The organism is Pseudomonas sp. KH_046_2, from assembly GCF_057838985.1.
Window position 1 is genome coordinate 227,380 of the sequence record NZ_CM174480.1, and the last position, 114,265, is coordinate 341,644.

Annotated in this window: 101 protein-coding genes, 1 tRNA gene and 4 pseudogenes (1 of these 106 cut by a window edge); 46 read left to right on the top strand and 60 right to left on the bottom strand. The window is 59.4% G+C overall.

Going from position 1 to position 114,265, the window contains the following annotated elements; all coding sequences use genetic code 11:
* Both AC3IX1_RS01045 and AC3IX1_RS01050 read left to right on the top strand, forming a co-directional pair.
* Positions 1-758: the 3' portion of a MetQ/NlpA family ABC transporter substrate-binding protein gene (locus AC3IX1_RS01045; protein WP_150726432.1), read on the top strand. 25 nt of this gene lie to the left of the window's left edge; 758 of the gene's 783 nt are visible here — the last part of the coding sequence; its start codon lies beyond the left edge, outside the window; it ends in the stop codon at positions 756-758.
* Positions 759-1,158: 400 nt separating this feature from the next.
* Positions 1,159-2,289 carry an RHS repeat-associated core domain-containing protein gene (locus tag AC3IX1_RS01050; protein ID WP_489386788.1) on the top strand — a complete coding sequence of 377 codons (1,131 nt, stop codon included), beginning with the start codon at positions 1,159-1,161 and terminating at the stop codon, positions 2,287-2,289.
* A 23-nt stretch (positions 2,290-2,312) separates the two neighbouring features.
* On the opposite strand, the gene AC3IX1_RS01055 is transcribed toward AC3IX1_RS01050, so the two are convergent.
* Positions 2,313-3,509 carry an AAA family ATPase gene (locus tag AC3IX1_RS01055; RefSeq protein ID WP_489386789.1) on the bottom strand — a complete coding sequence of 399 codons (1,197 nt, stop codon included), beginning with the start codon at positions 3,507-3,509 and terminating at the stop codon, positions 2,313-2,315.
* A gap of 177 nt (positions 3,510-3,686) precedes the next feature.
* On the opposite strand from AC3IX1_RS01055, the gene AC3IX1_RS01060 reads away from it, so the two are divergent.
* The 4 genes from AC3IX1_RS01060 (at position 3,687) to AC3IX1_RS01075 (ending at position 11,308) form a co-directional block, all read left to right on the top strand.
* The gene (locus tag AC3IX1_RS01060; protein WP_489386790.1) at positions 3,687-4,790 is read left to right on the top strand and encodes an efflux RND transporter periplasmic adaptor subunit; all 1,104 of its coding nucleotides are present in this window, start codon (positions 3,687-3,689) and stop codon (positions 4,788-4,790) included.
* Entirely contained in the window at positions 4,787-5,851 is a 1,065-nt protein-coding gene (locus tag AC3IX1_RS01065) for an efflux RND transporter periplasmic adaptor subunit (RefSeq protein ID WP_489386791.1), read from the top strand. Before AC3IX1_RS01060 ends, AC3IX1_RS01065 begins: the two co-directional genes overlap by 4 nt.
* Positions 5,848-8,898, top strand: coding sequence for an efflux RND transporter permease subunit (locus tag AC3IX1_RS01070; protein ID WP_489386792.1), 3,051 nt, complete (start codon positions 5,848-5,850; stop codon positions 8,896-8,898). The genes AC3IX1_RS01065 and AC3IX1_RS01070 overlap by 4 nt, the downstream gene beginning before the upstream one ends.
* Before the next feature lie 163 nt (positions 8,899-9,061).
* Complete coding sequence (locus AC3IX1_RS01075; protein WP_489386793.1) at positions 9,062-11,308, top strand: glycoside hydrolase; 2,247 nt, start codon at positions 9,062-9,064, stop codon at positions 11,306-11,308.
* Between the two features lie 8 nt (positions 11,309-11,316).
* Here the strand turns inward: AC3IX1_RS01075 and AC3IX1_RS01080 are convergent, their stop codons facing one another.
* The 13 genes from AC3IX1_RS01080 to AC3IX1_RS01140 all read right to left on the bottom strand — a co-directional run bounded on the left by AC3IX1_RS01080 (position 11,317) and on the right by AC3IX1_RS01140 (position 24,781).
* Positions 11,317-11,946 (bottom strand): class I SAM-dependent methyltransferase, encoded by a 630-nt coding sequence (locus tag AC3IX1_RS01080; protein ID WP_489386794.1) that lies wholly within the window; start codon positions 11,944-11,946, stop codon positions 11,317-11,319.
* Between the two features lie 173 nt (positions 11,947-12,119).
* Positions 12,120-12,476 carry a DUF6124 family protein gene (locus AC3IX1_RS01085; RefSeq protein WP_489386795.1) on the bottom strand — a complete coding sequence of 119 codons (357 nt, stop codon included), beginning with the start codon at positions 12,474-12,476 and terminating at the stop codon, positions 12,120-12,122.
* 539 nt (positions 12,477-13,015) lie between these two features.
* The gene (locus tag AC3IX1_RS01090) at positions 13,016-13,660 is read right to left on the bottom strand and encodes a methionine ABC transporter permease (RefSeq protein WP_046040756.1); all 645 of its coding nucleotides are present in this window, start codon (positions 13,658-13,660) and stop codon (positions 13,016-13,018) included.
* Entirely contained in the window at positions 13,650-14,771 is a 1,122-nt protein-coding gene (locus tag AC3IX1_RS01095; RefSeq protein WP_489386796.1) for a methionine ABC transporter ATP-binding protein, read from the bottom strand. The genes AC3IX1_RS01090 and AC3IX1_RS01095 overlap by 11 nt, the downstream gene beginning before the upstream one ends.
* A 2-nt stretch (positions 14,772-14,773) precedes the next feature.
* A complete protein-coding gene (locus AC3IX1_RS01100) occupies positions 14,774-15,583 on the bottom strand; it encodes a MetQ/NlpA family ABC transporter substrate-binding protein (RefSeq protein ID WP_489386797.1) in 810 nt (269 codons plus the stop codon).
* A 175-nt stretch (positions 15,584-15,758) separates the two neighbouring features.
* Positions 15,759-17,111 (bottom strand): LLM class flavin-dependent oxidoreductase, encoded by a 1,353-nt coding sequence (locus AC3IX1_RS01105; protein WP_489386798.1) that lies wholly within the window; start codon positions 17,109-17,111, stop codon positions 15,759-15,761.
* Complete coding sequence (locus tag AC3IX1_RS01110; RefSeq protein ID WP_489386799.1) at positions 17,112-18,305, bottom strand: SfnB family sulfur acquisition oxidoreductase; 1,194 nt, start codon at positions 18,303-18,305, stop codon at positions 17,112-17,114. It lies immediately after the preceding gene.
* A 38-nt stretch (positions 18,306-18,343) separates the two neighbouring features.
* The gene (locus AC3IX1_RS01115) at positions 18,344-19,576 is read right to left on the bottom strand and encodes an SfnB family sulfur acquisition oxidoreductase (RefSeq protein ID WP_489386800.1); all 1,233 of its coding nucleotides are present in this window, start codon (positions 19,574-19,576) and stop codon (positions 18,344-18,346) included.
* A gap of 370 nt (positions 19,577-19,946) precedes the next feature.
* Positions 19,947-20,711 (bottom strand): hypothetical protein, encoded by a 765-nt coding sequence (locus AC3IX1_RS01120; RefSeq protein WP_489386801.1) that lies wholly within the window; start codon positions 20,709-20,711, stop codon positions 19,947-19,949.
* 481 nt (positions 20,712-21,192) lie between these two features.
* Positions 21,193-21,948 carry an L-cystine ABC transporter ATP-binding protein TcyN gene (gene tcyN, locus AC3IX1_RS01125; RefSeq protein WP_056726934.1) on the bottom strand — a complete coding sequence of 252 codons (756 nt, stop codon included), beginning with the start codon at positions 21,946-21,948 and terminating at the stop codon, positions 21,193-21,195.
* A 4-nt stretch (positions 21,949-21,952) separates the two neighbouring features.
* A complete protein-coding gene (tcyL, locus tag AC3IX1_RS01130) occupies positions 21,953-22,618 on the bottom strand; it encodes a cystine ABC transporter permease (RefSeq protein ID WP_046040764.1) in 666 nt (221 codons plus the stop codon).
* Entirely contained in the window at positions 22,618-23,418 is an 801-nt protein-coding gene (tcyJ, locus tag AC3IX1_RS01135) for a cystine ABC transporter substrate-binding protein (protein WP_489386802.1), read from the bottom strand. Before tcyJ ends, tcyL begins: the two co-directional genes overlap by 1 nt.
* 364 nt (positions 23,419-23,782) lie before the next feature.
* Positions 23,783-24,781, bottom strand: coding sequence for a D-cysteine desulfhydrase (locus AC3IX1_RS01140; protein ID WP_489386803.1), 999 nt, complete (start codon positions 24,779-24,781; stop codon positions 23,783-23,785).
* A 190-nt stretch (positions 24,782-24,971) separates the two neighbouring features.
* Between AC3IX1_RS01140 and epsC the strand changes: the two genes are divergently transcribed.
* Entirely contained in the window at positions 24,972-25,898 is a 927-nt protein-coding gene (gene epsC / locus AC3IX1_RS01145; RefSeq protein ID WP_489386804.1) for a serine O-acetyltransferase EpsC, read from the top strand.
* A gap of 382 nt (positions 25,899-26,280) precedes the next feature.
* Positions 26,281-28,242 carry a choline transporter BetT gene (gene betT, locus AC3IX1_RS01150; RefSeq protein ID WP_489388673.1) on the top strand — a complete coding sequence of 654 codons (1,962 nt, stop codon included), beginning with the start codon at positions 26,281-26,283 and terminating at the stop codon, positions 28,240-28,242.
* A 9-nt stretch (positions 28,243-28,251) separates the two neighbouring features.
* On the opposite strand, the gene AC3IX1_RS01155 is transcribed toward betT, so the two are convergent.
* Together AC3IX1_RS01155 and AC3IX1_RS01160 are read right to left on the bottom strand one after the other, a co-directional pair.
* The gene (locus AC3IX1_RS01155; protein ID WP_489386805.1) at positions 28,252-28,512 is read right to left on the bottom strand and encodes a hypothetical protein; all 261 of its coding nucleotides are present in this window, start codon (positions 28,510-28,512) and stop codon (positions 28,252-28,254) included.
* Positions 28,513-28,577: 65 nt separating this feature from the next.
* Positions 28,578-29,318, bottom strand: a complete 741-nt coding sequence (locus AC3IX1_RS01160; protein ID WP_489386806.1) for an SDR family oxidoreductase — start codon at positions 29,316-29,318, stop codon at positions 28,578-28,580.
* Positions 29,319-29,438: 120 nt separating this feature from the next.
* On the opposite strand from AC3IX1_RS01160, the gene AC3IX1_RS01165 reads away from it, so the two are divergent.
* Positions 29,439-30,329, top strand: a complete 891-nt coding sequence (locus tag AC3IX1_RS01165) for a LysR family transcriptional regulator (protein WP_489386807.1) — start codon at positions 29,439-29,441, stop codon at positions 30,327-30,329.
* Between the two features lie 134 nt (positions 30,330-30,463).
* Positions 30,464-31,501 carry an L-glyceraldehyde 3-phosphate reductase gene (gene mgrA / locus AC3IX1_RS01170; RefSeq protein ID WP_489386808.1) on the top strand — a complete coding sequence of 346 codons (1,038 nt, stop codon included), beginning with the start codon at positions 30,464-30,466 and terminating at the stop codon, positions 31,499-31,501.
* 159 nt (positions 31,502-31,660) lie between these two features.
* On the opposite strand, the gene tauD is transcribed toward mgrA, so the two are convergent.
* From tauD to AC3IX1_RS01205, 7 genes are all read right to left on the bottom strand, one after another.
* Complete coding sequence (gene tauD, locus AC3IX1_RS01175; protein ID WP_489386809.1) at positions 31,661-32,503, bottom strand: taurine dioxygenase; 843 nt, start codon at positions 32,501-32,503, stop codon at positions 31,661-31,663.
* A gap of 135 nt (positions 32,504-32,638) precedes the next feature.
* On the bottom strand, positions 32,639-33,472 hold the full coding sequence (gene tauC, locus AC3IX1_RS01180; RefSeq protein ID WP_489386810.1) for a taurine ABC transporter permease TauC: 834 nt from the start codon (positions 33,470-33,472) through the stop codon (positions 32,639-32,641).
* Positions 33,469-34,263 carry a taurine ABC transporter ATP-binding subunit gene (gene tauB / locus AC3IX1_RS01185; protein WP_489386811.1) on the bottom strand — a complete coding sequence of 265 codons (795 nt, stop codon included), beginning with the start codon at positions 34,261-34,263 and terminating at the stop codon, positions 33,469-33,471. Before tauB ends, tauC begins: the two co-directional genes overlap by 4 nt.
* A gap of 15 nt (positions 34,264-34,278) precedes the next feature.
* Positions 34,279-35,256 (bottom strand): taurine ABC transporter substrate-binding protein, encoded by a 978-nt coding sequence (gene tauA / locus AC3IX1_RS01190; RefSeq protein WP_489386812.1) that lies wholly within the window; start codon positions 35,254-35,256, stop codon positions 34,279-34,281.
* Positions 35,257-35,532: 276 nt separating this feature from the next.
* A complete protein-coding gene (gene gshA, locus AC3IX1_RS01195) occupies positions 35,533-37,116 on the bottom strand; it encodes a glutamate--cysteine ligase (protein ID WP_489386813.1) in 1,584 nt (527 codons plus the stop codon).
* 200 nt (positions 37,117-37,316) lie between these two features.
* On the bottom strand, positions 37,317-37,700 hold the full coding sequence (locus AC3IX1_RS01200) for a PaaI family thioesterase (RefSeq protein ID WP_007972875.1): 384 nt from the start codon (positions 37,698-37,700) through the stop codon (positions 37,317-37,319).
* Complete coding sequence (locus tag AC3IX1_RS01205) at positions 37,700-40,024, bottom strand: Tex family protein (protein ID WP_489386814.1); 2,325 nt, start codon at positions 40,022-40,024, stop codon at positions 37,700-37,702. The genes AC3IX1_RS01200 and AC3IX1_RS01205 overlap by 1 nt, the downstream gene beginning before the upstream one ends.
* A gap of 360 nt (positions 40,025-40,384) precedes the next feature.
* Here AC3IX1_RS01205 and ompR point away from each other — a divergent pair, with 360 nt between their 5' ends.
* Both ompR and AC3IX1_RS01215 read left to right on the top strand, forming a co-directional pair.
* On the top strand, positions 40,385-41,125 hold the full coding sequence (gene ompR / locus AC3IX1_RS01210) for an osmolarity response regulator transcription factor OmpR (protein ID WP_007983158.1): 741 nt from the start codon (positions 40,385-40,387) through the stop codon (positions 41,123-41,125).
* A gap of 115 nt (positions 41,126-41,240) precedes the next feature.
* Positions 41,241-42,554 carry an ATP-binding protein gene (locus tag AC3IX1_RS01215; RefSeq protein WP_489386815.1) on the top strand — a complete coding sequence of 438 codons (1,314 nt, stop codon included), beginning with the start codon at positions 41,241-41,243 and terminating at the stop codon, positions 42,552-42,554.
* 153 nt (positions 42,555-42,707) lie between these two features.
* Here AC3IX1_RS01215 and rimK read toward each other — a convergent pair whose 3' ends face one another.
* Positions 42,708-43,613, bottom strand: coding sequence for a 30S ribosomal protein S6--L-glutamate ligase (gene rimK / locus AC3IX1_RS01220; protein ID WP_007972871.1), 906 nt, complete (start codon positions 43,611-43,613; stop codon positions 42,708-42,710).
* Positions 43,610-44,089, bottom strand: a complete 480-nt coding sequence (gene rimB / locus AC3IX1_RS01225) for a retropepsin-like aspartic endopeptidase RimB (RefSeq protein ID WP_007983163.1) — start codon at positions 44,087-44,089, stop codon at positions 43,610-43,612. Before rimB ends, rimK begins: the two co-directional genes overlap by 4 nt.
* 216 nt (positions 44,090-44,305) lie before the next feature.
* Between rimB and AC3IX1_RS01230 the strand changes: the two genes are divergently transcribed.
* The 3 genes from AC3IX1_RS01230 to AC3IX1_RS01240 all read left to right on the top strand — a co-directional run bounded on the left by AC3IX1_RS01230 (position 44,306) and on the right by AC3IX1_RS01240 (position 47,701).
* A complete protein-coding gene (locus AC3IX1_RS01230; RefSeq protein WP_090452521.1) occupies positions 44,306-44,713 on the top strand; it encodes an RNA-binding S4 domain-containing protein in 408 nt (135 codons plus the stop codon).
* A gap of 363 nt (positions 44,714-45,076) precedes the next feature.
* Positions 45,077-45,979 carry an Hsp33 family molecular chaperone HslO gene (gene hslO, locus AC3IX1_RS01235; RefSeq protein ID WP_347910055.1) on the top strand — a complete coding sequence of 301 codons (903 nt, stop codon included), beginning with the start codon at positions 45,077-45,079 and terminating at the stop codon, positions 45,977-45,979.
* A gap of 180 nt (positions 45,980-46,159) precedes the next feature.
* Entirely contained in the window at positions 46,160-47,701 is a 1,542-nt protein-coding gene (locus AC3IX1_RS01240) for a phosphoenolpyruvate carboxykinase (RefSeq protein WP_489386816.1), read from the top strand.
* 96 nt (positions 47,702-47,797) lie between these two features.
* Here the strand turns inward: AC3IX1_RS01240 and AC3IX1_RS01245 are convergent, their stop codons facing one another.
* The 4 genes from AC3IX1_RS01245 to AC3IX1_RS01260 form a co-directional block, all read right to left on the bottom strand.
* Positions 47,798-48,151 (bottom strand): DUF1493 family protein, encoded by a 354-nt coding sequence (locus AC3IX1_RS01245; protein ID WP_489386817.1) that lies wholly within the window; start codon positions 48,149-48,151, stop codon positions 47,798-47,800.
* A gap of 290 nt (positions 48,152-48,441) precedes the next feature.
* A complete protein-coding gene (locus tag AC3IX1_RS01250) occupies positions 48,442-48,738 on the bottom strand; it encodes a hypothetical protein (RefSeq protein ID WP_489386818.1) in 297 nt (98 codons plus the stop codon).
* Between the two features lie 333 nt (positions 48,739-49,071).
* Positions 49,072-49,248 carry an antitoxin PaaA2 family protein gene (locus AC3IX1_RS01255; RefSeq protein ID WP_489386819.1) on the bottom strand — a complete coding sequence of 59 codons (177 nt, stop codon included), beginning with the start codon at positions 49,246-49,248 and terminating at the stop codon, positions 49,072-49,074.
* Between the two features lie 55 nt (positions 49,249-49,303).
* Entirely contained in the window at positions 49,304-49,594 is a 291-nt protein-coding gene (locus tag AC3IX1_RS01260) for a hypothetical protein (protein ID WP_489386820.1), read from the bottom strand.
* 540 nt (positions 49,595-50,134) lie between these two features.
* Between AC3IX1_RS01260 and AC3IX1_RS01265 the strand changes: the two genes are divergently transcribed.
* The 3 genes from AC3IX1_RS01265 (at position 50,135) to AC3IX1_RS01275 (ending at position 54,012) form a co-directional block, all read left to right on the top strand.
* Positions 50,135-52,060, top strand: coding sequence for a RecQ family ATP-dependent DNA helicase (locus tag AC3IX1_RS01265; RefSeq protein ID WP_489386821.1), 1,926 nt, complete (start codon positions 50,135-50,137; stop codon positions 52,058-52,060).
* A gap of 130 nt (positions 52,061-52,190) precedes the next feature.
* Positions 52,191-53,417 (top strand): 3-hydroxyacyl-CoA dehydrogenase, encoded by a 1,227-nt coding sequence (locus AC3IX1_RS01270; protein ID WP_489386822.1) that lies wholly within the window; start codon positions 52,191-52,193, stop codon positions 53,415-53,417.
* 172 nt (positions 53,418-53,589) lie between these two features.
* Positions 53,590-54,012: an acyl-CoA thioesterase gene (locus AC3IX1_RS01275; protein WP_258683113.1), complete on the top strand. Its 423-nt coding sequence runs from the start codon at positions 53,590-53,592 to the stop codon at positions 54,010-54,012.
* A gap of 66 nt (positions 54,013-54,078) precedes the next feature.
* On the opposite strand, the gene AC3IX1_RS01280 is transcribed toward AC3IX1_RS01275, so the two are convergent.
* The 4 genes from AC3IX1_RS01280 to AC3IX1_RS01295 all read right to left on the bottom strand — a co-directional run bounded on the left by AC3IX1_RS01280 (position 54,079) and on the right by AC3IX1_RS01295 (position 59,094).
* A complete protein-coding gene (locus AC3IX1_RS01280) occupies positions 54,079-54,570 on the bottom strand; it encodes a glycine zipper domain-containing protein (RefSeq protein ID WP_489386823.1) in 492 nt (163 codons plus the stop codon).
* A gap of 359 nt (positions 54,571-54,929) precedes the next feature.
* Complete coding sequence (locus tag AC3IX1_RS01285; protein ID WP_489386824.1) at positions 54,930-57,278, bottom strand: FdhF/YdeP family oxidoreductase; 2,349 nt, start codon at positions 57,276-57,278, stop codon at positions 54,930-54,932.
* The gene (gene fdhD, locus AC3IX1_RS01290; protein WP_489386825.1) at positions 57,275-58,114 is read right to left on the bottom strand and encodes a formate dehydrogenase accessory sulfurtransferase FdhD; all 840 of its coding nucleotides are present in this window, start codon (positions 58,112-58,114) and stop codon (positions 57,275-57,277) included. The genes AC3IX1_RS01285 and fdhD overlap by 4 nt, the downstream gene beginning before the upstream one ends.
* 92 nt (positions 58,115-58,206) lie before the next feature.
* Positions 58,207-59,094: a LysR family transcriptional regulator gene (locus tag AC3IX1_RS01295; protein WP_489386826.1), complete on the bottom strand. Its 888-nt coding sequence runs from the start codon at positions 59,092-59,094 to the stop codon at positions 58,207-58,209.
* A gap of 128 nt (positions 59,095-59,222) precedes the next feature.
* Here AC3IX1_RS01295 and lysM point away from each other — a divergent pair, with 128 nt between their 5' ends.
* Positions 59,223-59,663: a peptidoglycan-binding protein LysM gene (gene lysM, locus AC3IX1_RS01300; protein WP_489386827.1), complete on the top strand. Its 441-nt coding sequence runs from the start codon at positions 59,223-59,225 to the stop codon at positions 59,661-59,663.
* Between the two features lie 118 nt (positions 59,664-59,781).
* Here the strand turns inward: lysM and yrfG are convergent, their stop codons facing one another.
* On the bottom strand, positions 59,782-60,444 hold the full coding sequence (gene yrfG, locus AC3IX1_RS01305) for a GMP/IMP nucleotidase (protein WP_489386828.1): 663 nt from the start codon (positions 60,442-60,444) through the stop codon (positions 59,782-59,784).
* An 88-nt stretch (positions 60,445-60,532) separates the two neighbouring features.
* On the opposite strand from yrfG, the gene nudE reads away from it, so the two are divergent.
* Together nudE and cysQ are read left to right on the top strand one after the other, a co-directional pair.
* Entirely contained in the window at positions 60,533-61,099 is a 567-nt protein-coding gene (gene nudE, locus AC3IX1_RS01310; RefSeq protein WP_108216146.1) for an ADP compounds hydrolase NudE, read from the top strand.
* The gene (cysQ, locus tag AC3IX1_RS01315) at positions 61,096-61,923 is read left to right on the top strand and encodes a 3'(2'),5'-bisphosphate nucleotidase CysQ (protein ID WP_489386829.1); all 828 of its coding nucleotides are present in this window, start codon (positions 61,096-61,098) and stop codon (positions 61,921-61,923) included. The genes nudE and cysQ overlap by 4 nt, the downstream gene beginning before the upstream one ends.
* Before the next feature lie 41 nt (positions 61,924-61,964).
* Here cysQ and AC3IX1_RS01320 read toward each other — a convergent pair whose 3' ends face one another.
* The 4 genes from AC3IX1_RS01320 to rfbC all read right to left on the bottom strand — a co-directional run bounded on the left by AC3IX1_RS01320 (position 61,965) and on the right by rfbC (position 66,307).
* Complete coding sequence (locus tag AC3IX1_RS01320) at positions 61,965-62,420, bottom strand: YiiD C-terminal domain-containing protein (protein WP_218495330.1); 456 nt, start codon at positions 62,418-62,420, stop codon at positions 61,965-61,967.
* Positions 62,421-62,460: 40 nt separating this feature from the next.
* Positions 62,461-63,855 (bottom strand): sigma-54-dependent transcriptional regulator, encoded by a 1,395-nt coding sequence (locus tag AC3IX1_RS01325; protein ID WP_489386830.1) that lies wholly within the window; start codon positions 63,853-63,855, stop codon positions 62,461-62,463.
* On the bottom strand, positions 63,852-65,660 hold the full coding sequence (locus tag AC3IX1_RS01330) for a sensor histidine kinase (RefSeq protein ID WP_489386831.1): 1,809 nt from the start codon (positions 65,658-65,660) through the stop codon (positions 63,852-63,854). Before AC3IX1_RS01330 ends, AC3IX1_RS01325 begins: the two co-directional genes overlap by 4 nt.
* Positions 65,661-65,761: 101 nt before the next feature.
* Positions 65,762-66,307, bottom strand: coding sequence for a dTDP-4-dehydrorhamnose 3,5-epimerase (gene rfbC, locus AC3IX1_RS01335; RefSeq protein ID WP_489386832.1), 546 nt, complete (start codon positions 66,305-66,307; stop codon positions 65,762-65,764).
* A 190-nt stretch (positions 66,308-66,497) separates the two neighbouring features.
* Between rfbC and AC3IX1_RS01340 the strand changes: the two genes are divergently transcribed.
* From AC3IX1_RS01340 to AC3IX1_RS01350, 3 genes are all read left to right on the top strand, one after another.
* Complete coding sequence (locus tag AC3IX1_RS01340; RefSeq protein ID WP_489386833.1) at positions 66,498-69,410, top strand: aminotransferase; 2,913 nt, start codon at positions 66,498-66,500, stop codon at positions 69,408-69,410.
* A gap of 274 nt (positions 69,411-69,684) precedes the next feature.
* The gene (gene aguA / locus AC3IX1_RS01345) at positions 69,685-70,791 is read left to right on the top strand and encodes an agmatine deiminase (RefSeq protein ID WP_489386834.1); all 1,107 of its coding nucleotides are present in this window, start codon (positions 69,685-69,687) and stop codon (positions 70,789-70,791) included.
* A 244-nt stretch (positions 70,792-71,035) separates the two neighbouring features.
* Positions 71,036-71,248: a hypothetical protein gene (locus AC3IX1_RS01350; protein WP_489386835.1), complete on the top strand. Its 213-nt coding sequence runs from the start codon at positions 71,036-71,038 to the stop codon at positions 71,246-71,248.
* Between the two features lie 196 nt (positions 71,249-71,444).
* Here the strand turns inward: AC3IX1_RS01350 and AC3IX1_RS01355 are convergent, their stop codons facing one another.
* Positions 71,445-73,538: a TonB-dependent receptor gene (locus tag AC3IX1_RS01355; RefSeq protein ID WP_489386836.1), complete on the bottom strand. Its 2,094-nt coding sequence runs from the start codon at positions 73,536-73,538 to the stop codon at positions 71,445-71,447.
* Between the two features lie 263 nt (positions 73,539-73,801).
* Here AC3IX1_RS01355 and AC3IX1_RS01360 point away from each other — a divergent pair, with 263 nt between their 5' ends.
* The 7 genes from AC3IX1_RS01360 (at position 73,802) to AC3IX1_RS01390 (ending at position 79,154) form a co-directional block, all read left to right on the top strand.
* Positions 73,802-74,473 (top strand): DsbA family protein, encoded by a 672-nt coding sequence (locus tag AC3IX1_RS01360; protein WP_489386837.1) that lies wholly within the window; start codon positions 73,802-73,804, stop codon positions 74,471-74,473.
* A 262-nt stretch (positions 74,474-74,735) separates the two neighbouring features.
* On the top strand, positions 74,736-76,022 hold the full coding sequence (locus AC3IX1_RS01365) for an OprD family porin (protein ID WP_489386838.1): 1,287 nt from the start codon (positions 74,736-74,738) through the stop codon (positions 76,020-76,022).
* A gap of 268 nt (positions 76,023-76,290) precedes the next feature.
* Entirely contained in the window at positions 76,291-76,575 is a 285-nt protein-coding gene (locus AC3IX1_RS01370) for a helix-turn-helix domain-containing protein (protein WP_008003166.1), read from the top strand.
* Between the two features lie 219 nt (positions 76,576-76,794).
* A complete protein-coding gene (locus AC3IX1_RS01375) occupies positions 76,795-77,010 on the top strand; it encodes a tautomerase family protein (RefSeq protein WP_489386839.1) in 216 nt (71 codons plus the stop codon).
* 2 nt (positions 77,011-77,012) lie between these two features.
* On the top strand, positions 77,013-77,669 hold the full coding sequence (locus AC3IX1_RS01380) for a DsbA family oxidoreductase (protein ID WP_489386840.1): 657 nt from the start codon (positions 77,013-77,015) through the stop codon (positions 77,667-77,669).
* Positions 77,670-77,712: 43 nt separating this feature from the next.
* Entirely contained in the window at positions 77,713-78,423 is a 711-nt protein-coding gene (locus AC3IX1_RS01385; RefSeq protein ID WP_150726491.1) for an SDR family NAD(P)-dependent oxidoreductase, read from the top strand.
* A gap of 419 nt (positions 78,424-78,842) precedes the next feature.
* On the top strand, positions 78,843-79,154 hold the full coding sequence (locus AC3IX1_RS01390) for a TM2 domain-containing protein (protein WP_489386841.1): 312 nt from the start codon (positions 78,843-78,845) through the stop codon (positions 79,152-79,154).
* Between the two features lie 867 nt (positions 79,155-80,021).
* Here the strand turns inward: AC3IX1_RS01390 and AC3IX1_RS01395 are convergent.
* The 7 genes from AC3IX1_RS01395 to AC3IX1_RS01425 form a co-directional block, all read right to left on the bottom strand.
* The gene (locus AC3IX1_RS01395) at positions 80,022-81,566 is read right to left on the bottom strand and encodes a hypothetical protein (RefSeq protein ID WP_489386842.1); all 1,545 of its coding nucleotides are present in this window, start codon (positions 81,564-81,566) and stop codon (positions 80,022-80,024) included.
* 130 nt (positions 81,567-81,696) lie between these two features.
* Positions 81,697-82,785 carry a hypothetical protein gene (locus tag AC3IX1_RS01400; protein ID WP_489386843.1) on the bottom strand — a complete coding sequence of 363 codons (1,089 nt, stop codon included), beginning with the start codon at positions 82,783-82,785 and terminating at the stop codon, positions 81,697-81,699.
* 499 nt (positions 82,786-83,284) lie between these two features.
* Positions 83,285-83,653 carry a hypothetical protein gene (locus AC3IX1_RS01405; protein ID WP_489386844.1) on the bottom strand — a complete coding sequence of 123 codons (369 nt, stop codon included), beginning with the start codon at positions 83,651-83,653 and terminating at the stop codon, positions 83,285-83,287.
* A 1-nt stretch (position 83,654) separates the two neighbouring features.
* Complete coding sequence (locus AC3IX1_RS01410) at positions 83,655-84,152, bottom strand: hypothetical protein (protein ID WP_093543069.1); 498 nt, start codon at positions 84,150-84,152, stop codon at positions 83,655-83,657.
* Between the two features lie 298 nt (positions 84,153-84,450).
* Positions 84,451-84,726 (bottom strand): hypothetical protein, encoded by a 276-nt coding sequence (locus AC3IX1_RS01415; RefSeq protein ID WP_458292883.1) that lies wholly within the window; start codon positions 84,724-84,726, stop codon positions 84,451-84,453.
* Complete coding sequence (locus AC3IX1_RS01420) at positions 84,723-85,703, bottom strand: integrase domain-containing protein (protein ID WP_489386845.1); 981 nt, start codon at positions 85,701-85,703, stop codon at positions 84,723-84,725. The genes AC3IX1_RS01415 and AC3IX1_RS01420 overlap by 4 nt, the downstream gene beginning before the upstream one ends.
* Before the next feature lie 904 nt (positions 85,704-86,607).
* A complete protein-coding gene (locus AC3IX1_RS01425; protein WP_489386846.1) occupies positions 86,608-87,936 on the bottom strand; it encodes a tyrosine-type recombinase/integrase in 1,329 nt (442 codons plus the stop codon).
* A gap of 374 nt (positions 87,937-88,310) precedes the next feature.
* Between AC3IX1_RS01425 and AC3IX1_RS01430 the strand changes: the two genes are divergently transcribed.
* From AC3IX1_RS01430 to AC3IX1_RS01470, 9 genes are all read left to right on the top strand, one after another.
* The gene (locus tag AC3IX1_RS01430) at positions 88,311-89,759 is read left to right on the top strand and encodes a tyrosine-type recombinase/integrase (protein ID WP_489386847.1); all 1,449 of its coding nucleotides are present in this window, start codon (positions 88,311-88,313) and stop codon (positions 89,757-89,759) included.
* Between the two features lie 306 nt (positions 89,760-90,065).
* Positions 90,066-90,440, top strand: coding sequence for a helix-turn-helix transcriptional regulator (locus tag AC3IX1_RS01435; protein ID WP_489386848.1), 375 nt, complete (start codon positions 90,066-90,068; stop codon positions 90,438-90,440).
* Between the two features lie 3 nt (positions 90,441-90,443).
* The gene (locus AC3IX1_RS01440; RefSeq protein WP_489386849.1) at positions 90,444-90,587 is read left to right on the top strand and encodes a hypothetical protein; all 144 of its coding nucleotides are present in this window, start codon (positions 90,444-90,446) and stop codon (positions 90,585-90,587) included.
* Positions 90,584-90,820 (top strand): hypothetical protein, encoded by a 237-nt coding sequence (locus AC3IX1_RS01445; protein ID WP_489386850.1) that lies wholly within the window; start codon positions 90,584-90,586, stop codon positions 90,818-90,820. The genes AC3IX1_RS01440 and AC3IX1_RS01445 overlap by 4 nt, the downstream gene beginning before the upstream one ends.
* Positions 90,820-91,812, top strand: coding sequence for a primase/helicase family protein (locus tag AC3IX1_RS01450; protein ID WP_489386851.1), 993 nt, complete (start codon positions 90,820-90,822; stop codon positions 91,810-91,812). Before AC3IX1_RS01445 ends, AC3IX1_RS01450 begins: the two co-directional genes overlap by 1 nt.
* Positions 91,809-93,014: an AAA family ATPase gene (locus tag AC3IX1_RS01455; RefSeq protein ID WP_489386852.1), complete on the top strand. Its 1,206-nt coding sequence runs from the start codon at positions 91,809-91,811 to the stop codon at positions 93,012-93,014. The genes AC3IX1_RS01450 and AC3IX1_RS01455 overlap by 4 nt, the downstream gene beginning before the upstream one ends.
* Before the next feature lie 3 nt (positions 93,015-93,017).
* Positions 93,018-93,806, top strand: coding sequence for a hypothetical protein (locus tag AC3IX1_RS01460; protein ID WP_489386853.1), 789 nt, complete (start codon positions 93,018-93,020; stop codon positions 93,804-93,806).
* Positions 93,803-93,994 (top strand): ribbon-helix-helix domain-containing protein, encoded by a 192-nt coding sequence (locus AC3IX1_RS01465; RefSeq protein WP_489386854.1) that lies wholly within the window; start codon positions 93,803-93,805, stop codon positions 93,992-93,994. Before AC3IX1_RS01460 ends, AC3IX1_RS01465 begins: the two co-directional genes overlap by 4 nt.
* 178 nt (positions 93,995-94,172) lie before the next feature.
* On the top strand, positions 94,173-94,670 hold the full coding sequence (locus AC3IX1_RS01470) for a hypothetical protein (protein ID WP_489386855.1): 498 nt from the start codon (positions 94,173-94,175) through the stop codon (positions 94,668-94,670).
* A 542-nt stretch (positions 94,671-95,212) separates the two neighbouring features.
* On the opposite strand, the gene AC3IX1_RS01475 is transcribed toward AC3IX1_RS01470, so the two are convergent.
* Positions 95,213-95,575 carry a hypothetical protein gene (locus AC3IX1_RS01475; RefSeq protein WP_489386856.1) on the bottom strand — a complete coding sequence of 121 codons (363 nt, stop codon included), beginning with the start codon at positions 95,573-95,575 and terminating at the stop codon, positions 95,213-95,215.
* 429 nt (positions 95,576-96,004) lie between these two features.
* Positions 96,005-99,397 carry an Ig-like domain-containing protein gene (locus AC3IX1_RS01480; protein ID WP_489386857.1) on the bottom strand — a complete coding sequence of 1,131 codons (3,393 nt, stop codon included), beginning with the start codon at positions 99,395-99,397 and terminating at the stop codon, positions 96,005-96,007.
* A 406-nt stretch (positions 99,398-99,803) separates the two neighbouring features.
* On the opposite strand from AC3IX1_RS01480, the pseudogene AC3IX1_RS01485 reads away from it, so the two are divergent.
* Both AC3IX1_RS01485 and AC3IX1_RS01490 read left to right on the top strand, forming a co-directional pair.
* Positions 99,804-100,022, top strand: a pseudogene (locus tag AC3IX1_RS01485) (transposase); the annotation flags it as partial.
* A 197-nt stretch (positions 100,023-100,219) separates the two neighbouring features.
* Positions 100,220-100,477: a cytochrome P460 family protein gene (locus AC3IX1_RS01490; protein WP_489386858.1), complete on the top strand. Its 258-nt coding sequence runs from the start codon at positions 100,220-100,222 to the stop codon at positions 100,475-100,477.
* 83 nt (positions 100,478-100,560) lie between these two features.
* On the opposite strand, the gene AC3IX1_RS01495 is transcribed toward AC3IX1_RS01490, so the two are convergent.
* Entirely contained in the window at positions 100,561-100,956 is a 396-nt protein-coding gene (locus tag AC3IX1_RS01495) for a DoxX family protein (RefSeq protein WP_489386859.1), read from the bottom strand.
* Positions 100,957-101,450: 494 nt separating this feature from the next.
* On the opposite strand from AC3IX1_RS01495, the gene AC3IX1_RS01500 reads away from it, so the two are divergent.
* The 3 genes and pseudogenes from AC3IX1_RS01500 to AC3IX1_RS01510 form a co-directional block, all read left to right on the top strand.
* Entirely contained in the window at positions 101,451-103,289 is a 1,839-nt protein-coding gene (locus tag AC3IX1_RS01500; protein ID WP_489386860.1) for a multicopper oxidase family protein, read from the top strand.
* 36 nt (positions 103,290-103,325) lie between these two features.
* On the top strand, positions 103,326-103,961 hold the full coding sequence (locus tag AC3IX1_RS01505) for an SCO family protein (protein ID WP_489386861.1): 636 nt from the start codon (positions 103,326-103,328) through the stop codon (positions 103,959-103,961).
* A gap of 388 nt (positions 103,962-104,349) precedes the next feature.
* Positions 104,350-104,656: pseudogene (locus tag AC3IX1_RS01510) on the top strand (chemotaxis protein CheB); the annotation flags it as partial.
* A 300-nt stretch (positions 104,657-104,956) separates the two neighbouring features.
* On the opposite strand, the gene cas7c reads toward AC3IX1_RS01510, so the two are convergent.
* From cas7c to AC3IX1_RS01550, 8 genes and pseudogenes are all read right to left on the bottom strand, one after another.
* A complete protein-coding gene (cas7c, locus tag AC3IX1_RS01515; protein ID WP_489386862.1) occupies positions 104,957-105,850 on the bottom strand; it encodes a type I-C CRISPR-associated protein Cas7/Csd2 in 894 nt (297 codons plus the stop codon).
* Complete coding sequence (gene cas8c / locus AC3IX1_RS01520) at positions 105,850-107,634, bottom strand: type I-C CRISPR-associated protein Cas8c/Csd1 (protein WP_489386863.1); 1,785 nt, start codon at positions 107,632-107,634, stop codon at positions 105,850-105,852. Before cas8c ends, cas7c begins: the two co-directional genes overlap by 1 nt.
* Positions 107,631-108,305 carry a type I-C CRISPR-associated protein Cas5c gene (cas5c, locus tag AC3IX1_RS01525; protein WP_489386864.1) on the bottom strand — a complete coding sequence of 225 codons (675 nt, stop codon included), beginning with the start codon at positions 108,303-108,305 and terminating at the stop codon, positions 107,631-107,633. The genes cas8c and cas5c overlap by 4 nt, the downstream gene beginning before the upstream one ends.
* A gap of 567 nt (positions 108,306-108,872) precedes the next feature.
* Positions 108,873-108,983 (bottom strand): annotated as a pseudogene (locus AC3IX1_RS01530) (transposase domain-containing protein); the annotation flags it as partial.
* Positions 108,970-109,146 carry an IS66 family insertion sequence element accessory protein TnpB gene (tnpB, locus tag AC3IX1_RS01535; RefSeq protein WP_489386865.1) on the bottom strand — a complete coding sequence of 59 codons (177 nt, stop codon included), beginning with the start codon at positions 109,144-109,146 and terminating at the stop codon, positions 108,970-108,972. The pseudogene AC3IX1_RS01530 and the gene tnpB, both read right to left, overlap by 14 nt.
* Before the next feature lie 205 nt (positions 109,147-109,351).
* Entirely contained in the window at positions 109,352-109,819 is a 468-nt protein-coding gene (locus AC3IX1_RS01540; protein WP_489386866.1) for a terminase small subunit-like protein, read from the bottom strand.
* Positions 109,820-110,466: 647 nt separating this feature from the next.
* Positions 110,467-111,423: a hypothetical protein gene (locus AC3IX1_RS01545; protein WP_489386867.1), complete on the bottom strand. Its 957-nt coding sequence runs from the start codon at positions 111,421-111,423 to the stop codon at positions 110,467-110,469.
* Positions 111,359-111,766 carry a hypothetical protein gene (locus AC3IX1_RS01550; protein WP_489386868.1) on the bottom strand — a complete coding sequence of 136 codons (408 nt, stop codon included), beginning with the start codon at positions 111,764-111,766 and terminating at the stop codon, positions 111,359-111,361. Before AC3IX1_RS01550 ends, AC3IX1_RS01545 begins: the two co-directional genes overlap by 65 nt.
* A 198-nt stretch (positions 111,767-111,964) precedes the next feature.
* Here AC3IX1_RS01550 and AC3IX1_RS01555 point away from each other — a divergent pair, with 198 nt between their 5' ends.
* Entirely contained in the window at positions 111,965-112,405 is a 441-nt protein-coding gene (locus AC3IX1_RS01555) for a hypothetical protein (RefSeq protein WP_489386869.1), read from the top strand.
* A gap of 91 nt (positions 112,406-112,496) precedes the next feature.
* On the opposite strand, the pseudogene AC3IX1_RS01560 reads toward AC3IX1_RS01555, so the two are convergent.
* From AC3IX1_RS01560 to AC3IX1_RS01570, 3 genes and pseudogenes are all read right to left on the bottom strand, one after another.
* A pseudogene (locus AC3IX1_RS01560) lies at positions 112,497-112,838 on the bottom strand (M48 family metallopeptidase); the annotation flags it as partial.
* Between the two features lie 152 nt (positions 112,839-112,990).
* A tRNA-Thr gene (locus AC3IX1_RS01565) sits at positions 112,991-113,066 on the bottom strand.
* A gap of 78 nt (positions 113,067-113,144) precedes the next feature.
* Positions 113,145-113,969, bottom strand: coding sequence for an FkbM family methyltransferase (locus tag AC3IX1_RS01570; protein WP_489386870.1), 825 nt, complete (start codon positions 113,967-113,969; stop codon positions 113,145-113,147).
* Positions 113,970-114,265 lie beyond the last annotated feature (296 nt).

Here is a 114,265-nt window from a genome sequence, read left to right on the forward strand (position 1 = left end):
CACTGGCGGCTGCCCTGACCGCGGGCCTGGCCCAGGCTGGCGAGAAACTGGTGGTTGCCGCGACCCCGGTGCCACACGCCGAGATTCTCGAGCTGATCAAGCCAACCCTCGCCAAAGAAGGCGTGGACCTGGAAATCAAAGTCTTCACCGACTACGTTCAGCCGAACGTGCAGGTCGACCAGAAGCGTCTGGACGCCAACTACTTCCAGACCCTGCCGTACCTGAAGAGCTTCAACGAAGGCAAAGGCACTCACCTGGAAACCGTGATCGGTGTTCACGTTGAACCCTTTGGCGGCTATTCGAAGAAAGTCAAAACCCTGGCTGAGCTCAAAGACGGCGCGACCATTGCCATCCCGAACGAAGGCAGCAACAGCGGCCGTGCCCTGATCCTGCTGCAGAAGGCTGGCCTGATCGAGTTGAAAGACCCGAAAAACGCCGTGTCGACCCCGAAAGACATTGCCAAGAACCCGCACAATTTCAAGTTCAAGGAACTCGAATCGGCCATGTTGCCGCGTGTGCTGGATCAGGTCGACCTGGACATGATCAACACCAACTACGCGCTGGAAGCGGGCCTGAACCCGGCGAAAGACGCACTGATCATTGAAGGTGCTGATTCGCCTTACGTGAACTACCTGGTGGCCCGTCCGGACAACAAGGACAGCGTTGCCATCCAGAAACTGGCCAAGGCCCTGACCAGCCCGGAAGTGAAAGCCTTCATCGAGAAGAAGTACAGCGGTGCGGTACTGCCGGCGTTCTGATTCGCGAAGCAAACCCCTTCAAGGTTTCAAACGCCGACGGCTGATTTAGCGTCGGCGTTTTTTATTGGGAGATGGATTGGTCAGGTCGGCTTGGCCTTCAAGGCCCTGCGCAACGCCATCAAGAGTTTCAGAATGTCCTGCGGATCCAGCCGTTGCGGCGGTTGTACGTCTGCCATGTTCTCGTCCTTGTGAGATTTTGGCCGGGAGTCTGGCCAAAAGTGGTTCGTCCTTGGAGCGGCGTTTCGAAAAAAAGATCCTTCCTACGGCGCAATGGAAAGTAGCTGTCCTCTCTTGCCTGGGCAAACCCGGGCGTCAGTTTTCTCCCGGCACTAACAGTTCTGCTAGGTGCCGGCGCATATTAGCGGGTGCAAACTGCTTCCCTCGCCGGGAGTAGACCCTCATGAGCGCATTGACTCGCCCCCTCAATCGCTACCGCTATGATGCCCTGGACCGGCTGGTCGAGCTGGAACCGCTGGAGCTGGAAAAACTGACCCGGTTCTACCGCGGCGAACATCTGGTGACGCTGCTGAAAGGTCAGGGTGGGCACCGCGTGCTGCAACACGACAGGCAACTGCTGGCAGTGCAATCGTTTGACGGCGCCGAGCGCAACAGCCAGTTGCTGGTCACCGATCAGCAACGTTCGGTATTGCAGATGGCCGGACCTGACGGAGGTGTGCGTCAGGTCTACACGCCCTACGGTCATCGGCGGGTCGAAAGTGGTCCCGGCAGTTTGCTCGGATTCACCGGCGAAGCGGTCGATCCGGCCACCGGCCATTATCTGCTGGGTAGCGGGTATCGGGCGTTCAACCCGGTTCTGATGCGCTTCAACAGCCCGGACAGCTTGAGCCCGTTTGGTCGGGGTGGGTTGAATCCATATGCGTATTGTTTAGGCGATCCGGAGAATTTCTGTGATCCGACGGGGCGGTTTGTCAGGTTGATCACGAGCCTGTTCAGCGTGGCCAATGCTCGAATCGCCATGTCGCCTGCCATTCCCTTCAAGTTGGCCAGGGATGCTTTGCAATGGGGCGCAGCAGGCCGGTTACCCTACAAATACACCCTTGGTGCAGCGGGCTCGACTATGGCGGGAGTGGCGACGATGGCTTCAGCGCTGACGGGTCTTGCCACTGCCGTTGCGGGTATCACCGGGGACTCTGAGTCAGCTAAAACTCTCGGGTTTATTGCATTAGGATTAACCGGGCTTACGGTGGTATCGAGAGCGACTGCTTTCTGGGCTGCGCGTGATCCCAAGACCATCCCTGCCTTGAAGAGTTTTGTGGAAAGTCGCAATCGTCCGGCCACTCTGTCTGTGCCTGATGTACAACCACCAGATTTCCCGACTCCATCAGCGCCTCCTCTGACCCCCAGTACGCCTCAACCATCGGCTCCATTTCCGACTCCAGGACCAGTGGGCTTCCAGGGTTTTGTGTATCCCGTCAATTCAACTCGTACAGTCAATTTTTTGAATGAGCAACTTAACAGGCAGCCCGGCATTTTCAGGAATGCCAAAAATATCCGTCGTCACTCCCGATAGAGCGGAGCAGGAGTGACGGTGATTCACTCCGGCCAATACCACGCCGGCTCATCCAGCATCCGCTGCCCGACAATCCCGGTCTGCCCGAGATTCTTCTCCAACACGATGCAATTGCACTCCGGGTCTTCCTGCAATGCCGAAATCAGACGCCGGGCATGGGACACCACCCACACCTGACACTGCTCTGAAGCGCGGATGATCAAGCGCGCCAGCGCCGGCAGCAGATCCGGGTGCAGGCTGGTTTCCGGTTCGTTCAGCACCATCAGCGTCGGCGGCCGTGGCGTCAGCAGCGCCGCGACCAGCAGTAGGTAACGCAACGTTCCATCCGACAGCTCGGCGGCCGACAGCGGCCGCAACAAACCTTCCTGAAAGAACTCGATGGCGAAGCGCCCGCCGGGCAGTGGTTCAATGTTCAGTCGTGCGCCGGGGAAGGCATCGCTGATCGCCGCCCGTAAAGCCTCGGGGTCGCCAATTTCGATGATCGTCTGCAAGGCCGCCGCCAGATCACGTCCGTCGTGGTGCAGCACCGGTGTGCGGGTGCCCAGTTGTGGTTGACGGGCGGGGGCGTCGGCATCGCTGCGAAAGTGATCGTAAAAGCGCCAGCGGCGGATGAACTCGCGCATCTCCAGCACTTCCGGCGAACTGCGCAGGCTACCGACCTGATCGAACAGGCTGTCGAAAGTCGGCGTGTGCTGCGCCAATACATCCCACTTGCGATCGGCGCGGGCACGGATCATCGGGCCGTCACGATCGACCAGCAGACTGGCCGGGCGATAGAACGCTCCGGCCCACAGGCATTCGCGTTTGATTTGCGGGTCGAGGCTGAAATAAGACGGTATTGGCGAGCTGCGCCCGGGCAGCATGAAATGGCCATTGGAATCGGGCAGGCCGAGGCTGATCGAGTAGCCGAAATCCTCTCCCGCAAACCCCAGTCGCAGGCGTTTGACGCCTTGGCGCACGGTGGGCTCGATGGCGACTTCGCCAGTGCGCATGCGCCGGGAGATGGTTTCCGGGCCGGCCCAGAAGGTCGAATCCAGGCCTCCTTCACGGGCCAAGGCGTTGACCACGCCGCCGTGGGCGGTTTCCGCCAGCAGGCGCAGCGCACGGTACAGGTTTGATTTACCGCTGCCGTTGGGGCCGGTGATCAGATTCAGCCGGCCCAGCGGGATCACCAGTTTGTTGATCGAGCGGTAGTTGGCCACGGCGAGGGTCTTGAGCATTTGGGTTCCTGAGGCGGGATCGACCGGGGCTCATTGTCAGGCATGCACAGGCGTCTATGGCAAGTGTTTCGGGGCTAAAAAGGTGCGAACTTTTTCTTCATAAGACGCTCGTGCAAGGTTCCAATCCTGTTCTAAGCTCTCTGTCGTGTTGTACATGAAAAAGGCCAAGGAGTTTGCATGGTGGTTCCCGGATTGAAAGTAGTAATGGCCTTGAGTGTCGTCACCCTGCTGACGGCTTGCGACGAGAAAAAGCCCGTGCAGGAATACCTGCCACGGGTGTTCGTGCAAGTCGTCAAGCCGGCGGATTACGCGGCCTCGGTTACCCTCACCGGTGATATCCAGGCCCGGATACAGACGGAGCTGTCTTTCCGTGTGGGTGGCAAGATCATCCAGCGCTCGGTTGACGTCGGCGATCGTGTGACAGCCAAGCAAGTGCTGGCCCGGCTCGACCCGAAGGATTTGCAGACCAGCGTCGATTCGGCCCAGGCACAAGTGGTCGCCGAACAGGCGCGGGTGACCCAGAGTGCGGCTGCGTTCGTGCGTCAGCAAAAATTGCTGCCCAAGGGTTACACCAGCCAGAGCGAATACGACTCGGCCCAGGCAGCCTTGCACAGCAGTCAGAGTGCCTTGAGCGCCGCCAAGGCGCAGTTGGCCAATGCCAAGGATCAACTGAGCTATACGGCGCTGATCGCCGATGCGCCGGGGATCATTACCGAGCGCCAGGCAGAAGTTGGCCAGGTGGTGCAGGCGACCATGCCGGTCTTCAGCCTGGCCCGTGACGGCGACCGGGATGCGGTGTTCAACGTCTACGAGTCACTGCTGGCCGAAAAGCCGAAAGATCAAACCATCGTCCTCAGTCTACTCGACAACCCGGCGATCAAGACCACCGGCACCGTGCGCGAAGTCACCCCCTCGGTGTCGGCGCAATCCGGCACCGTGCAGGTCAAGGTCGGCCTCGACAAACTGCCCGAGGGTATGCAGTTGGGCTCGGTAGTGAGCGCCACGGCCAAGGGCTCGGGCAAATCGGTCATCGAGTTGCCGTGGTCAGCGCTGACCAAAAACATCAGTGAACCTGCTGTCTGGATTGTCGACGACAAGGGCAAGGCCCAGCTGCATTCGGTGACTGTCAGCCGCTACCTGACCGGCAAGATCATCATCAGCGACGGCTTGAAGGACGGGGACAAAGTCATCATCGCGGGCGGACAACTCTTGCACCCGGACATGGACGTCGAAATTGCCGAAAACACTTACAAGGATCTGACGTGGGGAGCCAAGCCATGAAGCCTTTATGGGCGCTGTCCATCGGGCTGGTGCTGAGCGCCTGTTCTGAAAGCGAACCGCCGCCGGCGCCGGTACGGCCGGTGCTGTCGATCAAGGTTCAGGCCTTGAGCGAAGAGGACCTGGGCCGCTTCGCCGGCAGCATCCAGGCGCGTTATGAAACCGATACCGGCTTCCGTGTGGGCGGGCGAATCGCCAGCCGTAACATTGATGTCGGCACCGAGGTGCAGAAGGGCACATTGCTCGCCACCCTCGATCCTTCGGATCAACAGAACCAATTGCGCTCGGCCCAGGGCGATCTGGCGAAAGTCCAGGCGCAACTGATCAACGCCAAGGCCACTGCCCAGCGCCAGCAAGCCCTGTTTGACCGCGGGGTTGGCGCGCAGGCGCAACTCGACGAGGCCAATACCGACCTGAAAACCACCCAGGCCTCACTCGATCAGGCCCGGGCGGCCGTCAACCAGAGCAAGGACCAACTGGGCTACACCGAGCTGCGTGCCGACCATAAAGCCGTGGTCACCCAGTGGAGCGCCGAGGCCGGGCAAGTGGTGTCGGCCGGTCAGCAGGTGGTGACACTGGCGCAACCGGACATCAAGGAAGCGGTGATTGACCTGCCCGATACCCTGGTCGATCAACTGCCCAGCGATGTGGTGTTCCTGGTCGCTGCGCAACTCGATCCGAGCATCAAAACCACCGCCATCATCCGCGAAATCGAGCCTCAGGCTCAAAGCGCCACACGCACCCGTCGCGCCCGCCTGACCCTGGCCGAAACGCCAGATGGCTTCCGTCTGGGGACGGCAATCAGCGTCACCCTGAGCACGGCGATCAAGCCGCGTATCGAATTGCCTGTCACCGCGCTGCAGGAGGTCGATGGCAAGCCACGCATCTGGGTGATTGATGCACAGAGTAAAACCGTCTCTCCCCGTGACATCACCGTGATCAGCCGTACCGACAGCACCGTAGTGCTGGCCGGCGGCGTGAAGAATGGCGAGCGGGTGGTCAGTGCCGGTGTGAACAGCCTCAAGCCGGGGCAACAAGTGAAAATCGACGAGGACAGTCAATGAAAGGGCCTTTCAACCTCTCGGAATGGGCCCTCAAGCATCAGTCGTTCATCTGGTATCTGATGTTCGTCGCATTGCTGATGGGTGTGTTCTCGTACTTCAACCTGGGGCGCGAAGAAGACCCTTCGTTCACCATCAAGACCATGGTGATCCAGAGCAAATGGCCGGGGGCGACCCAGGAGGAAACCCTCAAGCAGATCACCGACCGGATCGAGAAAAAGCTCGAAGAACTCGACTCCCTCGACTACGTGAAAAGCTACACGCGCCCCGGTGAATCCACGGTGTACGTGTACCTGCGTGACACCACCAGTGCCAAGGACATCCCGGAGATCTGGTACCAGGTACGCAAGAAGATCAACGACATCAAATACCAGTTCCCGCAAGGCATACAGGGGCCGTCGTTCAACGACGAGTTCGGTGATGTCTTCGGCTCGATCTACGCCTTTACCGCCGACGGCCTGACCCTGCGTCAGTTGCGCGACTACGTGGAACAGGCGCGCATGGAAATTCGCGGCGTGCCGGGGCTGGGCAAGATCGAAATGGTCGGCCAGCAGGATGAAGTGCTGTACCTGAACTTCTCCACACGCAAACTCGCAGCGCTGGGCATCGATGAGCGTCAGGTGGTGCAGAGCCTGCAATCTCAGAACGCCGTGACCCCGGCGGGTGTCATCGAGGCCGGGCCGGAGCGGATTTCGGTGCGCACTTCCGGGAAGTTCGCTTCGGAGAAAGACCTGGCCGAGGTCAACCTCAAGCTCAACGACCGCTACTATCGTCTGGCCGACATTGCCGAAATCAGTCGCGGCTATGTCGATCCGGCCTCGCCGGAATTCCGCTACAACGGCAAACAGGCCATCGGCTTGGCGATCGCCATGCAGACGGGTGGCAACGTCCAGGCGTTCGGCAAGGCCTTGCACACCCGTATCGACCAGTTGACCGCCGACCTGCCGGTGGGTGTCGGCATTTACAACGTCTCCGACCAGGCCGTGGTGGTGGAGGAAGCCGTCGGCGGCTTTACCAGTGCCTTGTTCGAAGCGGTGGTGATCGTGCTGCTGGTCAGCTTCGTCAGTCTTGGTGTGCGCGCCGGGCTGGTGGTGGCGTGCTCGATTCCGTTGGTGCTGGCGATGGTGTTCGTGTTCATGGAATACAGCGGCATCACCATGCAGCGGATTTCCCTCGGTGCACTGATCATCGCCCTCGGCCTGCTGGTGGACGATGCGATGATCACTGTGGAAATGATGGTCACGCGCCTGGAGATGGGCGAGACCAAGGAGCAGGCGGCGACCTTCGCCTACACCTCCACGGCGTTCCCGATGCTCACCGGTACGCTGGTAACGGTGGCGGGCTTCGTGCCGATCGGCTTGAACGCCAGCTCCGCCGGTGAGTACACCTACACCCTGTTTGCGGTGATCGCCTGCGCGATGCTGGTGTCGTGGGTGGTGGCGGTTCTGTTTGCGCCGGTGATCGGCGTGCACATCCTCAGCACCAAGGTGAAACCCCACGAAGGCGAACCCGGGCGCATCGGCAAGGCGTTCAACGGCGGGCTGCTGTGGTGCATGCGCAATCGCTGGTGGGCCATCGGCATCACCGTGTTGTGCTTTGTACTGGCGGTGTTCAGCATGCGCTACGTGCAGAACCAGTTCTTCCCGTCTTCGGATCGCCCGGAAATCCTGGTCGACCTGAACCTGCCGCAAAACTCCTCGCTCGACGAAACCCGCCGGGCCGTCGACCGCCTCGAAGCCACGCTCAAGGACGATCCGGACATCGTGCGCTGGAGCACCTACGTCGGTCAGGGCGCGATCCGTTTCTACCTGCCACTGGACCAGCAACTGCAAAACCCGTTCTACGCGCAGTTGGTGATCGTCAGCAAAGGCCATACTCGTGAAGCCATGATGCAGAAGCTTCGCGAGCGCTTGCGCAACGACTTCGTCGGCATTGGCGGTTATGTCCAGGCACTGGAAATGGGCCCGCCGGTAGGGCGTCCGATCCAGTACCGGGTCAGCGGCAAGGACATCGACCAGGTGCGCCGACATGCCATCGACCTGGCCACTGAGCTGGACAAGAACCCGCACATTGGCGAGATCATCTACGACTGGAACGAGCCGGGCAAAGTCCTGCGCATCGACATCGCCCAGGACAAGGCGCGGCAGTTGGGGCTGTCTTCCGAGGATGTGGCCAACCTGATGAACGGCATCGTCAGCGGCCAGACGGTGACCCAGGTCGATGACGACATCTACCTGATCAACGTGGTCGGTCGCGCGGTGGATTCCGAACGCGGTACGCCGGAAACCCTGCAGAACCTGCAGATCGTCACGCCTAGCGGCACGTCGATTCCGTTGCTGGCGTTCGCCACGGTGCGCTACGAACTGGAGCAGCCGTTGGTATGGCGTAGGGATCGCCTGCCGACCATCACCATCAAGGCGGCGATACGCGACGAGATCCAGCCGACGGACCTGGTGAAAATCCTCAAGCCGTCCATCGACGCTTTCGCTGCCAAGTTGCCGGCGGGCTACAAGGTCGCCACCGGTGGTACGGTGGAAGAAAGTGGCAAGGCCCAGGGCCCGATCGCCAAGGTTGTGCCGCTGATGCTGTTCATGATGGCGACCTTCCTGATGATCCAGTTGCACAGCGTGCAGAAGCTGTTCCTGGTGGCCAGTGTCGCGCCGCTGGGGCTGATCGGCGTGGTCCTCGCGCTGGTGCCGACAGGTACGCCGATGGGCTTCGTGGCGATCCTCGGGATTCTGGCGTTGATCGGTATCATCATCCGTAACTCGGTGATCCTGGTGACCCAGATCGAAGAGTACGAGCAGAAGGGCTACGCGCCGTGGGATGCGGTGGTGCAGGCCACCGAGCATCGACGTCGGCCGATCCTGCTGACCGCGGCGGCGGCGAGCATGGGGATGATCCCGATTGCCCGGGAAGTGTTCTGGGGGCCGATGGCCTACGCGATGATCGGCGGGATCGTCATCGCCACCTTGCTGACACTGCTGTTTTTGCCAGCGCTGTATGTGGCCTGGTACAAGATTCGCGAGCCGAAGAAAGAGATGCGGTAAGGCGAGCGCTTCGCGCTCATCGCGAGCAGGCTCGCTCCCACAGTTGACCGCGATTGACTGTGCGGGCGAGCCTGCTCACGATTGTTTCGGAACGGTCTGACTTACAGCCTGGGTCGAGTGCATTAGTCTGCCCCTCCTTCAATCAGGAACGGGGGGACAACTCATGCTTGACTTCATTCGCGGGGCGCTGCTGTCTGGCCTGTTGCTGGCCTGGTCGACATCCGCGACAAGTGCCGTGCTGGAAAACCCGCTATGGCGTATCGATATCGACCCCGCGACCCTGGCGATAAGCGCGACACCGGCTGGCCATGAAACCGTCCGGGCTTCCACCGGCGTTGCGGCGCGGCGGGTCAGTGCGCTGCAGCGGGCGGCTGAGCGTCTGGAGTGGCAATGGGATGAGGGCACGTATGCCCTCAGCGCCAAATTACAGGGTGCGGATCTTTTCCTGTCGATCAAGGCGCATGCAGCCGCCGACCTGACGTTTCTCGACCAACCCGGTAGTGCTATGGGTCAAGGCCTGAGCTGGCCGATGGCCGAGGGGCATTACGTGCCGGCCGGCGATCGGCAGTGGCAAACGTTTTTGCTGGAGCAGGGCGCAGTCAATACCACCCAGGATTTGAGCCTGCCGCTCTGGGGCGTTGACCATGGCGGATTCAGCCTGCATTGGCTGATGACCAATCCCTACAACAATCGCCTGACCTTCAGCACCGACGGCAGGGCTTTGGCGCTGACGGCGAGGCATGAATTCACGTCGCTGGAGCCCTCGGCACCGCTGACGTTCACCTTGTTTCTCGGCGATGCCGACCCGCGGGCAGGGGCAAAACGCTACCGCCAATGGCTGATCGACAACGGGCGCTACGAGCCCTTGAGCGGCAAACTCGAGAAAACCCCGCAAGCTGCAAAGCTGCTGGGCGCCAGCCATGTCTATCTGTGGGGCAACGATCTGCTGGGGCCCAAGGATGTGCGCAACTGGCCGGCTCTGCTCGCGCGGTTACGCAGCCAGACACCGTTGGCGCGGGAGCTGCGAGAGGGGCTGGATAATGAAGCCATGTTGATACTCGACAGTGGCGAAGCCACACTGGATCGTTACCGGAAAACGGTTTTGCTGCGCAGTCTCAATGCGGCCCTCAATATGATGGCGCGTAAAAACTGGCAAGCGCGAGCCGTGCCGGACATGCAGGAACTCGTCGGCGCTTATGGTGAGTTGCGCGCGAGGCTGGCGCGTGACTTCACGGATGCCTTGAGTTCCGCACCTGAGCGCTGGGGCAGCACCTTGTCGCCGGACACCTTCGAGCAATTGCGCGAGGCCGGTCTGTCGCGACTATGGCTGGGTCTTGGCGAGGGTTGGGAAGGCGGCTTGTGGCACCCGGAAACGGTGCGCGCCGGTGTGGCAGCGGGGTATTTGCTGGCGCCGTACGACTCTTATGAAACGGCGCTGGCGTCCAGTGAAAACCCGGACTGGACCACGGCGCATCTGGGCGACAAAGCCCATGCCGAATGCGCCATCGAGCTCAAGGATGGCACGTTGAAAAGTGGCTTCCAGCAATCGGGGCACTACACCGATCCGGGATGCATGCGCTCGTTGCTCAAGGCCCGGGTCAGGGCTGTCCAGGCGCGGGCCGGGTTTAACAGCTGGTTTCTCGATGCTTATGCCACTGGCATGCTTTACGACAGCTATCGCCCGGGCGCGACGCTGACGCAGGCGCAGAATGCACAGGACAAAATTGACGCTTCGCGCTGGATCAACGAAAGCCTGCAACTGCCCAGCGGCTCCGAGGATGGCAACGCAACCACCGCCCAAGGCGTGTTGTTCACCCACGGCATGCAAACGCCAGTGATTGGTTGGGGCGATGTCGATCTGAGCAAAAAAACCGACTCCGGCTTTTTCCTGGGCAAGTGGTATCCGCCCGAGCAGCCGGCCGTGTTCTTCAAACAAGTGCCCTTGAAAGAACCCTATCGGCGCATTCACTTTGATCCGGCGACTCGATTGCCGATGTATCAAACGGTGTTCCACGGCTCTGTCATCAGCACCCATCACTGGTTGTTCGACAGTCTGAAACTGAGCAACGTGCGGGTACCGAATGAACTGACCCAACTGCTGTACAACGTGCCGCCGCTCTACCATTTGAGTGCCGCTACCCTGAGTGAGCGGTTGCCGCTGATCGCCCGTCAGGATGCATTCTTCCGGCCGATGCACGAACGTCTGGCCACGCAGGCGATGACGGACTTTCGCTGGCTCAGCGCTGATCGGCTGATACAGCAAACCACGTTCGCCGACGGCACGCGGCTGCTGGCCAATTTTTCTGCACAGCTGCGCGAAGTGAACGGTTTACGTCTGGCCGGCCAAAGCATTACCGCGCTGATGATGGACGGCTCGACCCTGAGTCATGAGGTTTCTACGCCGCGCTGAAAACCCAATCATGCGGGTTTAAGCCAGACACTCGCCAACCAAGGCTGCTGCTCCCGCGGCAGCCCTGCCGGTCGGTAGTAATGCTCAAGCTCCACAAACCCCGCCTCGATCAACAAATGCTGCCAGGCCGCCAGGTCGTGATACGACCCATAGCGCGGCCCGTTCCAGCCTTCCTGATTTTCGCCACGGGGATTGGAACTGAGCAACACGCCACCCGGTTTCAGCGCTGCGCGCAGTTGCTTCAACACCCGAGGCAATTCCTGACGCGGAACATGAAACAGCACAGCGTTGGCAAAGATCCCGTCGAAGCGTTCGGCCGGCAGATCAAGCTTCAGGAAGTCCTGCTGCCACACCTCGCAACCGCTGTCCTCACGGGCCATCTGCGCGAGTTTTTCCGAACCGTCGAGGCCGACTGCCTTGTGGCCCATATGGGTGAACGTCTGTAGATCGCGTCCAGGCCCGCAGCCAAAATCGAGAATGTTGAAAGGCGCCTCGCCCTGTATGTGCCGCAGCAGGGCATCGATGTTCTGGCTGACGTCGTGATCGCGCGTGCCTTCTCGGAAACTTTCGGCCGTCGAGTTGTAGTGGCCCAGGGTCGTAGTGGTGATCTGTTCGAGGTCGTCGGGTGTTTGCTTCATGGTCGGCTGCGCAGGCAATTTGGATTCACCGAATATACGCCATGGCGCCGGGGGCTGCTGCGCAGCCCATCGCGGGCAAGCCCGCTCCCACAGGTACCGCGGCGTTTGAACCGGCTCGCTGTCCTGTGGGAGCGGGCTTGCCCGCGATGGCTATCTAAAAAACACAGAGAAGGTCAGCCCTGCTTCATTCCCAGGCATTCAATGGAGTGATCCACCATCGCCTTGGCAATCTCCAGCAAATGCCAGATCGAGTACACCATCGCCCGGTCGGCACCCTTGAGTTGATCGCCACACTGATACGCCGTGACCGAAGCACAACGCAGCAGGTCGGCGACATAGAGCTGGGTGTCTTCAAAGCTCACGTCTTTGCTGACGTTGTAGAAGCGCATTTCATCGGTTGGTGCGGGTTGTTTGCCGGTGAGGTAGAAATCAATGGCTCGGTAAAGCGCGGAACGATCCCTGAGTGAATCGTCGGTGACGGTTTCGTTGGCGGGATTTTCGGGAGGTGGATCGGGAACGGATTTCTTCATGAATGTTGCTCCTATTGCTGCATGGGAGCCATCACTTATCGCCCACTAAACGATTGGGTGGCGGCTGTACGCAGGTTAGTAGGCCGGTCAATAGGAAAACCGGTGCACCCGAAGGTGCCCCACGCACAGCCACCATATTCTGCATGCGGCAAAATTTGCCGGACATGAGCATGGAATCGCTATGCGCCTATTGTTCCGGGCTACTAAACCCGATCACTGATGAGCAGTGACGGACCGAGACTAGCCACCGGATTTGGCAGGCGCAAGCGAGCGAAATGATCTAGGAAATGTCCTGCAAAGGAAAGGGAACAGGCCTGCGGAACGGCTGATTTCCCTGTACGAAAACTTCCCTTTCAGGGGTGGTGATCACCTGTGGCGAGGGGGCTTTTGTGGCGAGGGGGCTTGCCCCCGTTGGGACGCGAAGCGGCCCCAAAAACCATTCAATGAGGTGTGTCAGAAAAACACGGTCGCAGGTTTGCGACTGCTGCGCAGTCGAACGGGGGCAAGCCCCCTCGCCACAAAGGGTGTTCGCAACGTGCTTAGCGCTTGTTCAGCCCCCGCGCCAATCGATCCCCACCCAACTGAATCACAGCCACCACCGCCACCAGCAACACAATCACCGTCAGCATGATCTGGCTATCAAAGCGCTGATACCCATACCGATAGGCAATGTCCCCCAGTCCACCGGCGCCAATCGCCCCGGCCATGGCCGATGAGTTGATCATGGTCACCAGGGTGATGGTGAACCCGCCGACAATCCCCGGCAGCGCCTCAGGCAACAACACATGCCAGACGATGTGCCAACGCCGGCAGCCCATGGCCTGCGCCGCTTCGATCAGCCCATGATCGACCTCGCGCAAACTGACCTCGGCAATGCGCGCAAAGAACGGCGTGGCAGCGATGGTCAGCGGCACCACGGCCGCCCATACGCCGTAGGTGGTGCCGACGATCAACCTCGTGAACGGAATCAGCGCCACCATCAAAATCAGGAACGGAATCGAGCGGAACAAATTCACGAATGCGCCCAGTGCGCGGTTCAGCGCCGGGGCTTCGTAGATGCCGCCCTTGGAGCTGGTGACCAGGATCACCGCCAGCGGAATGCCCGCCAGCAACGCGATCAACGACGACACGCCGACCATCAGGAATGTGTCGATAAAACCCTGCAGCAAACGATCAAACCACATAGCCCAGCACCTCCACCTGTTGCGCCCATTGGCCGGCGCGTTGACGCAATTGTTCGGCACCGAGAGTCGAGCCGGTCACTGCCAGCAGCAGTTGCCCGAGGGCATGGCCCTGAATCCGTTCCACGCCGCCTTGCAGCAATCGCACACGGCCTCCGAGGGCGCTGAACAGTGCCGCCAGGTCCGGTTCGTCGCGTTGACTGCCGGTGAACTGCAAGCGCAGGACCACGGCATCGTCCGGGGACTTTGGCTGCACCTGCAAACGGCTTTGCAGCTCTTTCGGCAATGCGTGTTGCAATGGCGCCAGCAATGTCTTGCTGACTTCATGCTGCGGATTGCCGAACACTTCCCACACCGGCCCTTGCTCGGCGATTCGCCCGTGTTCCAGGACAACCACGCGATCACAGATCTCACGGATCACCGCCATCTCGTGGGTGATCAAAACGATGGTCAGGCCCAGGCGCTGATTGATCTCGCGCAGCAGGCCGAGGATCGACTGCGTGGTCTCCGGGTCGAGCGCCGAGGTGGCTTCGTCGCACAGCAGAATTTCCGGGTCATGCACCAGCGCCCGGGCAATGCCCACGCGCTGTTTCTGCCCGCCGGACAACTGCGCCGGGTAAGCCTTGTGTTTGGCCTGCAAACCCACCAGTTCCAGCAGTTCACGGACCTTTTGCTCGCGTTGTTCCTTGGGCACGCCGGCGACTTTCAGCGGCAGCTCGACGTTCTGCCAGACGGTCTTGGCCGACATCAGATTGAAGTGCTGGAAGATCATGCCGATGCGCCGACGTAGCGCCACCAGGCGGTCTTCGTCGAACTCACCGATGTCCACTTGATCGATCAGCACCCGACCGCTGCTCGGCTGCTCCAGGCGATTGATGGTGCGGATCAGCGACGACTTGCCGGCGCCGCTGCGGCCGATGATGCCGAACACTTCGCCGCGCTGGATCGCCAGGTCGATGCCGTGCAACGCGGCCACCGGGCCTTGCTGGCCGTTGTAGGTTTTACCCAGATTGATGAAGCGCACGTGAGCACGATTGAGCTCGGGATGCAGCTCGGTTTGTTCAGCACGTTGAGGCTCTGGAAGCTCCAGTCGCCGTTGGATTGCGGCGGTCATGTTCAGCTTTCCCAGCCGGCTTGATAGAGCTTGCCGTGAGCTTTATCCAGCGCGGCGCGCACAGCGGGTGAGTGCTGGTAGATGTCGACGAACTTGATCAGGCGCGGGTCGGTTTTGCTCTTGGGCTGTATCACGAACTGAATCACGTACTCCTTGTGATCGAGGCCGTCGAACAGCAGCGCGGAGCCCGCATCGAAGGTTTTCGACAAGCGAATGTAGGCGGGGTAGCCCTGCACCAGATCGGCATCGTCATAGGCGCGTACCAGTTGCACGGCTTCGACCTGGAGGATCTTGATGTGCTTGGGGTTGGCGATGATGTCTTCTTCGGTGGCCTTGTAGCCGACGCCGGGCTTGAGGGTGATCAGACCGGCCTTGGCCAGCAGCTGTAGGCCGCGACCGCTGTTGATCGGATCGTTGGCGATGGCCACGCTGGCGCCTTGCGGCAGTTCGTCGAAGCTTTTGTATTTCTTCGAGTAGAGGCCGACGTTGTTAATGATCCCGGGCGCGAACGGCACCAGGTCAAAACCTGCCGCAGCCTTGGCGTTTTCCAGGAACGGGATGTGCTGGAAGTAGTTCACGTCGATGTCACCTGAAGCCAGGCTGACGTTCGGCGCGATCCAGTCGCTGAACTCCACCAGCTCGACTTTCAGGCCTTGTTTGGAGGCCTCTTCGACGGCCGCTTCAAGGGGAATGGCGAAGGCGGCGGTGGTGCCGATTTTCAGTGGCGCGTCGGCGGCGAAGGTCACCGAGCTGAACAGGCCGAGGGCCAGGGCCAGTGCTTTGACTGGGTGGGAGAGGTAGTTCTTTTTCATGATGTCTTTTCCAGTCAATTATTTAATGTGTACGCGTATTTGTGGCGAGGGGGCTTGCCCCCGTTGGGCCGCGCAGCGGCCCCAAAGACTTCAATGAGGTGTGTCAGTTACAACTCGACTGCTGGTCTCGCGACTGCTGCGCAGTCGAACGGGGGCAAGCCCCCTCGCCACAGGGTTAGCGGCGGTAAGCCGAACCGGTATGTTGCTCAGGCAAAAACGCCTCTCGCTGAAACAGCTTTTGACGCAAGGTCCCATTGTCATAAGCGGTCTTGTACGAGCCCCGCCGTTGCAACTCAGGAATCACCAGCTCGATGAAATCCTCATAGCTTTCCGGCGTGACAATCCGCGTCAGGTTGAAGCCATCCAGCCCGGTTTCGGCGATCCAGGATTCCAGTTCGTCCGCCACTTGCTGCTGTGAGCCGACCACGGTGATGTAGCGACCGCCGAGGGCGTGTTGTTCCAGCAGTTTGCGTCGGGTCCAGTCGTTGTTTTGCAGGTGCTTGGTGGCGGACTGGATGGCGTTGCTCTTCACGTACTGGATCGGCTCGTCGATTTCATATTGGGAAAAATCGATCCCGGTGGACGCCGAAAAGTGCGCCACGCCGGCCTCGGCACTGGCGTAGCTCAGGTATTCGGCGTGCTTCTTCCAGCCAAGCTCCTCGGTGGCACCGACGATCACGTTCAGGCCCATGAACACCTTGATGTCCTCGGGATTGCGCCCGGCTTCGACGGCGCTGGCGCGCACCTTGTCCACCTGGGCCTTGGTCGATGCCTTGGTCTGGCCGCTGATGAACACGCACTCGGCATGTCGCCCGGCGAACAGCAAACCGCGATCCGAACTGCCGGCCTGGAACAGCACCGGCGTGCGCTGCGGCGAGGGTTCACAGAGGTGATAACCCTCGACCTGATAGAACTCGCCCTTGTGCTCGACCTTGTGCACTTTGTCCGGCTGCGCATAGATCCGTTGCCCTGGATCATTGAGCACCGCGCCGTTTTCCCAACTGCCTTCCAGGAGTTTGTAGAGCACCTCCAGGTACTCGTCGGCCTGGTCGTAACGACGGTCATGCTCGACCTGTTCGCTCAGGCCCATGGCCTTGGCGGCGCTGTCGAGATAGCCGGTGACGATGTTCCAGCCGACTCGCCCACGGCTCAGGTGATCCAGCGTCGACAGGCGACGGGCGAACAGGTACGGCGCTTCGTAGGTGAGGTTGGCGGTCAGGCCGAAGCCGAGGTTTTTCGTCACTGCCGCCATCGCTGAAACCAGCAGCAGCGGATCGTTGACCGGCAACTGGATCGACTCTTTCAACGGCACGTCCACCGAGTTCTGGTAGACGTCGTAGACCCCGACGATGTCGGCGATGAACAGGCCGTCGAACAACCCGCGCTCCAGCAGCTGCGCTAGTTCGGTCCAGTATTCGATCGTGTTGTAGCGGGTGGATGTGTCGCGCGGGTGCGTCCACAAACCATGGTTGATGTGCCCGATGCAGTTCATGTTGAAGGCATTGAGCAGGATCTTCTTCTTGGCCATTCAGATGGTCCCCCGCAGTGGCGGGTTTTCATCGTTGAGGTAGTAATTGCCCACCGCGTGATACTTCCAGCGCACCGGGTCGTGCAGGGTGTGCACCCGGGCGTTGCGCCAATGGCGGTCGAGGCCGTGTTCGATCAAGGTCGCCTGACTGCCGGCCAGTTCGAACAGCGTGCTGCCGGCGGCCAGGGAGATTTCGGTGCTGAGGGCGCGGGCTTCGGCGACGGCAATCGACGCGGCGGCGACGGTCTGTGCATGGGTGTCGGCCTGGGCCTCGTCGAGGTATTCACCAGCACGTTCCAGCAGCGCCTCGGCGGCGTGCAGGCGAATGCTCAGGTGGCCGAAGCTCTTGAGGGTCAGCGGATCGTCCGTGGCTTTTTCGTGGGTGGCGTCGATCCACGGCCGGGTTTTCGTGCGCACGAAGTGCAGCGCATCTTCATACGCGGCGCGGGCGATGCCGGTGTCGATAGCGGCATGGAGAATCTGCGCCAGCGGGCCGACCGGGGTCGGGCGCTCGAAAGCGCTTTGAAAGGGGATGACATCTTCGCCGGCGACGTAGACATCTTCGAACACCACCGAACCGCTGCCGGTGGTGCGCTGGCCGAAGCCGCTCCAGTCGTCGATCACGGTCAGGCCCTTGCTGTTGCGCGGGAGGAACGCCAGTTGCTGTACGCCGTTTTCATCCATCACCGAGGTGGGAATGCGCTGGGCGTAGATCGCGCCCGTGGCGTAGAACTTGCGACCATTGATGCGATAGCCGCTGCCGTCGCGAGTCAGGCTGGTGACGCGATCGTGTGCGGTTTTAGTGCCGAGTTCGGCCAGCGCATTGCCGAAGCGCTGACCGGCCAAAACCTCGGCGTACAGGCGTTGCTTCTGCTCGTGGCTGCCGTTCACCCGCAGTACTTCGAGGGCATAGAAATGGTTCTGTGGGATCTGCCCCAGGGAGCCGTCGGCCCGGGCGATCAAGGCGATGACCTTGGCCAGGGTGACGTTGGAAACACCGGCACCGCCGTGTTCCTTTGGCACGCTGATGCCCCACAGGCCCGAGCGGGAAAACACTTCCAGTTCCGGGTGTGGCAAGCGGCGTAAACGGTCGCGTGTGGCGCTGTCGCGTTTGAAGTCTTCGGCAAGGTCGCTGGCTACGATCAGGGCTTGCTCATCGCTGGTGATGACCGCGACGTGGTGAGAACTTGTCATGTGTTTCTCCAGAGCTCTGGTAAAAAGTGTTCTGGTCGTCAGATCCAGGAATGGCGATTGGGCAGCGTGCCGTTGAGGCGATAGGCGCCGATGGCGTGGTACTTCCAGCGCACCGGATCGTGCAGGGTGTGCACCCGGGCGTTGCGCCAGTGGCGGTCGAGGTTGAATTCGGCGAGCGTGGCGCGGCTGCCGGCCAGTTCGAGGAGCTTTTCGCTGGCCAGCAACGAGATCTCGGTGGTCAGCACTTTGGCTTCGGCCACGGCAATCGAGGCACGGGCGGCGGACTCGGCGGTGAAGGGTGCGGCGCTGACTTCATCGAGCACTTGCCCGGCCTTGCGCAGCAGCGCTTCGGCGGCGTGCAGTTCGATTTTCAACTTGCCGATATCGGCGATCACGTACAGGTCATCGCTGGCCCGCTCGACCTTGGCGTCGATCCACGGCCGGGCGCGGGTTTTCACGAAGTCGATGGCGTCGTCGATGGCGCCTCGGGCGATACCGGCGTCGATGGCCGCTTGAATCAGTTGCGAGACGGCACCCTGGATGTTCGGCGTGTCGTTGATCCGCCAGTTATCCACCACCAGTTCAGGATCGGCCTGCACGTTGTTGAGCAAAATCGTGCCGCTGGCCGTGGTGCGCTGACCAAATCCGGACCAGTCATCGACGATGCGCAATCCCGGTGTGCCGCGCCGGACGAACGCCAACACTTGTTTGCCATCGTCGTTCAACGCTTTGACCGCGACCCAATGGGCGAACAGTGCGCCGGTGGAATAGAACTTCTGGCCATTGAGGACGCCGTCAGCGGTGATGCGCGCCTTCAGTTCCAGGGTGTTCCTGGTGCCGCGTTCCGGTCCGGCATTGCCGATGCGCCAGCCATCCAGGACGCTTTTGAACAGCAGTTTTTTCTGCGCTTCGGTGGCGCTGCCGAGCACCAGGTTAAGAATGCCGAACTGGTTTTGCGGGATCTGCCCAAGCGCCGGGTCTGCCGCGGAAATGATCGCGAAGACCTCGGCCAGGGTGACGAACGAAACCTGCGGGCCACCGTACTCGCGGGGGATGGAAATGCTGCCCAGGCCGCTGCGGGTGAACTGTTCTATTTCAGACCATGGGAGCTTGCGCTGCCGGTCACGTTTGGCTGCCTGCAAGCGGGCGACTTGCGCCAGTTCGTGGGCCGCCTTGATGGCTTGAGCATCGTTGCGCAGGACTTTTGCGGGCAACAACAGCGGGGCGATGTCCAGGTCACTCTGGACGTTTGCATCTGCCAGACTGGACATCAGTGCCGCTCCTTGGCTGCACGCAATGCCCTGGCGATCTGCACTGGGGTGATTGTGTTCCGGACCATACCTACCTCACATCTTATGGAAGCGCCGCTTGTGGCCGCGCATGAAAACAAGGATGTCCGGTGGTCCGGTGTATATACCCTAAACGTGTATAAATATTTTATGAACTAACTTTTAGGAATATAGATAGAAGGATGGATTCCGCTGGTGTGCACCGACCCCTGTGGCGAGGGAGCTTGCTCCCGCTCGGCTGCGCAGCAGTCGCAAAACCTTTCTCCGCGATTTATTTGAATGGACTCAATTGCAGGGGGTAGGGGCGCTTCGCACCCCAGCGGGAGCAAGCTCCCTCGCCACACAAGCATCTTCATCGTCTACGGGGCTCAGCAGCCTTGAGCTGTTGTTTCTTCGGGACCTTCAGATAAGTATTTGCACACCCGATCTTCAGCGTACGGGCCGGCGCCCAGCGGGAGTTGTTGCCCACCCGGTCGAGAATGCAGTACGTCACCTCCAGCCGCAGGTCTTCGCCGGCTTCGATGATGATGGCCGGCGGTATCCAGACCTGAATCGGCTGACCCACCTCGGCGGTCTTGAGCCGTGGCAGATCCATGCGCACATCGCCCCAGCGCAGGGTGATTTCGTCGTCGACGGCCATGTTCAGGTACGGCTCGATGGTCAAGGGAACGCCGCGTTTGACCTGGCTCGGATTGACCCCCTGACGGCGAATCGCCTCGGGAATGCTCACCGGTGCCAGGCACTGGTTTTCATCACACCACAGCGCGGAGGGTTGGCCGCCTGGGCAGTCGAGTTTGATCTGCACGTTTCGGCTGGCCGAAACCACCGGGTCTCGACCCACCTGCATGACCCGGTAGTGAATGCGCGAGGCACCGTTGGCGACAAAGCTTTCAGGCACCCGCAGCTGCACCGATTGGCCGACATCGCTGGCCGTCAGCACGCGGGAGGCCACGTAGCAGTTGTCCCAGAACATTTCGATCAGGTCGCCTTCGTCCATGGCGGGGTAGGGCGCCACATCGATCAGCAGGTGCGCCGCGCAAGTGACGTTGATGCCGGTCTTGTTGGATTGTGCCAGGGTCGGGGCCACAAGCCCGGATTTGTTCGAGGTGCTTTTCATGAAGTCTCCTTGAAGTCTTGCAACGAAGTCCGTTTCTGGAAATTCAAAAACTAAATATCGAACAGCAAAACCATTCATTACTTTTAATTGAAATAATGAGTTTGGCGTGATGAGTGACGTTGGTTGGAGACTAGATAAGAGTCAGGGGGAGCAAGTGTCAATGAGATTTGTTAGTTGTGGGTGAGGTGTGATGTTATTCAGAAAGTTCCTACGGCGCTAAGTAAGTAAACCATGCCGGCGTGTCGAATTTGTCCGCTGCAAGTGGCTATAAGTGGGCTGCTTGGCGCGCGTGGTCGGCCAGAATCTGCGAAAGGAACCTGACGGGGAGATGGGATTTAATTGTTGCGATGCATACATATGTACCGCGCGCGCGTACAAAATATGTATGTCGAATGGATGGAATTAGTTTGGTATTGATGAAGTATTTTTTTGCGGGGTGTCACTTCCATCCATGGAAGGTGACTATTGTTGGGCAGGGTTGTTAGTTGTGGCTGTTGTTCAGGAACTTGCTGAGAAACTGTTTTGTCCGCTCTTCTTTCGGGTTGGCAAACAACGCCTTGGCTTCGCCTTGCTCGACAATCACGCCCTTGTCGAAAAACACCACGCGATTGGCCACGTCCCGGGCGAAGCCCATTTCGTGGGTGACGATCACCATGGTGCGATTCTCTTCGGCCAGGCCGCGGATGGTCGCCAATACCTCGCCCACCAGCTCCGGGTCGAGCGCTGAGGTCGGCTCATCGAACAGGATCACTTCCGGCTCCATCGCCAACGCGCGGGCTATCGCCACGCGCTGTTGCTGACCACCGGAGAGGCGACGCGGGTAGGCGTCTTCCTTGCCCGCCAGGCCAACCTTGGCCAACAGCTTTTTACCCAGGGCAACGGCATCGGCGTGCGCGATCTTCTTGACGATGATCGGGCCTTCGATAACGTTTTCCAGAGCGGTGCGATGGGGGAACAGGTTGAAGTTCTGGAACACGAAACCTACGTGCTGGCGCAAGCGCCGCACCAGGCTTTGCTGCTGGTTCAGGGGGCGGCTGGTATCGACTTCGATATCACCGACCTTGATCCGGCCGCTGGTGGGTTCTTCCAGAAAATTCAGGCAGCGCAGGAAGGTGGTCTTGCCCGAACCGCTAGGGCCGATGATCGCGACCACCTCGCCTTCCTTGACCTCAAGATCGATGCCGTTGAGCACGACTTGACCCTTGAACTGCTTTGTCAGTTTTTCCACGACAATCATCGGGTCAGGACTCCTGGTCGTGCCGATTGACCCGCGCTTCCAACTGGTTCTGCAGGTGCGAAAGCACCGTGGCCAGGACCCAGTAGATCAGTGCGGCGGCAAGATACATGGTGAAGATTTCGAAGGTGCGGGCGGTGATCAGCTGCGCCTGACGGAACAGTTCCGGCACCTGGATGGTTGCGGCCAGCGCGGTGTCCTTGACCAGCGAAATGAAGCTGTTGCCCAGCGGCGGCAATGCGGTGCGCATCGCCTGCGGCAGGATGGCCCGGCGCAGGGTCTGCGCTCGGGTCATGCCGATACTGGCAGCCGCTTCCCACTGGCCGCGTTCGATGGAACTGATCGCGGCACGCAGGATTTCACAGGCGTAGGCGGCCATGTTCAGCGAGAAACCAATCAGGGCCGCTGGCAGCGGATCCAGTTCCAGACCCAATTGCGGCAAGCCGTAATAGATCACGAACAGTTGCACCAGCAACGGCGTGCCGCGAAAGAACGACACGTAGATGCGGGCGATCCAGCTCACCAGTTTGAAGCGCGACAGGCGCATCAGCGCCAGACCGAACCCCATCACCAGGCCGAAGAACATCCCGCCCAGGCTGAGGATGACCGTGTAATACGCGCCCTTGAGCAGAAAGGGCGCGGAGTCCAGTGCGAGTTGGAAAGCTTCTCCCATTATTGAGTGACGTCAGCGTTGAAGTATTTTTCCGAGAGCTTTTTCAGGGTGCCATCGGCGCGCAGCTTATCGATTGCCTTGTTCACCGCGGCCAGCAGTTCAGGCTCGCCTTTGCGCAGGGCAATACCGGCTTCCTGACGGGAGAACGCATCACCGGCGGCGGTGGTGTCCTTGGCTTTCTTGGCATATTCAAGCGCGGCCAGGCGGTCGATCAGAATGGCGTCGATACGGCCGACACGCAGGTCCTGGAACTTGGTCGGATCATCTTCGTAGGTGCGGATGTCAGCAGTCGGCACGTTGGCTTTGACCCACTGTTCGTAGTTGGTGCCCAGGCCCACGCCGACTTTCTTGCCACCCAGATCGGCAGCGGACTTGATGTTCAGCTCAGCGGCTTTCTTGGTCAGCACCAGCGCCTGAATCCCGGAAACGGTGTACGGCTCGGAGAAGTCATACTTTTTCTTGCGCTCTTCGGAGATGGTCACCTGGTTGATCACCGCGTCCAGACGCTTGGATTCCAGGGCCGCGAGGATGCCGTCCCATTTAGTTGGTTGCAGCTTGACCTTCACGCCCAGCTCTTTGGCCAGGGCTTCGGAGAACTCGACTTCGAAGCCGGTCAGCTTGCCGTCGGCGTCGACGAAACTGAACGGTGGGTAAGTGCCTTCCAGGCCGACGTTGATTACGCCTTTGTCCTTGATTTGTTGCAGTTGCTCACCGGCAACCGCCTGGCCAATCAGGCCGGCGCTCAGTGCCAGGCCCAGCGAACCCACCAGCAGATTGCGACGTAGTGCGGAAAAATTCATGACAAGCCCCTGTGTTTTCTTATGGAAGACGCTTTAGGAAAGTTGGCAAATTCGGGATTTGGACGACTGCGATATCCTGCCCTAAAGCAGCTTATGCGTCTCGCTGCAAATTCGCCTGCGATGTGAATATAAGACGCTGTCGTTAGATAGGAAAATAATAAATATTCTATTTCTTATGCGTTAAATGAATATGCATGCGATCCATTGTGGCGAGGGGGCCTGCCCCCGCTGGGTCACGAAGTGGCCCCAAAACCTGTGATCCGGTTATTCCAGACACACTGCGTTGGCTGGATTTGCGGCTGCTTCGCAGCCGAACGGGGGCAAGCCCCCTCGCCACAGACATGCCCCATCCCATACGGGTGCATCAACCTGTCAGATAATCCTTATAGGCAAACAACGCCGGAGCCCCACCGGTGTGCAGGAAGATAATCGGACCCTCATCAAAACGCTGACGTCCGATCCCGTCCAGCAACCCCGCCATGGCCTTGCCAGTGTAGACCGGGTCCAGCAGCAAGCCTTCCTGACTCGCCAGCAGCTTCACCGCCGCCAGTGTGCCGGCATTCGGCTCGCCATAACGCGGGGCGAAATACTCGTCCCACAACTCGACCTTGAAAGCCTCCGGCAGATTCACGCCCAGCAACTCGGCCGTGCGTTCGGCCAGGCCTTGAACCTTTGGCCGCTGATCTTCATCGCTGCGCGAAACCGTCACGCCGATTACTGGCAGATCCGGCAGTGCTTCACTCAAGGCCAATGCCAGACCGCTGTGGGTACCGGCGCTGCCCGAGGCCAGGACCACGGCGGCGAACTTCAGGCCGGTGTCCTTGATCTGCTCGGCCAGTTCCAGTCCGGCGCGCACGTAGCCCAGGGCGCCCAAGGCATTGGAACCACCGATCGGCACCAGGTACGGCTTCTTGCCGTTGCTGCGCAGTCGGTTGGCCAGGGCTTGCAGTTGCTCGTCGGCGTTGTCGAGGTTTTCCACCAATTCGACCTTGGCATCGAACAGGTCGAGCAGCAGCCGGTTGCCGTTGCCGGTGTAATTGCTGTCGTCAGTGCCGAGAGGATTTTCCAGCAGGGCTACGCAGCCCAGCCCCAACTTTGCGGCGATGGCGGCTGTCTGGCGCACATGGTTCGATTGCAGCGCGCCGGCGGTGATCAAGGTGTCGGCACCCTGGGCCAAGGCATCGGCGGCCAGGTATTCGAGTTTGCGCAGCTTGTTGCCGCCCATCGCCAGCGGTGTCAGGTCATCGCGCTTGACGTACAGGTCGCGGCCCAGCCAGGTCGACAGGCGTTCGAGTTTTTCCAGGGCGGTGGGCTGACCGAGCAGGTCGAGGCGGTTAAAGCGGGCGAGCTGTTGTTTGATCATGGGTCCGTACTGGCGGTTGAAGATCTCAGGACTATAGGCACGCCAAAAAGTTGGGGCAACCGTCAATCGCTTATAGCCAATCGAAATGAGCACAGCACTATTGGTTCTTAATTTGCCTCGCAACCCTTGCCGTAAAGTAATCGCCGTCAGTGCGGCCAGACAGTCCGGCCGCCCGTGAGGAGTTTTTACCGTGAGTGAGCGTTCCAGCCATTGGCAATTGCAGACCATCGTCAGCCAGCTGCGCACGGCACGTGAACAGTGGCGTGCACAAAACGGCCGGGCCACCGGCGAGCAGGGCGGTCGTGAATTGCCTTCTCGCGCAGCCATGGCGGACATTCTCGAAGCCCTGTGCGGTGCGTTGTTCCCGATGCGCCTGGGGCCGGTTGACCTGCGCGAAGAGAGTGAAGACTTTTACGTCGGCCATACCCTGGATGTGGCGCTGAATGCACTGTTGGCCCAGGCGCGACTCGAATTGCGCTACGCCGCTCGCCACAGTGCCCAGGCCGAGACTGAAGTCGAAGCCAAAACCATCCAGATCATTCAGGACTTTGCCCTTGCCTTGCCGGGGTTGCGCAGCCTGTTGGACACCGACGTATTGGCCGCCTATCACGGTGACCCGGCGGCCCGCAGTGTCGATGAAGTGTTGCTGTGCTATCCGGGGATTCTGGCGGTGATTCACCATCGTCTGGCCCACCATTTATATCGCGCCGGGTTGCCGCTGCTGGCGCGGATCAGCGCGGAAATCGCTCACTCGGCCACCGGCATCGACATTCACCCCGGTGCGCAGATCGGCCGCAGTTTCTTCATCGACCACGGGACGGGTGTGGTGATTGGCGAAACCGCGATCATCGGCGAGCGCGTGCGGATCTATCAGGCGGTGACCTTGGGCGCCAAGCGCTTCCCGGCGGACGAAGACGGTCAGTTGCAGAAAGGCCAGCCACGGCATCCGATTGTCGAGGATGACGTAGTGATTTATGCCGGGGCGACGATTCTCGGGCGGATCACCATCGGTCAGGGCTCGACCATTGGCGGCAACGTCTGGCTGACCCGCAGCGTGCCGGCGGGTAGCAACCTGACCCAGGCGAATCTGCAGCATGATGATGGGGCGCAGAAGTAGGCCAGTTGTTGCTTGAAACCTGTGGCGAGGGGGCTTGCCCCCGTTCGGTTGCGTAGCAGCCGCAAATCCAGTCAACGCGGTGTGTCTGGAATAACCTGATCACAGGTTTTGGGGCCACTTCGTGACCCGACGGGGGCAAGCCCCCTCGCCACACCTCTTCCTTGAGCTAGCGTAAGAACACCACCGCCGAGCCCTGCGATTAGTCCTTAGCCCCCTATCCATGTTTAACTTGAACGTTCATTCAAGTTAAACCGGCGGTTCGCTGCCCGCTCACAACAGGAGGCTTGCCTTTGCTGAGTCCGATTTCTACAGCCACGTTTTACCCCTTCGAGGTGCACCGAACATGAGTGCATCGTCCATCCCTCCAAGCGGCCTGATCCGCATGAATCCGCCGGTGTTCTGGTTCTCGGCGAGTTTCATCCTGTTGTTTGGTGTCGTTGTCATCGCCATGCCCGAGCAGGCCGGTGCCTGGTTGCTGGCGGCGCAAAACTGGGCGGCCAACACGGTTGGCTGGTATTACCTGCTGGCGATGACCCTGTATCTGGTCTTTGTGGTGGTCACCGCCTTGTCCGGCTACGGCAAGATCAAGCTCGGTGCAGACCACGACGAGCCCGAATTCAGTTACCTGTCCTGGGCAGGCATGCTGTTCGCCGCCGGGATCAGCATCACCCTGTTTTTCTTTTGCGTGTCCGAGCCGCTGACCCACATGCTGCAACCGCCCCAGGGCGAGGCCGGTACGGCGGATGCGGCGCGCCAGGCGATGCAGATTCTGTTTCTGCACTGGGGACTGCATGGCTGGGGTGTGTTCGCCTTTGTCGGCATGGCGCTGGCCTACTTTGCCTACCGGCATAACCTGCCACTGGCCCTGCGTTCGGCGCTGTATCCGCTGATCGGCAAGCGTATCAATGGCCCCATCGGTTACGCAGTGGACGGTTTCGGCATCATCGCCACGGTGTTCGGCCTCGGCGCCGACATGGGCTTCGGTGTGTTGCACCTCAACTCGGGCCTGGACTACCTGTTCGGCATCGCCCATACCCAATGGATTCAGGTTGGCCTGATCACCTTGATGATGGGCGCTGCGATCATCGTTGCGGTCTCCGGCGTCGACAAGGGCGTGCGGGTCATGTCCGACATCAACATGCTGCTGGCCTGCGCGCTGCTGCTATTCGTGTTGTTCGCCGGCCCCACGCAGCACTTGCTCAACACCTTGATCCAGAACCTCGGCGATTACCTCGGCGCCTTGCCGATGAAGAGCTTCGACCTTTATGCCTACGATAAACCCAGCGACTGGCTGGGCGGCTGGACGGTGTTCTACTGGGCCTGGTGGATTGCATGGTCGCCGTTCGTGGGCCTGTTCATCGCACGGATTTCCCGTGGCCGCACCATTCGTGAATTCGTCTTCGGCGTGCTGCTGATTCCGCTCGGCTTCACCCTGGCGTGGATGTCGATTTTCGGCAACAGCGCCATTGATCAAGTGCTCAACCACGGCATGAGCGCGCTCGGCATGTCGGCCATCGACAACCCGTCGATGACGCTCTATCTGCTGCTGGAAACCTACCCGTGGAGCAAAACCGTCATCGCGGTCACGGTGTTCATCAGCTTCGTGTTCTTCGTCACCTCCGCCGACTCCGGCACCGTGGTGCTGTCGACGCTGTCCGCCAAGGGCGGCAACCCGGATGAAGACGGGCCGAAATGGCTGCGAGTGTTCTGGGGCGCGATGACCGCACTGGTGACCAGCGCGCTGCTGTTTTCCGGCAGCATCGATGCGTTGAAGTCGGCGGTGGTCCTGACCTCGCTGCCGTTCTCGCTGATCTTGCTGTTGATGATGTGGGGGCTGCACAAGGCGTTTTATCTGGAATCGCAGAAGCAGATTGCGCAGATGCACTCACTGGCACCGGTCTCGGGATCCCGGCGTGGCAAGGGCGGCTGGCGTCAGCGTTTGAGCCAGGCCGTGCATTTCCCTTCGCGGGATGAGGTCTATCGCTTCCTCGATACGACGGTGCGTCCGGCGATCGAAGAAGTATCCGCCGTGTTCATCGAAAAGGGTTTGCACGTAGCGACACACCCGGACCCGGCCAATGACAGCGTCAGCCTGGAAATCGGCCACGGCGACCAGCATCCGTTCGTTTATCAGGTGCAGATGCGCGGTTACTTCACGCCGTCGTTTGCCCGTGGCGGCATGGGTTCCAAGCAACTCAATAATCGCCGCTATTACCGGGCCGAAGTGCATTTGAGCGAGGGCAGTCAGGATTACGATCTGGTGGGCTACACCAAGGAGCAGATCATCAACGACATCCTCGACCAGTACGAACGGCACATGCAGTTCCTGCATCTGGTGCGTTGATCAAGGCCTTCACGTTTCGGTGGTCAACACCATGAACAACACCAGCGCCGCCACCGGGACACCGAACACGGCGCTGCCGACCACCAGTTCGGTGCTCAATGGCTGGCCGGCATGCACTATGCCGACTGCGCCATTGATCAGCGTCAGCGCCAGCCAAAGCAGGATAAAACTGTAGGCCAGGGTCTGGCGGGTGAAGCCGATTTTCTCGCCGACGTAGAGCATCAGCGCCAGGAGGATCAGGCCGAAGGTGATGATGATGGTGGTGTGCATGGTGTGTGCTTCCCATGGATTTTTTTGCCTGACAAGCCGCTATCGCGGTGTCTGTCTGAGCATAGTTAAACCAACCCACCATTGACCCGCAAAACCTGCCCATTGACCCACGCCGAATCCGGTCCGGCGAGGAAGGACACGACTCGGGCAATGTCCTCCGGCTGTCCCAGGCGCTCTAGTGGCGCCATCTTCGCGAAATTCTGAATCTGCTCCTCACTCTTGCCGTGCAAAAACAACTCAGTCGCCACCGGCCCGGGAGCCACCGCATTGACGGTGACGTTGCGCCCGCGCATTTCCTTGGCGAACACCTGGGTCAGGGATTCCACTGCCGCTTTGCTGGCGATGTACACCGCGTAACCCGGCAGGTTCATGCCGACGGTGCTGCTGGAGAAGTTGATGATCCGGCCACCGCTGTTCAGGCGGGTCGCCGCTTCACGCAGGGTATTGAAGGTACCGCGAGCGTGGATGTTGAAGTTCTGCTCGAACAGTTCGTCGCTGTGTTGCGCCAACGGCAGGACCTTGAGGATGCCGGCGTTGTTCACCAAAACATCGACCTTGCCGAACTGGGTTTCAACCTCGTCGAACATCCGGCGCACGTCGTCGGCATTGGCCACATCGGCCTTGATCGCTATGGCCTGGTGACCGGCCTGACGCAGCTCCACCACCAGTCTCGAGGCTTCGGTGGCGCTGCTGGCGTAGTTGATGGCAACGGCGAAACCTTCGCTGGCCAGTTGTTTGGCGATGACTGCGCCTATACCGCGGGAAGCGCCAGTCACGATGGCAACTTTCTGAGTTTGATGAGTCATGTTGGTGGTCCTGTTGATGGGGTGTGAAGCCAATTTCACATGTTTACTCAGGTCGATAAATGCACGAGAGTTGCCTTGACTGTTCAATAATCGCCAACAATCGAGTGCCTGGAGTGAGCTGTGGACCAAGTCAAAGCGATGAAGGTTTTTGTGCGGATCTACGAGCGCAGCAGCTTCACGCAGGCGGCCGATGACCTGAACCTGCCACGCGCGACGCTGACCCACACGCTGAATCAGTTCGAGGCCTGGCTGGGTACGCGTTTGTTGGAACGCAGCACGCGTAAAGTGCGCCCGACGCTGGATGGCGAGGCGTACTACCTGCGTTGCGTGCAACTGCTGGCAGAGCTGGAAGAGGCGCAATTGGCGTTTCGCGGTGTGGCCCCGAAGGGGCGGCTGCGGGTGGACTTGCACGGGACATTGGCCAAGCACTTCGTGATCCCGGCGTTGCCGCAATTCATGGCGCGTTATCCCGACATCGAGCTGTCCATCAGCGAGGCTGACCGCCAGGTCGACCTGATCACCGAAGGTATCGATTGCGTGTTGCGGGCGGGAACATTGGGTGACTCCACGCTGATCGGCAAACGTGTCGCCAACCTGCGTCAGATCACCTGCGCCAGCCCCGCCTATTTGCGCAAATACGGCGAACCGAAAAGCCTTGCCGACCTGAGCCGGCACCGTGCGGTGAACTACGTTTCGCGCACGACGGCCAAGTTGTTCCCGTTTGAATTCATGGTGGACGGTGAACTCAAGGAAGTGGCCATCGACGGTGCGGTCTCGGTGTTCGGCGCAGAAATCTACGCCGCCTCGGCGATTGCCGGGCTGGGCCTGATCCAGTGCCCGCACTACCGAATGCAAACGCAGATTTCCCAAGGCCTGGTGCAGGAAGTCCTCGTCGACACCCCTCCGCCATCAATGCCGGTATCGGTGTTGTACCCGCACAACCGACACATGTCGCCCAGGGTCCGGGTGTTTGTGGACTGGTTGGGAGAGGTGTTTGCGGGGGCACGGTAGCTTGTTGGCGGGGAAATACGTGAAACGTTTCAGCAATTAGTCGAATCAGGGGTTTTCTGGCGTTTGTCCGGGCGTATGCTGGGCGACTGGCGAAGCAGTCGATACCAGATTCAAGACCGACAAGAGAGGATTCGATGACGTACACCGCTGCCGAAAACCGCTACGACTCCATCCCCTACCGCCGCGTGGGCCGCAGCGGCCTGGTGCTGCCGGCGCTGTCGTTGGGCCTGTGGCACAACTTCGGCGACAGCACGCCGATCGATACCCAGCGCGCGTTGTTGCGCACGGCGTTCGACCTGGGCATCAACCATTTCGACCTGGCCAACAACTACGGCCCGCCGTATGGCAGCGCCGAGATCAACTTCGGCCGTTTACTGCGTGAAGACTTCAAGCGGTACCGCGACGAGCTGATTATTTCCAGCAAGGCCGGTTGGGACATGTGGCCCGGTCCATACGGTCAGGGCGGCGGTTCGCGCAAGTACGTGCTGGCCAGCCTCGACCAGAGCCTGCAACGCCTTGGTGTGGACTACGTCGACATCTTTTACTCCCACCGTTTCGATCCGGACACTCCACTGGAAGAAACCGCCAGCGCACTCGCCACGGCGGTGCAGCAGGGCAAGGCGTTGTACATCGGTATCTCTTCGTACTCCGGGGTGAAAACCCGCGAAATGGCGGCGTTGCTCAAAGAGTGGAAAGTGCCGCTGCTGATTCACCAGCCAGCCTACAACCTGTTCAATCGCTGGGTGGAAAAAGACCTGCTGGACACCACTGATGAACTCGGCACCGGCGTGATTGCTTTCACGCCGCTGGCCCAGGGCTTGCTGACCGACAAATACCTCAACGGTGTGCCGGCGGATGCGCGGGTCAACCGTCCGGGCGGTGGTTCGTTGCAGGCATCGCATTTGTCCGAGGCCAACATTGCCCAGGTGCGGGCACTCAACGAAATCGCCAGGCGTCGTGGCCAGAGCCTGGCACAACTGGCACTGGCCTGGACCCTGCGCGATCCTCGGGTCACTTCGGCATTGATTGGCGCGAGCCGGCCGGAGCAGATCATCGAGAATGTCGGGGCGTTGAAGAATTTGAGCTTCAGTGCAGAGGAATTGGCGGAGATTGACCGGTTTGCCCAGGAGGGCGGGATCAATCTTTGGGAGAAGCCTTCGACGGCTGAATAAGTGATCGGCATTGGATTTCTGGTGTCTGTTCCGGCCTCATCGCGGGCAAGCCCGCTCCCACAGTGTCCGTGTCGTACACAAAATCTGTGAACACAGCTGAACCTGTGGGAGCGGGCTTGCCCGCGATGAGGCCAGTCCTGACAGCAAAGATTTCAGGGTTCAGCGAAAGAAAGGCACATCCCCCAACACCGTCGCCCGCTGCATCACCCGCCGCGCCGGACGGTAATCGTCCACCGCGTAATGCTGGGTCACGCGGTTGTCCCAGAACGCAATGTCGTCCTGCTGCCAGCGCCAGCGAATGGTGAATTCCGGCCGCGTTGAATGGGCGAACAGGAACTTCAGAATCGCCTCGCTCTCGGTTTCCGACAACTCGTTGATCTTCGAAGTGAAGCCTTCGTTGACGAACAGCGAGCGGCGCCCGCTCACTGGGTGCGTGCGGATCACCGGATGCGACAGCGGCGGGTTCTTGCGCCGCGCTTCTTCCCATTGGGCCAGCGCCTCGGGCGTGTTGCCGTAGCGCTCCAGCGGAAACGAACGGGTGAAATCGTGGGTGGCGGTCAGGCCTTCGAGCAAGGTTTTCAGCGGCGCCGACAGGGCTTCATACGCGGCAATCCCGCTGGCCCACAACGTGTCGCCGCCAAACTCCGGCAGCAGCTTGGCACTGAGCACCGCGCCCATGGCGGGGGTCGGCAGGAAGGTGACGTCGGTGTGCCAGATCGCGTTATCGCGCACGTCGGTGACGGCGGTGTCGAGGATCAGCACTTCGGGTTGCTCAGGCACATTCGGGTAGATCGGGTGAATGTGCAGGTCACCGAAGTTCGCGGCGAATCGCGCCTGTTGCTGTGGCGTGATCGGTTGGTCGCGGAAGAGCAGGACCTGATGCTTGAGCAAGGCCTGCTCAATGGCATCGCGCTGCTCCAGGTTCAGCGGCTGGCTGATGTCGATGCCACTGATTTGCGCGCCGAGGGCGGAGCTTAGGGGGACGATGGTCAGGTGGCTCATGGTGGTTCTCTTCAATTCGGAGGCCGTGCTTTTTGTAGGAGTGAGCCTGCTCGCGATTGCAGTGTGTCAGTCAATATGGCTTTGACTGATGTACCGCTATCGCGAGCAGGCTCGCTCCTACAGGGTTGTTCATATTCAGTGGGCCTGGCCATGCCACGGCACCAGTTTGCGTTGCAGGGTACGCAGGCCCATTTCCATGGCGAAGGCGATCAGCGCGATCACCAGAATCCCCAGCACCACCACATCGGTGACCAGAAATTGCGCGGCCGACTGCACCATGAAACCCAGGCCGCTGGTGGCGGCGATCAATTCGGCGGCGACCAGCGTCGACCAACCCACGCCCAGGCCAATGCGCACACCGGTCAGAATGTCCGGCAAGGCACTCGGCAAAATGACGTGGCGAATCAACTGCACGCGCGTTGCGCCCAGCGACTGCGCGGCACGCAATTTGGCAGGGTCGACGGTGCGCACACCGGTGGCGGTGGCGATGGCAATCGGGGCGAAGATCGCCAGGTAGATCAGCAGCACTTTCGACAATTCACCGATGCCGCACCAGATCACGATCAGCGGCAGATAAGCCAACGGCGGAATCGGCCGGTAGAACTCGATCAGCGGGTCGAGCACACCACGGGCGATACGGTTGGCGCCGATGGCGATTCCCACCGGCACGGCGGTGAGAATCGCAAAGCCGAGGCCCAGGCCGATGCGGCTCAGACTCGCGCCGAGGTGCTGCCACAGGGTTGAATCCATGTAACCCGAGGTCGCCAGCAGCCAGCCTTTTTGCAGCACGGCGGAGGGCGGCGGCAGGAACAGCGGCTCAATCAAGCCGGTTGCCGTCACGGCCCACCAAATAGCAACGAGAACAACCAGTGTCAGCACACTGATCCAGCGAGTGCTCAAACGGCGGCTTGCCGGAATCACGGCTGAGCCTGGCGTTATCGCCGCGACGGGAATTTCGTAGCTGCTCATACGCGCTCCTGCCGCTGGGCGGCGCTGCGTTGGGAGAACACTTTGGCGAGTACGTGTTCGCGGGTTTCGATAAAACGCGGGTCGGACTTGATCGAGCGAGCCGACTCACCGGCGGCATAACGCTGACCGAAATCGAGGTTCAGGCGCTCGACGATTTGCCCCGGATTGGGCGCCAACAGAATCAGGTCGGTGGCGAGGAACACGGCTTCTTCGATGTCATGGGTAATCAGGAACACCGGTTTGGCGGTGCGTTGCCAGACTTGCAGCAACAGCTCCTGCATCTGCTCGCGGGTGAAGGCGTCGAGGGCGCCGAAAGGTTCGTCCATCAGCAATACGCGCGGGTCGGCGGCGAGGGCGCGGGCCAGGCCGACACGCTGCTTCTGGCCGCCCGAAAGCTGCCAGATGCGGCGCTGTTCAAAACCGGAAAGGTCGACCAGGGCGAGCATTTCCCGGGCGCGTGCTTCGCGTTTGTCCCGGGCGACACCGGCCAGCTCCAGGCCGAAGCCGACGTTGGCCAGCACGTCTTGCCACGGCAGCAGCGCGTCGTCCTGGAATACCACGCCGCGCTCGGCGCTCGGGCCTTTGACAGGCACGCCATCGAGGGTGATGCGCCCGGCGCTGGGTTCGACGAAACCGGCAATCAGGTTCAACAGCGAAGTCTTGCCACTGCCGGACGGGCCGAGGGCGACCAGCAATTGCCGGGGCCCCAGGCTCAGGGAGATATCCGCCAACACCGGTTCCGGGTTGCCGGGGTACTGTGCGCTGATGCGCTCCAGCTGAAGCAATGCCATCGCATTGACTCCCGATCAGTTGGTGATGAACTTGGCGCTGACGTACGGCGCGTAGTCCGGCAGTACCGCCTCGACCTTGCCTTGTTCCTTGAGAAACGCCGCGGTGTCGGTGATGGCTTTGGTAGTCGGCGCGCCGAGGGTGAGCACCTGATCAGCCGCCAGCGGGTAGACGTTGCCTTGCAGCAGCAGCGGAATGTCGCTGGCCTTGGCGCCAGACAGTTTTACCAGCTTGTCGACGTTGCCCTGGTTGGCGAGCCAGGCTTGCGGGTCTTTGCGGTAATCGGCGTAGGCGTCCAGGGTCACTTTGGCGAACGCGGTGACGATTTCCGGGTGCTTCTCGGCGAAATCCTTGCGCACGCTCCAGGCATCGAAGGTCGGTGCGCCGAACTTGGCCAGCTCGCCGGAGGTGATCAGTACCTTGCCGCTTTCCTTGGCGACACCGAGGGCCGGATCCCACACGTACGTGGCGTCGATGTCACCGCGTTTCCACGCGGCAATGATCGCGGGTGGAGCCAGGTTGAGAACGGTGACTTTCGACGGGTCGATGTTCCAGTGCTTCAGCGCGGCGAGCAGGCTGTAGTGGCCGGTGGATACAAACGGCACGGCGATCTTCTTGCCGATCAGGTCTTGCGGGGTCTTGATCCCGGAACCGTCGCGGGCGACCAGGGCTTCGGCGGCGCCGATCTGGGTGGCGATGAGGAAGGTTTCCACTGGCACTTTACGGGTGATGGCGGCGGTCAGGGGACTGGAACCGAGGTAGCCGATCTGCACGTCGCCGGAGGCGATGGCGGCGATGATATCGGCACCGTTGTCGAATTTACGCCAGCTGATATCGGCCTTGGTGGCCTTTTCGTAAGCGCCGTCAGCCTGGGCGACTTTCGCCGGGTCAACGGTGGTCTGGTAGGCGACGGTGAAGTCGGCCGCCTGGGCAAAAAAGCTCGCGGTAGCCAAGGACGCGGCCGCCAGCAAGCGTAGAGGGAAAGTCAGTTTCATCAGAAAGCTCCTTGTCAGGCGACCGAGTGTCGGCGTGAGAAAGAGACTAAATGATCTAAGAATTAGAAAATAAATAACTTTTTCGAATTAGCTTATGAGGGGAAAATTGAGGAGCGACCGCTGAATTGTGGCGAGGGGGCTTGCCCCCGTTGGACTGCGCAGCAGTCCCAGATCCGACACCGCAGTATTTCGTGTAAACCGAGTCGCCTGCATTACGACTGCTTCGCAGCCGAACGGGGGCAAGCCCCCTCGCCACAGGGAACCTACTTTGGCTGCTTAGTTGCTGATCGCCAGAATGCTCGCCTGGTACGCCCCGACAAACACATCGAAATCACCGACTTCGTTCTGTTCCAGCTCAGCCTGCTGAGCCAGCGACGAACGCGCCCGCTCTTCAAACTTCGCCTGTTCCTCAGCCGGCAACGGCTCGCTGCGGAAGAACTCGGCATGGGCCTGGCTCTGGCGCAGGGAGAACTGGGCGAAACTTTCCTTGTGTTCGGCCATCGCCGCCAAGACCTGGGCGGACGGCGTCAGGGACGGGTCCTGGACCTTGGCCATCTGGGCGTCCAGCGCTTTGCTGTGGGCATTGCCGCCATGGCTCTGGTCGAGCATCGCCGCCAGAGGAGCGATTTTTTCCAGCAGCTCGCCGGCCCATTCCTTCAGGTCAACCGGCTGGCCATCCCGTTGCAGTTGCAGGCCTGGGCGACGACCTTCCTTGACCACGCTGAGGAAGTTCGAGGTCGCGTTGCCGCAACTGGTGTTGGTCAGCAGCGGGCTGTCATTGAGCGCGCAGTACAGCAGGAACGCATCGAGGAAGCGCGACTCGGTAAGGTCGATGCCCATCGGCAGGAACGGGTTGATGTCCAGGCAGCGTACTTCGACGTACTGGATGCCACGGGCCATCAGTGCCTGGATAGGGCGTTCACCGGTGTAGGTCACGCGTTTCGGGCGGATGTTGGAGTAGTACTCGTTTTCGATCTGCAGGATGTTGGTGTTGAGCTGTACCCACTCGCCATCCTGGTGGGTGCCGACTTCGACGTACGGTGCATACGGCGTGGCCACCGCTTTGCGCAGGCTGTCGGTGTAGCTGTTCAGATCGTTGTAGCACGGCGTCAGGCCGGCCTGGGCGTTGCTCTGGTAACCCAGGTCGCTCATGCGCAGGCTGGTGGCGTACGGCAGGTACAGGGTATGCGGGTCCAGTTGTTCCAACTGGTGCGAACGACCGCGCAGGAAGCCGGCGTCCAGTGCGGGTGAGGCACCGAACAGGTACATCAGCAGCCAGCTGTAGCGGCGGAAGTTGCGGATCAGCGCGATGTAGGACGACGACTGGAAATCGCGGTCGGTGCCGACAAAGCCTTCGGCCTGCTTGAGCAGCGGCCAGAGTTTTTCCGGCAGGGAAAAGTTGTAATGGATGCCGGCAATGCATTGCATGGTCTTGCCGTAACGCAGGGCCAGACCCTTGCGGTAGACGTACTTGAGTTGCCCGATATTGGACGTGCCGTAATAGGCGATCGGGATGTCTTCCTCGGCCGGCAACGGGCACGGCATCGATGGGCTCCACAGGTACTCGTTGCCGAGCTTGCTGTAGGCAAAGCGGTGAATGCTGTCCAGGCTCGCCAGCGTATCGGCAGGATCGGGCAGGGCCGGGGTGATGAACTCCAGCAGCGACTCGGAGTAGTCGGTGGTGATCTGTTCATTGGTCAGCGCGGAACCCAATGCTTCCGGGTGCGGCGTTTGCGCCAGGCGACCTTCATCGGTCACGCGCAGGCATTCACGTTCGATGCCGTGAAGGCACTGTTCGAGCAGAGAGAGGTTAGCGCGCTCGCCGAGCAGAGCCAGGCGGCGGTTGAGAAGTTCGCTCAAGTTGGATTCCTTCACGCGTCAGTCGCCCCAATATGGGGGTGGGCAAGACGGTCTACAAGGGTGAAGTTAAAACTGGCGTTTTCGCCTCGTTTTGGCGCCGTACAGGCCTCATGCCGATCGGTCAGGAATTGCACAATCCCACAGGAAACTCCGACGCTGCGGTCACAGCGCCGAAATTAACTCAAATCGATGACGAGTAGCTACAGGACAGCGAACGTGCCTTGTGCTTTTGCGACCAGTTTGTCTCCCTGCATCACATCGGCCTCGACCACCAGCGTGCGTCGGCCCGGGTGGATCACCCGCGCCGTGCACATCACCTCGCCGTCAGAGACGGCGCGGATGTAGTTGATCTTGCACTCGATGGTCGCGCTCTGCTGGTCAAAGCCGTGGGTGCTGGAACAGGCCAGCCCCATGGCAATGTCCACCAGGCTGAACAAGGCCCCACCGTGCAGCTTGCCACCGCGATTGCGCAGCTCCGGTTCCAGCGCCAGGGCGACTTGCGCAACCCCGGTTTCCAGACTGTGCAAGCGGCAGCCCAGCAGCTTGAAGAACGCGCTTTCGGTCAGCCCGGCGGGAATGTCCATCAGCGTTTCTTCAACTGCTTGGCATTGGCGAACAGCGAAGCCATGGCATTGTTGCTCGGTGCTGCCGCCGTGGTTTCCTTGCGCGGTGCGGTGTTCTGGGACTGGCGTGGCGCCGACCCTGGACGCGCGCCGCGAGCGCCGTCGATTTTCTCGCCCGGGGTGTCGCTCATGCGCATCGACAGGCCAACGCGTTTGCGCGGGATGTCGATTTCCATGACCTTCACTTTCACCACGTCACCGGCCTTCACCGCTTCCCGTGGATCCTTGATGAACTTCTCCGAAAGTGCGGAGATGTGCACCAAACCGTCCTGATGCACGCCGATATCGACGAAGGCACCGAAGTTGGTCACGTTGGTCACCACGCCTTCGAGGATCATGCCCAGTTGCAAGTCCTTGAGGTCTTCGACGCCTTCCTGGAACTCGGCGGTCTTGAACTCGGGACGCGGGTCGCGACCGGGTTTTTCCAGTTCCTGGAGGATATCGGTCACGGTCGGCAGACCGAAGGTTTCATCGGTGTACTTCTTCGGATCGAGACGCTTGAGGAACGTGGCATCGCCAATCAGCGAGCGGATGTCACGGTTGGTTTCGGCGGCGATGCGCTGAACCAGCGGGTAGGCTTCCGGGTGAACCGCCGACGAATCCAACGGGTTTTCGCCGTTCATGACGCGCAGGAATCCGGCGGCCTGCTCGAAGGTTTTTTCACCGAGGCGCGCGACTTTCTTCAGCGCCGCGCGGGTCTTGAACGCGCCGTGCTCGTCACGATGGCTGACGATGTTCTGCGCCAGGGTCGCATTGAGGCCGGAAATTCGTGCCAGCAGCGCCACGGAAGCCGTGTTCACGTCGACGCCGACGGCGTTCACGCAGTCCTCGACCACCGCATCCAGGCCACGGGCCAGTTTCAGCTGCGACACGTCGTGCTGGTACTGGCCGACGCCGATGGATTTCGGATCGATCTTCACCAGCTCAGCGAGCGGGTCTTGCAGGCGACGGGCAATCGACACGGCGCCACGGATCGACACGTCGAGGTCCGGGAATTCCTTGGAGGCCAGCTCCGACGCCGAGTAAACCGATGCACCGGCCTCGGAAACCATGACCTTGGTCATTTTCATGGCCGGGTATTTCTTGATCAGTTCCGCGGCCAGCTTGTCGGTCTCGCGGCTGGCGGTACCGTTGCCGATGGCGATCAGGTCCACCGAGTGCTTGGCGCACAGGGCGGCGAGCACGGCGAGGGTCTGGTCCCACTTGTTGTGCGGCACGTGCGGGTAAACCGTGGCGTGATCAAGCAGCTTGCCGGTGGAGTCGACCACCGCCACCTTGCAACCGGTACGCAGGCCCGGGTCGAGGCCCAGGGTCGCGCGCGGGCCGGCCGGGGCCGACAGCAGCAGGTCGTGCAGGTTGTGGGCGAACACGTTGATCGCTTCGGTTTCCGCGCCATCGCGCAGCTCACCCAGCAGGTCAGTCTCCAGGTGGGTGTAGAGCTTGACCTTCCAGGTCCAGCGCACCACTTCGCCCAGCCATTTGTCGGCGGCGCGGTTCTGGTTCTGGATACCGAATTGCTGGCCGATCATGCCTTCGCACGGGTGCATGGTGCCCGGCAGTTCGTCGCCGACTTTCAGCGCGGAGCTGAGGATGCCTTCGTTGCGACCACGGAAAATCGCCAGGGCGCGGTGCGACGGCATGCTTTTCAGCGGTTCGTCGTGTTCGAAATAGTCGCGGAACTTGGCGCCTTCCTCTTCCTTGCCGGCGATCACGCGGGCACTGAGGGTGGCTTCCTGCTTCAGGTAATTGCGCAGCTTGTCCAGCAGGCCCGCGTCTTCGGCGAAGCGTTCCATGAGGATGTACTTGGCGCCTTCGAGGGCTGCCTTCACATCGGCCACGCCTTTTTCCGAGTCGATGAAGCGTGCGGCTTCGGTTTCCGGGCTCAGGGACGGGTCGTTGAACAGGCCGTCGGCCAGCTCGCCGAGGCCGGCTTCCAGGGCGATCTGGCCCTTGGTGCGGCGCTTCTGCTTGTACGGCAGGTACAAGTCTTCGAGACGGGTCTTGGTGTCGGCGAGCTTGATGTCGCGTTCCAGTTGCGGGGTCAGCTTGCCCTGCTCCTGGATGCTGGCGAGGATGCTGATACGCCGTTCGTCGAGTTCTCGCAGGTAGCGCAGGCGCTCTTCCAGATGACGCAATTGCGTATCGTCGAGGCTGCCGGTCACTTCTTTCCGGTAACGGGCGATGAAGGGAACGGTAGAGCCTTCATCGAGTAGCGCGACGGCCGCTTCGACCTGTTGTGGGCGTACACCGAGTTCCTCGGCGATGCGGCTGTTGATGCTGTCCATAAAACCACCTGACAAATTGTGAAAGCAGGCTCGCAGGCGCAGAGATAGGGCCTGGGCGAGTCTGGTTGAGCGGCCTGGCCTGCGCCGCTACCTGGATCAAAAGGTATCCCGTTGACCCGTGAAATCGAACAATTACTGCCGGCACCATGAAAAAAAAGGTGTCCGTCTGTAGTACCTGTCTGATGTTGCCTGACACAAAAGGCCGCGCATTATAACCAGCGTTATGGCATTCGGGGACATCGCGGGTTGCCGGTGCAATGGCCGGTTTTCTGGCGCTGGAGGAAAAATCTGCTAACAATGCACACGGTGCGTATAACGGCAGCTACGCCATAATGCGTGCCGAGATCAAAGGAGCATCCAATGAGCAGCACTGCACAAACTGCTGAAGGCGAAAAAATTCTTATCGTTGACGACGATCCGGGGCTCAGCAGCCTGCTGGAGCGTTTTTTCGTCAGCAAGGGCTACCGCGCCCGCGCCGTACCGAACACCGAGCAAATGGATCGCCTGCTGGCGCGCGAAGTGTTCAACCTGGTAGTCCTCGACCTCATGTTGCCCGGCGAAGACGGCCTGACCGCCTGCCGCCGCCTGCGCGGCGCGAACAACCAGATTCCGATCATCATGCTCACCGCCAAGGGCGACGAGTTGAGCCGTATCAAGGGCCTGGAACTGGGCGCTGACGATTACCTGGCCAAGCCGTTCAACCCCGATGAGCTGATGGCTCGCGTCAAGGCGGTATTGCGTCGCCAGTCGGCTCCGGTGCCAGGCGCCCCGGGCAGCGAAGACGAAAGCGTGACCTTCGGTGACTACGAATTGTCCCTGGCCACCCGCGAACTCAAGCGCGGCGAAGAAGTGCACATGCTCACCACCGGTGAGTTCGCTGTACTCAAGGCCCTGGTGATGAACGCCCGTCAACCGCTGACCCGTGACAAACTGATGAACCTGGCCCGTGGCCGCGAGTGGGATGCCCTGGAGCGTTCCATCGATGTGCAGATTTCCCGTCTGCGCCGGATGATCGAGCCAGATCCGTCCAAACCGCGTTACATCCAGACTGTCTGGGGCGTGGGTTACGTGTTTGTACCGGATGGTACCGCCACCAAGTGATTGGCGATTTGTAGGAGCGGGTCACGCGGATAGCGGATCAATCGATCCTGTCCGCAGACTCGCGACCCGCAATATGCGAGCATCGCTCGCTCCTGCAAGTGTTTAACGGTTATCCATGAAAACCCCCGTTTGGTTCCCCCAGAGCTTCTTCTCCCGCACCCTTTGGCTGGTGCTCATCGTCGTACTCTTCTCCAAGGCACTGACCCTGGTTTATCTGCTGATGAACGAGGACGTGCTGGTGGACCGCCAGTACAGCCACGGTGTCGCCCTGACGCTGCGCGCCTATTGGGCGGCCGATGAAGAAAATCGCGGCAAGATCGCCGAGGCCGCGACCCTGATCCGGGTGGTGGGTGCCGGTGTGCCGGAAGGCGAACAGCACTGGCCTTACAGTGAGATCTACCAGCGGCAGATGCAGTCGGAGCTGGGTGCCGACACTGAAGTCCGGTTACGCATGCATTCGCCACCAGCGCTGTGGGTTCGGGCACCGAGCCTGGGCGATGGCTGGCTGAAGGTACCGCTTTATCCCCATCCGTTGCGCGGCCAGAAAATCTGGAACGTGCTGGGCTGGTTCCTCGCGATTGGTCTGCTGTCCACTGCTTCGGCCTGGATCTTCGTCAGCCAGCTCAATCAACCTTTGAAACGTCTGGTGTATGCCGCGCGGCAACTCGGCCAGGGCCGCAGCGTGCGCCTGCCGATCAGCGATACGCCGAGTGAGATGACCGAGGTTTACCGCGCCTTCAACCAGATGGCCGAAGACGTCGAACAGGCCGGTCGCGAGCGTGAACTGATGCTGGCCGGGGTGTCCCACGACTTGCGCACGCCGTTGACCCGCTTGCGCCTGTCCCTGGAACTGATGGGCGCCCACACCGACCTGACCGAGGACATGGTTCGTGACATCGAGGACATGGATGCGATTCTCGACCAGTTCCTGGCGTTCATTCGTGACGGGCGCGACGAGTCGGTGGAAGAGGTTGACCTGAGCGACCTGGTCCGTGAAGTTGCCGCGCCGTTTAACCAGACCGAAGAAAAAGTGCGATTGCGCCTGGAGCCTATCCAGCCGTTCCCGTTGCGTCGTGTGTCGATGAAACGACTGCTGAACAACCTGATCGGCAATGCGTTGCATCATGCTGGCAGCGGTGTGGAGGTGGCGGCGTATGTATCCGGGGACACCAGCGCACCGTATGTGGTGCTGAGTGTCATGGACCGTGGTGCCGGGATCGATCCTTCGGAGCTGGAGGCGATTTTCAACCCGTTCACCCGCGGTGATCGTGCCCGGGGTGGCAAGGGTACCGGGTTGGGATTGGCAATCGTGAAGCGGATTGCTTCGATGCATGGCGGCAACGTTGAGTTGCGTAACCGCTCGGGCGGTGGGCTGGAAGCGCGGGTGCGGTTGCCGTTGGGGTTGATGCTGCCGCGGGATGCCGTTTAAAGCCTGATTTTTCAGTGGGGCTGATGGCCCCTTCGCGGGCAGGCTCGCTCCCACAATGATCGTGTTGAACACAAATTTTATGTCCACTGCAGATCACTGTGGGAGCGAGCCTGCTCGCGAAGGCGGCATCCCTGCCGCCACAAGGCTCGAGGGTTAACCCTTCCCTTTGGTCCGCGTCATATTCGGCCCACCATTCTTCTCCAGATGCTCAATGATGATCCCCGCGACATTCTTCCCGGTGGTGGTCTCAATCCCCTCAAGTCCCGGCGATGAGTTCACTTCCATCACCAGCGGCCCGTGATTGGAGCGCAGGATGTCGACACCTGCCACCGCCAGCCCCATGACCTTCGCCGCACGCAACGCCGTCATGCGTTCTTCCGGGGTGATCTTGATCAGGCTCGCGCTGCCACCGCGATGCAGGTTGGAGCGAAACTCGCCGGGTTTGGCCTGGCGCTTCATCGCTGCAATCACCTTGTCGCCGACGACGAAGCAGCGAATGTCCGCACCACCGGCTTCCTTGATGTACTCCTGAACCATGATGTTCTGCTTGAGGCCCATGAACGCCTCGATCACCGATTCCGCGGCCGTAGCGGTTTCGCACAGCACCACGCCGATGCCTTGGGTGCCTTCCAGCACCTTGATCACCAACGGTGCGCCGTTGACCATTTCGATCAGGTCGGGAATGTCATCGGGGGAGTGGGCAAACCCGGTCACCGGCAAACCGATCCCGCGACGGGACAACAATTGCAGCGAACGCAGCTTGTCCCGGGAACGGGCAATGGCCACCGATTCGTTGAGCGGAAATACCCCCATCATTTCGAACTGGCGCAGCACTGCACAGCCATAAAAGGTCACGGATGCGCCGATCCGTGGAATCACCGCATCGAAACCCTCCAGCGGTTTGCCGCGGTAGTGGATCTGCGGCTTGTGGCTGGCGATGTTCATGTAGGCGCGCAAGGTGTCGACCACCACCATTTCATGGCCACGCTCGGTACCGGCTTCGACCAGACGACGGGTGGAATACAGACGCGGATTCCGCGACAGCACAGCGATCTTCATGCAACACCTGTGGAGGAGGTAGATACCGGGAACACCGGCTTGTCTTGTACATACTTGATGCCCGGATTGACCACCAACTGGCCGTGGATCAGGGCTTTGGAGCCGAGCAGCAGGCGATAACGCATGGACTTGCGGCAGGCGAGCGTGAACTCGACCCGCCAGACCCGATCACCAAGGGCCAGGGTGGTGCTGATCACGTATCGCACCTGCGCGTGACCGTTTGAGCTTTTAATGGTTTTCATCGTCACCAACGGAGCTTCGCAGCGTCGGTGGCGCAGTTGTACGACGGAGCCCAGGTGGGCGGTAAAACGCACCCACTGCTCACCATCGCGCTCGAACGGCTCGATTTCGGTGGCGTGGAGGCTTGAGGTGCTGGCACCGGTGTCGATTTTTGCCCGAAGGCCGGCGACTCCCAAATCCGGGAGCGCCACCCACTCGCGCAGACCGACAACGGTCAAATGGTCAAATGTCTTCAATAGTGCTCAACCGGTAGAAACCGCTCGGGCCGCATGCGGCCGGATTCGCGGTATTCACGCAGAATAATGATTAAAAGGCGACAGATATCTACGGCCCGGATTTCCAGCCTCCCAAGGAGGTTATGGAATGTCAGCATTGTAATCCGAGCCGGTGAAATTCTTGGTACGTCAGAAACGGTAGTACAGTTCACCAATATTTCAGAATGAGGAAATTCCATGGCACAAAAAAACGAAGAGGACGACAAAGTCCGCCTCGATAAATGGTTGTGGGCTGCACGATTCTACAAAACCCGCGCCCTGGCCAAGGCAGCGATTGAAAGCGGCAAGGTGCATTGCCGGGGCGAACGCTGCAAGCCGGGTAAAGAGCCACGGATCGGTGATGAGTTCGTGATTCGCACCGGTTTCGAGGAGCGTACGGTGGTAGTCCTGGCACTGTCGATCGTTCGTCGCGGCGCACCTGAGGCGCAAACCTTGTATGCCGAGACCCTGGCCAGCATCGCCAAGCGCGAAGAGGCCGCGGCGCAAAGAAAGGCCGGAGCCCTGGGCGTGAGCACCGACGGTAAGCCGAGCAAGAAGCAGCGGCGGGATTTGTTCAAGTTTCGTGGCAGCAGTAACGACGACTGATACAGATATTTCTCGGGCGAGTGCCGCGCACTCGCCAGGTTTCACCGCGCCTTCAGGCCAAGACTTGCAATTGACCCGGTGCGCATCCATATCTGTGCCTGGCCGGCAATGCATCGCATGGACGATATTGCCGCTCGTCGAAAATCACACACAGTCTCTGACCTGTAGGCCATAACCACATTGCCAGCAGTGCAGGGCGGGAAACGACCCGGAACCCATCAGCGCTTGTTCCACCTTGCTTGGATCAGGCCCGGATTGTTCATAAAATGCCTTTCATGGCTGAACATTGCGCACCCTGGGGGTGACGCAAGGTCAATTTCCTGTTTCCTGTAACCATTTTCACTACTTCAGATACCCAGACCTATGACCGATCACGCGGATAACGACTTCACCCAACGCTTCATCTTCGATGACAGCGACACCCGTGGCGAGCTGGTCTCGTTGGAGCTCAGCTACGCCGAAGTCCTGGCCAAACACGCCTACCCGCAGCCGGTCGCGCAACTGCTCGGCGAGCTGATGGCGGCCGCATCGTTGCTGGTCGGCACGTTGAAGTTCGATGGCTTGCTGATTCTGCAAGCTCGCTCCGAAGGCCCGATCCCGCTGCTGATGATCGAGTGTTCCAGCGAGCGCGAGATCCGTGGCCTGGCCCGTTACGAGGCGGACCGGATTGCCCCCGACGCTACCCTGGCCGACTTGATGCCGGATGGCTCGCTGACGTTGACCGTCGACCCGAAACGGGGCCAGCGCTACCAGGGCGTCGTCGATCTGGATGGCGAAACATTGTCCGACTGCTTCACCACCTACTTCGTCATGTCCCAGCAGATTGGCACCCGCATCAAGCTCTGCGCCGATGGTCGTCGTGCCCGCGGCCTGTTGCTGCAGCAACTGCCGGCCGACCGTTTGAAAGACGAAGACGAACGCGCCGCCAGCTGGCAGCACATCACCACCCTGGGCGGTACGCTGACCGCCGACGAGCTGTTGAGCCTGGACAACGAAACCGTGCTGCATCGCCTGTACCACGACGAGCAGGTGCGTCTGTTCGATGTGCAGAAGCTGCGCTTCCGTTGCAGTTGCTCGCGCGAACGTTCGGCCAATGCGCTGGTCAGTCTGGGTATGGAAGACGCGCAGCAACTGGTGGTCGAACACGGTGGCAACATCGAAATCGATTGCCAGTTCTGCAACCAGCGCTACCTGTTTGACGCGGCCGATGTCACTCAATTGTTCGCCGGCGCGGGTATCGAGACGCCGTCAGATACCCGTCACTAAAACGGTTCAGCGCAGGTAAATTCACTGCCTTGCGCCGGATTAACGCCGTTACGACAGGAGGGGCCTACTCTTTTTGGGCTTTTCTGGCATAATCCGGCCCACTTTTTTCGCGGTAGTAGTGCACGACTTTCTACTACAAAAACGTTTGGAGCACTCGGCCACTGGCCGACGGGGAACCTCATGACGCAAGCCAACAATGCCGTGTACACCGATCTGAGTGTTGATGATCTGGTTAAAGAAGCCCTCAACCGCGGTGAAGGCGAGCTTGCCGATACCGGCGCACTGGTTGTTCGTACCGGTCACCGTACCGGCCGTTCGCCAGTCGACCGTTTCATCGTTGAAGAGCCAAGCACCCAGGCCGCCATCGCCTGGGGCCCGATCAACCGCAAGTTCCCGGCCGACAAGTTCGATGCCCTGTGGGCTCGCGTTGAGGCATTCAACAACGCGCAAGAGCATTTCGTTTCCCACGTGCATGTAGGTGCGGCTTCCGAGCACTACCTGGCCGTGAAGATGACCACCCAGACTGCCTGGCAGAACCTGTTCGGCCGTTGCCTGTTCATCAACCCGGCCCAGTACAACCCGGCGGGTCGTGACGAGTGGCAGGTGCTCAACGTTGCCAACTTCGAGTGCGTGCCAGAGCGTGACGGCACCAACTCCGATGGTTGCGTGATCATCAACTTCGCACAGAAGAAAGTGCTGATCGCCGGCATGCGTTACGCCGGTGAAATGAAGAAAGCCATGTTCTCGGTGCAGAACTTCCTGCTGCCGGCTGCCGACGTACTGCCAATGCACTGCGCCGCCAACATCGGCGAAGAGGGCGACGTGACCCTGTTCTTCGGTCTGTCCGGCACTGGTAAAACCACCCTGTCGGCCGACGAAAGCCGTTACCTGATCGGTGACGACGAGCACGGCTGGGGCGAAGGCGTTGTGTTCAACATCGAAGGCGGTTGCTATGCCAAGTGCATTGACCTGTCCGAGAAGAACGAGCCGGTTATCTGGAAAGCCATCAAGCACGGCGCAGTATTGGAAAACGTCGTTATCGACGATGCCAAGCACGCCGACTACGCCGATGTCAGCCTGACCCAGAACAGCCGCGCCGCCTACCCGCTGGAGCACGTTGCCAAGCGCTCCGAGAAGAACCTCGGTGGCGAGCCGAACGCTGTGATCTTCCTGACCTGCGACCTGACCGGCGTGCTGCCGCCAGTGTCGATCCTCAACGAAGAACAAGCGGCTTACCACTTCCTGTCCGGTTACACCGCACTGGTCGGTTCGACCGAAATGGGTTCGGGCAGCGGCATCAAGTCGACTTTCTCCACCTGCTTCGGCGCACCGTTCTTCCCGCGTCCGGCCGGCGAATACGCTGAACTGCTGATCAAGCGCATCCGCGGCTTCGGCTCCAAGGTCTACCTGGTCAACACCGGCTGGACCGGCGGTGGCTACGGCGTCGGCAAACGCTTCAACATCCCGACCACTCGTGCCGTGATCGCAGCGATCCAGAGCGGCGCGCTGATCGGTACCGAAACCGAGCACCTGGACACCATCAACCTCGACGTGCCAGTGGCCGTACCGGGCGTTGAGGCTGGCCTACTGAACCCACGCAACACCTGGGCTGACAAGCCATCCTACGACGAAGCCGCCAAAGCACTGGCTGGCCTGTTCATCGAGAACTTCAAGAAGTTCGAAGTGAGCGACGCGATCAAGGCTGCGGGTCCAAAGTTGTAAGTGTTGGATTGAGCTAACGAAGAAGCCGCCCCTCGGGGCGGCTTTTTTGTGCGCAAAATTCAGTTTTTCGCGGGCAAGTCAGAATGCGTCGGGCCGTTACAGGCCTTCGAGCTCATCCGTGTCCCAGCGTTGGGCCTTGATGGCCCGGTAGAGCATGCCGATGGTCAATGGCACCTTCTCGCCGCGACCCTTGGCTTTTCGCTTTAGATTCACGTCAAAGCCGTCGGGCTGGAAATAGCGATAACTGTCGAAATCCACGAAATCGATGGCGAAGTGGTCTTCCAGGGTTTCGATCAAATGCCGGGAGTCCGCACCGTTGCAGCCCAGGTCGAAATTGATCGAGGTGCTGAGGCTGATGGCTTTGCGTTCGGGGAAGCCGAGTTCTTCGTGCAGCAGTTGCATGAGTTGCTGCATCAAGTGGTCGTCGGGGAGGTTGGGGGCGAGGTTCATTGGGGGAGATCCGTTTGGGCCTGAACGGATCTTATTGGTCGTCGGACTTGAGAGGAAGGGCCGGCTGAGTTGATTGCTTCTGGCTCAGCGTTTTCAGTTTGCACGGAGGACCGACGTTCACTCCGTAGGATCTCGTTCATTTGTTGCACGCTTTCCATTAGCTCATCAAAAAAACTGCTCATGGTTTCCTTCTGTATCCGATGAGGGCATTGAGTGGTTTGTTTCCATCGGAGCAATTCTTGTTTCTTGATCGCTCCTGCGCAGTGCGTGGGAGCGATCTCCATTAAAGATCAGACCGGGGCTTTCCAGTTCAGCATGCGTTGTTGGGCGACTTTGAGCAGGTCGCAGCCATCCTGGGTCAGCAGGTAGAGCGCGTGGGTGATGTGTGGGATGTCTTCGAGGTCGCCGTGTTTGAAGCATTGGCAGTGCAGGGTTTGCAGCAAGTCGCTGGAGGCCCGGATGCGCTGGAGGGCGGCTTCGAGGATGTCTTGGGGGTTGGCCTCTGTGTCGATGATCAGGGCCGGGGTGTCGGTGAGGTTGGTGTGGAGCGGGCGGTAGCGATCTGGAAACGGGTTCAGAGTTGACATGGCATGTACTCGGTTTGTTGTTAATTAACCGCCAGCACCGTGACCAAACGATGGGAGGCGGACTGTGCGCAGGCTTGGTCAACCGAGAACAACAACTCGGCTCGCCCGAAGGCGTCCCGCACACAGCCGCCATAGCAATGCACCACGAGGACATAGATGTCCGCGGCGCGAATGATGGCACACATGTGTGCGTTGTTCTCAGGTGACCAAACCTGATCGCTGATTTTGCAGCGAAGGAGAGACAGTAAAATTTCGTTGTTAGACGCGATAGGCGACAAGGTGTCTTCTTTTGTAGGACTGTGCCGAAGCTTTGATAGGGCGTTGCTTACGGACTTATCGCCTGCGCAATTTTTCGCGTTTGATTGCCATCAAGCGTTTGGCTTCTTCATCTGGAATGCTGGGACGGAGATCATCGAGGCCGGCTTGTACTTGGGCTTTGAACCATGCGTCGTAGGCTGCTTGTTCGAGCTGTTCTTGGGTATCGGGCATTTTATTTTTTATCAGGTTCACCGCGTTATCGTTCTTCGCGAGCAGGCTCGCTCCCACAGGGGGTTGTGGTGGTGCTTCAGCCGGTGAACTTCGGCAAGCGTTGCCGGGCGATGTCGAGCAGGTCGTTGCCGTCCTGGGTCAGCAGGTACAGGGCGCTGATGATCTTGGGGATGTCGCTCGCTTCGGCCTGTTTGAAGCACGTGCAATAAAGGGTTTCGAGCAGGTCGCTGGCAGCGCGGATGCGTTGTCGGGCGGCGTCGAGGATCTCGAAGGGGTCGGCCTCGGTATCGATGACCAGTACAGGGGTTTCGCTGTAGCGGGTCTTGAGTGGGTGGTAGCGGGCTGTCAGTGAGTCGGGGTTTTTCATTGAGTGGGTCCTGTGCGAAATCGGCAAGTGTTCCCGGCAGGCCGAGACACTGTTTTCAGCCGCGCAGGAAACTATAGGAGAGTATGGCGTTGCGGAACAAGACGGCTGAGATCGACAGGCTTTGTAAGGGTTTTGTCATATTTTGAGGAAAGGGACTACACGTTGATGGTGGTTTTTTAACGTGAAATGGCAGGAGGTAAAAATACTTACGGAGTTGTCAGTCGCGTCACAGGGAATCTCGGTAGAGGGTGCCTCGGACAATGTCGGGTATTTCGAGTATGGCGGTGGGTGTGTTGGCTTCTTCGCGAGCAGTCTCGCTCCCACACGGATCTATGTTTGAGCATCAGAACCCTGCGCGCTGAAGATCAAATGTGGGAGCGAGCCTGCTCGCGAAAGCGATCTGTCAGTCGCCCGATTCCCCAAGCCATTCCAGCCATCCGCTGTATCATCCGGTATCGTTTTTGCCCCCGACCTTTTCTCGACTCGCTGCGTTCGCCGGCTAGGCTTTTGACTCCGCAGCAGTCAACTGAGTGACAGCTTATGCACAACACCCTGGAACAGGTTTTCGGTTATCCACAGTTTCGACCCGGTCAGGAGGCGGCCGTCAATGCCGTGCTGTCGGGGCGCTCGGCGGCGGCGATTTTTCCCACCGGTTCCGGCAAATCCCTTTGCTACCAATTGCCGGCGCTGCTGCTGCCGCACCTGACGCTGGTGGTCTCGCCGCTGCTGGCGTTGATGCAGGATCAACTGGCGTTTCTGCAACGTCATGGCATCTCGGCGGGCAGTATCGATTCGGCCCAGAGCCGCGATGACGCCAGCGATGTCATGGCCCGGGCAAAATCCGGCGAACTGAAGATTTTGATGATCTCCGTGGAGCGCCTGAAGAACGAGCGCTTCCGGCATTTTCTACAGCAAGTGCCGATCTCGCTGCTGGTGGTGGACGAGGCGCACTGCATTTCCGAATGGGGGCATAACTTTCGCCCGGACTATCTCAAGCTTCCCGACTATCAACGCCAGTTCAACATCCCGCAGGTATTGCTGTTGACCGCAACGGCGACGCCCAAGGTCATCGCCGATATGCAGGCGAAATTCGCCATCGCCGCCGACGATGTGGTGACCACCGGTTTCTATCGCCCGAACCTCAATTTGCTGGTGGAGCCGGTTCGTGGAGCGGACAAGCGCCGACGTCTGGTCGAGTGGATGAGCCTGCGTCCGGACCAGCCGAGCATCGTCTATGTGACCTTGCAGAAAACCGCCGAGCACATCGCCGAACACCTGAACCGCAACGGCATTCAGGCCGAGGCTTATCACGCCGGGTTGCCCCATGAACAACGGGAAGCGATCCAGCGTCAATTCATGGGCGGGCAGTCCAATTGCATCGTCGCCACCATCGCTTTCGGCATGGGCATCGATAAGAGTGACATCCGCAACGTGGTGCATTTCGACCTGCCCAAATCCATCGAAAACTACAGTCAGGAAATCGGCCGCGCCGGGCGTGACGGGCAGCCATCGGACTGCCTGGTGCTGGCCAACCGCGACAGCCTCAACGTGCTGGAGAACTTCGTCTACGGCGATACGCCCGAACTGGATGGTGTCCGCTGCGTGCTTGACGAGATGCATGCCGCAGCAACCGAGGGCCAGTGGGAGTTTCTGTTGGGGCCATTGGCCGATCAGAGCAATATTCGCCAATTGCCGCTCAAGACCTTGCTGGTGCAACTTGAATTGCACGGGTTGATCGCCCCGCGCTACGCCTACTACGCCGAGTACCGTTTCAAGTATCTGCAGGAGCCCGAGGCGCTGCTGGCCCACTTCGAGGGTGAGCGCAAGGAGTTCGTCGCCGCCATCATCCAGACCTCAAGTCGCGCCCGGACCTGGGCCACGGTGAATTTCGAGGCGTTGTACGAGCAGCATCAGGCCGAGCGCAGTCGGGTGGTCAAGGCACTGGATTACTTCCAGGAGAAGGGCTGGGTGGAGCTCGAAAGCAAGCAGATGACCGAGGTCTACAACGTGCTGCAAAGCGGGTTCGACAGCGTCGCGTTGAGCGAGGAACTGCACGGCTATTTCACTCGGCATGAGCGCACCGAGGTCGCGCGGATTCACGCGATGCTGGAACTGTTCGCCACCGACCGTTGCCTGGGTTATCGCCTGGCCGAGTATTTCGGCGACCACGACGCCCCGCAGCAATGCGGGCATTGTTCGGTGTGTCATGGGCAAGTGGCACGGCTACCGGCACCACCGGAGTTGCCGGCACTTGTGGATAGAGACTTCGAGTCGTTGTGCGGCGAATTTATCCGCCGGCATGAGCAACACACGGGCGGCGTGCCTTCTGCTGAGCGAGTGACACGGTTTTTGTGTGGGATCAGTGTGCCGTTGTTTACCAAGCTCAAGGCGCGGTCGATTCCCGGGTTTGCGGCGCTGGAAGATTATCCGTATGCCGGGGTGCGGGAGTGGCTGAGCCGTGTCTGATAGGGATTTCAGCACCTGGCAGGGCACATCCATCCGCTGAATGTTGCTCATCACAGGAATAAATTTCAAAAAACCCCGGTGGCTGACTATGGTGGTGGCTGTCTTCGGATCGCCAACAAGAGAACAAAACATGAGCCAGACACCGTCGAATATTCAGCGCGCCGCCGTCATCGGCGCGGGCACCATGGGCCGTGGCATTGTCATGTGCCTGGCCAACGCCGGAGTGGCCGTGCAGTGGGTCGACAACAGTCCGCAAATGCTGGAGCAAGCGCTGGCTACCGTGGCGGACACCTACGCCCACAGCGTGCGTCAGGGCCGCATTGATCAAAGCGAAGCCGATGCCCGAATCGCGCGCGTTACGGCGGCGGATGGTTATGTGGCCATCCGCGATGTCGACCTGGTCATCGAAGCGGTGTACGAAAACCTTGAGCTCAAGCAGAAAATCTTCCGCGAGCTCGATGGCCTGCTCAAACCTGAAGCGATACTGGCGAGCAATACTTCGGCGCTGGACATCGATGCCATCGCCGCGGCCACACGCCGGCCGCAGCAAGTGCTGGGCCTGCACTTCTTCAGCCCGGCGCACATCATGAAGCTGCTGGAAATCGTCCGTGGCGCGCAGACTGCACCGGCGGTGCTCGACGCGGCGCTGGCGCTCGGCCAGCGCATGGGCAAGGTCAGTGTGGTGTCGGGCAATTGCGACGGTTTCATCGGCAACCGCATGCTCAATACCTATGTGCTCGAAGCGCGAAAAATGCTGCTGGAAGGCGCTTATCCCTACCAGGTGGACGCAGCGCTGCAAGGCTTCGGTTTCGCCATGGGGCCGTTCCGCATGTTCGACGTGGTGGGCGTCGACCTGCAATGGCGCTCGCGCCAGTTATCCGGGATCGGGCAGGATGCGCCGGAGGTCCAGGTGGATAACCGTTTGTGTGAACAAGGGCGTTTCGGCCAGAAGAGTGGCAACGGTTTTTACCACTATGAGCCGGGCAGCCGTCAGGCCGAACACGATCCGCAGGTCGACGCACTGGTGCTTCAAGTCAGTGAGGCGCTGGGGTTCCAGCGTCGCGAGATCAGCCCGGAGGAAATTCTCGAGCGCTGCTTACTGGCACTGGTCAACGAAGGCGCGAAGATCCTGCAGGAAGGCATTGCCGGGTCGGCTCACGATATCGATCTGGTCTACCTCAACGGTTACGGTTTCCCGGCAGACAAGGGCGGGCCGATGGCCTGGGCGGATCAGCAAGGGCTGGCGGGCATTCACCGGCGCTTGATGGACCTTGAGACGCGTCAGGGCGATCACTGGCAACCGGCGCGGGTGATTGGTGAGCTGGCGGCGGCTGGCAAGGGCTTTGCTGACAAGTGATGGATGTGGCGCCTGTGAAGGCGCCATCGTGAGCAGGCTCGCTCCTACACTGGTCCGGCGTTGCACACGATAGTGTGTTCGACGACGTTCAAATGTGGGAGCGAGCCTGCTCGCGATGAATACAACGCGGTTTTCGCCTTAGACTGGCGAACCCATTCAGGAATCAACGCTGATGCCCCAACGCACCGACTATCCGCACTTCCAACCCATCACCACCCGCTGGCACGACAACGACGCCTACGGTCACGTCAACAACGTGACCTACTACAGCTTCTTCGATACGGCGGTGAACACTTACCTGATCGAAATCGGCGGCCTGGATATCCATGATGGTGAGGTGGTGGGGTTCGTGGTGAGTTCCTCCTGTGATTACTTTGCTTCCATTGCCTTCCCGGACCGCATCGAGATCGGTCTGCGGGTGGGCAAGTTGGGCAACAGCTCGGTGCAATACGAACTGGCAGTATTCAAGCAAGGAGAAGACGAGGCCTGCGCGGCGGGGCGCTTCGTGCATGTGTTTGTCGATCGTGCGTCGAATCAGCCCGTGGCGATTCCAGCAGGGTTGCGCGGGGCGCTGGAGCGTCTGGTGGTTCAGTAAGGCAAAAAAAATCGCAGCCCTTGGGCTGCGATTTTTGTTGTACTTACCAGCGAGGTGCTCGAGGCCTTAGTCGCGGTAGTACTTGTGGTGCTTCTTGCGATGGCCATAGGCATGGCCACGGCCCGGATGGCCGTCACGGTAGTAACGACGATCACCATGGCCGCGATAGTAACGACGATCATCGTCGTCATCATTATCGTATTCTTTGCCCATGTAGTTACCCAGCGCGCCACCGGCGCCGCCGCCTGCTGCAGCGCCGATCAGGCTGCCGGTGGTGCCGCCCACGCTGCGGCCGACCACGTTACCGCCCGCTGCACCCAACGCACCGCCAATGGCTGCTTCGCCACGGCTGTGTTTGTTTGCGCCGACGGCGCTACCACCCGCGCCACCCAGGGCCGCGCCGATGGTGGAACCTGTACTGCCGCCTAACGACTGACCGACGACCGAGCCTAAAACCCCGCCCAATGCGCCGCCTACACCGGCTTCGGTGGTGCCGCCAGCAGACGCGATACCGCTGACCAGGCCAAGGGACAACAAGAGAATCGAGGAGAACTTCATGGAGGAACCTCAAGGGGATGACGGCGCGATCCTGAGGCTCTGGAATGGGCGTGACAATCGAAATCCGACGAATAACACGACTTGTATACAATATTGCAAGTTGCTGTTTTTTGGGCGGAACTTAACGTTTTTTTGCAGGTCTTTTACTTATTCGCAAAGGCCGTTTTCATAAGAAAGCGGCCTTTTTTGTGGGCGAAAGGAAAGTATTCGAACGGAGCCGTTCATAGGGTGAATCGGCCGACGCCTTCGCGAGCAGGCTCGCTTCCACAGTGGATCGAGGTCGAAGACAAATGCTATGCCCACTGAAGATCAAATGTGGGAGCGAGCCTGCTCGCGAAGTGGCCAGATCAAACGACGCGTTACGCCGACTTCGCCATGATCAACCCGGTCTCACTCGCCGCTTCCAACCGGATCGCCACGAACTTCGACGTCGGCGTATGGCTGCCATCGCCGGTGCTTTCCAGCGGCACCAACGGGTTCACTTCCGGATAGTAGGCCGCCGCTTGCCCGGCCGGGATATCAAACGCCAGCAGCGTGAAGCCTTTTACCCGACGTTCCACGCCATCGTCCCAGAGGGAAACAATGTCCGCCTTTTGCCCCGGCTTGAAGCCCAGGCGAATGATGTCGGCCTCGTTGACGAACAACACGTCCCGCTGACCCTTCACGCCGCGATAACGGTCGTTGAGGCCATAGATGGTGGTGTTGTACTGATCGTGGGAACGCATTGATTGCATGATCAGGTCCGGCAGCACACCGGTGGCGCGGGTGCGTTCGTGCACCAGGTCTTTGGGCAGCGCGTTCGAGCGGAAATTGGCCCGGCCCGAGGCGGTGTTCCACTTGCGTGCGCCGGCACTGTTGCCCAGGTAGAAGCCGCCCGGGTTCTTGATCTTCTCGTTGAAGTCCTTGAAGCCGGGAATGGTCTCGGCGATCAGGTCGCGGATGCGGCTGTAGTCGGCCACCAGCCAGTTCCAGTCCACCGGGTGGCTGCCCAGGGTAGCGGCAGCGATGCCGGCCAGGATCGCCGGTTCCGAGCGCATCTGGTTCGACAGCGGCTGCAGCTGGCCATTGGAGGCGTGAACCATGCTGAACGAGTCTTCGACGGTGATCGCTTGCGGGCCTTGGGTCTGGATATCGATGTCGGTGCGGCCGAGGCACGGCAGGATCAGCGCGTCCTTGCCGTGGGTCAAATGGCTGCGGTTGAGCTTGGTGCTGATCTGCACGGTCAGGTCGCAGTTTCGCAGGGCCTGGAACGTGCGTGGGCTGTCCGGCGTGGCCTGGGCGAAGTTGCCGCCGAGGCCGATGAAGACTTTCGCCTGTCCTTGAGCCATGGCGTGAATCGCCTCGACCACGTTGTGGCCGTTGTCGCGTGGCACCTTGAACTGGAAGCGCCGCTCCAGGGCCTCGAGGAACGCGACAGGAGGGCGTTCGTTGATGCCCATGGTCCGGTCGCCCTGCACGTTGCTGTGGCCACGCACCGGGCACAGGCCGGCACCCGGCCGGCCGATGTTGCCGCGCAGCATCATCAGGTTGGCGATTTCCTGGATGGTCGCCACCGAATGACGATGCTGGGTGATGCCCATCGCCCAGCACATGATGACGTTCTTGCCCTTGGCGTACATGCGCGCCGCTTGCTCGATTTCCACCAGGCTCAGGCCGGATTGCTCGACGATCTGCTCCCACGGGGTGTCGTCGATGACGGCCAGGTAATCCAGCACGTTGACGCTGTGCTCGTTGAGGAAGTCGTGGTCGAACACCGCCGGGGCACCGGTTTTCTGCGCGTCTCGCTCCCACAGCAGGAGGAATTTCGCCATGCCGCGCATGATCGCCATGTCGCCACCCAGGGCCGGGCGGAAGAACGCGGTGTTGGTCGGTTTGTCGCCATTGGTGAGCATTTCGATCGCGTGCTGCGGATGTTGGAAGCGCTCCAGGCCACGCTCCTTGAGCGGGTTGATGCACACCACTTGCGCGCCGCGCTTCACCGCTTCACGCAATGGTTCGAGCATCCGTGGGTGGTTGGTGCCGGGGTTCTGGCCCCAGACGAAAATCGCATCGGCGTGTTCGAAGTCGTCGAAGGTCACGGTGCCTTTGCCGACCCCGACGCTTTGCGACAACGCGACACCGCTGGCCTCGTGGCACATGTTCGAGCAGTCAGGGAAGTTGTTGGTGCCGTAGGCGCGTACGAACAGCTGATAGAGGTACGCCGCTTCGTTGCTGGCCCGGCCCGAGGTGTAGAACTCGGCCTGATCCGGGCTCGACAGGCCGTTCAGGTGTTTGGCGATCAGGGCGAATGCGTCGTCCCAGCTGATCGGCTTGTAGCGATCGGTCTCGGCGTCGTAGCTCATCGGCTCGGTCAGGCGGCCCTGGTATTCGAGCCAATAGTCGCTTTGCTCCAGCAGCGAAGTGACGCTGTGCTTGGCGAAGAACTTGGCATCGACACGGCGTTTGGTCGCTTCCCAGTTCACCGCCTTGGCACCGTTCTCGCAGAACATCACCATGCCCTTTTCCGGAGAATCGCCCCAAGCGCAACCCGGGCAGTCGAAGCCACCGTTCTGGTTAGTCTTGAGCATGATGCGCAGGTTCTTCAGCGCGTTGTCGCTGGTCAACCAGGCCTGGGCCACGCTGATCAGTGCCCCCCAGCCACCGGCCGGGCCTTTGTAGGGCTTGAAGCGAGGGACGGGTTTCTGGTCGGCTTGACGGTGTTGACTCACGCTTGATTCTCCAACGTTGGGCTATAGACCCGCGGCGCATTCTTCTGTGGCAGATGGATGAGGTTGAGGTTGTGGCGACGGGCCCATTGCACGGCAAGGCCCGTGGGCGACGACAGGCTGACCAGGGTCTGGATGCCGGCGCGCAAGACTTTCTGGATCAATTCGAGGCTGCAGCGGCTGGTGACAATCGCCAGCCCGCCAGCGGTCGGGATCTTCTGGCGGATCAATCCGCCGATCAGTTTGTCGAGGGCGTTGTGGCGGCCGATGTCTTCGCGGCCGAGCAGCAACTCGCCCTTGTCATTCATGAACACTGCCGCATGCACCGCACCGCAATGCTGGCCCAAGGGCTGGAAGGCGCCGATGCGCTCGCGCAGGCCATCAAGCCATTCGACCGGTGGTAACGGGGCGCCGGGCAATACCTGAAGGTCCGGCAACGCCTGCTCGACCGCTTCCACGCCGCACAACCCGCAACCGCTGGTGCCGGCCAGTTGCCGACGCTGCTGCTTGAGGTTCCAGAACGCGCGGTTGGCAATGGTCACTTGCGCGTATTGCGCCGATCCCGAGCCGCTGAGTTGCAGGTCGTAGATGTCCGTGGCGTCCTGAATGATGCCGCTGCCCAGGCTGAAGCCGACGATGAAGTCTTCGAGATCGGTCGGTGTCACCAACATGACAGCCTGGTTGATGCCGTTGTAGGCAATCGCCAACGCGACTTCCTCGGCCAGCGCGGTGCTGGTCGATTCCGTGTCTTCAAGGTTGCTGTAACTGTATGTCTGGCTGGCGGCGGGCGCGGGTGTTTCGAGGGCAGGCGCCGCGCAGGCTGGGCGCTTGGTGTTCATGGCATCACCGACGGTTTGATCAGCTTTAAGACTAGGCGTGACAACTTGTCACGTCTAATCGTTAGTACTGATCTATCGATAGATGCCGTCGATCAAGCGCGCGTCAGCGATTGCTGATAAATCGCGAAGCACGCCTCTGCCAGCGCCGAGCGCGGTGCACTGCGACGCATGATCAGCCCCAGGCGGCCGAGGGTCTTGGCGTTTTCAATCGGCTGCAGGCGCAAATGCTCGGTCAGGCCTTCGAGGCCGCCGTCCAATGGCATCACGGCGCAACACAAGCCGCCGTGCACGGCTTGTAACAGTTGATGCACGGCATCGGTCTGCAACAATGGCTGCGGGGTAAGGCCACGGCTGTGGAAGTTGTGGTCGATGGACTGGCGAAAGTGCATGCCGCTGGTGAGCATGCCCAGCGGCAGTTCGATCAAGGATTCCCAGCTCAGCGGCGCCTCGCCAAAGGTGAAGAAGCGTTGATCGTAGAGCAGACCCATGCGGGTTTCGCTGAAGGCCAGGGAGTCGAAATGTTCGGTGTCGAGGCGTTCCAGATAGGAAACACCGAGGTCCAGGCGATTGTTCGCCAGTTGCTCGAGGATCTGCTCCGAACTCAGGGCCGAGAGTTCGAAGCGCAGATTCGGGTGTTCGGCGTGCAAGCGTTGCATCAGTGGCAGCGGATCGAAGCTAGACAACGGTACTACGCCCAGGCGCAACGTACCGACCAGATTGCCGCGGCAGGCGGCCGCTTCGGCGTACAGGCCGTCGTAAGCCGCCAGTACGGTGCGCGCCCAGGCCAGCACCCGCTCGCCCGGCGCGGTGAAGCCTTCGAAGCGCTGGCCGCGATTGACCAGCGGCAGGTCGAGTTCTTCTTCGAGGCTGCGCAGGCGCATGGACAGGGTCGGCTGAGTGATGTGGCAGCGCGCGGCGGCCTGGCCGAAATGGCGGGTTTCGTCGAGCGCGATGAGGAATTTCAGCTGCTTGATGTCCATCTGCGCTCCTGGGGTTGGGAAGCTGCGGATTCTATCGCAAGCGGGGTCATTGGTCGGGTTGGATTCGCAAGTGACGAGCGTGGTCTACGCTTTGGCGTCTGGAATCCGAAACCCAAGGAGAGTGCATCATGAGTCTTTTGAGCTTTGTGAAGGAAGCAGGCGAGAAACTGCTGGATTTGCTGACGCCAGGCAACGCCAACGCCAGTGAGCAGTTGAAGGAGCACATCAGCAAGGTCGGCCTGGGCAACCCGAATGTGCAGGCGACGGTCGATGGCGACAAGGTCACGGTGACCGGTGAAGTGGCGAGCCAGGAAGAGAAGGAAAAGATCCTGCTGGCGGTGGGCAACATCGCCGGGGTTGGCAGTGTGGATGATCAGATCACCGTGACCGGGCCGGTCGTTGCTGCCGCGGTGTTTGTCACCGTCGTAAAGGGCGACACCCTCAGCGCGATTTCCAAGCGCGTGTACGGCGATGCCAACAAGTACAACAAAATCTTCGAGGCCAACAAACCAATGCTGTTGCACCCGGACAAGATCTATCCGGGGCAGTCGTTGCGGATTCCTGAGTAATACAAAACCTGTGGCGAGGGAGCTTGCTCCCGTTGGGCCGCGTAGCGGCCCCAAATTCTCACGACTGCTGCGCAGCCGAGCGGGAGCAAGCTCCCTCGCCACATTGACCGCGCCAGGTTCAAAGTCCTGCAATCAAATCCCGATAATCCCCGACCGCCGCAAACTCCGCCGTATCCTTCGGCCCTTTGCGGCTGTCCGGCTCACGCACGGCCAGCAAATGCGCCACGCCAAAGTCCCGCGCACTGCGCAGGATCGGCAAGGTGTCGTCGATGAACAGGCTGCGCGCCGGGTCGAAATCGATATCGGCCTGCAGCGCATCCCAGAATTGCGGGCTTTCCTTGGGGAAGCCGTAGTCATGGGAGCTGATCAAGCGCTCGAAGTAGGGCGCCAGTTCGATTTTTTCCAGCTTCAACGACAGCGCATCCCGATGGGCATTGGTGATCAGCACCACGCGCTTGCCGGCCAGTTTGATCGCCGCCAGAAAGGTGTCGGCATCCGGGCGCAGGGCGATCAGGTGCGCGGTTTCCAGTTTCAGGTCGCGCACCGACAGTTTCAGTTCGGCGCTCCAGAAGTCCAGGCAGTACCACTGCAACTGGCCGGCATTGCGCTCGAACAACGGCTGCAATTCCATCTCGGCCATGGCCCGGCTGACCCCGTGCAGTTCGGCGTAACGCTGGGGCAGGTGCTCCATCCAGAAGTGGTTGTCGAAATGCAGGTCCAGCAGCGTACCGTCCATGTCCAGCAGAACGGTATCGATGTCGGACCAGGGTAATGAAGGCATGGCAACGTCTCGGGCAGTAGAAAGATTTCTGGCGTAAACAATCGGGAAAGCCGCGTTATAGTAGCGCGTTCACGCCAAGGAGCTTTGCATGCGCCAGAAACCCACCATACTCGCCCGCGAAATTGTCGCCACCAGTCGATTGTTCTGCGTGGAGGAGCTGAAGCTGCGCTTTTCCAACGGCGTGGAGCGCACCTATGAACGCCTGGTCGGCAAGGGGGCCGGGTACGGCGCGGTGATGATCGTGGCGATGCTCGATGCCGAGCATGCGGTGCTGGTCGAGGAGTATTGCGGCGGCACGGATGAATATGAAATGTCGTTGCCCAAGGGCTTGATCGAACCGGGCGAAGACGTGCTGGCGGCGGCCGAGCGTGAACTCAAGGAAGAGGCCGGTTTCGGCGCGCGGCAACTGGAGCACCTGACCGAACTGTCGCTGTCCCCCGGTTACATGAGCCAGAAAATTCAAGTGGTGCTGGCTACCGACCTCTACGAAGAGCGTCTGGAAGGCGACGAGCCAGAGCCGATGCGGGTGGACAAGATCAATCTGCGTGAGCTCTCGGCCCTGGCGCAAAACCCGCAATTTACCGAAGGCCGTGCCTTGGCGGCGCTGTACCTGGCCCGAGACCTATTGACCCAGCGCGGAGCGTTCCAACCATGAATTTCCCACATCCGTTGATGGCACCGGTCATTGAACTGGCTTTGCAGGCCGGCGAGGCGATCCTGCCGTTCTGGCGCACAGGCACCGCCGTCACGGCAAAGGCTGATGATTCGCCGGTGACCGCTGCCGACCTGGCCGCTCACCAGGTGATTCTGGCCGGGCTGACGGCGCTCGATCCGAGCATCCCGGTGCTCTCCGAGGAAGACGCCAACATTCCTCAGGACGTGCGTGCCGGATGGCAGCGCTGGTGGCTGGTCGATCCGCTGGATGGCACCAAGGAATTCATCAGTGGCAGTGAAGAGTTCACCGTCAACATCGCCCTGATCGAAAACGGTCAGGTGGTGTTCGGTGTGGTGTCGATGCCGACCAACGGGCGTTTCTATGTCGGTGGCGCCAGCCTCGGTGCCTGGCGAGGTGATAAAGGTGGCACGCCCGTGGCGATCAAGGTGCGTGATGCGTTAGCGCCCGGCGAGTCGTTCACCGTGGTGGCCAGCCGTCGTCATTCGAGCCCGGAGCAAGAGCGTTTGCTGGCCGGGTTGAGCGCCAGCCTTGGCGAGCTGCAACTGGCCAATATCGGCAGTTCGCTGAAGTTTTGCCTGCTGGCCGAAGGGGCGGCGGATTGCTATCCGCGCCTGGCACCGACTTCGCAGTGGGACACGGCGGCAGCGCAAGGTGTGCTGGAAGGCGCGGGTGGTGAAGTGCTGGAGTTGAGCGGTGAGCCGTTCAGCTATCCGGCGCGGGAGTCGCTGTTGAATGCGTTCTTCCTGGCGTTGCCGGCGAAGGCAGCCTGGCGGGAGAAGCTGTTGGAACTGGCCCGGTCCTGAGGTAGCCCTGACTTTGTGGCGAGGGGGCTGTGTCAGTCGGTTCAGCGGTGCAACACGTACTGCCCGACAAACCTCACCGCATCCTCATCACGGCCTTCATTGACGACCCGTGTATGCAGCGTCAACCTCGCTCGGCTGTATCGCTGGAAGGTGGTCAGGAATTTCTTCCAGATCACCGGATCCGGCGCCTGGCAAATGGCGTTGGCATCCCCCGTCACCGGCAGCGGATAGCTGATCTGCCCCTCCTGAATCACGATGTGCCCGTCGGTAATGCCTTCTTCCTTGAGGCGCAAATGCAACCAACCCCAACCGGCCAGGACCGCGCCGCAATACAGGCTGCCGCCGAACATGGTGCTCTTGTGGTTGACGTTGGCTTCCAGCGGCAAGTGCAGGCGCAGTTGCTGGTCATGCCAATCGAGCACTTTGAGGCCCATGTCCCGGGTGAGGGGAATGTCGTGATGGAGAATGGATTCCAGTTGTCGACTGTCGCGGCTCATTCAGGGGCCTCTGGCTTGAAGTGGATGATTGGACGGTAGCTCAGTCGAGATCGTCAGGGTGGGCCGAGGCACCACTGTCGGCGAAACTCAGACCGTGCTTGCGCAGTTTGTCGTGCAGGGTCTTGCGCGGAATGCCGAGGGCTTCGGCGACGCTGCGCACGGAGCTGTGCGAGCGTGCCAGTTCGGCGGCAATAAGTGTTTTTTCGAAGTTCTCCACTTGCTCGCTCAAACCGCCGCTGACGACGTCGACCTTGTTGCCAGCGCCGCCATCCGGCGTGCTGTGGTCAAGTTCCAGTTCCAGCCCGAGGGCAAAACGCTCGGCGGCATTTTGCAGCTCGCGCACGTTGCCGGGCCAGGAGTGGCGCAGCAGCAAGGCACGCTGCCCCGGTTGCAGTTCATGGGGCGGCAAGCCGTGGCGGGCACTGGCTTCATCGGCAAAATGCTGGAACAGCATCAACGCATCTTCGCCCCGTTCGCGCAGCGGCGGAATCCGCAGCGGCGCGACGTTCAGGCGGTAATACAGGTCGGCGCGGAAACGCCCTTGATCCGCCGCCTGGCGCAGGTCTTCCTTGGTGGCGGCGATGATGCGGATGTCCAGCGGGATCAGTTGATTGCCGCCCAGGCGTTCGACCACCCGCTCTTGCAGCAAGCGCAGCAATTTGACCTGCACGTCCAGGCTCATGCTTTCGATTTCATCGAGGAACAGCGTGCCGCCATTGGCGAATTCGAACTTGCCGATGCGGCGTTTCTGCGCACCGGTGAAGGCACCGGGTTCGTGGCCGAACAGCTCGCTTTCGACCACGGATTCGGCCAGGGCACCGGCGTTGATGGCGACGAACGGACCGTTGCGACGACTCGATAAATCGTGCAGCGCCCGGGCCACGACTTCTTTGCCAGCGCCGGTTTCGCCGAGGATCAGCACGTCGGCCCTGGTCGCCGCCAGTGCACCGATCTGCTCGCGCAGGCGCAGCATCGAAGGTGAGTGGCCGACCAGGCGCGTGCTCAGCTCATTGCGGTCGCTCAAGGCCAACCGCAGGCTGCGGTTGTCCAGCACCAGCCGGCGCAGGGCCAATGCACGGCGCACGCTGTCGAGCAGGGCGTCGCTGGCGAAGGGTTTTTCCAGAAAGTCATAGGCCCCGGCACGCATCGCCTGCACCGCCAGCGGCACATCGCCGTGGCCGGTGATCAACAGCACCGGTAGCTCAGGGTCCTGGGTGTGCAGTTCGGTCAACAGTTCGAGACCGTCCATGCCGGGCATGCGGATGTCGCTGACCACCACCCCTGACCAGTCACGTTCAAGTTGCGCGGCCAGGCCCTTGGCTTCGGCCAGCGGCAGGATTTTCAGGCCGGCCAGATCCAGCGTCTGGCTCAAGGCCTGGCGCAAGTGGGGATCGTCGTCGATCAACACGACCTGAATGCGGTTGTCGATGGTCATGCACTTCGGTCCTCGGACGGTTGCAGGCTCACGCCCGGTGCGCCTGCGCGCAGCTTCAGGGTAATCAGGGCGCCGCCCTCCTTGTGGTTGGCGAACGACAGTTCACCGCCGAAGGCGCGCATCAGGGTTTCGCAAATCGCCAGCCCCAGACCGAGGCCCTGGGTTCGGGTCTTTGTGGTGTAGAACGGCTCGCTGGCACGGCCAAGGGCTTCCATGCAAAAGCCGGGGCCGTTGTCGCGAATGTACAGGTTGACGCCATCGGCCGTGGATTGGGCACTCAACCAGAGTTTACGTGGCGGGCCTTTTTCCGTCAGGGCATCCAGGGCGTTGGCCAGCAGATTGCCGAGTACCTGTCGCAGGCGGGTTTCCCCGGCCTCGACCCACAGGGTGGCGGCGGGCAAGTCGCGGATCAGCTCGACTTCCATGCTGCGTCGACGCTTGGCCAGCAAGGCCAAGGCATCGTCCAGCGCCGGTTGCAGGGCGACGCTTTCCGGAGCATGCCGGTCGCGCCGGGCAAAGGCGCGCAAGTGGGCGATGATCGAGGCCATGCGGCCGGTCAATTCGCTGATCAGCTTGAGGTTGCCGCGGGCATCGTCGGTGCGCTGGTGATCGAGCAATACTTCGGCGTTTTCCGCGTAGCTGCGAATCGCTGCCAGCGGCTGATTGAGTTCGTGGCTGATGCTCGCCGACATGGTGCCCAGTGCCGACAATTTGCCGGCCTGCACCAGATCATCCTGGGCGCGTACCAGCTCCTGCTGAGCCTGTTCGCGTTCCAGCACTTCCTGTTTCAGACGCCGGTTCAGGCCCTCGAGATCGCTGGTACGTTCGGCGACCCGGCCTTCCAGCTCGCGACGGGCCTTGGCTTCGAAAGCAATGCGCTCGAGGTAATGGCGACGGCGCTGCATCATCAGGCCGAGCAGCAGCATCAACACCAGCAACGTTGCACCACCGATGGCCACCACCGTGCGCACCGGACGGTCGATCAAGGTTCGCGGGGCGAGGATGCTGACGTCCCAGCCGGTTTCGGCGATCTGCCGGGTTTGGGTCAGCCAGGCATTGGGATTGAGCTTAAGCGGTTTTGGATCGCGGGTTGGATAGGGCTGGATCGCCGTGATGGCTTTACTTTCGTCCTCGCTCAACGGGCGGGTCGAGCGGAATCGCCACTCCGGTCGCGAGGTGAGAATGACCACGCCGTTGTGGTCGGTCAGCAGCAGTTGTTCCGGGGTTTTGCCCCACAGGCTTTCGGTGTGGTCGAGGTCGACCTTGACCACCAGCACACCGACGATTTTCTCGCCGGCGCGCACGCCGGCGGCGAAGAAGTAACCGCGCTTGGCGGAGGTCGTGCCCAGTCCGAAAAAACGCCCGAGCCGCCCGGCCATGGCTTCGCTGAAATACGGTCGGAAGGAAAAGTTGCGCCCGACAAAACTGTCGTGTTTGTCCCAGTTGGAGGCGGCCAGGGTCTTGCCGGTGGCGTCCATCAGGTACATGACTTCGGCACCGGTCTGGGTGGCGATGTTTTTCAGCAGACGGTTGGCATTGCCTTGGGTGACGCCATCGTCCGGCGCGCCGAGCACGGCACGCAAGGCCGGCAGGTCGCCGAGGATCTGCGGCAACACTTCATAGCGATGCAGGGTACCCAGCAGGTTGGCGACGTAGAGGTCGAGCGTCTGACGATTCTGACTGGCCAGCTCGCTACGGTAGTAACGCTCGGCGAGATGCTCCAGCGGCCACAGCAACGGCGCCAGGCACAGTGCCAGCAGGGCCAGGCTGCGCCAACGGGGTCTGGGAGGGAGAGTCGGTTTCATGAGCAGCATGCGCCTGTGGGTACAGGCGCATTATGCCTAGGCTTGCGGGCGCAGTCTGCGCACTGTGGGCCAGGTGCGTTTTTGAAGCTGGCGCCGGGTTATCAGGCGAAGACTTCGGCATCCTTGAGGAATGCAGCGGCCTGGTCCTTTGCCGACAGCTGCGGCGTGCCTTCCAGTTGCCAATCGATAGCCAGGTCCGGGTCGTCCCAGCGAATGCTGCGCTCGGCCGACGGGGTGTAATAATCGGTGGTTTTGTAGAGGAACTCGGCGAAATCGCTCAGCACCACGAAACCGTGGGCAAAGCCTTCCGGGACCCAGAGCTGACGATGGTTGTCGGAAGACAGTCGCACAGCGACCCATTTGCCGAAGTGCGGTGAGCTGCGACGGATGTCTACGGCTACGTCCAGCACTTCACCGACCGTGACGCGAACCAGTTTTCCCTGAGTATTTTCCAGTTGGTAATGCAGGCCGCGCAGCACGCCCTTCTGCGAACGGGAGTGATTGTCTTGAACGAACTCAGTGTCCAGTCCGGTGGCCTCTTTGAAGGCCCGGGCGTTGAAACTCTCGTAGAAGAAACCACGTTCGTCGCCAAAGACCTTGGGTTCGAGGATCAGAACACCGGGCAGGTCGGTGGTCACTACATTCATGGCGGCTCTCCAGCAGTGTGCGTTGAATGGCCGTCATTCTTGCGCAAAGCGCCGACCGGGGCGAGTGCCCAAGTAAAAATCTACCGGCCTGTTCCAGCCCCTGCAAATGACCATTACCGGCTCCGGGGGGTTGCGTATCGCCCGAACCAGTGGCGATATAGGCGCCTAATAAAATTTCAGGGGTCGTTGTATGCCGCTCGCCACGTTGATTCATCGCGCCAGTTTGCCCAGCCCGCAGGTGTCTGCGGAGCAAGCGCTAGGGCTGCTGGAGGAACATTACGGGTTCAGCGGCAGGTTGCACGCCTTGGGCAGCCAGCAAGACCTGAACTACCGCGTCGACAGCGAGCGGGGACGTTTCGTCCTGAAAATCTGCCGTGGCGACTACTCGGTACTGGAGCTTCAAGCACAACATGCCGGGCTCAGGCATCTGGGCGAACATCCCGATGTCCATGTGCCGCGTGTTATCGCGGCGAAAAACGGTGCAGACCTGCTGTCGCTGGACGTGGGTGGCCAGGCGGTGCACGTTCGCCTGCTCGACTACATCGAAGGCCAGCCGCTGACGAGCCTCGGCCATTTCAACCCGACGGTGGTGTCCGGCTTCGGTTGCCTATGCGGTGAAATGGACCTGGCCCTGGCGGATTTCGACCATCCGGGCCTGGTGCGAACCCTGCAGTGGGACGCCCGCCATGCTCACGCCCTGATCGCGCACTTGCTGCCGGTGGTCAAGGATGAAGCCCAACGCAAACTGATCCTCGAAGCGTCGGCGCAAGCCGAGCAGCATTTACAGCCACTGCAGGACAAACTGCCGGTGCAGGCCATTCACATGGACATCACCGACGACAACGTGGTGTGGCAGCGCGATGCGCAGCGCCATTGGCAGTTGCAAGGCGTGATCGATTTCGGCGACCTGGTGCGCACCTGGCGCATTACCGATCTGTCGGTGACCTGCGCCGCGCTGCTGCATCATGGCGAGGGCGATCCGTTCTGCATTTTGCCGGCAATCCAGGCCTATCACGCGGTCAACCCGTTGCAACACGAAGAACTGCTGGCGCTGTGGCCGCTGATCGTCGCCCGCGCGGCGGTGTTGGTGCTCAGTGGCGAACAGCAGGTCAGTATCGATCCGGGCAATGCCTACAGCCGCGACAACCTGGTCCATGAATGGGAAATCTTCCGTGTGGCCACGTCGGTGCCGTTGGCGTTGATGGAAGCGGCGATCCTCACCGCCGTCGGCCAGAACCTGCCCACCATCGGCAGCGAAGGCTTCGCGCCGCTGTTGCCGAGCCTGGTGGGGCGTGAGTTCGCGCTGATCGACCTGGGCGTGCTCAGTCCGCATTTCGAGGCCGGGAATTGGGAGCAGGAGGGCGTCGATCAGCGTCTGCTGGATGAAGCGGCCGCGGCACATGGCCTGGCGGCCAGTCGTTACGGACAATACCGCCTGTCCCACACCCGCCCGGACAGCGCCGCTGAACCGGACACTTGCCCGTTGCACGTCGAGTTGCGTGTGCCTCAGGGCACGGCGGTCGAAGCGCCGTTTGCCGGGGTGGTGCACTACCCATCGGCGGGCGTGCTGCAACTGGACGGCCCGCAATTGAGTGTGCGGCTTTGGGGCGTCACGCCGTCGCTGCACAACGGCGCGGCACTGGTCAAAGGTCAGGTACTGGGTTCGGTCGGCGGGCCATTGATCGTGCAGTTGTGCCGTGGCGCGTCGATCAATGCGCCGTTGTTCTGTACTCCTTCGCGCGCGGCGGCCTGGCAAGCGCTGTGTCCATCACCGGCAGCGTTGCTGGGGCTGGCCTGTGACGCCGAAGCCGAGCTCGATGGGCCGACCTTGCTGGCCCGGCGCGATGCCAGCTTCGCCCGCACGCAAAAACACTATTACGTCGACCCGCCGCGCATCGAACGCGGCTGGCGCAACCATTTGATCGACATGCAGGGCCGTTCCTACCTCGACATGCTCAACAACGTTGCGGTATTGGGCCATGGTCACCCGCGCATGGCGGCGGTTGCCAGTCGCCAGTGGTCGTTGCTCAACACCAACTCGCGCTTCAACTACGCAGCCGTGGCCGAGTTCTCCGAGCGGTTGCTGAAGCTGTCCCCTGACGGCATGGACCGGGTGTTCCTGGTCAACAGCGGTAGCGAGGCCAATGACCTGGCGATTCGACTGGCGTGGGCCTACAGCGGTGGCCGCGACATGCTCAGCGTGCTGGAGGCCTATCACGGCTGGACGGTGGGCGCGGATTCGGTGTCGACCTCGATCGCCGACAACCCCAAGGCGTTGAGCAGCCGCCCGGACTGGGTGCACCCGGTGACCGCGCCAAACACCTATCGCGGTGAATTCCGTGGCCCCGACAGCGCGCCGGATTATGTGCGCAGCGTCGAACACAACCTGGCGAAAATCGCCGAGCAGAAACGCCAGTTGGCCGGTTTCATCTGCGAACCGGTGTACGGCAATGCCGGCGGTATCTCGCTGCCCCCAGGCTATTTGAAACAAGTCTATGCCATGGTCCGGGACCGGGGCGGTGTGTGCATCGCCGACGAAGTGCAGGTGGGCTACGGGCGCATGGGCGATTTCTTCTGGGGCTTCGAAGAGCAGGGTGTGGTGCCGGACATCATCACCATGGCCAAGGGCATGGGCAACGGCCAGCCACTGGGCGCGGTCATCACCCGCCGGGAAATCGCCGAGGCGCTGGAGGCCGAGGGTTACTTCTTCTCGTCCGCCGGTGGCAGCCCGGTCAGTTGCCAGGTCGGCATGGCCGTGCTGGATGTGATGGAAGAGGAAAAACTCTGGGAGAACGCCCAGGTCGTTGGCGGGCACTTCAAGAAGCGCCTCGAAGCGTTGATCGATATTCATCCGTTAGTGGGCGCGGTGCACGGTTCCGGTTTTTACCTGGGCGTCGAACTGATCCGCAACCGCGAAACCCTGGAGCCGGCCACCGAAGAAACCACCGCATTGTGCGACCGCTTGCGTGAACTGGGGATCTTCATGCAGCCGACCGGCGATTATCTGAACATCCTCAAGATCAAGCCGCCGATGGTCACCTCGCGCCAGAGCGTGGATTTCTTCGTCGACATGCTGTCGAAGGTGCTCGCAGAAGGGCTGTAAACACCCCCCCCTGTGGGAGCGAGCCTGCTCGCGAAGCGGTCTGATAGTCGAAGTCTCTGTTGACTGACACGACCCTATCGCGAGCAGGCTCGCTCCCACATGGATGGTGCTTTTAGTTCGATTGATATCGGCTTTTTATCAACTGTTTTTGTAACGCTGGATGTAAGGTGCTTTAAAAGCCGATATTTATCGGATATAAAGTAGCCAGTCCACGGCGTGTACCAATGCGCTTCCATTTCTGTCAGGTATCAATGTCACTCCGGAGTCCTGAGCCATGACCACGTTGAACAGCACCCCTCGCGCCGACGGCTTCTACATGCCAGCCGAATGGGCACCGCAAACCCAGACCTGGATGATCTGGCCCGAGCGCCCGGACAACTGGCGCCTGGGTGGCAAGCCGGCACAAGCCGCTCACGTGGCAGTGGCCAAGGCCATCGCCCGTTTCGAGCCAGTGACCGTGGCAGTTTCCGCCGGCCAGTACGAAAACGCCCGTGCCCGTCTGGACGTGCCGAATATCCGTGTGGTGGAAATGTCCAGCGACGACGCCTGGGTTCGCGACACCGGCCCGACCTTTGTCATCAATAACAAGGGTGAAGTCCGTGGCGTGAACTGGGACTTCAATTCGTGGGGCGGTTTTGACGGCGGCCTGTATTCGCCGTGGAACCGTGACTCGCAGGTCGGCGGCAAGATCCTCGAGATCGAGCGCAGCCCGCGCTACCGCACCGAAGGCTTCGTGCTTGAAGGCGGTTCGATTCACGTCGACGGCGAAGGCACCCTGATCACCACCGAAGAATGCCTGCTCAACCGCAATCGCAACCCGCACATGAATCGCGGGGAAATCGAAGCGGTCCTGAGTGCGAACCTGGCTGTGGATAAAATCATCTGGCTGCCGGATGGCTTGTTCAACGACGAAACCGATGGCCATGTGGATAACTTCTGCTGCTACGTGCGCCCGGGTGAAGTGTTGCTGGCCTGGACCGATGATCCGCAGGACCCGAACTACCCGCGTTGCCAGGCGGCGATGAAAGTGCTGCAAAACAGCACCGACGCCAAGGGCCGCCCGTTCACGGTGCACAAGATGCCGATCCCGGGTCCGCTGTTTGCGACCGAGCAAGAGTGCGCCGGTGTCGATCCGGTCGATGGTACGCAGGAGCGCAATCCGACTGTTCGTCTGGCCGGTTCCTACGTGAACTTCCTGATCGTCAACGGCGGCATCATCGCGCCGAGCTTTGACGACCCGCAGGATGGCCCGGCAAAGGAAATCTTGCAGAACCTGTTCCCACAGCATGAAGTGGTGATGGTGCCTGGTCGCGAACTGTTACTGGGGGGCGGCAATATTCACTGCCTTACCCAGCAACAACCCGCGCCGCACAAGGAGTGAGTGAAGCCGTAACAGCTTGAGTTGATTGCGAAATTTCTCCGGCTGTCGATCAGCCACCCGCATTGCACGGAGCCCGCGGCCCTACAGGCCTGCGGGCTTTTTTGTAACTATAAGGACACACTTCAGAAACCTTGGCACAGCTCTTGTATCTCTGCTGTTGTAACTCGGGGAGGGGGAGGACTTCGATGTTCTGTCATAAACCTTGGATAAGTTAGCCGCTCACAAACCGGGAGAGAGCGCTGAAATGAACGCCGAAGTGAATGTTGTGGGCGAAAAGGCGTTGCATCCCCTGGCAGTAAACAGCGAATCGCTCCAGATCCTGGCGCACTGGTTCAAGTCCAATGGAATGCGTCAGATCAGCGAAACTGATCCGCGCCGGACGATGATCGAGCGTTACCCTGTTGGTTTATTCAGCGAAGCGGAACTGGATGCGTTGTGGGATGTAATGGAAGGATAAGAAGAACAACAACGGATTGAACAAAAAAAGCGCTGCCGGGATGGCAGCGTTTTTTTTGCGCGCAGATTTATGCAATCACCGCGATCCCCTTGTAGGAGTGAGCCTGCTCGCGATGGCGCCTGGTCAGTCAATATAAATGTCGACTGATCCACCGCTTTCACGAGCAGGCTCGCTCCCACAGGGTTTTGTGTGGTGGTCAGAAACTGTAGGTCCCCGTCACCACCAGGCTACGCGGTGCCCCCGGCTGGATCTGGAATGCACTGGTTGCCGACTCGTAATACGTCTTGTCGCTGATATTGTTCAGCGCCGCGCGCAAATCCCAATCCTTCTGGCGGAAGCCCGCCAAGGCGTCCCAGCGGCCATAGCCCGGTAACACGGTGGTGTTGAGGTTGTCGGCATAACGGTCGCCGACCAGGGTCAAACCGGTTTCGGCGTACCAGCCCATTTCCGGTTTCCAGGTCAGGAACAGGCTGCCGTTGTGCTTGGCCACGTTGTTGATGCGTTTGCCTTCCAGGCCGTTGTTGTCCTTTTCGATCGTCGCGTCCTGCAGACCCACGCCACCGCGCACGTACCAGTTGCCGGCAATCTTGCCGGCGGCGGTCAACTCGATCCCGCGTGAACGTTGCAGACCGGAGAGCAGGGTAATGGTCGGGTTGTTCGGGTCGCTGGTGCGACGGTTGTAGAGTTCCAGCTCATAGATGGCCAGCGTGGTACTCAGGCGATCGTCGAGCCAGTCACTCTTCACCCCGATTTCCTTCTGCTTGGTCAGCTCGGGGCTCAGGTCGTTGCTGTTGCCGGCAGCGCCCGGGGTGATGCCAATCAAGCCACCGCCGACCGGCGAAAACGTCTTGCTCCAGGAGGCGTAGAAGGAGTGATTTTGCAGCGGCGTCCAGACCACGCCAACGCGGGGGCTGGTGCTGTGGCTGTCACTGTCTTCGGAAATGTTGCGCACCTTGTTGGTCGATTCGATATCGAACGTGTCGTAACGCAGGCCGGCGAGCAACTGCCATTGATCGTTCAGGCGCAATTGATCCTGCACATACACCGCACGGCTCTCGACCTCGGTGTGAGTGTTGCTCGACACCACCATGCGCCCGGTATGACGCAAATTGCGGTCGGGGTTGTACAGGTCCAGCGCCGGTACCGGTGAACTGCCCGGCCCGGAAGTGGCGGCGGTGTACAACAGCGGGTCGCGGCGCTGGCTGCCGATTTCGATGCCGGTGAGCAGGCGGTGCTCCAGGCCAAAGGTATCGAAGCCACCTTCCAGCTCGACGTTGTTGTAGACGTTTCGAGTGTTCAGGTCCTGCTGCCAGTGCTGGCGCGTGACCTTGTTGGTGGCCGGGACGTAGCCGGACAGGTAGGTGTTGTCGAAATCGCTGTTTAGCTTGAACACACCCAGGGTCTGGCGCAGTTGCCAGTTGTCGCTCAGTTCATAAGTGAGTTTCGAGCGCAGGGATTGCGCCTTATCGTCGATGAAATCGTTTTCGCTGCCGTAGGTCGTATCGCGTCCCACGTCTGCCGGGCGACCGTTTACACCGGGGATGCCGCGATCCGGCGTGCGGTTGTAGCGGCTGTATTCGTACTGCACCAACCAGTTCAGGTCGGGTGTCAGCTGCCAGCTCATCGAGGGCGCGAACAACTGGCGATTGCCACTCACGCCATCGCGGAAACTGTTCTCATCCATGTTGCCCATGTTCAGGCGCAGGCTGATGTTCTCCGAAGGGTCGGTGCTGAGGTCGGCATAGAGGCTGCGCAAGTCTTCGCTTCCACCCTGGGCTTCAATGGTCGAGCGGCGACCGAACTCGGGCAGTTTGCTCACCCGGTTGACGATGCCGCCCTGGCTGCCACGGCCATACAAAACGGCGGCGGGGCCTTTTAAAACGTCGATGCGTTCGATGTTGTGCAGGTCGCGCACGTATTGGCTGTCGTCGCGGATGCCATCGAGATAGAAGTCGTTGCTGGCGTCGAAACCGCGGATGCGCAGGCTGTCGAAGCGGGTGTCGGCGCCGCTGCTGACGTTAGGGATGCCACTGAGCGCGGTGCCCAGATCGTTGGTGCCGTAATCCATCACGTTCGAGGTTTTGATCGAGTCGATGGCTTGTGGCACGTAGCGCACCGGTGTGGCGGTCCGGGTCGCGGTGTTGGTTTGGGTCACGCGCGGGTCGTCGGCTTCAGCTTCGGCGCTGATCGATGTGGCAGGTAAGGTGGTCGGTGCAGCGTAGGAAAAACCGGCAGACAACAAGGCAGAGAGCCCAAGGCTGTAGGGCGCAAGACGAAAAGGGGCAGGCATTGAAGAGCGTATCCGTAGGATTTTAGATTGAAGCGTGTAGGAGGTCGCGAATAGTAATGCTTGTCATTTGCTGTTGTTAGCTGTAATTGAGAACTTATCTCATTTGATTGTTTCGAATTGTGTCTGAGCTAATACAAAAGGCCTACGCATTCATTCGACCGATTCAAGCAACAGACTGAAAGCCAATCCGGCGTTTTTCCGCAGCCGCTGCGGCACTAACCTGCCGACATCGAATTTTCCTGAATTTCTGTCGGAGCTTTCCCATGATCCTGCATTACATCTACGACCCCTTGTGCGGTTGGTGCTACGGCGCCAAACCGCTGCTGCACGCCGCTCAGGCTGTGCTGCCCGTGGTTGCCCACGGTGGCGGCATGATGACGGGAGCCAATAGGCAAAAGGTTTCGCCACAACTGCGCAGTTACGTCATGCCCCATGACCGGCGCATTGCCGAATACAGCGGGCAGCCGTTCGGTGAAGCCTATTTCGAAGGTTTGCTGCGCGATCACACTGCCGTGTTCGACTCGGCGCCACCCATCGCTGCGGTGCTGGCTGCCGAGCAAATGGCCGGTCGCGGGCTGGAGTTGCTGGGGCGTTTGCAAAGTGCTCACTACGTGGAGGGGCGCCGCATCGCCGATGAGTCGGTACTGTTTGAACTTGCCCACGGCATGGGGCTGGATCGTCAGGCTTTCGAAAGCGCCTTCAGGGCGGCCGACACCGAAGGCCATATCAGGAACAGCCGGGCTTTCCTGGCCAAGGTTGGCGGGCAGGGCTTTCCGACACTGGTGCTTGAGCACAATGAGCAATTCACCCTGATCGATATCGGGCCATGGCTGGGCAAACCCCAGGTATTTGCGCAGTGGCTGGGTCAGTCGCTGCCCGATCAGGGATCATCCATTTCCGTAGCAGCCTGCGGCCTCGATGGCTGCATTGATTGATTATTCCTGCCGCGTAAAGCAATTTCTTAGACGGTTTTCGCCTGTTTTTAGACGATTCCTGAAATTGACACATCATTGAGGGCGCAGCTACGATTCGGCCCAACGCCTGTGGCCGACCGCCACGATCAAAAATTACAAAAAAGGCCCGCCGCGAGAGATCGTGGGCGGGCCTTTTTGTTTTCGTCATGAAAAAAGAGCGCGATAGCGCCGTTTCAGCCGTTCGACACAGCGCGTATCAACCGGAAATAAGGAAAAGAACACGATGTTGAACAAGCGAATCAGCCTGATCGCTCTGGGGATGTTGAGTGCGACACAGGCCATGGCGAACGACCAGGCCGAATCCAAGGGTTTTGTTGAAGACAGCAGCCTCAAAGTGCTGCTGCGCAATGCTTACATGAACCGTGACTACAAAGACGGCAACCCGGATAAATCCGAGTGGGGCCAGGCGGCCATCGGTACGTTCTCGTCCGGCTTCACCCAAGGCACCGTGGGTGTGGGTGTGGACGCTTTCGGGTTATACGCACTGAACCTGGAGCGCAGCGAAGACCGTAGCGGCGCGCAAGGCATCGATTTTTTCAAAAAGGGCGACAGCGGCCAACCGGCGGACGACCTGTCCAAGGGCGGCGCGGCGATCAAGTTCCGCCTGTCCAGCACCACCCTGACCTACGGCGACCAGATGCCGGCCCTGCCGGTGCTGAACTACGACAACTCGCGCCTGCTGCCGGAAAGCTACACCGGTACCCTGATCACCTCCAAGGAGATCAAAGGCCTGCAGCTCGACGCCGGTCGCTTCACCGCCGAATCGCGCAAAAGCGCCGAAGGCCGTGACAGCGGTGGCTTGAAGTCGATCAACGTATTGGGCGGTAGCTACCTGTTCACCGAGCAATTCAAGGCTGCGCTGTACGCTTCCGACGTCGAAGACGTGCTGAAGAAACAATACGTGAACGCCAACTACGTGTTCCCGATCGACAAGGATCAGTCCCTGACCCTGGACTTCAACGGCTACCGCACCAAGCTGGACGATTCCTACGTCCGCGAAAACGGTATCACCGGCGACGACAACAAGATCTGGAGCCTGGCAGCCACCTTCATCACCGGCCCGCACTCGTTCACCCTCGCACACCAGCGCAGCACTGGTGACAGCAACCTGGGCTACGCCTACGGCGGCTACCAGAAAGATCAAGGTCGCGTCGGCGACGGTGGCAACACCATCTACCTGGCGAACTCCTACTGGTCCGACTTCAACGCCGAAGACGAACGCAGCTGGCAGGTCGGTTACGGCCTGGACTTCAGCACCTTCGGTGTACCGGGCCTGAGCTACAACGTGGCCTATGTGCGCGGCGACAACATCACCACCTCCACCAGCGAAGGCGGCACCGAGCGCGAGATCTTCAACCAGATCAAATACGTCGTCCAAAACGGTCCGGCCAAAGACCTCAGCGTGAAACTGCGCAGCTCGGTCCTGCGCGTGTCGCAGAAGTCGAGCGAGTACAACGTCAGCGGCAACGAAGTGCGAGTGTTTGTGGATTACCCGATCAATATCTTCTGATGATGGGGTGTGGTATCGAGGCCTGATGCAGGCTGAGAAAAAAGAAGAAGCCCTGACTGGATCGGGGCTTTTTTGTGCTGTTGATTTGCTCATGTCGCCGAAACTCGATTTCAGTAACACGTTTTTCGAACGTGTCGTCCGCGGCGACATGTTCGGAAGACGTGTCGCAAAAAGTGAGAAATTGCGACACGTCTTAGTGCTTCAAATCGAGTGCTCGGCTATACGGCAATGCCGTATAGTTCCGCCCATGTTCACGAGGAAATCAGCAATGGTCAATGAACTGGAGCAATTCCAGCAGGACTTGCTGGATTCTGTGCGTCAAATGAAAGCAGGCAAAGCCGCGCGTGTGACTGAGGTGCCGTTGTCTGCAGCAGCTGAAGCACGGGCCAAAGTCGGTGTGTCTCAAAGTGCATTCGCCAAGCTGATTGGAGTCAGTTTGCGAACGTTGCAGGATTGGGAGCAGGGGCGGCGGCAACCGACGGGAGCGGCGCAGACGCTGTTGCGTGTGGCGAGCCAGCATCCTGAGGCATTGCGTGACCTTCAAGCGATTTAGCTAAGAAGACAAACTCCCTTCTCAACACATCGCCGAAATTGAGAAAGTCAGCAGGTCTTTCGATGGGCGCTAGTTCTTTGTATGCCTTCTCCTTTACTCATTACACCACGTAACGAATGAAGTTCCCGCCCCCACCTTTATCCCCTCCCGCCAACCCCATACATTCATCTCCAACGCCTCTCCCATCATCCCGACGGGAAGGTCACTGGAGTTGCCCTCATGCCTTTCGTAACCGTACGCATCACCCGCGATGGCGTTACCACTGAGCAGAAAGCTCAGGTGATTGCCGAGATCACTGAAACACTGGAGCGCGTTCTCAATAAACGCCCTGACCTGACCCACATCGTGATCGAGGAAGTCGACACCGATAACTGGGGTTACGCCGGAATCACCACCACCCAGTACCGCAAGCAACTGGCCGAGGCGCAAGGGTAGTCATGACGTCTTCCGTCACCATCGATTTCATCTCCGATGTGGTGTGCCCCTGGTGCGCGCTGGGGGCGACGGCGCTGGAGCAGGCGATTGAGAACGTGGCAGGAGAAATCTCGGTCGAGCTGACCTACAAGCCGTTCGAGTTGAACCCGGACATGCCGGCCGAAGGTGAGCCAGCGGTCGAACACTTGATGCGCAAGTACGGGAGAACGGCCGACGACGTCGCCGCCGGCAAGGCCATGCAGATCGCTCGCGGCGAGGCCATCGGTTTCAAGTTCGATCTGGAGAAGCGCACGCACTTCTACAACACCTTTGATGCACACCGTTTGTTGCTGTGGGCGTTGCAGGAAGGACGGCAGGTCGAGCTGAAGAAGGCTCTGCTTCGGGGCTATTTCAGCGAAGGCCAGAACCCGAGTGATCACCAGGCGCTGGTGCGTCTGGCGACTGAAGCGGGGCTGGATGGCGCCACTGCACAAGAGGTGCTGTCGTCCGGTGCGTTCGCCGATGAGGTGCGGGAGCTTGAGACGTACTACCAGCAGCGCGGCATCAATTCGGTCCCGGCCATGGTGCTGAACGGTCGCCACCTGGTGTCCGGTTCGCAATCGGTCGAGTACTACGAACAGATGTTGCGACAAATGGCGAACGCCCCGGCCGAAGCCTGATTACAGATTTCTACCCCACTTTTAATTGTCAGAGGTCTTCATCATGAGCATTTCGAAAAAAGTCATCGTAATCACCGGCGCATCCCAAGGTCTCGGCGACGGTATGGTCAAAGCCTTTCGTGAACTCGGTTACCGGATCGTCGCCACTTCGCGCTCGATCAAGCCGTCCACCGATCCGGACATTCTCACCGTGGCCGGTGACATCGGCGAGCCGGAAACTGCCCAGCGCGTCATCCGTGAAGCGATGTCCCGTTTCGGTCGCATCGACACCCTGGTCAACAACGCCGGGATCTTCATCGCCAAACCGTTCACCGCGTACACCGCGGAAGACTACGCCAATGTGTTGTCGGTGAACGTCAATGGCTTCTTCTACATCACCCAACTCGCCATCGCCGAGATGGAAAAGCAGGGCAGCGGCCACGTCGTCAACATCACCACCAGCCTGGTGGACCACGCCATCGACGGCGTGCCATCGGTGCTGGCATCGCTGACCAAGGGCGGCCTCAACGCGGCAACCAAATCCCTGGCCATCGAATACGCCAAGCGCGGGATTCGGGTGAACGCAGTCAGCCCCGGCATCATCAAGACCCCGATGCACGGCGAAGAAACCCACGCAGCACTGGGCAACCTGCACCCGGTCGGGCACATGGGCGAGATCGATGATATTGCGCAAGCGGTCGTGTATCTGGACGGCGCCAAGTTCGTTACCGGCGAAATCCTGCACGTGGACGGTGGTCAGAGCGCGGGTCACTGAAAGCGCGTTTTCAAACCCCGGAAACAACAAAGCCCCTGCATTTCTGCAGGGGCTTTGTTTTGTATGGTGCCGGCACCAGACGAACGGTAGCTTCGGCGGGGTTAGGTTTTTGCAGGTCTGGAGTTCGGTGGGAAATTTGGAGTGCCCCAACCAGTAACTATAAATAAATCAGTTGGTTATGGCTTTCAGTGGGATCGAATCGGGAACTAGTAAGCTGTGAGCATGTGCTGTGCTCGGTACGTAGATGGGTGTACGCCTACTCTGTTGCTGCATGTTTTGCCTTTAGCCGACGACCTTGAAAAACGCCGCCGCCAGCTCACTCAATTTCAGATGTTTGATTGCAAGATGCCATCCTTGCGCTTCAATTGACCTTAGTGTCATCCCGGCACATGGACTCCCTGATGGGAAAGGAAATCTGAATGTCTTCCCTGCAAGCTGAGATGCTAATTGAGCAAAAGGTCGCCAATGCACAAAAATCAACAGGCGTGGCTTATCTGCTGTGGTTTTTCCTGGGAGGCTTCGGTGGTCACCGGTTCTATCTCGGTAAGACCGGAACTGCGGTCGCACAATTGATTATCACGATCGTCGGTTTTTTTACTCTGATCCCTCTTATCGTCACAGGCATCTGGCTGCTAGTGGACCTCTTTTTGATTCCAGGCATTATTCGTGAGCATTCTGAAAAAGTTCGACATGATGCCCGCCTTGAAGTGGCTCTCATCCAGGAAAACTAAAGTTCGTTACCTGATTCGAGTCAATCTTGGAGGTCGCTGAGTAAACACGACTGATGAGGTTCTGCGCCGCTGGATCAACCCCGAAAAGGATCCAGACCCTGTCAGCTCTTGCTGGTAACGAATCGATTTGAGTACCGGCAACCTCAACCAGCCTGGCCATCAGTGGGCAGATCGACGTGCAAGCCTCGTTGCTTAGCAGCTCAAATTGTTTTCTACGCTGAGAGCCGGCTTGTCGAAGGGCCTCAAGTAGTTTTTTCCAGGCAAAGAAAACCCGCACGATTTGAGCTTGCTGACTGGGTCAACCTAGGCTTGGCGGGTGTATTAGGGTGCATTTTAAGTCGCTGGAGCAGGTCGTCAACGTCACGCTGAAGTGAAATTGTAGCGGGTAAGTGTGCAGCCAGATTTTGGTGCAGGTGAGGGGTAAGACGGTATCTACAGGGGCTGTTTGTAGCAGCTGGATTTCTGGATGCCAGAAACAACAAAGGCCCGCATTTCTGCGAGCCTTCGTTTTGTATGGTGCGGCACCAGACGAACGGTATGCATCGGGGAGGCCAGGTATTCCGGGCGTCTGGATTTCGGTGGAAAATTCGGCGTACCCCAACTAGTAACTATAAATAAATCAGCTAGTTATGGCGTTCGGTGGAATCGAATCGGGATTTTTGAAATGTCAGTACGTTGTCGGTCTGCAAGTAGTTCAGAGCCGCATACGGAATGATAAACCTTTTGAATTCGAACGTTGTCGATCATCCCCTCCGTAGAGAATAGGCAGGAATCCGCCAAAAGCTGCGGTGGCGACAGGCAACAGACGGCAAGAAGCGGGCGTTGACTTCAGCGCTACACTTGATTCTCCGCAGCGGCAAACCAGCATCACTTTTTTCGATTAGCTCTTCTAGCTTGCTTCTGGTTTTTGTTTCTGGACTTCTTGGCCTTCCCTTGTTTTTTTACAGCAAGCTCAGAAACGATGTTGGTGTCGGATTGGTTTTCGCGCGCAACAGGAAATTGATAGCTCCTGCTTTCGGCTGGATTTGAGGACTCAGCATAGATCCTAAGCTCAGCTCGCAGCCTCTCTACCTGGACTCGCTCATCCTCTGTGTACTCATCGTGCATGTATACACACAGATCCTCAGAGCCACCCTGGTAATCCTTCAATGGATGATCGAACCCGAGAGCGACGATGATTTTAGCTTGAGTAAATTTCAGCTTCGCGCATTGTGCATACGACAGCAGCATGCTGCACCGATACCTTCTGTACTCCTCATATGTCTGCCCTTCAAGCTTGGGGCATACCAAGAAAATATAGAGGAGACTTGGGGCTTGCCGGGTAGTCAGGGTACGAGCTCTTCGCACGTAATGCCCAGCCTTCGCCAGATCAATCATCTCGAAGAAGTTGCGGACAAGCTCGCGCCTCATGAACCTGGTTTCCGAGGCCATCAGCCGAAGAGCAAGCTCTGTTTCGTGGTTCTTCTGATCGGTACCCAGTTCAGTGAGCGCTGGATCTCCAATGGCGATAAATTTTTCGATTAATGCATCCCAAAAACCACTTTTCCTATTCTGGGCATGCATCTCCCTATACTCTGGCCGCGTTCGTAAGCCTGAGTATAGGGTCTCGTCGAAGGTAATGAGCTGGGGCAAACTTTCGGTGCGAGGGATGAACGAACTTTCATTCTCATCCGAATGCATGAGGTAAGCTGCTATGAGCTGCTCTTCCCCTGCACTGAATACAGTCGTGTTCGGATTGAGTAGAAAGGCCTTGCGCGCGCTTATGTAATCGATGAAGTCCTTCACCGTACTCATCTCGCTCATCAACACTTCAAGCGAGAGCTCGTCAAATACGTGGACAAATTCTTTATTCGGATCTAAAGGTCCAGTGGTAAACGGGATATCAGAGTAGGCATTGTGATCCTCCCCCGTTTTGATCATGAGTGACCCAACACTACCTGGAAAATGCTTCGCACAAGTCTCGGCACTCCCGCGAGTGATAGCAACAAGATGAAAGTGCACCCTCGAAATGTCGGGAATCTGCACAGGAAGAGGCCGGGTGCATTTTGAGTCCAAAAAGATCCTTTGAGGAAACCTCTCAAGCCAGCTTTTTGCACCGTACAACTGTTTCGCAGAGCTCGATACAGCACGTTTGTACCACCGTTTCCACGCAACGGAGGTGTCGACTTCGGATTGGTAGATAATGTGCTTGTCTGAAAAAATTACAACATCATCTCCAAACACCACCATTACGTCTGCGAATTCCTTCGCGCTACCTTTTCCATCGCGCATATCTTGGTCGGTGTGCAGGTTGGCATGGGCCCACAAACTCAAGAATGACTTCCGACACAGTCTCATCAGCAACCGTTCGGACTCGTTGACCCCTTCTGCATCCGATATATCGAAAACACCTAATCTTTCCGAGCTAGACATTGCCATCCTCCTTACCTGTTAAGAAAAATCTAACAGAATTAGCGACGTGGAGTAATGGCAATTTGTCGCACCGACGAAACTGAAGACAGCCCGTTGAGGGTGGTCTTCGACAAAACCAAGGGAGATTCAGCTAGTAGAGAGTAATCATTCGTAGAAGGCGATCATCAGGCTTGTATTCAAGAGCAACATTCATGCGGGCCGGTTGACCTGGAACGGACCGCGGAACCTCAAGCACGACATTGAATGTCTTCACATCGTGATCCTTCATGTAGCGAAGATTGTAAATGTAACTAGCTTCAATTTTTGATCGAATTAAATTTACCAATTGTTCTTTTTCGGTCCCAACGAGTCCTCCCTTAATTAGCTTACCTGCTTTTAGTAAGTAATCGTACTTGGCGTCCTCTATGAGGATGTCCATGCCAGCCAGCGGTGATACCGTACTCGCAATTGCATTAAGAGAAAAATGCGTATCTGTCTCAAATTCAGGAAAAGTTGGTCGTTCGATTTTGTAGCTAAGGAAGTGGCTAAAATCATGTAATTGGATACTTCGTATCTGAAAACCAAGGTCCTCAAATGGATATAAGGTTATGTTGATGTCCTCATCATTGGACCGATCATCCTCATGAGCGAGAAGTATCACGCTCTCACGCTTTATACAAAGATTGACTAAAATAGTAGAAAGGTAAGACTTTGCTGTTGAGGTATAAGTGGTCGGAATAAAACCTAAATACGCAGGAAACGATTTAAGCCCTTCATGGATTCGCTTTAGAGAAGTGTCGGTGATATTCGTTAAATATACGCAAAAAAGAAGATTGCTATGTTGATACTCAAATGATCTGACTAGAATTAAATTCTCTTGAAGAAGATTGAAGACGAACTCTTGCTTTTCATTGTCCGCAACTAGATCTCCAGCGAGGATACTTTGAGTGCTTTTAGGATCCAGCAAAGGTAGAATTTGATGCATTACCTCACGACCATAGCTGCTAGATTCTATCGCAGTTGAATTGAAGATAAAACCTGCTTCGTTGCGATCCAGCGATGGAACCAGTGCAGTTTTTAGTTTTGTATAGTCTACCCCGCTCTTGCCAAGATCACGAACGGTACTACGAAACATTGACTGAATTTCAGCCATCATTCTTGGCTGAGAAATATTAAAGCTTTCGCTAACCACCTCAAGAAAAACATTACCTCTAGCATTCAGCGTGAAAATAGTGTCCATATAATAAAGACTCGTTGAAAGCGGGATTGACGCTCGTACCTTAAAGGCAGAGTAATTTCAGTAACGACCTATCGCTCCTGATACTATCATAGGCAACGATATCTAACTCTGGCTGGAAACGGCCTTTTCACGAGCACAATAATAGTATTGTGGACGTCGGCAGGACATGTCGTGGGCATTTTCTCACGATCCAAATTGCATTTTTTGGAATTTTAGATTTTCCGCACCAACAACACTCGTTGCGACGTAAACTCATATGAAGTTAATCTGTATATTTTTTAGATGTGTTTTTTTCAATATGATATTTTAATCACTCCCAGTTTCGTAGATGTCTCTAATAGTAGTTTCTGGATCTGGCCGCGTGAGTTTCCTCGTTAGCTACATAGGTATTGGTAATTCTGTTTAGGTCGCGTAGGCATATAAATACCTGGGAAGAGCAAGCTCTTCCGGTATATGCTCCAGAGCAGGTTTAATTCACCTTCACGGAATAAATAGCGCCTTATTTCTTACGGGCTCCTAAGGTTGGGATTACCAATTCTTTTATGATTTTCTCGGCCTGATCAATCTGGCCGGTGGAGGGTAATGGATCAAGTCCATTTTCAGCGGCGTCTATCTTATTCATCCAATCGGAATACTCTTCGTCAGTAAAATCCTTGGCGAGTTTACCTTGGTGTTTTTCAATAAAAACTATGAGTTTTTTGGTTAGTGCCTTCACTTCCTCACCAAGCTCTGCTTGTGGATAATCGTCAAAAATATCTTTTTGATAGTCATCATGTACAGCTTGCTTTAAGTATCGGCTCAAATAATAAAATGCCGATCGAGCTTCAGGTAAGGGAGTATTTAAAACTAACGACTTAAGCTCATTCATTTTAGCCAATCCTGATTATGTCAAATGCTGACTGAGGGAGATCTGAAAGTATATATTCATATGATAGTGGGTTTGCACGCTCTTTAACATCGACCTTTTTGTAGAATGGTACCGCTTCTAAACGCGATATTACGCAGAGCAATGGCTTGAACTGTTGATCTGTCGCCCTCTTAGAGATAGTAACAATTTCATCGTGAACCTCCTGTGTTATCTTTCCTAACCTTAGCATAATGCCCGCGCCATTTCTGATACCACGACGGTTTAGCTTTATTTTGGTATTGTGCAAATCTGCCCCGGCAATCTCTTTTTGCAACGTGTTGTAGATTTCAAGAGGAGACGAGCTTGGAGGAACAGTGAAGTGTGGAGACTGAAAATCCGAGCCGAAATAAGGCGTGCACCACATGTAATGTTTATCATCGTAGTATTTTTTATTAATATTGTACGCTAGCGCAGTCATGGTTGAATACAATATTGGATTTTGTATGTTGCTAAGTGACATGAGCTCTCCATAATAATTGTTTTGATAACAAGTCGTGCGCTTGAGCTAAGCTTTTCTGTTAAACGTAGATAGCGAAAATTGTTTCGTCTTGGCTATCTCCATAGAGCCCGGCAGCTAGCTCTTGACGACGTCAAGGGTAGCGTGGCACTCAGCAAAGATTCAATCGAGATAGTATTTTAGTCCAATGGTCTGGGGGACACTGCGGCCCGCTTCGGAGCGAAAGCGAGCCGTCTCGAACGCCAGCGTCCGGCCGGAAGTGACCTGGTGCGAACGCCCACAGCCGTTTTCTGACCTTCGTTTAGCGGTTGAACTGCCAGGGTTTTCCTAGACGATGAGTGAGTAATTGCATGGTCAGCAAATAGTAATAGCGCGTCGATTCGGTGCGCTGGTTTAGATGGTGATTCAAAAACCACGCAAGGTGTTTTCTCTGCCAAGTCCATGGATTGTCGCGTTGCCAGCGCTCAGCGATTGCTGTTTGGATAGCTTTCGCCTGACGAAGGTGGCGCTGGCGGGTGGTATGCGACCCCGTCAGGACGCCTGACAGGAACAGATCCATATCGAATGCCATTCTCATGCTCGACCACCAATGTAAGCCGCCACCACGACGATACGACCGTGCCCCAGCTCGCAGCTGACTTGGACTCGGGCCTCCTGATCAAGGCGTCGGTCGAGCTGGTAGCAGTTGCCGCCATTGATGGGCGCGAGATGTCGAGTGATTTGCTCATAGCGTTCGCATGCATAGGCAGCCCGCAATTCGTGGAAACCTTTGAGGTTGTGCATATGGAGGATGTCCCGTGCGGGACGGACGATTCCCTGCACAAAATCGAGGTAGCTTTCGTTCGGTGCAAGCAGGTTGCGGCTACCGTCGGGCGAGACCTTTTCGGCAAACCTCAGGGCGTCACGAATATGATCATCTACCCTGATCCAGCGAGGTGCCGACGCACCTGAGCGGCCCCCTTTGGTGCCATCCTGGATGTTGATTTTGTCGTAGTGTTCGGCTTCACGTTTTAGACGCGGTAGGTCGGCCAAAATGGCCTCGCGTAAGCGCATACCGGTGGCTCGCGTCAAATGCGCAATGGCGGCGGCGCGCGCCTGCTGGTGTTCGCAAAGCACGTCGACGATCCGTTTCACCTGTTCGCGGTCTTGGCCTTGCGGCACTGAACGACGAACACTGGTGCGCCGCATTCCCAATGCCTTGCTCGGACTCACGACCTTCACATGCAGATCACCGCGAAGCGCAGCCATGGTCCGATTCACGCTAGACAACCGGTTTTGCGCGGTGGCGATGGCGAGCTCACCTTGTTCAACTTGCTCGCGCAGATGTCCGGCGTAGTCCAGCAAGGTCTGCCGATCAATTTTTCGCGCATCGTTAAACCCCGGCCCAGCCTCCGACCGACACCAGCGTACAAACGCCAGCCAGCGATCACTGTGTGCCTTGACCGTGCCGTAATGCCCGCCGCCAAACAGATCACGTAGCGCCTGTGGCCCGGCATAACTCAGTTGCCGTCCATAGCCAAAATTGCGCCCGTCACGTTTACCGACCAGTGCCATGATCAAACTCCTCTCGAAGCTAACCCTTAAAACCCTCCCCACGTCATCCCGCCAAGAATGTTGAGTGTTATCAGGGATCAAGGCCCCTGCGACCTGTGAGGGTTGTCCATTAACGCGGGACTGACGGCTCCTTACGACCGGGAGCTTGGGCATCTCATGATCTGGCCTCCTGAACACTTCCAAGAAAGTGGGCGGGTGGAGGCTGCGCTGGCTGACGAGACCGGCGCCGCGAGATCCTGAGTCGGGTGAAGGCAGTGATGCGATGACCGGGGCATGCCTGACTGTCAGTCAGGTGCAGTCCATTCCGTGGGCTGCGGCACCTTCATCTGCATCGCTGTTGCTGGTGACTTCGGTGTTTGTCACGCCGATTGTCACGAGGGGGAATGCCGCAAAGCCTTGTACGAGATGGGCTGCAGCAGCGGTAGGAGCGCCCGTCTCTTTCCGGGAGAAAGAGACGGGCGCAGGTTGGCGCAGTGAAATGGCCAAGCGAATAGATTGCTGCAGGGCAGCTATAAAAGGGTATGAGTTGCCGCAGTGGGCACTCGGGTAGAAGTAGGCATCCATCACATCGCTGTGACCGTGCGAGCCGCCGGACGCTAATCGCACTTTGGGAGAACCACCACGGTGTGGCGTAGCCTTAAAGGTTCTGGCTACCTGGGTTGCTGTCAACGACAGCGCTTTGCCCGATCTTTTCTACGCCTGTGGATAATTTGGGTCAAGGCTCGAATTTTCGGGAATTCTGCGGCTGTGGATGAAATTATCCACCGGTGGAAATCTATGGTTTTCCACAGACAATTCGCGTGGGCTTTAGATTTTTTAAATGAGGTCCATCCAAGCAGGGCGGCTTTGCAGCCCCGCTTGGATGGACCCGCGTGGAAGGGCGGACTGCGGTGATCTTATTGGCTTACCCACGTTTGGATGCGCCGCGGCTATTTTGTAGGGCGGTAATGTTGTCGCCGACCGGGTGAGCGAATTCGTGGGGAGTCACATGCCCATGGCGGTTGGCGTCGATGTAGTTGCTCCACCACGCCATGATCAGCCTGCGCTGTTCGAGGAATTCGGCCTTGTGGATATACGCGGCGCGCACGCGGTTGCGTTCCTTGTGGCTCATTTGTCTTTCGATGGCTGCGTCGGTCCATAACCCGGACTCCAGCAGGGCGCTACAGGCCATGGTCCTGAAGCCGTGGCCGCACACGTCCTTGCTGGTGTCATAGCCGACGTTGCGGAGCATGGTGTTCACCGTGTTCTCGGACATGGGCTTCCAGTACTTGTGGTCTCCCGGTAGCACTAACTCTGAAAAACGACTGAGGCTGCGCAGGCGCTCCAGTATTTCGATGACCTGTGGTGATAGCGGAACCATTTGAATGTCGCCGTTCATCTTGGTCCCTCGTGTGGAGTTGCGTACCCCTTCAATCGGTGCGCGTGTATCGGGGATTTCCCACATGGCGCGTTGGAGGTCGAACTCACTCCATCGCGCGAAGCGCAGTTCGCTGGAGCGGACGAATACATGCAGCGTGAGTAGGACGGCAAGGCGTGTCAGCTCGCGGCCGTTGTAGTTGTCGATACGGTGTAGCAGTTCGGGTAGGCGGTTGAGGGAGAGGGCCGGGCGATGGATTGTGCGCGGCGCGTGAATCGAGCCTGCCAGATCCAGTGCAGGATTCATGGTGATCTGCCGAGCCCTTTTGGCCCCGCGCATGATGGTGGATAAGTAGTTCTGTACCCTTAACGCCACATCCATGGTGCCGCGATCCTTGATGCGCTGGGTAATCTCTAGCAGGTCGTGGGTATCGAGTTCAGCGATGGGTCGTTGGCCGATCAGCGGGAAGACGTGGGTGCGCAGTCGGCTCATTACGGTTTTTGCGTGGCCTTCGGTCCAGCGGCGGGACATATCAGCGTGCCACTCCAGAGCAACGGTTTCGAAAAGCAGTGCCGCCCGTTGGGCTACGATCTTGGCCTTTTTCTTTTCTTCCATTGGATCGAGGTTGTCTAGCAGCAACGCCTTGGCTTCGTCTCGCTTACGCCGTGCGACGGAAAGGGTAACGATGGGGTAATTGCCGATGATGAGCGTGCCTTCCTTGCCGCTGGGCTTGGTGTACTTCAAGCGCCAGGTCTTCACGCCATTGGGTTTGACGAAAAGGTACATGCCTCCGCCGTCGAACAGTTTGTAGGCGCGTTCGCGGGTTTTGGCCGTGCGGCATTGCAGGTCGCTGAGGGGGATCGCTAGACGTGGCATAGGGGTACGCGCTCCTGACCGGGAAATCGCAGTACCCCTAACATACCCTCGGGGAAGGGGGATTTTGTTGGATCCCGACAGAGGGTCCTGGAACGAAAAAACCCGCCAAAGGGCGGGTTTTCGGGGCTTCCAGAGCATTCGGTGGAATGCAATGGAGCCTAATGTGGTGCCGGCACCAGGAATCGAACCCGGGACCTACTGATTACAAGCGGCTTGCTATGATGTTTTTCCTCGTTTCACAAATTACCTAAAACGTCGTGTAGGCCAGTAGTTACGCGGTATTTTCTGATTTCATTGTTTCGCTTGGTTTCGCGCTGTAGCCTTGAGTTATCCGAGAAGCTGTGACCAAAGCTGTGACCAAGCCAGAGGCGATCATGACGAGCAATACACCTAAAACAGTTAATGATCAGAAGGTGCGAGGGATGGTGCCCGGATGTGCGCCACTGGTCGAAAGCCTGCCTGGACGTGGTACGGGGGCACTGATATTCAAGCGCCCCAATGATGGGTCTCCCGCCTGCTATTACCGATACCATCTAGCCGGTAAGCAAGTGCTGTTGAAGCTCGGGGTATATCGCCGCACTGCGCGCGAGATCGGCCTGGCTTTGCCGGAGCTGCGGGACAAAGCTGCCGCCATGGCGCAGATAGCCAAAGAGCACGGCGACGTTAAAGCCTATCTGGCGAAGCAGAATGCAGAAGCCGAGACCGCCCGCATTCAGGCAGAACAAGCTGTCAAAATTGAGCGCATGAAGGCAGAGCAGGAGGCTCAAGAGCGCCAGCGCACAGCAGAGGTTGAGGCCGCGCGTGGCAGCTTGGCCGATCTGTTTCTTGACTACATTGAATCGCGTCGTGAGAAGGCCACTCCCGGCGTCGTCAAGGAGCTTGAGCGGCTGTTCAAGACGAACATGGAAGCGCCGCACCCGGGCATCATGCAGATAAAAGCGCGGGACATTCGGGCCGACCACATCCTTGCCATTCTCAATCCGATTTGGGAGCGCGGGGCGAAGGTTCAGGCCGACCGTATGCGCTCCTTCCTGGCGGCAGCGTTTAACCATGGGTTGACTGCCGAGAGCGTAGTCGGTCGCGCGACTGCCAAGGTTTACAGTCTAGAGATGAATCCCGCCGCCACGGTCAAGGTCGAGAAGGTATCTGCGCCTGGCGTACGCGCTCTTTCTGATATCGAGCTGCGGCGATTCTGGGACACCATTGAAAGCACCGAGGGCGTCGGGCCAGTCATGGCGCTGCTGTTTAAGTTCGTTATTGCCACCGGCGGCCAGCGCATCAAGAACATCCTAGAAACAACCTGGGCTGATTACGATCTTGAGGCTGGCACCGTACGCTTGACTGACCGCAAGGGGCGGGGAGGTCAGGCCATGAGCAGACCGCATCTAGTACCGTTGAAACCACGTGCTATCGAGATCATGAAGCAGGTGGCGGGCATCACTGGCGACTATGTATGGCCGTGGACTACGAATGGAAAGCAACACATCGTTATCAGCAGTCCGACCCACGCCGTAGCCGACTGGCTGGAGTCTGGCCATGCGGTTATAGATGAGCAGCGGACACCGAGCTTTTCGCCGCGTGATCTTCGCCGCACCTGTACCCAGCTGATGCAGCGTCACGGAGTGTCTAATACTGACTCTGATCTATTACAGAGTCATGGTCAGACCGGGGTGGTGGGATGGCACTATCGGAACGATCCCAAGGCATACCTGCCTGAGAAGCGGCGAGCCGCGGATCTGTTCGATAGGGCCCTTTCGGTGACCCTGGGAGAGGTGAAGAAACGGGCCAATAAAGTGGTGTCATTGCCTAAACGGAAAATCTGAACAGCGAGCTCACATCGAGAAAAAACGCCGCTGAAAAGAGTTCGCGTGCGGTTCTGCAATGAGTGGAATGTGCTGTTACTATCTGGGCACTGGCTAAGCAGGTAGGGCTTTGGTGAAACCTCGTGACTGTTTTGATCGAGATTTGCCAATCCTCTTGCGTCAGTTGGAATGCAGACAAAGAAAAAGCCCCGGTATTTGGCGTACCGGGGCCGTTTCGGGAGGGGACGTTTGACGCGTCCTTTGCATGCCAGCTAGGCCAGTACACAACCCCGAGGGTAAGCGAAGTTTTGAGAGTCTTCTGCTTATTTGCGCGACAAGAAACTTGACGCGCATGAGACTGTATTACCAATGGTTAAGCGGTTGCAAGTTGTCAATCTACTTGACGGCAAAAGCCTGACCGCTGGTGGTGCTTTCACCCCTCGGTTTTTCCGTATTTTGGAGAAATCGAACATGGCTCAAATTGCCACCCGCACACCCCGTGACACCGATACCGCCCCCAACCTGCCGATCCCTGGCGCGCTCGCAACTGCTGCGCAGCTCTGCACCAAATACCAAGTAAGCCGCACCACCTGGTGGCGCTGGTCGCATGCTGATGGCTTTCCTGCGCCGATCCGCTTTGGTCGCTCGGTTCGCTGGGATGATTCTGCCGTTGAAGCCTTCCTGACCCAGCAGGAGGCGTAACCCATGCGTACCCAACAACCCGCGAATCAACTCGGGCCGGTAGCATTCGGCCTGAAGAAAGCCGCCGACCTGCTCGGCAACGCGTACACCATCGGCTTCCTGCTGGCGCTGGTCGGTCTGCACTGGCTGGCGGAGGTGTCGGCATGACCTACACCGGACATCGCGTCGAGGATCACGAGCCGTTCATCTTCGACCAACTGCTGCCGCTGATTGTCGGCTATGCCCGCGACAGCGACACCCCGAGCGAAGTAGTCATGTTTGCCTGCTGGCTGTGCCTGAGCACCATCCTGCAAGCCCAGGGCCTGGGGCGCGAAACGCTGCTCAAGGGTCTGGACGCCACCCGCCCGGAAGTTCACGAAGCGCCGGAGGGCCTCCACTGATGACTCTGCACTTCGACATTCAACGCATCGCAGACGCAGCGCTGCTCGCTGCCGACCAACTGCTCGCCGACTGGCTGCCGGACGGCACGCGCAAGGGCAAAGAGTTCTGGCCGACCAACCCGGTACGCGGCGATCGCAGGCCGGGATCGTTCAGCGTCAACCTGACCACCGGCACCTGGCACGACTTCGCCAGCGGCGACAAGGGCGGCGATCTGGTATCGCTGCTCGCCTACTTGCGCGGCTGCCGGCAGGCCGATGCCGCCCGGATGATCGTCGGGCAACTGGGGCTGTCGTTCGGCGGCGACCACCCCAAGCGCGACATGCTCGCCGAGGAAGCCGAGCGCCAGCGCATCGCCCGCCAGCGGGAGGAGCGCCAGCAGAAAGCCGAGGCGGAACGTCAGGCCGCATGGGACCGCGCCGCCGCCCTTGCGCGTCACGACTGGGGACTTGCTGGTCTGGCTGATCCGCGCCACCCGTACCTGGCCCGCAAGCGCATCAAGCCCCATCACCTGCGCCAGCTCGGCGACGTGCTGCTGGTTCCGATCTGCTGGCGCGGGGTTGTGGTGAACCTGCAACGCATCGCTGCCGATGGCGGCAAGCGGTTCCTGCCGGGAGGCCGGATCACCGGCTGCTACTGCCCGTTCGGACGTATCGAGGCCGGCGTTGAACTGTACACCGTCGAGGGCATCGCCACTGCCGCCACCCTGCACGAACAGACCGGCAAGCCGGTAGCCGCCGCAATGACTTCGGGCAATCTGCTGCCGGCTGGCGAGGAGCTGAAGCGTCGCTATCCCGATGCCGTGCTGATCGTCGGTGGCGACGATGATCGCGCCAAGGAAGCCGAGGGCAAGCCCAACGTGGGCAAGCTGGCTGCCATCCATGCGGCGACCCAGCTCGGTTGCGGGTACGTCCTGCCGGCTTGGCCGGACGATGCGCCGCTGCATCTGTCCGACTACAACGATTTGGCCGTTTGGCGGGAGGGTCGGTTATGAATGCGTCGCTGATGACCAATATTCAGACCCCGACCGGGCCGGCACCCGTGCCTCCGTTCCGGTTCGTCGCAGCCTGCGATATGCCGGTAAAGCCTGTCGTCTGGCTGGTCCACAACTACATCGAGGAAGACGCGCTGGCGGTACTGTACGGGCCACCCGGCAAGGGTAAATCGTTTTTCGCCCTGGACGTGTCGTGCTGCATCGCCACGGGAACCCTGTTCCACGGGCATGACGTGAAGCCGGGAGCCGTGTTCTACATCGCCGGAGAAGGTCACAACGGGCTGGCCCGCCGCCTGCGCGCCTGGGCGCAGTACAACAGCTGTGATATGCCGGCGCTGCTGTTCGTGTCCGAAGCTCCCACCGATTTATCCAGCGCCACCAATGCGGCGAAGGTAGCCGAGGCGGTTCAGCAACTCACAGATGCGACTGGCGAAGTCCCGGTGCTGATCGTTATCGACACGATGGCCCGCAACTTCGGCGGTGACGAAAACAGCGCCACGGACGTGGGGCATTTTGTTCGCAATGCCGATGCGCTGCGCCGGCAGTGGAAGGCTACAGTGCTGATCGTCCACCACAGCGGCAAGGACGGCGAGAAGGGCGCGCGCGGATCGTCGGCCCTGAAGGGGGCCGCTGATGCCGAGTACGAAGTCAGTCGCAGCGACGACGACAAGTTGATCCGCCTGACTCCGCGCAAGATGAAGGACGCCGAGGAACCGCCGCCGCTCGCTTTCGAACTGGTCAGCGTGCCAGTGCGCGACGATGCAGGGAGCCTGGTCGGCGGCGCGGCGCTGAAGTTGACCGAGTACACCGCGCCTGTCCCTGTGACGGCGAAGCTGGGCAAACACCAGAAGGCCGCGCTTGAACTCCTGGAACAGTTGCATACGGAGATTGCCGACCGGCTTGCCCGGCAGGGTCGCGAGGACCACCCGGTAAACATCCTGGTTGATGACTGGAAGGCGAAGTGCGAGGAGGTCGACATCCCTCGCCAGAGATTCCACGATGTAAAGAACACCTTGACTGATCGCAATCAAATTCGAGTTGACGGGCCACATGTGTTTCTTGTCCGTCCTGTCCTGTCCCCCTTAGAGGAACCGGACCGGACGGACAGGCCAAAGGATGACAACACCGGACAAACCGGACAGGAACCGGACGAAAGCCGGACAGGAACCGGACAACCCGCCGCCAACTTCGAGGAGTTCTAACCAATGGCCGCCCTGGACTACCTGCGCCGGGCCGGTCTGACTGTCGAGACCGTAGCCGACAAGCTGCGCGCCTCGCCAGTCGAGCGGATCACCCTGGAGCTTCGCCAGTACATCGTCACGCACAAGGTCGAGCTGCTGGCCGAACTGAGCGTCGCGAATGAGATCACTGCCGCCCCGGCGACTTGGCTGCATCTGCTGGCGCTGGTCGATGGCCGTGTGATTCAGCTATGCGGCGAGCGGAGCACCGCCAACATCGAGGAGGAGGCGCGTCTGCACTGCGGCGACGATCTGCTGGCTGTGGTGGCCGTGCCCGGCGTCGAGCGACCGCTTACAGAGGCGGAGATCGACGAGGCGCAGGCCGGCACCCTCGCTACGCCGGCAGTACCGCCGCCACCGCCGAGCACCTGGTTAGCCCGTGTCGCGCGGCGGCTGGGCACCCGACCGGCCGTACTGCTGGAAGGCGGACACTTGGAGCAGCACGACCTTGCCGAGCTGGCCGGCACCGATGCAGCGATGGTGGCCGATACGATCCGCGCCAGCCCAGCATGGATCAACCGTCCGCAGCGAATCGAGCAGCCGGTCGAGCGGTTGATCGTCGAGGAGAAGATCGAGCCGCAGCGCACCATCCACACCGCCGCTACAGCGCCACAGGCGTGGCGAGAGGCCGATGCGGCATACACCAACCACCTAATGAGCTGCCGCGACTGCCACGCACCGACAGGCCGGTACTGTGCAACCGGCGCCGATCTGCGCGTCATCTATGAGCGCACCCCACTGGAGTCAGCACCATGAGCAAGAACCGCCTGTTTGGCGACAAGGCCAAGGAACGGCTGATTGTGTCCGTGGAAACCGCCGTCATCGAGGCCATCGACCGGCTGATCCACTATCCCTACGGCGGCCAGCACCCTGCCGCCGGCAACCGCTCAGAGTTCGTGCGCCTGGCCATCAAGGAGAAGCTAGCCCGCGACAGGCTTGGATGATTCAGCGAGTCCCTACAACACCAACACTTTGATGATTTACGGACAATTCCACGCGCGTACGCGCGCGAAGGGGGGGCCGAGCGTCCAAATGCTGACCGTGTCGACGTGGAGCAATATCAAAACCGGGTGTGGCGCGACTGCCAGCAGGCTGGCCAGCGATCAGCGGCTCAGTGCACGCATGCTAGCCTCAAGATGGTCCCCCAATGAGGCACCTGCCATGCCCTCTCGCCACGCCCAACCCGCCTACCAAGATACTATTACCGATCTGTTCATCCGACTCGGCGCGCCGTTCCACGACACCCGCCGCTCCTGGGGTGCACTCCACCCCAATGGCACGGTGTTTCTGCGTGTCTGGCGTGACCGTATCGCCCGCATACCAAGTTACCCTGGCCGTCAGTGCGTGGAACTGACCCACCTGGAGCAGTTCCCCCTGGCTGCCAGGCGCTGGGGCTACACAGAACGCCTCCGCCATGTTCAGGCGATCCACCAGGGAGCGCCCTGCTACCTGGTACTCTGTGAGGCGGTCGACCCCGAGGCCGACCCGCGTACGATCAAGCGCTTCACCCGTGACCCGCTTTACCGGGGCGGGGCGCTCCTCCAGCACGACCAGGATTGGTGGATTGAGGTCGGCGACGAAGTGACGTTGGCCACCCTGCTGAAGGCGATCAAGCGTTAACACTGAGCCTGGCCGCCCCAGCAGTCGCGCAGCTTGCTGACACGAGTCGCGATTGCTGGGCGCTCGACCTTCAGAACTCTTGGAGGGCCGGTATTTGGGGCCGCACGAGCCGCTCGACCTGGCTGACGCCGATGCTGAACAGGTGGCCAGCGCAATCCGACACGGTCCCGCATGGATCAACCAACTACCGCGCGCCGAGTAGCCCGACGCCCCTGGCATCGATGAGCAGGACGGTGGTTCCCTGCATGTCGTGCCGCCTCACACCTCCTAAGGGGAAGGTTGGCAGTTCTTATCTGCCCTGGGACACCATATAAATCAAGCACTTTCCGCTACTGTCGTTCTATTTTTGTTTGGCTGGCTATCACTGGGCTAGCACGGAACTGCATCGATAGCCTAAGCGGAGAGTGATTTTGCCTCACAAGCTGGGCAGCGGCAGTCGACGCGGCCGGCAATGGCCCGGGCTTGGACCTGAGCGATGCCACAAGCCGAGCACACGATCGCCTGGGGACGCCTTCGCTAGTGATTGCAGCGCCGTTGCCGTCCTAATCCAGGGCAAGCCAGGTCGCTGCGGTGTGTGCGTTCATCCGCACCGTGGGTATGCACGGTGCCGCGACCATTTCGCCAGGGCGCAGGCTGGTCTCATTCACGGAGACGTAGTGAATCAGACCACCATATTCCAGCTCTAGCATTACGTTACCAGGGTCATTCCGATCGCGGTACTCGAAGCGCTGCGCCTGTTCGTTCCAGGCGGTGATACCCGGCTGCTCATCGTGAAAGGCCAAGCCGTCCGGCATCTCTCGAATGCACCTGGCCAGCACCTCGGTGTCATTCTGAGTTTCAGCAACTAACCGATAGCCAGGCTTGCCATTGACGATAATGCCGACGCGACGTGTACGGAGTGGCACGTATGTCTTTGGAGCCTTCCCTCTGGCATTCCTGCCAAGCTTCCACTCGCGCTGCCGGTTCCAGCAGCTCACACAGATGTCGCTACTAGCATGAATGAGTCGAAGATCGGACCGGCTGTTGGCGCCGCTGCCGAATTGACCCGGTTACCGAGATGTTTTTGACCCAGCCTGATTCCTTGCGAACCATTGCCTGTGCTGGATTTGTTCCGGTCGGAGGAGGGGCAGTGTGGCGTCGGCGATGGTTCAATTCGGCGTTAGCGTCAACACCCATAACGGCCATTTGTCCGCCGACGATGGAAACTCTAGCTCTGAGCTATGGCTTGAAATGCCGGTCTTCTGAAGATTTGACAGCCAGACAAGTTGTCAATTTTCTTGTAGCAGAAGGGCCTCAAAACCTATGAGCCCCTCATCGCTCAAGCCTGGTTGTACTCAGTTCGCCTTTATCGGCACCGTCACGGTTTTGCCGAAGGCCGATTTGATGGTCGCCGTCGGGCTGGGCGACGGACCACTGCCGGCGGTCGTCACCGCTATGTTCCAGCGCGCGCCTGTCGGTGTCAGCGTCAGGACGGCGGCGCCAAGGTTCACCGTACCGGTTGTGGTCGTAGCCGTTGCCCTGATGGTATTGCCCGTGCCACGCGAGGTGGTGCCGGACAGGACCCAGTAGTAGCGGCTGTTGCTGCGAGCGGTGACGGTAGCGCTGGTGACGATCAGGTTCTCGTTGACCGCTGCCGAGACCGCCACGGACACCGTCGCCGGTTCCGACTCCGCGTTCCTGGCATCGCTGGCGCTGTAGGAAAAGGTCGCGGTGAACGGCGCGGGGACCGTGGCCGGTGGTGTGTAGGTCACGCGCAGGCCATCGGTGCTGACCACGCCCTTGCCGGAGTCCGGTTGCTCCAGGCCCACCACTTTGAGTGGCACGTTACCGTCGGGGTCGGTGTCGTTGGCCAGCACGTTGATGATCACTGGTTGGCCGGTGTTACTGATGGCGCTGTCGGGGTTGGCGACCGGTTTTTGGTTATCGCCGCCCTCTTCACGTTTATCGCCAGTGCGGAAGGTCGGCAGCGCAGCGGAGTTGACGTAGGTGACGCCGTCCCAGCCGGGCAGGGGCGCTGGCATCATCTGGAACTGGCCCGGATGCTCGATATCCCAGCGCAGCAACATGGACGTGTCCTCGTGCTGGGTGTTGTGGCAGTGCTCCATGTAGGTCCCGGCGAACTCCCGGAAGCGGATCGCAATGTCCACGTCCACCGAACTGTCGATGCCATCGCCGATGCGATAGACGTCCTTGCGCGCCCACTTTTCCCATTCCGGTGGCGGGTTGCCATCGCGATGGAGGACGATGCCCTCTTCGAAGTGCACGTGCACCGGGTGGTTCCAGCCGTTGCCGCCGTTCTTGATTCTCCACACCTCCAGGGTGCCGTCGCCGGAGAACCCGGCAGGGGTCGGGCCGTTGGCCAGTTGCGGAGCGGCGCTGATGATTCGAGGGTCCATCTGGAAGCCTAAACCGCCGTCGGTCTTGATGGTCCAGGGTGCTTCGTCGGTGCCGTCGGAGCGGCCGAAGATGAACTCGCGATGCCGCGCCACCTTGAGCTTGGCCTGCATTGTCGGATCGTCGCGGTTGATAGTCAGCGGGATCATGCTTTTACCCATCGCCTTGCCCGGCTTGGCGGGTTCGTAGTCGGCGGGGATCATGCTCACGTCCTGGCCAGCATAAGGCTGGACCACCATCTGCATGAACTTGCCCACCACCGGGTCGCCGGCGTCCCATTCCAGCCCTTTGCTGCCCAGCTTGAGCACCGCCTTGTACTTGCCGGACAGGACATCGGCCAGGCTCAGCACTGTAGCCTCCGGCCCCTTGCCGTCGTGGTGCTCCATCAGGTTGACGAAGTACAGCTTGTCGCCGGTGCTGATCCCGTTTTTCGCGAAGTTGACGATGATGTCGTAACGCTCGGCGATACCCATGGTGGGCAGGATGGCGTTGTGGTTCTGCACATCGCCGTCGGCGTCCAGGTCCATGCTGCCGTCGAACGGCACGGCGTGTTCCATGAGGTTGCCGTCGTTGGCGATCAAGTGGAACGGCACGCGGGTATAGGACAGGCCGGAACCTGCCGGGCCGGGGAATTCGCCACCGGTGCCGACGACTTCACGCACCAGCGCAATCCTGAAGTAGCGCGACACCGAGCCATTGAGGATGCGGAAGCGATAGCTGCGCGCCCGCACCTTCAGGCGCGGCTGGTACTGCCAGTTGACCAAGAGCTGATCGCCGAGAAAGCCATCGGTGTTGAACGGGTTGAACCACAGCTGACCATTGGCGTCCCAGGCCTTGTCGGCCAGCATCAGGTTCACATCATAGTCGCGATTGCCCCAGGGCAACGCCGAACCGCTGGGCAGACGCAGGTTGACGCCGTCTTCCAGCGCTTCGTTGCCACGATCCAAGGCGCTGTAGTAGTTCATCATCACCGCGTTGCCCTTGTAGACGTTCTGTGCGGTGAAATCGACCATGTGGTCATGGAACCAGTGGGTGCTCATGGTTTCGCGCCAGTCGCCACGGATCTTGATGCTGCCGTTATTGCACGTCTTGAGGCCCGGAGTGGCATCATTGACAAACAGGGTTTCGCCCGGGGCGCAGGGGAACGCCGCGCGCGGATCCTGAGCGCTGGTGTTGATGGTGTCGTAACCGGCCAACTGGATCGGCCAGCGATAGTCGTAATATTGTCCCGGAAAGAAAAACGCACCGGAAAAGCCATCGCTTTCGGCCGGGGAGTGGCCGTTGTGTTCGTGGGTGCTGAGGGTGTGCAGGCCGAACCCCATGTTGGCCGACGGATCGATCGGCAGGGCGTTGTAGTGGCGCATCAGCACCGGTTGGCCGTACCGCACCATCAGCAGTTTTGGCGGAAAGGTGCCGTCGAAGGTCCAGAGCGCCTTGTGGTTCTGAATCGGCATGTTGGGGTGAAAACGGGTGTCGATGCCTTTGGTGGTGCCCGCAATGACCGGGGTGTCCGAGGTCTGGTTGTAGAGCCCACCAGGCCCGAACTCACCGACGGCGTAGTTGTGCAACTGCCGGCGGTCGCGCATGCCACCGTTGAGCTTGGCGCCCGCTTGAGCGGTCTTGAAGGCGACCTGCGGGTAAAACTCGTTCCAGCGCTGGTGCGACCAGCCTTTTCCTGGCGGACGACCTTCGGCCGGCGAGCCGACCGGATGGCGGTTGAGAAAGGCTTCGATCTGCGCTTTCCACGGGTTGCGGTCCAGCACGTTGGAATACTGCGACGGAAACGGGTACAGCCCCGGCTGGCGCATAAAGGCTTCCAGCGCCACGGCCGAAGGACCGCTGCGGGCGATGTTGTTCGGGTCCTGGGTGGGCGCCGGGCCGACGATCGGAACCGGGAAGGTCAGGGTAGGCGGCGGCAGTGTCGGGTCGAGTTTCTCCGTGCCGAATTCTTCGAACAGCAGCAGTTGCTGAGTGTACGGCTGAGCCCCGAACAATGGGCTGGGCTTGCCATTGGTGGGGATCTTGAAGGATGTCTGCAGGGCTGGCGGCAGCACGTTGTCGACCGTTGGCGTGGTGCGGGTGCCAAACACGCCATTGGGCAGGGCGATGGCGCCCTGGTTGACGGGGGGCATGGCCTCTATGGCATCCAGCGCGGCCTTGGGGTCGGCCGCCGGAGAGGTATACGCCGAGGGGTCTGTCGGTGGTGGCGGGCCGAAATCATCCAGCGGTACGGCGTTGACCTGGGACAGACTGAAGGTGATGAACAGTACAGAGCCGGCGCCCGAAACCCTTAAGAAAAGGAGCGAATTGAACGGCGATGCAAGGATTTTCATGAGCTTCCCCTCGCGACATAGCGAAACGGCGAAACCTGCCATCCCCACCTGGTGACAGCACCTGTCTGCGTTGCAAGGGGCTATGCAACCGCCGGGCCATGGACGAGGAAGGGAATAAAAACTCTGAGTAATTAGTAAGTTGTTTCAACGTGTTCATTTTTGGGTAAGTGTAGGGTGGGGGATATTCCTCAAATTTGGTGGTAAACGCCCGATTGGCTGGGTGTAGTACCCCATTTATGGAGAGAGTAGCGGCCCCATTTTACCGACCGCTTTTGGTAGGACCTGCTTGCCCTAAGGCAGCATGGATTTAACTGGTCGAGAAGGGCCGCTTCTGGCCCAGAGTGTGTAAAAACGCGTCCGCGAACCCTTGCTATGACTTCTGAGGATTTCATCGCAGGGATCGCCCATGAAGCGCTTTATCCAAGGTGAACATCGAGGCCAAAGTACTTTGCTTCCCGAGAGCCTCGACGACTACGTCAGCGATACCAATTCAGTGCGCGTAGTCGACGTCTTCGTCGACGAACTCGACCTGATCAACCTGGGTTTTGACGGTGCCATTCCAGCCGATACTGGCCGGCCTGCTTACCACCCCGCGATTTTGCTGAAGATCTACATCTACATCTACGACTATCTCAAGGGGTTATGCCGAGATAAAGGAAAATTAGGACATTTGCTTCGCAAGTGGTTGTTCTATAAAAGGGCGTGCAATCCACCTCAAGCCTCCCTAAATGACCATCTCGGACAATCTGCGCACGCTATCGCGTTGACTCGGGAATTTTCAATCCCGATAAGTAGATGCAGACCAAATGAGTGAATTTCCCCTTGTCTCGGCATGACCCCGTCTTCGACCTGCTGGAGGCGCAACGGGCCGATCATGCCGTGGCCGAGGGGCCGCGCAACATCGTGGGCGTGATACATAAGGATGCGCGGCAATTCGCGGCGACCGGTGGCTGGGGCTTTGAAGGCTTTGGCGGCGGTGACCCGGCGCGGCCTGTTTTGCCTGCCACACCTCCGAAAAAAACCACGATTACGTGTTCAGCCCCGCGCGGGATTGAACCGGCATCGCATTGGCGCGGCTGACACCGCCGACGCCGAAGCCCGGCCGGACAGGCCCCTTCGGCGCGACCGCGCGAGGTCCAATCGCAACCTGGCTTATCCCGGCATCACCGGCGATCGAGGCTCCAGGCGCCGCCCCCGGTCGCCGCCAAGTAGAGAAAGATGAAGCAGAACAGGATGGCCGGCTCGCCTCCATTCAGCAGCGGAATCCACCCCCCGGGAGCATGGCCGATGAAGTAGGCAAAGGCCATTTCACCAGACAGGATAAAGGCGGTCGGTCGAGTGAGCAGGCCGAGCAATAGCAGCAGGCTGCCTACCACTTCCAGCACCCCAGCGAAGCCAATCAGGGAAAACAGATTCAACCCATCGAAAAAGGCGACATGCGGGAAGCCGAACAACTTCGCAGTGCCATGCTGGAGGAACATGAAGGCGGTGACGATGCGCAGCACGCTCAACAGGCGCGGGGCCCAGAGCGTATTCAGTTGGTCGATGAGCGCAGACACGGGAGGTTCTCCTGAGCGAGGTCGAGCGTCGCAGGCAACGCGTAACTGCAGTGAGGCACAGATTCTGAAGAAGTAAAGGCAGCGGGCAGCCACACCCGCCGCCCTGGCCCGCGTCATGGAGGTCTGCCTTCCAACAGCGCCCCCAACCCTGTGCCCCCGTTCAACCCCAGACTTGGGGACATTCCCCCCCCCCGATCTCCCCCAACGGGGCGCAACGCCGCGCACGCCGTGGTTGCGCGCGCACTGCCGAAGCAGCTGCCGTCTGTGGCATGGCATTTGCTCTGACCCACTGCAGGGGCCTGCCAACACGCCTATCTCCGCGCCGCAACCTGCAGCATAAGGTGACCCAGCATGGACAGCACTGCAATGCATCACCGGGTAGCCACGCTGCTCTCGCCAACCCGCCTCAGCTCCGCCCTTCACGGACCGCCGCTCGCCATGGCCTTGCCTTGCCTTGCCTTGCCTCACGCCTGACGAGTAGCCGGAGAAAGACGATGAACACCAGTGACCGCAAATCCCTCGATGCCCAACCCGCACCTGTCGATGACCGCCCGAGCAGACGCTCCTTTCTGAAGCTGGGAGCCGCAGCCGTGGCCGCGCCCGTGCTCCTGAGGCAGGGTGCGGCCCTCGGTAAAGGCGGTGACGATAACATCGGCGCGCCGGTGGTACCACCCAGCCCCCCGACCACCCCTTGGGTCGAGCAACTGCCGAATGCGATCACCCCGCTCCAGGCGATCAGCGCGCTGAGCCCCGAGCATCAGGTGCAAGCCGATCGGGGACATGGCGAATGTGGCCGCGACGCCCATCAGCGCTATGACGAGCTCTGCCAAGTCGAACCGGCCCAATACGAGCTGCATGCGGTGGAACGCAGCTGGGTGTTCAACCCCGCCCTGCCCGCGCAGCCAGTGTGGAGCTACCAGCCCAGCGTGCCGGCGCCGGAGATGTTCTGTCCGGTGATCGTGGCCCGCTACGGGAGCCCCGTATTGCTGCGCATACACAACGATCTGCCGCACGATCACCAGGGCTTCGGCACCCCGGAAATTTCCACCCACCTGCACAATCTGCATGCGCCGTCCGAGAGCGATGGCTTCCCCGGCGACTACTACAGCGCAACCAAGGCCGGGCCGACTCTCTCAGCCCCGGGTAGTTACAAGGACCATTTCTACCCCAACATCTGCGCCGGCTACGACGAGTTGGGCAATGGCCGCGGGGATCCACGGGAAGCCCTCGGCACGCTGTTCTTCCATGACCATTGCCTGGACTTCACCGCCGCCAATGTGTATCGCGGCTTGGCGGGTTTCTACCTGCTCTACGACGAACTGGATTCGGGCGACGAAAACGACCCCAACCCTAACGCACTGCGTCTTCCCGCTGGCATTTACGACTATCCACTGAATATCTGCGACCGCCGTTTCGACCGAAAAGGCATGCTCTACTTCGACCAGCTCAACCCTGAGGGCACCCTCGGCGACAAGGTCCTGGTCAATGGCAAGATCGAGCCGGTGCTGAACGTGGCGGCGCGCAAGTACCGTTTGCGCCTACTCAACAGCGGCCCCAGCCGTTTCTATGCGTTCTACCTGGTCGACGCGAACAACCGCGTGCAGCCATTCACCTACATCGCCAACGACGGCAATCTGCTGCCAGCGCCACTGTATAACCAGACCAAGGTGGAGCTGGGTGTGGCCGAACGCGGCGACATCATAGTTGACTTCTCCCAGTACCCGCTGGGCACCGAGTTGTACCTGGTCAACCGCTTGCGCCAAGAGAGTACCCGCGGCCCGAAGGATATCCGCGCGCCAGGCACGCCCATCCTCAAACTGGTGGTCAACCGTGCCGCCCCCGACAACAGCCGTGTCCCGGCCAAACTGCGCGAACTGCGGCCCATCACCGCCGAGGAACTGCAGAAGGCGACGGTGCGGCGCTGGGAATTCGGCCGTAAGGGCGGCCTGTGGACAGTCAATGACCGGATCTTCAATGTCCAGAAGGTCAGCGCGGAAATCCGACAGGGCAGCTGCGAAATCTGGGAGCTGGTCAGCCCGAGCGGTGGCTGGTATCACCCGGTGCATATCCACTTCGAGGAAGGGCGCGTACTCAGCAAGGTCGTCGATGACAAGAGTGTGCCAGTGCCGGCCCATGAGCAAGGGCGCAAGGATGTCTTCGTCCTTGGGGAGAACTCGTCAACGCGCGTCTTCCTGCGCTTTCGCGACTTCGTCGGCAAATACGTCATGCACTGCCACAACATGATCCACGAGGACCACATGATGATGGTGCGCTGGGACATCTTGGCCGATGACGACAGCAGCGGCAGTGACGGAAGTGATAGCGGCAGTTGAGCGCGCGCCCTCATCCCTGACTTCGGAGACGAATCGATGAACACTCGCAGAAACCTCCTGGCTGGCCTGGGTACCGCTGCACTCGGACTGGCCGCCTGGCACGCCAGCAGCCCCGACTGGCAACTCACGCCGCGCACCACGCGAACCAGTGGCGACGGCCATCTGGCAAACCCGTTGCCGAACGTGACGCTGTACACTCACGAAGGCAAAGCGGTGAAGTTCTACGACGACCTGATCCGAGATCGAGTCGTGCTGATCAACATGATGTACACCTCCTGCGGCGATCGCTGCCCGACCATCACCGCCAACCTGAAGGGCGTGCAGAAACTGCTCGGCGATCGGGCCGGACGCGATGTCTTCCTCTACTCCCTGACCCTGCAGCCGGAACTGGATACCCCGCGGATGCTCAAGGAGTACGCCGAGCAGCACCGGATTAAACCGGGCTGGCAGTTCCTCACCGGGGATCCTGACGATATGGAGCGGCTGCGCTACGGGCTGGGTTTTTACGATCCCGATCCCCTGATCGACGACAACAAGGCCAGCCATACCGGCATGGTGCGGATCGGCAACGACCGCTTCAACCGTTGGTCGATGGCTCCGGCCCTCGCCGCGTCCGAGCAGATCCTCAGCACGCTCAACCACCTGGACCACGCGGTCGTGCACACAGCCTGAGATGCCGGGCCTCCCGGTTGCGGACGGAAGCCGGCGTGGTGGAAGGTTCTTCGGCTCCTGGTACTTCCCGGCTTCTGCCAGCAATTCATGGTCCAGGTAAACCAGCCAACCCTGAAGGTGACTACCCTGGAACCCAAGCTTGACCTACCGCAGAGCCTGAAGGCCTCTTGCGAGCAGCACCAGGTCGCACCAGGCTGACTGTTCCAGACCGGCACACCCGACGGCTTCCAGAAGGTGTGCTACGCCCTCGGCTGCTGCGACTCCGAGGCTACGGTTCACGCCGCACACTGCAGGTATTTGTACTGCCCCTCTGATAAAAATCAGATTAAATTATTTCTATATCAATAGCTTAGAATTATTATTTCTTAATTTTCCGTTATCTCGGCATGATCCCTACTACCATGTCGAGGTGATCGACGGCCCCCTCGTCAATCGTCATCGCCCGTCCGTGGACGTCTTGTCCCGCTCGGTCGCTAAATTCGCGGGCCGAAACGCAACGGGCAACATCATGACCGGGATGGGTGATGACGGCGCCCGGGGGGTTGAAAGAAATGCTCGACGCTGAAGGCGTCACCGTGGCGCAAGATAGAGCCTCATGCGTGATTTATGGCATGCCAAAGGAAGCCATCAAGCTCGGGGCTGCGAAAAAAATCCTGCCCCTGTACGAACTGCATTTGGCCGTTCTGGGAAAGTGACACTGCCCCATAAAGAAAAAGGGTGCTCGCTAACTCTAAGCTGAACATTTACTCGTTTACATCCCGATTCAATATTAGCTATCAGCCGGAACTCTAGGCGTTACCGTGAGAAATCGGTCGTTGCGCCTAGAATCCTAGGCATCAGTTCAATGTAGCGTTTGGTGGCGTTATCGCCGGGTTACCGCGGCATCTGTTGGAAAACCAGCAACGTTTTTCAGACGATCGTTGCGGTGAAACGAACGCTCGTTAGGCACGATTTCGACAGTGAAATCAGATCGTTATCTTCCATGCCTGTCCCCTTCAGATCAGCTCACGAACGCTGACACCTTTTGGCAGGGACTCTCTGTTGATAGTTACCTGGTAGTCACCGAAGCTGCGGGCGGGCGTATCGGTCTCACCATGCACCCGAGCGACCTTCACTGTATCGAACAGCACATGGGCCGGCGCATTACCCATAGGATGTTCGTGCTTGAATACGATCAACTTGCGTGCCGCCATTTCACCACGGGTAGAGGATCGGTCATGTTCGAACATGTTGATCAAGCTGCGCCAGAGCAATTCGAGATCGTCTTCAGAGAAACCAGTCCGCTCGGCCAACTTGGCCGAGACAAAACCGTGGGCGCGGTACAGTCCATAGGGAATGATGTGTTTACGGCCCATTGTGCGGTTGTCGCCGCCTTGCTCCTCGGCTTCTTTCACCGTGGTCACGGCCATGCGGGTGATGGCGATTTCAATGGGTACAACCGGATCGATGGAGGTGGCAAAGGCCATTTGAATCGGGCCTCGCACCTGACCGCAGTTAACGCCTGTGCTCATCACCGCGCCAAAGGTACGCACGTCGAAGAAGTTGACGCACATCCAGTCGGTCAGCTCCTTGGCCTTGGCAACGTCTTTGGGTAGTTTTTTGTAGCCGTCCGTGACATCAGCTGCGATATCCAAGGCCTTCCATGCCAATTCGTGCTGACTATTCAGTACGGATTTCTCCTGCATATAAATGGCGTAACCCGCACCGCTCTCTTTCTCCAAACTGACGTAGTTGCGGATCTTGCGCTTGAGGCAAACATCGGAGACTAACCCCTGGCTGGTCTCAGGGTCGAGGCGCGGAAGGTTGCCAGCATCCGGATCACCATTCGGATTGCCATTAATGACATCGAACAAGAAGACAAACTCGTAACGGTTGGCGATGATACTCATTACTCTGTTCCTTGCACTTTGTCGGGCGACTTATTGGTGCTGGCTTCGCTGATAGGGCTAAAGCGCGCCTGGGATTGTTGGTAATAGCCGATGGCGAAACGCCCCTGATCCTCAAGTTTCAATCCGCGTGGGAATTGGGTACCGAAGCCATCGATGATTTCGCCTATCTCGCGCTCCAGGTGATGGGCCAACCCCGGGCTTACCTTACGCAGCTGGGCCAGCTGGTTTTGCATATTGCGCAACAGCATCGGAAAAATCGTGGCAGGGGTTGCTGACGCCACGCCGTAATAGCGATCACGGATGCTGATATTAGTGCCTAGGGCATAGCGCTCGGCGCTTTCCAATACGGCGAACAACCGCCCCAAGCGATAAGCGATGTTGCTGGCTTCCTTATCGAGGCTCACAGGCACCTCCTCGTTGATTCCCTTGACGCCAAGGCGCAGGTCGCGATTCAGGACTGCCTTACACAGCGCCACCCGCAAACCGGAGACATCTCCATCGGCACGCATACGCATGATCACGTTGGTCAGCAGGCTTCGCGGGTAGCGGCTGCCAGTCAAAACGGCGCGGGTCATTTCACCGGCCAGTTGTGGCGTAGTGTCTTCGGCCTTAGCTTTGCCATCTCGGCTGGGCGCCGTGGCGTTGAGTAAGCGCCAGATCGCCGGCTCGTTTTTCCAAGGCGTCGGCTCGATATGCAGATCCTGGTAATGCTCGGCCAGGCGTTGCGCAAAAAAAACCAAGCTGCCGGTCTGCCAGAACCGGACTGACAGGCGAGCAGCATTCGGTACCAGACCCAGCACGAACAACTGCGTGTTATCTTCCAGTTGTAACCCCAGATCACGTAAGGAGCTGCCCTTACCTACAGCATCCAGTATGCAACGTAATTTGGCGACTTCCTGGACATCGTCGCTGGCTGGACTGAGCAAGTCAGCAAACACCAGTTCGACATTACTAGCCTCCTCTGAGGTATCGGCTATGGCCCAGAACACGACACTGGCATCACCAATTTGCACGCGCTGGCGGTTGTGTTCATCCCGTCGCAACAGATGGTTAAGCGCCATTGTGTAGGCGAAAGCCACGGCCTCGGAGATGGGGGCGTTTGCGCCCTGGCTTTTATCGTAGGAACAAGAGGAATCCAGGTTGAAGGCGACGATGGAAGCACCTGAACTTTGGGCACCATTGACCCCCTTTATAGAAGGGTGAAGACGCGCCAATGGCAGACACTGGCCAGTCACTAGGCATAAACCTTCACGACTTTTAGAGTTCGTCAGCAGCTTGGCTCTGAGAAGTCGCGCGGCAGGTTGCTCATGCAGGTAGCTTTGCTCACCTTCGAGGCGGAACACAAAGTTGGCATCGAGCATTTCTTCACTGAACAACGGCGCTTGAAATCGATCAGGAGACCAGCTATCAAGAAAAGCCAAAAGTGCTTGAAGGGAGGGATCAAGTTCATCGATTAGGCATTGCTGATGTAGAGTCTTGAAAGCCTGGTGTTCTTGGTTGCTGCGCCCAATTGCCTTAGCACTGACACCCAATACATAACTGGACTTGTCCCAGAGAAAATTGGGCTTGATTCCGCGCGTTCGTTTTTCTGATTGAGGAACAGTTAGACGCTTGGGATGCGGTTTCTTGCCGGAGTTGTCGCGCACATCCAGCACATCCACCAGATCGCCCTTGGCCGACAGTACTAACACATAGCTGATGTTCTCCTTGCTATAGCCAAACACAGGCACCTTGTCTTGCCCGGCCAAGCGCAGGTAATAGTCATTGAGCGCAGCGAGGATCATGCCTTGACCTCCGCCGCGATGAAGGGCGGCACTTCGATAAGGCCATCGAGCATCTGCGCCCGGAAAAAATGTGGTGTTATGTCATCAGCAAAATCGATGTCATGCAGCATCCAGCCCAGATCACGAGACCCCACCAACGCTGCATCGGCAATCGGCTCGACTATGCCGGGTTCAAGCAACTGGAAATTGGCGGGAAACTCGCGCACCCCCAAACAGGGCGAATGGAAGTACTGCCCCTTGCGAGCGCGACGATTGAAAATATCCAGGTGTTTTCCTACAGAATCGCTGTCATCGGCCTTTTCGGTCAGCACGAAGTGTGCCTCGATGACATAGGCGACATCCCTCAGGACGGTGGCCGCGCGCTGCTGGCGGTGTTCATTGACAACGGTAATCAGACCGTCTGTGCGGTTGACCTTCATGGCCTTATCAACACTGTCGGAGGATAGTTTTCCGCCCACCTCGTTACGCCGCAGTGACTCGAAGCGAATCGGTTTGAGAACCTTAATTCTATCCACCGACCAGCGAATTGCCGGTTTCCAATGAATGGCTTCGAGAATACCGCGCGCCGCAGAGGGAGTGATCACGTCATAAGAGACGCGCTCCACCTTCATTTCTGGCCGAGTAAAACAAGCGCGTTCGCCCCAGATCAGCAATCGAACTCCGTAGGCCATCTGGCCCTCCTTCTCGGTTTGCTTTCCACGCCAGCGAGACCGCGACCTCTGCTTACCAAAACAACCGTTCGTTACTGATTAAGCCTGGATTAGGCGTCTCTCTCCAGAAGGTATAGTCGCCAATAGGCAATCGCAGGTTGTCCTGGCGGAATTTCAACGCTGTTTCAGCGAAGATTTGATCGCGTGATTGATGATTTTGGTTGAAGGCGAACTTAAGCGTCACCTAGATACGCAGATCGACCGCACTCCGATGATCAAACGGAGCCGAAACTGCTTCAAGCGAGGTTTGGTAGCTGCTCAATCCGCACAAACATGTCGGGTGCGACATCCATCGGATAATCGTCTTCCTCATGCCACGGGAAGCGTCAATCCACACGCCCACGTGAGGGCTGACATAACAATCTGGGCATACAGTAGTGCCCTGGGAAGTTTCAATCCGCACGCCCGTGCAGGGCGCGACACCACCGTTATCTTATAGTCCAATTATGGCTATAAAGAAAACTCTCCGGTTTTCGCGCACCGCAACGTGTTACCACGGTATGCGTCCGGCCATCACGCCTTGCGTAACTAAACCGGTTGCCACTTATGCGGCAGTAACCGGTCGATTTCACTCGCCCGCTGCATCGGCAGGCGCGTGAGAACATCCTTCAGATAGGTATACGGATCATGACCATTCATGCACCAGAACCTTCATGCGAGTGGCGCGGCGGTTGGCGAACAGATAAGCGCAGTGCGGCTTCGCCGCACCGAACACCGCGATCACCCTGACCAACGCAGTCTCGGTGCCGGCACGCATGTCCATGGGGTCCGTGGCGAGCCAGATGGAATCGATGCGGATCATTGAGCGGGCCCACGGATGAATCGGGCGCACCCTTCGGGATCGGAAGTTGGTCACTTTACCGTGAGCGTTTACCCATGCCTTTTTGTAACAGGCATGGTGGCTGGAGCTTCAGCGGTGAGTGCCACTGGGCTCGAACGGCCATTTACTGGCCTCTTTTCCAGTGCGCACTGTCGGATGGCCAGCTCGTTGTGCAGGACTACGGCAGTCAAGCCAGGTGCTCCAGCCACTGCTCATGGGTCAGCTGGGTGACGCTGGTTTCAACCTGCTGCTTGATTCCGTACTTGCGCGCGGCCAGGCGCTCGGCCATCCGCCAACGACTGTCGATCATCAGCTTGGCCTTGCTGATCGCCGCCGGGTCAAGCTCGGCGTCGTCGGCGATGTCGAGCGTCTCGTCGACGACCAGATCAATACGCACCGCCATGGCCGCCTGGTAGGCGAGGCGGAATTCTTCGTGCCTGATTAACCAGCTGCAGACCACTGCACGCGCCGGCATGCCTGGGCGTTTGCACAGGCGGTTCAGCGAACAGGGCTCCATCAGCGCGGCACAGATGCGCTCGGCCATTTCCGCGCTGTAGGTGGTCGGGCGGCCGGGGCCGCGCTTGGTCTTGGTCGGCTCCGCTGGCTTGGCCGCCGGGTTGTCGGTGAGGGTCTTGCTGGGGTTCTTCTTGCGCATACTTGCACCTCGTCAGTTCGCCGCGCCCTTCACGCAGGCAGCAGCCTTGGTTTAACGACTTCGTCTGGTCGCTCCAATGGTTCTGGCGGCGGACATGAAAAAGCCCGGCAGGGGCCGGGCTCTGGAGGCGCGCGCGTAGGGGCACAATCTGAAATTTATGATAGGTTTTTCGCTAAATAAGTCAATCATCCAATAGATTATAGCTATTTTTAGGTCGAGGGCAGATTGGTCAAAAAATGGAAGTAGCCGTATTGGTAAAAGTAGCTGTCTAGTCACTTTATCTGGTCGGTGCAGGACGACTGCGCAAAATTCAACCGGACCAGGTGCGCCCACTGCGCGGCGGGGACCTTTGTTTGAACAACAACGCAGAAAAACCCTCGCGCACGCGAAAAAACACAAGGCGCCAATCGAACTATTGGAGCATGAACATGGCAAACGGATGGACACCCGAGCAGCGAGCCCGGCTGGCAGAGCTGATCCAGCAATGGCGACCATGAGAGCAAAGCACCGGACCAAAAAGCGCTAAGGGCAAGGTTACTGCCTCGCGCAACGCCTGGAAGAGTGGGGTTCGCCCACTCCTCAGAGAGCTGGCACACCCGCTTCGGGAGCAGGAGCACTGCCGTCAGAGCCTGGGGTAACCCCTTCTTTCAGGTTGAGAATATCTGCGAGACCATAGCCGACAGCGCTTCACTTTCCGACTCCGGGAAGCCGTAATGGTCAAAAAGGTGATTGACCGCTCCGAAGCCTCGCTCCATAAAGCGGTAAAAGTTCTCCGGCGGCATGTATACCTTGCCAGGGGCAACCGTGACGGCAGATGCCAGGCACATCCCGACCAGCCTGATCGAGGACGGAGTGAGGAAGAAGAACCAGAATGGCCACTCCTGATCGAGACCATGCAGGTAGCGGCACACCTCCGGAATCTCGAACAGTTCGCGGGGATCGTCATCATAACCGGCGATGACCAGGGCCAGGCTGCCCTTGTAGCTCCATACATGGCGAGGGTCTCGGAGCGGCACCAGTGTCCGAAGAAAGCTCAGCGAGCTTTCCAGGTCGAAGGTCTCTATCTGCTCACGGTGGATACCGAAGATGATGGGATCTTCAAAGTCGTCATCCTCTTGGCTTTCCTCTTCAGCATCAGCCTTGTCCTCGTCTTCCTCGTCATATTCGGGGTCATCCTCACCCCAGATATAACGGTAGAGGCTCGGGCTTTCGTAATCGGCAGCCGCAGACAGTACGTCCTCTTTGAGCTTGGCCACGATGGCGCCGATATCCAGCGGAGCGCCAACGGCACCGTTCTTATCCGCATGGTGATCGTAGATGTAGTCCCAGCCAGCATCGGTGGCGGCCCACAGCGCCAACTGGGCATCTCTGTCCAACCCTTTTACGACGGAGTGCAACAGATCCACGATGATGTCTTCATAGATCGACCAGTCAATGGACTCCTCACGTTGGACCTGGGCACAAACTTCCTCCCACACATTTTCCAAGCCCGAGTCTCCAGACAGGGTCGCCTCTATCCCCTCAAGGTGGAGAACCACATCATTCACCGCCCGCTCGCTTAGCTTGGCAGCCCAAGAGGCAACAATGTGTTCCTCGATGCGCATCCGTGATCCCGCCATGGTGAATTGCTTTGATTTGCTGTTCTCCGGTGTCACCGTGCTCTGCTGCCTTCGTCTGGGTGACAGCCCCGTCGCGCACATCTGCGATGAAGCGCACCACGTAAGACTTAATGTTCTGCGCCATCTCGGCGCCGAACCGTTCCACCACCATGCTGACCACGACGCGCATCGCTTCGCGCAGGTCCTGGCTGGCGGCCTTCAAGTTCGCCACGGCCGAGATGAACAGCGGCTTGGCCTTGGCGTAGGTTGCCTCTTCGAAGGTTAGCCCAGAACTCAGCCAGCTTCCGCCGCCGAGCAGGGTAACGAGATCGTTGATTGCATCGTCCAAGGCGTTGTCGGCGTGCTTCGCCGCGCTGCCCAGGGCTTTCCCAGCAGAGCGCGGGGCGGGCTCGGCCCTCGCGGCGACCGGTGGCGCCGATGACTTCGGCGAGCACGTCACCGAACATGGGGTAGCTATTCCCTGGCAAGTCCGGGGCCTGTTGCTATCATCAACCGAGACAAACAACGACCGAAGGGAACACCCACTATGAACCTTCGACCCATCATGGCGCTTGCACTGGCCATGGCTTGCAGTACCGTCGCGGCAGACGAGTACCTTGGCAACCTCAGTGCCAATCCCTATGCGCCGAACTCAACCGCCAACCCCTACGGAGCCGGCAGCCGCTACGCGCCGAACAGCGTCAACAACCCGGCCGGCCAGTATGGCAGTCCCTACTCCAGCACCAGCGCCACCAACCCCTACACGACCAGCGCGCCCAAGCTCTACGACAGCCAGGGCAACTACCGCGGCAAGCTGAGCGGCAATCGCTACGACCCCGATTCAGTGTCCAATCCCTACGGGCGCTATGGCAGCAAGTACTCGCCCGACAGCATCAATAACCCCTATGGTGCCGGCAGCCCGTACCGTGCAGACAGCCCGAACAATCCCTATGGAAACGGGCTGAGGATGGTCGGTGATGATGAATAAACGCCGGCAGGTTGGCTGAGGGGCAATTCCAGCCAGGTTGTTGTCGGTGCGGTCGACGTCGACCAGTTGTTCGATACTCTCTACGCCTGGCTTAAAGACCCTCCACCTCAATTCCATGTTCAGCCAGCCAGTCCTTGCGTTGAGCGTAATCGGGCATGGCGCGCTCCAGGCGCAGCCAGAACTCTGGGGTGTGGTGCGGCTCGTGCAAGTGCACCATCTCATGCACCACCACATATTCAGCGATGTGCTTGGGCAGCAGGATGGTCTTCCAGTGGAAGTACAGCAGCGCGCCCTTGCCACAAGAGCCCCAGCGGTAACCCAGGTCCTGCACGCGCACACCGCCGGGCAACACTTCCATGCGCGCCTGATAGTCCTTCACGCGCACGGCCAGCCAGTTGCGGGCATGCTCGCTGTACCAACGAATGAAATGCTTACAGCGCTCGCTGTGCACGAATTTCGCCGGAACAGAGGCGCATTCAGTTCAATCAAGCGAGAAGCTGTGACCAAAGCTGTGACCAAATCGCTTCGAATTACCCAGAAACGAAAAAGGCCCACCTTGCGGTGAGCCTAAGTCGTTGATCTATATGGTGCCGGCACCAGGAATCGAACCCGGGACCTACTGATTACAAGTCAGTTGCTCTACCATCTGAGCTATACCGGCGTGTCAGGGCGACGATTATAGCGATTGGATAGGTTCTGTAAACCCCTGAATTTTGACTATTTTTGTGCGGGCTTCAGGTCAGGCGCGCAGCAGGGTTTTCTTGAGTTTCTGAATGGCTTGCCATGTTCGACTGTTTTGCATCGCGCGCAGCTGTGCTTCGGCCTGTTCGGCGCGTTGCAGGGCGGCGGCGAGTTGGTGTTCGATGTCACCGACGGGGTGGCTGAAGTTGTGGCCTTTGCAGAACCGGAATTCGTCCAGGTTGCACGGCGGGATGTCGAAGGCGGGTTTGAGGTTCAGGTGTTCTTCGGCGAGGTAGTAGGTGTTGATGCCGTCGAACAGGATGGATTGGTAGCCGGCGTCAATGACGAGGTTTTCCCAGGTCTGGTCGCGGTTCCAGGGGGTTTCGATGAGGATTACCCATGGTCGCCACTGGGTGAAGTCCATACCGCGCAGGACGGTTTCTTCGTGGCCTTCGACATCGATTTTCAGGAAGTGGATGGCGCGTCCCCGGGCGTGTTCTTCGCAGATGGAGGTCAGGGTGCGGGACTTGATCGTTTGGCGGCGCACGTCCATGCCGGCATCTTTATGCATTTCGGCCATGGCCGGGTCGAGGGTCGAGAGGCCGGTGCCGGCGATGCCATAGAAGGTCAGGTCGTCAGCACTTTCCCCGGCCGCGCATTGCAGGTTGGTGTCTTTGGGGCGTTGCTGGCACAGGGCTTCGTAGTAGTTGGGCATCGGTTCGACGTTAATGCCGGTCCAGCCATTGTCGTAGAACGCCTTGGTGACCGAGTCATGGGTCGGATCGTTTGCCCCGACGTCGATGTAGAAGCCGTTCTCGACGGTCTTGAGGGCGCGCCACAGGCGTATGTCTTCGAAATTCTGTGCGTAGGAAATGAACGTCACTGGCGCATCCTGTCGGAGGAATGTTCTTGTTCGTGGCCGCGCTGCCGGCGCCCTTGAGTGTGTGTATATCAAGAGTAATGAAAGGGTGCAATTTCCCCTGTCTGCGGTCCGTGATTAGGCGTTTATGTCGTTTTGATTAAATGCTTATGCACAATGCCATTGGCAGCGCACTGGGTTTAGGCCGAATTTGTGGAGCCGTTCTCATTTGTCCGCAAATACCTGTTTTTTCGATTTTTTATGCGGGTGTACAAAAAATGAACAGTATGGATTTTGCCCTGAAACCGGCGTGGATATTG

Bases quoted from the DNA above. Each gene is read 5' to 3' on its own strand.
- AC3IX1_RS01050 (WP_489386788.1), top strand. From the start codon at position 1,159: ATGAGCGCATTGACTCGCCCCCTCAATCGCTACCGCTATGATGCCCTG.
- AC3IX1_RS01055 (WP_489386789.1), bottom strand. From the start codon at position 3,509: ATGCTCAAGACCCTCGCCGTGGCCAACTACCGCTCGATCAACAAACTG.
- AC3IX1_RS01060 (WP_489386790.1), top strand. From the start codon at position 3,687: ATGGTGGTTCCCGGATTGAAAGTAGTAATGGCCTTGAGTGTCGTCACC.
- AC3IX1_RS01065 (WP_489386791.1), top strand. From the start codon at position 4,787: ATGAAGCCTTTATGGGCGCTGTCCATCGGGCTGGTGCTGAGCGCCTGT.
- AC3IX1_RS01070 (WP_489386792.1), top strand. From the start codon at position 5,848: ATGAAAGGGCCTTTCAACCTCTCGGAATGGGCCCTCAAGCATCAGTCG.
- AC3IX1_RS01075 (WP_489386793.1), top strand. From the start codon at position 9,062: ATGCTTGACTTCATTCGCGGGGCGCTGCTGTCTGGCCTGTTGCTGGCC.
- AC3IX1_RS01080 (WP_489386794.1), bottom strand. From the start codon at position 11,946: ATGAAGCAAACACCCGACGACCTCGAACAGATCACCACTACGACCCTG.
- AC3IX1_RS01085 (WP_489386795.1), bottom strand. From the start codon at position 12,476: ATGAAGAAATCCGTTCCCGATCCACCTCCCGAAAATCCCGCCAACGAA.
- AC3IX1_RS01090 (WP_046040756.1), bottom strand. From the start codon at position 13,660: ATGTGGTTTGATCGTTTGCTGCAGGGTTTTATCGACACATTCCTGATG.
- AC3IX1_RS01095 (WP_489386796.1), bottom strand. From the start codon at position 14,771: ATGACCGCCGCAATCCAACGGCGACTGGAGCTTCCAGAGCCTCAACGT.
- AC3IX1_RS01100 (WP_489386797.1), bottom strand. From the start codon at position 15,583: ATGAAAAAGAACTACCTCTCCCACCCAGTCAAAGCACTGGCCCTGGCC.
- AC3IX1_RS01105 (WP_489386798.1), bottom strand. From the start codon at position 17,111: ATGGCCAAGAAGAAGATCCTGCTCAATGCCTTCAACATGAACTGCATC.
- AC3IX1_RS01110 (WP_489386799.1), bottom strand. From the start codon at position 18,305: ATGACAAGTTCTCACCACGTCGCGGTCATCACCAGCGATGAGCAAGCC.
- AC3IX1_RS01115 (WP_489386800.1), bottom strand. From the start codon at position 19,576: ATGTCCAGTCTGGCAGATGCAAACGTCCAGAGTGACCTGGACATCGCC.
- AC3IX1_RS01120 (WP_489386801.1), bottom strand. From the start codon at position 20,711: ATGAAAAGCACCTCGAACAAATCCGGGCTTGTGGCCCCGACCCTGGCA.
- tcyN (WP_056726934.1), bottom strand. From the start codon at position 21,948: ATGATTGTCGTGGAAAAACTGACAAAGCAGTTCAAGGGTCAAGTCGTG.
- tcyL (WP_046040764.1), bottom strand. From the start codon at position 22,618: ATGGGAGAAGCTTTCCAACTCGCACTGGACTCCGCGCCCTTTCTGCTC.
- tcyJ (WP_489386802.1), bottom strand. From the start codon at position 23,418: ATGAATTTTTCCGCACTACGTCGCAATCTGCTGGTGGGTTCGCTGGGC.
- AC3IX1_RS01140 (WP_489386803.1), bottom strand. From the start codon at position 24,781: ATGATCAAACAACAGCTCGCCCGCTTTAACCGCCTCGACCTGCTCGGT.
- betT (WP_489388673.1), top strand. From the start codon at position 26,281: ATGAATCCGCCGGTGTTCTGGTTCTCGGCGAGTTTCATCCTGTTGTTT.
- AC3IX1_RS01155 (WP_489386805.1), bottom strand. From the start codon at position 28,512: ATGCACACCACCATCATCATCACCTTCGGCCTGATCCTCCTGGCGCTG.
- AC3IX1_RS01160 (WP_489386806.1), bottom strand. From the start codon at position 29,318: ATGACTCATCAAACTCAGAAAGTTGCCATCGTGACTGGCGCTTCCCGC.
- mgrA (WP_489386808.1), top strand. From the start codon at position 30,464: ATGACGTACACCGCTGCCGAAAACCGCTACGACTCCATCCCCTACCGC.
- tauD (WP_489386809.1), bottom strand. From the start codon at position 32,503: ATGAGCCACCTGACCATCGTCCCCCTAAGCTCCGCCCTCGGCGCGCAA.
- tauC (WP_489386810.1), bottom strand. From the start codon at position 33,472: ATGAGCAGCTACGAAATTCCCGTCGCGGCGATAACGCCAGGCTCAGCC.
- tauB (WP_489386811.1), bottom strand. From the start codon at position 34,263: ATGGCATTGCTTCAGCTGGAGCGCATCAGCGCACAGTACCCCGGCAAC.
- tauA (WP_489386812.1), bottom strand. From the start codon at position 35,256: ATGAAACTGACTTTCCCTCTACGCTTGCTGGCGGCCGCGTCCTTGGCT.
- AC3IX1_RS01200 (WP_007972875.1), bottom strand. From the start codon at position 37,700: ATGGACATTCCCGCCGGGCTGACCGAAAGCGCGTTCTTCAAGCTGCTG.
- AC3IX1_RS01205 (WP_489386814.1), bottom strand. From the start codon at position 40,024: ATGGACAGCATCAACAGCCGCATCGCCGAGGAACTCGGTGTACGCCCA.
- ompR (WP_007983158.1), top strand. From the start codon at position 40,385: ATGAGCAGCACTGCACAAACTGCTGAAGGCGAAAAAATTCTTATCGTT.
- AC3IX1_RS01215 (WP_489386815.1), top strand. From the start codon at position 41,241: ATGAAAACCCCCGTTTGGTTCCCCCAGAGCTTCTTCTCCCGCACCCTT.
- rimK (WP_007972871.1), bottom strand. From the start codon at position 43,613: ATGAAGATCGCTGTGCTGTCGCGGAATCCGCGTCTGTATTCCACCCGT.
- AC3IX1_RS01230 (WP_090452521.1), top strand. From the start codon at position 44,306: ATGGCACAAAAAAACGAAGAGGACGACAAAGTCCGCCTCGATAAATGG.
- hslO (WP_347910055.1), top strand. From the start codon at position 45,077: ATGACCGATCACGCGGATAACGACTTCACCCAACGCTTCATCTTCGAT.
- AC3IX1_RS01240 (WP_489386816.1), top strand. From the start codon at position 46,160: ATGACGCAAGCCAACAATGCCGTGTACACCGATCTGAGTGTTGATGAT.
- AC3IX1_RS01245 (WP_489386817.1), bottom strand. From the start codon at position 48,151: ATGAACCTCGCCCCCAACCTCCCCGACGACCACTTGATGCAGCAACTC.
- AC3IX1_RS01250 (WP_489386818.1), bottom strand. From the start codon at position 48,738: ATGTCAACTCTGAACCCGTTTCCAGATCGCTACCGCCCGCTCCACACC.
- AC3IX1_RS01260 (WP_489386820.1), bottom strand. From the start codon at position 49,594: ATGAAAAACCCCGACTCACTGACAGCCCGCTACCACCCACTCAAGACC.
- AC3IX1_RS01265 (WP_489386821.1), top strand. From the start codon at position 50,135: ATGCACAACACCCTGGAACAGGTTTTCGGTTATCCACAGTTTCGACCC.
- AC3IX1_RS01270 (WP_489386822.1), top strand. From the start codon at position 52,191: ATGAGCCAGACACCGTCGAATATTCAGCGCGCCGCCGTCATCGGCGCG.
- AC3IX1_RS01275 (WP_258683113.1), top strand. From the start codon at position 53,590: ATGCCCCAACGCACCGACTATCCGCACTTCCAACCCATCACCACCCGC.
- AC3IX1_RS01280 (WP_489386823.1), bottom strand. From the start codon at position 54,570: ATGAAGTTCTCCTCGATTCTCTTGTTGTCCCTTGGCCTGGTCAGCGGT.
- fdhD (WP_489386825.1), bottom strand. From the start codon at position 58,114: ATGAACACCAAGCGCCCAGCCTGCGCGGCGCCTGCCCTCGAAACACCC.
- AC3IX1_RS01295 (WP_489386826.1), bottom strand. From the start codon at position 59,094: ATGGACATCAAGCAGCTGAAATTCCTCATCGCGCTCGACGAAACCCGC.
- lysM (WP_489386827.1), top strand. From the start codon at position 59,223: ATGAGTCTTTTGAGCTTTGTGAAGGAAGCAGGCGAGAAACTGCTGGAT.
- yrfG (WP_489386828.1), bottom strand. From the start codon at position 60,444: ATGCCTTCATTACCCTGGTCCGACATCGATACCGTTCTGCTGGACATG.
- nudE (WP_108216146.1), top strand. From the start codon at position 60,533: ATGCGCCAGAAACCCACCATACTCGCCCGCGAAATTGTCGCCACCAGT.
- cysQ (WP_489386829.1), top strand. From the start codon at position 61,096: ATGAATTTCCCACATCCGTTGATGGCACCGGTCATTGAACTGGCTTTG.
- AC3IX1_RS01320 (WP_218495330.1), bottom strand. From the start codon at position 62,420: ATGAGCCGCGACAGTCGACAACTGGAATCCATTCTCCATCACGACATT.
- AC3IX1_RS01325 (WP_489386830.1), bottom strand. From the start codon at position 63,855: ATGACCATCGACAACCGCATTCAGGTCGTGTTGATCGACGACGATCCC.
- AC3IX1_RS01330 (WP_489386831.1), bottom strand. From the start codon at position 65,660: ATGAAACCGACTCTCCCTCCCAGACCCCGTTGGCGCAGCCTGGCCCTG.
- rfbC (WP_489386832.1), bottom strand. From the start codon at position 66,307: ATGAATGTAGTGACCACCGACCTGCCCGGTGTTCTGATCCTCGAACCC.
- AC3IX1_RS01340 (WP_489386833.1), top strand. From the start codon at position 66,498: ATGCCGCTCGCCACGTTGATTCATCGCGCCAGTTTGCCCAGCCCGCAG.
- aguA (WP_489386834.1), top strand. From the start codon at position 69,685: ATGACCACGTTGAACAGCACCCCTCGCGCCGACGGCTTCTACATGCCA.
- AC3IX1_RS01350 (WP_489386835.1), top strand. From the start codon at position 71,036: ATGAACGCCGAAGTGAATGTTGTGGGCGAAAAGGCGTTGCATCCCCTG.
- AC3IX1_RS01355 (WP_489386836.1), bottom strand. From the start codon at position 73,538: ATGCCTGCCCCTTTTCGTCTTGCGCCCTACAGCCTTGGGCTCTCTGCC.
- AC3IX1_RS01360 (WP_489386837.1), top strand. From the start codon at position 73,802: ATGATCCTGCATTACATCTACGACCCCTTGTGCGGTTGGTGCTACGGC.
- AC3IX1_RS01365 (WP_489386838.1), top strand. From the start codon at position 74,736: ATGTTGAACAAGCGAATCAGCCTGATCGCTCTGGGGATGTTGAGTGCG.
- AC3IX1_RS01370 (WP_008003166.1), top strand. From the start codon at position 76,291: ATGGTCAATGAACTGGAGCAATTCCAGCAGGACTTGCTGGATTCTGTG.
- AC3IX1_RS01375 (WP_489386839.1), top strand. From the start codon at position 76,795: ATGCCTTTCGTAACCGTACGCATCACCCGCGATGGCGTTACCACTGAG.
- AC3IX1_RS01380 (WP_489386840.1), top strand. From the start codon at position 77,013: ATGACGTCTTCCGTCACCATCGATTTCATCTCCGATGTGGTGTGCCCC.
- AC3IX1_RS01385 (WP_150726491.1), top strand. From the start codon at position 77,713: ATGAGCATTTCGAAAAAAGTCATCGTAATCACCGGCGCATCCCAAGGT.
- AC3IX1_RS01390 (WP_489386841.1), top strand. From the start codon at position 78,843: ATGTCTTCCCTGCAAGCTGAGATGCTAATTGAGCAAAAGGTCGCCAAT.
- AC3IX1_RS01395 (WP_489386842.1), bottom strand. From the start codon at position 81,566: ATGTCTAGCTCGGAAAGATTAGGTGTTTTCGATATATCGGATGCAGAA.
- AC3IX1_RS01400 (WP_489386843.1), bottom strand. From the start codon at position 82,785: ATGGACACTATTTTCACGCTGAATGCTAGAGGTAATGTTTTTCTTGAG.
- AC3IX1_RS01405 (WP_489386844.1), bottom strand. From the start codon at position 83,653: ATGAATGAGCTTAAGTCGTTAGTTTTAAATACTCCCTTACCTGAAGCT.
- AC3IX1_RS01410 (WP_093543069.1), bottom strand. From the start codon at position 84,152: ATGTCACTTAGCAACATACAAAATCCAATATTGTATTCAACCATGACT.
- AC3IX1_RS01415 (WP_458292883.1), bottom strand. From the start codon at position 84,726: ATGAGAATGGCATTCGATATGGATCTGTTCCTGTCAGGCGTCCTGACG.
- AC3IX1_RS01420 (WP_489386845.1), bottom strand. From the start codon at position 85,703: ATGGCACTGGTCGGTAAACGTGACGGGCGCAATTTTGGCTATGGACGG.
- AC3IX1_RS01425 (WP_489386846.1), bottom strand. From the start codon at position 87,936: ATGCCACGTCTAGCGATCCCCCTCAGCGACCTGCAATGCCGCACGGCC.
- AC3IX1_RS01430 (WP_489386847.1), top strand. From the start codon at position 88,311: ATGACGAGCAATACACCTAAAACAGTTAATGATCAGAAGGTGCGAGGG.
- AC3IX1_RS01440 (WP_489386849.1), top strand. From the start codon at position 90,444: ATGCGTACCCAACAACCCGCGAATCAACTCGGGCCGGTAGCATTCGGC.
- AC3IX1_RS01445 (WP_489386850.1), top strand. From the start codon at position 90,584: ATGACCTACACCGGACATCGCGTCGAGGATCACGAGCCGTTCATCTTC.
- AC3IX1_RS01450 (WP_489386851.1), top strand. From the start codon at position 90,820: ATGACTCTGCACTTCGACATTCAACGCATCGCAGACGCAGCGCTGCTC.
- AC3IX1_RS01455 (WP_489386852.1), top strand. From the start codon at position 91,809: ATGAATGCGTCGCTGATGACCAATATTCAGACCCCGACCGGGCCGGCA.
- AC3IX1_RS01460 (WP_489386853.1), top strand. From the start codon at position 93,018: ATGGCCGCCCTGGACTACCTGCGCCGGGCCGGTCTGACTGTCGAGACC.
- AC3IX1_RS01465 (WP_489386854.1), top strand. From the start codon at position 93,803: ATGAGCAAGAACCGCCTGTTTGGCGACAAGGCCAAGGAACGGCTGATT.
- AC3IX1_RS01470 (WP_489386855.1), top strand. From the start codon at position 94,173: ATGCTAGCCTCAAGATGGTCCCCCAATGAGGCACCTGCCATGCCCTCT.
- AC3IX1_RS01480 (WP_489386857.1), bottom strand. From the start codon at position 99,397: ATGAAAATCCTTGCATCGCCGTTCAATTCGCTCCTTTTCTTAAGGGTT.
- AC3IX1_RS01500 (WP_489386860.1), top strand. From the start codon at position 101,451: ATGAACACCAGTGACCGCAAATCCCTCGATGCCCAACCCGCACCTGTC.
- AC3IX1_RS01505 (WP_489386861.1), top strand. From the start codon at position 103,326: ATGAACACTCGCAGAAACCTCCTGGCTGGCCTGGGTACCGCTGCACTC.
- cas7c (WP_489386862.1), bottom strand. From the start codon at position 105,850: ATGAGTATCATCGCCAACCGTTACGAGTTTGTCTTCTTGTTCGATGTC.
- cas8c (WP_489386863.1), bottom strand. From the start codon at position 107,634: ATGATCCTCGCTGCGCTCAATGACTATTACCTGCGCTTGGCCGGGCAA.
- cas5c (WP_489386864.1), bottom strand. From the start codon at position 108,305: ATGGCCTACGGAGTTCGATTGCTGATCTGGGGCGAACGCGCTTGTTTT.
- tnpB (WP_489386865.1), bottom strand. From the start codon at position 109,146: ATGATCCGCATCGATTCCATCTGGCTCGCCACGGACCCCATGGACATG.
- AC3IX1_RS01540 (WP_489386866.1), bottom strand. From the start codon at position 109,819: ATGCGCAAGAAGAACCCCAGCAAGACCCTCACCGACAACCCGGCGGCC.
- AC3IX1_RS01545 (WP_489386867.1), bottom strand. From the start codon at position 111,423: ATGCGCATCGAGGAACACATTGTTGCCTCTTGGGCTGCCAAGCTAAGC.
- AC3IX1_RS01555 (WP_489386869.1), top strand. From the start codon at position 111,965: ATGAACCTTCGACCCATCATGGCGCTTGCACTGGCCATGGCTTGCAGT.